The sequence below is a fragment of the Bradyrhizobium sp. AZCC 2262 genome (genome assembly GCF_036924535.1).
Taxonomy (GTDB): domain Bacteria; phylum Pseudomonadota; class Alphaproteobacteria; order Rhizobiales; family Xanthobacteraceae; genus Bradyrhizobium.
This window is the reverse complement of sequence record NZ_JAZHRT010000001.1, coordinates 2,571,502-2,686,281: the sequence shown is the minus strand read 5'-3', so window position 1 is coordinate 2,686,281 and position 114,780 is coordinate 2,571,502. Positions and strand designations below refer to the sequence as shown.

General features: G+C 62.0%; 109 protein-coding genes and 5 pseudogenes (1 of these 114 only partly in view). 48 read left to right on the top strand and 66 right to left on the bottom strand.

Translation table 11 applies throughout. The annotated features are described in order from the left end of the window. The 3 genes from V1283_RS12630 to V1283_RS12620 all read right to left on the bottom strand — a co-directional run. A protein-coding gene (locus V1283_RS12630) for an aminotransferase (RefSeq protein ID WP_334386816.1) crosses the window boundary here: on the bottom strand, positions 1-901 show its 5' portion. 272 nt of this gene lie to the left of the window's left edge; 901 of the gene's 1,173 nt are visible here — the first part of the coding sequence; it begins with the start codon at positions 899-901; the stop codon falls past the left edge of the window. Between the two features lie 8 nt (positions 902-909). Continuing rightward, on the bottom strand, positions 910-1,239 hold the full coding sequence (locus V1283_RS12625) for a rhodanese-like domain-containing protein (RefSeq protein WP_334386815.1): 330 nt from the start codon (positions 1,237-1,239) through the stop codon (positions 910-912). 162 nt (positions 1,240-1,401) lie between these two features. Continuing rightward, entirely contained in the window at positions 1,402-1,851 is a 450-nt protein-coding gene (locus V1283_RS12620; protein ID WP_334386814.1) for a GNAT family N-acetyltransferase, read from the bottom strand. A 346-nt stretch (positions 1,852-2,197) separates the two neighbouring features. Between V1283_RS12620 and V1283_RS12615 the strand changes: the two genes are divergently transcribed. Next, positions 2,198-3,028 (top strand): HoxN/HupN/NixA family nickel/cobalt transporter, encoded by an 831-nt coding sequence (locus V1283_RS12615; RefSeq protein WP_334386813.1) that lies wholly within the window; start codon positions 2,198-2,200, stop codon positions 3,026-3,028. Positions 3,029-3,132: 104 nt separating this feature from the next. Here V1283_RS12615 and V1283_RS12610 read toward each other — a convergent pair whose 3' ends face one another. The 6 genes from V1283_RS12610 to V1283_RS12585 all read right to left on the bottom strand — a co-directional run bounded on the left by V1283_RS12610 (position 3,133) and on the right by V1283_RS12585 (position 8,874). Beyond that, on the bottom strand, positions 3,133-4,098 hold the full coding sequence (locus V1283_RS12610) for a Vgb family protein (protein ID WP_334386812.1): 966 nt from the start codon (positions 4,096-4,098) through the stop codon (positions 3,133-3,135). Between the two features lie 17 nt (positions 4,099-4,115). Then, entirely contained in the window at positions 4,116-5,291 is a 1,176-nt protein-coding gene (locus tag V1283_RS12605) for a WD40/YVTN/BNR-like repeat-containing protein (protein WP_334386811.1), read from the bottom strand. A gap of 74 nt (positions 5,292-5,365) precedes the next feature. Next, positions 5,366-6,364 carry an MBL fold metallo-hydrolase gene (locus tag V1283_RS12600; protein WP_334386810.1) on the bottom strand — a complete coding sequence of 333 codons (999 nt, stop codon included), beginning with the start codon at positions 6,362-6,364 and terminating at the stop codon, positions 5,366-5,368. A gap of 128 nt (positions 6,365-6,492) precedes the next feature. Then, a complete protein-coding gene (locus V1283_RS12595; RefSeq protein WP_334386809.1) occupies positions 6,493-7,047 on the bottom strand; it encodes a hypothetical protein in 555 nt (184 codons plus the stop codon). A 136-nt stretch (positions 7,048-7,183) separates the two neighbouring features. Then, the gene (locus tag V1283_RS12590; protein ID WP_334386808.1) at positions 7,184-8,020 is read right to left on the bottom strand and encodes a hypothetical protein; all 837 of its coding nucleotides are present in this window, start codon (positions 8,018-8,020) and stop codon (positions 7,184-7,186) included. 242 nt (positions 8,021-8,262) lie between these two features. Then, entirely contained in the window at positions 8,263-8,874 is a 612-nt protein-coding gene (locus V1283_RS12585; RefSeq protein WP_334386807.1) for a cupin domain-containing protein, read from the bottom strand. A 47-nt stretch (positions 8,875-8,921) separates the two neighbouring features. Here V1283_RS12585 and V1283_RS12580 point away from each other — a divergent pair, with 47 nt between their 5' ends. The 5 genes from V1283_RS12580 (at position 8,922) to V1283_RS12560 (ending at position 14,211) form a co-directional block, all read left to right on the top strand. Next, entirely contained in the window at positions 8,922-10,124 is a 1,203-nt protein-coding gene (locus V1283_RS12580) for an FAD-dependent monooxygenase (RefSeq protein WP_334386806.1), read from the top strand. Between the two features lie 137 nt (positions 10,125-10,261). Next, complete coding sequence (locus tag V1283_RS12575) at positions 10,262-11,188, top strand: Bug family tripartite tricarboxylate transporter substrate binding protein (protein WP_334386805.1); 927 nt, start codon at positions 10,262-10,264, stop codon at positions 11,186-11,188. 279 nt (positions 11,189-11,467) lie between these two features. Continuing rightward, entirely contained in the window at positions 11,468-11,926 is a 459-nt protein-coding gene (locus V1283_RS12570; protein WP_334386804.1) for a hypothetical protein, read from the top strand. Positions 11,927-12,152: 226 nt separating this feature from the next. Beyond that, on the top strand, positions 12,153-12,845 hold the full coding sequence (locus V1283_RS12565; RefSeq protein ID WP_334386803.1) for a response regulator transcription factor: 693 nt from the start codon (positions 12,153-12,155) through the stop codon (positions 12,843-12,845). Continuing rightward, the gene (locus tag V1283_RS12560; RefSeq protein WP_334386802.1) at positions 12,832-14,211 is read left to right on the top strand and encodes an ATP-binding protein; all 1,380 of its coding nucleotides are present in this window, start codon (positions 12,832-12,834) and stop codon (positions 14,209-14,211) included. Before V1283_RS12565 ends, V1283_RS12560 begins: the two co-directional genes overlap by 14 nt. A 40-nt stretch (positions 14,212-14,251) precedes the next feature. Here V1283_RS12560 and V1283_RS12555 read toward each other — a convergent pair whose 3' ends face one another. Beyond that, positions 14,252-15,277 (bottom strand): hypothetical protein, encoded by a 1,026-nt coding sequence (locus V1283_RS12555; protein WP_334386801.1) that lies wholly within the window; start codon positions 15,275-15,277, stop codon positions 14,252-14,254. 4 nt (positions 15,278-15,281) lie between these two features. Further along, positions 15,282-16,502, bottom strand: a complete 1,221-nt coding sequence (locus V1283_RS12550; RefSeq protein WP_334386800.1) for a vanadium-dependent haloperoxidase — start codon at positions 16,500-16,502, stop codon at positions 15,282-15,284. A gap of 772 nt (positions 16,503-17,274) precedes the next feature. Here V1283_RS12550 and V1283_RS12545 point away from each other — a divergent pair. After that, positions 17,275-17,904, top strand: coding sequence for a L,D-transpeptidase (locus V1283_RS12545; RefSeq protein WP_334386799.1), 630 nt, complete (start codon positions 17,275-17,277; stop codon positions 17,902-17,904). Between the two features lie 30 nt (positions 17,905-17,934). On the opposite strand, the gene V1283_RS12540 is transcribed toward V1283_RS12545, so the two are convergent. From V1283_RS12540 to V1283_RS44690, 3 genes and pseudogenes are all read right to left on the bottom strand, one after another. Beyond that, the gene (locus tag V1283_RS12540) at positions 17,935-18,795 is read right to left on the bottom strand and encodes a DUF4118 domain-containing protein (protein ID WP_334386798.1); all 861 of its coding nucleotides are present in this window, start codon (positions 18,793-18,795) and stop codon (positions 17,935-17,937) included. A gap of 277 nt (positions 18,796-19,072) precedes the next feature. Then, a pseudogene (locus V1283_RS12535) lies at positions 19,073-20,617 on the bottom strand (PAS domain-containing sensor histidine kinase); the annotation flags it as partial. Positions 20,618-20,761: 144 nt separating this feature from the next. After that, a pseudogene (locus tag V1283_RS44690) lies at positions 20,762-21,265 on the bottom strand (CHASE3 domain-containing protein); the annotation flags it as partial. Between the two features lie 229 nt (positions 21,266-21,494). Here V1283_RS44690 and V1283_RS12530 point away from each other — a divergent pair. The 3 genes from V1283_RS12530 to V1283_RS12520 all read left to right on the top strand — a co-directional run bounded on the left by V1283_RS12530 (position 21,495) and on the right by V1283_RS12520 (position 24,811). Beyond that, the gene (locus V1283_RS12530; RefSeq protein ID WP_334386797.1) at positions 21,495-22,892 is read left to right on the top strand and encodes an ABC transporter substrate-binding protein; all 1,398 of its coding nucleotides are present in this window, start codon (positions 21,495-21,497) and stop codon (positions 22,890-22,892) included. A 300-nt stretch (positions 22,893-23,192) separates the two neighbouring features. Beyond that, on the top strand, positions 23,193-23,612 hold the full coding sequence (locus V1283_RS12525; protein ID WP_334393037.1) for a CopG family transcriptional regulator: 420 nt from the start codon (positions 23,193-23,195) through the stop codon (positions 23,610-23,612). A 5-nt stretch (positions 23,613-23,617) separates the two neighbouring features. Then, on the top strand, positions 23,618-24,811 hold the full coding sequence (locus V1283_RS12520) for an extracellular catalytic domain type 1 short-chain-length polyhydroxyalkanoate depolymerase (protein WP_334386796.1): 1,194 nt from the start codon (positions 23,618-23,620) through the stop codon (positions 24,809-24,811). A 37-nt stretch (positions 24,812-24,848) separates the two neighbouring features. On the opposite strand, the gene V1283_RS12515 is transcribed toward V1283_RS12520, so the two are convergent. After that, a complete protein-coding gene (locus V1283_RS12515; RefSeq protein ID WP_334386795.1) occupies positions 24,849-25,604 on the bottom strand; it encodes a ThuA domain-containing protein in 756 nt (251 codons plus the stop codon). A 92-nt stretch (positions 25,605-25,696) separates the two neighbouring features. Further along, on the bottom strand, positions 25,697-27,205 hold the full coding sequence (locus V1283_RS12510; protein ID WP_334386794.1) for an amidohydrolase family protein: 1,509 nt from the start codon (positions 27,203-27,205) through the stop codon (positions 25,697-25,699). A gap of 825 nt (positions 27,206-28,030) precedes the next feature. Here V1283_RS12510 and V1283_RS12505 point away from each other — a divergent pair. From V1283_RS12505 to V1283_RS12485, 5 genes are all read left to right on the top strand, one after another. After that, a complete protein-coding gene (locus V1283_RS12505; protein WP_334386793.1) occupies positions 28,031-29,755 on the top strand; it encodes a pyrroloquinoline quinone-dependent dehydrogenase in 1,725 nt (574 codons plus the stop codon). 77 nt (positions 29,756-29,832) lie between these two features. Beyond that, a complete protein-coding gene (locus V1283_RS12500) occupies positions 29,833-30,192 on the top strand; it encodes a c-type cytochrome (protein ID WP_334386792.1) in 360 nt (119 codons plus the stop codon). After that, positions 30,185-30,979: a substrate-binding periplasmic protein gene (locus V1283_RS12495; protein ID WP_334386791.1), complete on the top strand. Its 795-nt coding sequence runs from the start codon at positions 30,185-30,187 to the stop codon at positions 30,977-30,979. Before V1283_RS12500 ends, V1283_RS12495 begins: the two co-directional genes overlap by 8 nt. A 138-nt stretch (positions 30,980-31,117) precedes the next feature. Continuing rightward, positions 31,118-33,130: an alpha-amylase family glycosyl hydrolase gene (locus V1283_RS12490; protein ID WP_334386790.1), complete on the top strand. Its 2,013-nt coding sequence runs from the start codon at positions 31,118-31,120 to the stop codon at positions 33,128-33,130. 156 nt (positions 33,131-33,286) lie between these two features. Next, the gene (locus V1283_RS12485) at positions 33,287-33,760 is read left to right on the top strand and encodes a VOC family protein (RefSeq protein WP_334386789.1); all 474 of its coding nucleotides are present in this window, start codon (positions 33,287-33,289) and stop codon (positions 33,758-33,760) included. A gap of 75 nt (positions 33,761-33,835) precedes the next feature. Here the strand turns inward: V1283_RS12485 and V1283_RS12480 are convergent, their stop codons facing one another. From V1283_RS12480 to V1283_RS12430, 11 genes and pseudogenes are all read right to left on the bottom strand, one after another. After that, the gene (locus V1283_RS12480) at positions 33,836-34,402 is read right to left on the bottom strand and encodes a hypothetical protein (RefSeq protein WP_334386788.1); all 567 of its coding nucleotides are present in this window, start codon (positions 34,400-34,402) and stop codon (positions 33,836-33,838) included. 418 nt (positions 34,403-34,820) lie between these two features. Then, positions 34,821-35,435 carry a DUF6151 family protein gene (locus tag V1283_RS12475; protein ID WP_334386787.1) on the bottom strand — a complete coding sequence of 205 codons (615 nt, stop codon included), beginning with the start codon at positions 35,433-35,435 and terminating at the stop codon, positions 34,821-34,823. A gap of 62 nt (positions 35,436-35,497) precedes the next feature. Next, positions 35,498-37,423, bottom strand: coding sequence for a potassium transporter Kup (locus tag V1283_RS12470; RefSeq protein WP_334386786.1), 1,926 nt, complete (start codon positions 37,421-37,423; stop codon positions 35,498-35,500). Between the two features lie 154 nt (positions 37,424-37,577). Further along, a complete protein-coding gene (locus V1283_RS12465; protein ID WP_334386785.1) occupies positions 37,578-39,476 on the bottom strand; it encodes a potassium transporter Kup in 1,899 nt (632 codons plus the stop codon). Between the two features lie 159 nt (positions 39,477-39,635). Beyond that, positions 39,636-40,463, bottom strand: coding sequence for an OmpA/MotB family protein (locus V1283_RS12460; RefSeq protein ID WP_334386784.1), 828 nt, complete (start codon positions 40,461-40,463; stop codon positions 39,636-39,638). 34 nt (positions 40,464-40,497) lie between these two features. After that, complete coding sequence (locus V1283_RS12455; RefSeq protein ID WP_334386783.1) at positions 40,498-41,271, bottom strand: motility protein A; 774 nt, start codon at positions 41,269-41,271, stop codon at positions 40,498-40,500. A gap of 191 nt (positions 41,272-41,462) precedes the next feature. After that, the gene (locus tag V1283_RS12450; protein WP_334386782.1) at positions 41,463-42,431 is read right to left on the bottom strand and encodes a Bug family tripartite tricarboxylate transporter substrate binding protein; all 969 of its coding nucleotides are present in this window, start codon (positions 42,429-42,431) and stop codon (positions 41,463-41,465) included. A 36-nt stretch (positions 42,432-42,467) separates the two neighbouring features. After that, entirely contained in the window at positions 42,468-43,187 is a 720-nt protein-coding gene (locus V1283_RS12445) for an RraA family protein (RefSeq protein WP_334386781.1), read from the bottom strand. Positions 43,188-43,320: 133 nt separating this feature from the next. Next, entirely contained in the window at positions 43,321-44,208 is an 888-nt protein-coding gene (locus tag V1283_RS12440; RefSeq protein WP_334386780.1) for a CDP-alcohol phosphatidyltransferase family protein, read from the bottom strand. Positions 44,209-44,284: 76 nt separating this feature from the next. After that, positions 44,285-44,986 (bottom strand): annotated as a pseudogene (locus V1283_RS12435) (phosphatidylserine decarboxylase); the annotation flags it as partial. Between the two features lie 54 nt (positions 44,987-45,040). Then, complete coding sequence (locus V1283_RS12430) at positions 45,041-47,044, bottom strand: ABCB family ABC transporter ATP-binding protein/permease (RefSeq protein ID WP_334386779.1); 2,004 nt, start codon at positions 47,042-47,044, stop codon at positions 45,041-45,043. Between the two features lie 212 nt (positions 47,045-47,256). Between V1283_RS12430 and V1283_RS12425 the strand changes: the two genes are divergently transcribed. Beyond that, entirely contained in the window at positions 47,257-47,877 is a 621-nt protein-coding gene (locus V1283_RS12425; protein ID WP_334386778.1) for a TIGR00730 family Rossman fold protein, read from the top strand. 81 nt (positions 47,878-47,958) lie between these two features. On the opposite strand, the gene V1283_RS12420 is transcribed toward V1283_RS12425, so the two are convergent. The 4 genes from V1283_RS12420 to cysS form a co-directional block, all read right to left on the bottom strand. Then, a complete protein-coding gene (locus V1283_RS12420; protein ID WP_334386777.1) occupies positions 47,959-48,336 on the bottom strand; it encodes a VOC family protein in 378 nt (125 codons plus the stop codon). Positions 48,337-48,442: 106 nt separating this feature from the next. Continuing rightward, a complete protein-coding gene (gene cimA / locus V1283_RS12415; RefSeq protein WP_334386776.1) occupies positions 48,443-50,041 on the bottom strand; it encodes a citramalate synthase in 1,599 nt (532 codons plus the stop codon). Next, entirely contained in the window at positions 50,038-50,550 is a 513-nt protein-coding gene (locus V1283_RS12410) for a GNAT family N-acetyltransferase (protein WP_334386775.1), read from the bottom strand. Before V1283_RS12410 ends, cimA begins: the two co-directional genes overlap by 4 nt. Positions 50,551-50,667: 117 nt before the next feature. Then, positions 50,668-52,083: a cysteine--tRNA ligase gene (cysS, locus tag V1283_RS12405; protein WP_334386774.1), complete on the bottom strand. Its 1,416-nt coding sequence runs from the start codon at positions 52,081-52,083 to the stop codon at positions 50,668-50,670. 302 nt (positions 52,084-52,385) lie between these two features. Here cysS and V1283_RS12400 point away from each other — a divergent pair, with 302 nt between their 5' ends. Together V1283_RS12400 and V1283_RS12395 are read left to right on the top strand one after the other, a co-directional pair. Then, positions 52,386-52,697: a hypothetical protein gene (locus V1283_RS12400; RefSeq protein WP_334386773.1), complete on the top strand. Its 312-nt coding sequence runs from the start codon at positions 52,386-52,388 to the stop codon at positions 52,695-52,697. Between the two features lie 170 nt (positions 52,698-52,867). After that, on the top strand, positions 52,868-54,043 hold the full coding sequence (locus tag V1283_RS12395; protein WP_334386772.1) for a DUF2865 domain-containing protein: 1,176 nt from the start codon (positions 52,868-52,870) through the stop codon (positions 54,041-54,043). Between the two features lie 84 nt (positions 54,044-54,127). On the opposite strand, the gene V1283_RS12390 is transcribed toward V1283_RS12395, so the two are convergent. Genes V1283_RS12390 through V1283_RS12380 form a run of 3 tightly spaced genes read right to left on the bottom strand, consistent with a single transcriptional unit; the run spans position 54,128 to position 57,667 of the window. Beyond that, a complete protein-coding gene (locus V1283_RS12390; protein WP_334386771.1) occupies positions 54,128-55,879 on the bottom strand; it encodes an NAD+ synthase in 1,752 nt (583 codons plus the stop codon). Between the two features lie 44 nt (positions 55,880-55,923). After that, positions 55,924-56,277: a diacylglycerol kinase gene (locus tag V1283_RS12385; RefSeq protein WP_212207353.1), complete on the bottom strand. Its 354-nt coding sequence runs from the start codon at positions 56,275-56,277 to the stop codon at positions 55,924-55,926. A 1-nt stretch (position 56,278) separates the two neighbouring features. After that, entirely contained in the window at positions 56,279-57,667 is a 1,389-nt protein-coding gene (locus tag V1283_RS12380) for a class II 3-deoxy-7-phosphoheptulonate synthase (protein ID WP_334386770.1), read from the bottom strand. A gap of 171 nt (positions 57,668-57,838) precedes the next feature. Between V1283_RS12380 and V1283_RS12375 the strand changes: the two genes are divergently transcribed. After that, the gene (locus V1283_RS12375) at positions 57,839-58,744 is read left to right on the top strand and encodes an alpha/beta hydrolase family protein (protein ID WP_334386769.1); all 906 of its coding nucleotides are present in this window, start codon (positions 57,839-57,841) and stop codon (positions 58,742-58,744) included. Between the two features lie 69 nt (positions 58,745-58,813). Here the strand turns inward: V1283_RS12375 and V1283_RS12370 are convergent, their stop codons facing one another. The 4 genes from V1283_RS12370 to V1283_RS12355 form a co-directional block, all read right to left on the bottom strand. Next, positions 58,814-59,050 carry a hypothetical protein gene (locus V1283_RS12370; protein ID WP_334386768.1) on the bottom strand — a complete coding sequence of 79 codons (237 nt, stop codon included), beginning with the start codon at positions 59,048-59,050 and terminating at the stop codon, positions 58,814-58,816. Beyond that, positions 59,043-60,056 carry a hypothetical protein gene (locus V1283_RS12365; RefSeq protein ID WP_334386767.1) on the bottom strand — a complete coding sequence of 338 codons (1,014 nt, stop codon included), beginning with the start codon at positions 60,054-60,056 and terminating at the stop codon, positions 59,043-59,045. Before V1283_RS12365 ends, V1283_RS12370 begins: the two co-directional genes overlap by 8 nt. Before the next feature lie 515 nt (positions 60,057-60,571). Next, positions 60,572-61,495 carry a 2-dehydropantoate 2-reductase gene (locus V1283_RS12360; protein WP_334386766.1) on the bottom strand — a complete coding sequence of 308 codons (924 nt, stop codon included), beginning with the start codon at positions 61,493-61,495 and terminating at the stop codon, positions 60,572-60,574. A gap of 30 nt (positions 61,496-61,525) precedes the next feature. Further along, positions 61,526-62,383 (bottom strand): 3-hydroxybutyryl-CoA dehydrogenase, encoded by an 858-nt coding sequence (locus V1283_RS12355; protein WP_334386765.1) that lies wholly within the window; start codon positions 62,381-62,383, stop codon positions 61,526-61,528. Between the two features lie 255 nt (positions 62,384-62,638). Here V1283_RS12355 and V1283_RS12350 point away from each other — a divergent pair, with 255 nt between their 5' ends. After that, positions 62,639-62,836, top strand: coding sequence for a hypothetical protein (locus tag V1283_RS12350; protein WP_334386764.1), 198 nt, complete (start codon positions 62,639-62,641; stop codon positions 62,834-62,836). A 364-nt stretch (positions 62,837-63,200) separates the two neighbouring features. On the opposite strand, the gene gor is transcribed toward V1283_RS12350, so the two are convergent. The 4 genes from gor to V1283_RS12330 form a co-directional block, all read right to left on the bottom strand. After that, on the bottom strand, positions 63,201-64,586 hold the full coding sequence (gene gor / locus V1283_RS12345; protein WP_334386763.1) for a glutathione-disulfide reductase: 1,386 nt from the start codon (positions 64,584-64,586) through the stop codon (positions 63,201-63,203). Between the two features lie 162 nt (positions 64,587-64,748). Further along, a complete protein-coding gene (locus V1283_RS12340) occupies positions 64,749-65,294 on the bottom strand; it encodes a DUF2059 domain-containing protein (RefSeq protein ID WP_334386762.1) in 546 nt (181 codons plus the stop codon). A gap of 24 nt (positions 65,295-65,318) precedes the next feature. Next, a complete protein-coding gene (rpiA, locus tag V1283_RS12335) occupies positions 65,319-66,017 on the bottom strand; it encodes a ribose-5-phosphate isomerase RpiA (protein WP_334386761.1) in 699 nt (232 codons plus the stop codon). Positions 66,018-66,104: 87 nt separating this feature from the next. Further along, complete coding sequence (locus V1283_RS12330) at positions 66,105-66,941, bottom strand: SDR family NAD(P)-dependent oxidoreductase (protein ID WP_334386760.1); 837 nt, start codon at positions 66,939-66,941, stop codon at positions 66,105-66,107. A 67-nt stretch (positions 66,942-67,008) separates the two neighbouring features. On the opposite strand from V1283_RS12330, the gene V1283_RS12325 reads away from it, so the two are divergent. From V1283_RS12325 to V1283_RS12305, 5 genes are all read left to right on the top strand, one after another. After that, positions 67,009-67,689 (top strand): HAD family hydrolase, encoded by a 681-nt coding sequence (locus V1283_RS12325; protein WP_334386759.1) that lies wholly within the window; start codon positions 67,009-67,011, stop codon positions 67,687-67,689. Positions 67,690-67,848: 159 nt separating this feature from the next. Further along, positions 67,849-68,295 carry a hypothetical protein gene (locus V1283_RS12320; protein ID WP_334386758.1) on the top strand — a complete coding sequence of 149 codons (447 nt, stop codon included), beginning with the start codon at positions 67,849-67,851 and terminating at the stop codon, positions 68,293-68,295. Between the two features lie 118 nt (positions 68,296-68,413). Beyond that, positions 68,414-69,442, top strand: a complete 1,029-nt coding sequence (gene moaA / locus V1283_RS12315) for a GTP 3',8-cyclase MoaA (protein ID WP_334386757.1) — start codon at positions 68,414-68,416, stop codon at positions 69,440-69,442. 384 nt (positions 69,443-69,826) lie between these two features. Further along, complete coding sequence (locus tag V1283_RS12310; protein WP_334386756.1) at positions 69,827-70,366, top strand: TRAP transporter small permease subunit; 540 nt, start codon at positions 69,827-69,829, stop codon at positions 70,364-70,366. Beyond that, entirely contained in the window at positions 70,363-71,964 is a 1,602-nt protein-coding gene (locus V1283_RS12305; protein ID WP_334386755.1) for a TRAP transporter large permease, read from the top strand. Before V1283_RS12310 ends, V1283_RS12305 begins: the two co-directional genes overlap by 4 nt. A gap of 79 nt (positions 71,965-72,043) precedes the next feature. Here V1283_RS12305 and V1283_RS12300 read toward each other — a convergent pair whose 3' ends face one another. The 4 genes from V1283_RS12300 to V1283_RS12285 all read right to left on the bottom strand — a co-directional run bounded on the left by V1283_RS12300 (position 72,044) and on the right by V1283_RS12285 (position 76,333). Then, positions 72,044-73,132, bottom strand: coding sequence for a TRAP transporter substrate-binding protein (locus tag V1283_RS12300; RefSeq protein ID WP_334386754.1), 1,089 nt, complete (start codon positions 73,130-73,132; stop codon positions 72,044-72,046). Positions 73,133-73,300: 168 nt separating this feature from the next. Then, positions 73,301-74,389 carry a TRAP transporter substrate-binding protein gene (locus V1283_RS12295; protein ID WP_334386753.1) on the bottom strand — a complete coding sequence of 363 codons (1,089 nt, stop codon included), beginning with the start codon at positions 74,387-74,389 and terminating at the stop codon, positions 73,301-73,303. Between the two features lie 183 nt (positions 74,390-74,572). After that, complete coding sequence (locus V1283_RS12290; protein ID WP_334386752.1) at positions 74,573-75,718, bottom strand: Mrp/NBP35 family ATP-binding protein; 1,146 nt, start codon at positions 75,716-75,718, stop codon at positions 74,573-74,575. A gap of 177 nt (positions 75,719-75,895) precedes the next feature. Next, the gene (locus V1283_RS12285; protein ID WP_334386751.1) at positions 75,896-76,333 is read right to left on the bottom strand and encodes a VOC family protein; all 438 of its coding nucleotides are present in this window, start codon (positions 76,331-76,333) and stop codon (positions 75,896-75,898) included. Positions 76,334-76,505: 172 nt separating this feature from the next. Here V1283_RS12285 and V1283_RS12280 point away from each other — a divergent pair, with 172 nt between their 5' ends. The 6 genes from V1283_RS12280 to V1283_RS12255 all read left to right on the top strand — a co-directional run bounded on the left by V1283_RS12280 (position 76,506) and on the right by V1283_RS12255 (position 81,119). Then, positions 76,506-77,378 (top strand): NAD(P)-dependent oxidoreductase, encoded by an 873-nt coding sequence (locus V1283_RS12280; RefSeq protein ID WP_334386750.1) that lies wholly within the window; start codon positions 76,506-76,508, stop codon positions 77,376-77,378. 201 nt (positions 77,379-77,579) lie between these two features. Continuing rightward, on the top strand, positions 77,580-79,184 hold the full coding sequence (locus tag V1283_RS12275) for a sensor histidine kinase (protein ID WP_334386749.1): 1,605 nt from the start codon (positions 77,580-77,582) through the stop codon (positions 79,182-79,184). Between the two features lie 45 nt (positions 79,185-79,229). Continuing rightward, positions 79,230-79,433, top strand: a complete 204-nt coding sequence (locus V1283_RS12270) for a DUF1289 domain-containing protein (protein ID WP_334386748.1) — start codon at positions 79,230-79,232, stop codon at positions 79,431-79,433. Between the two features lie 40 nt (positions 79,434-79,473). Beyond that, positions 79,474-80,025, top strand: coding sequence for a TIGR02281 family clan AA aspartic protease (locus tag V1283_RS12265; protein WP_334386747.1), 552 nt, complete (start codon positions 79,474-79,476; stop codon positions 80,023-80,025). Positions 80,026-80,279: 254 nt separating this feature from the next. Beyond that, complete coding sequence (locus tag V1283_RS12260; protein ID WP_334386746.1) at positions 80,280-80,759, top strand: DUF417 family protein; 480 nt, start codon at positions 80,280-80,282, stop codon at positions 80,757-80,759. Between the two features lie 165 nt (positions 80,760-80,924). Beyond that, positions 80,925-81,119 (top strand): hypothetical protein, encoded by a 195-nt coding sequence (locus V1283_RS12255; RefSeq protein ID WP_334386745.1) that lies wholly within the window; start codon positions 80,925-80,927, stop codon positions 81,117-81,119. Between the two features lie 65 nt (positions 81,120-81,184). On the opposite strand, the gene V1283_RS12250 is transcribed toward V1283_RS12255, so the two are convergent. Beyond that, on the bottom strand, positions 81,185-81,667 hold the full coding sequence (locus V1283_RS12250) for a MarR family winged helix-turn-helix transcriptional regulator (protein WP_334386744.1): 483 nt from the start codon (positions 81,665-81,667) through the stop codon (positions 81,185-81,187). Between the two features lie 175 nt (positions 81,668-81,842). On the opposite strand from V1283_RS12250, the gene V1283_RS12245 reads away from it, so the two are divergent. The 6 genes and pseudogenes from V1283_RS12245 (at position 81,843) to V1283_RS12220 (ending at position 88,181) form a co-directional block, all read left to right on the top strand. Next, entirely contained in the window at positions 81,843-82,361 is a 519-nt protein-coding gene (locus V1283_RS12245) for a flavin reductase family protein (protein ID WP_334386743.1), read from the top strand. Positions 82,362-82,414: 53 nt separating this feature from the next. Beyond that, on the top strand, positions 82,415-83,647 hold the full coding sequence (locus V1283_RS12240; RefSeq protein ID WP_334386742.1) for a flavin-dependent monooxygenase: 1,233 nt from the start codon (positions 82,415-82,417) through the stop codon (positions 83,645-83,647). 27 nt (positions 83,648-83,674) lie between these two features. Further along, a complete protein-coding gene (locus tag V1283_RS12235; RefSeq protein ID WP_334386741.1) occupies positions 83,675-84,694 on the top strand; it encodes an amidohydrolase family protein in 1,020 nt (339 codons plus the stop codon). A gap of 43 nt (positions 84,695-84,737) precedes the next feature. Then, a complete protein-coding gene (locus tag V1283_RS12230; RefSeq protein WP_334386740.1) occupies positions 84,738-86,114 on the top strand; it encodes an MFS transporter in 1,377 nt (458 codons plus the stop codon). Positions 86,115-86,194: 80 nt separating this feature from the next. Then, a complete protein-coding gene (locus V1283_RS12225) occupies positions 86,195-87,271 on the top strand; it encodes a maleylacetate reductase (protein WP_334386739.1) in 1,077 nt (358 codons plus the stop codon). Positions 87,272-87,284: 13 nt separating this feature from the next. Next, positions 87,285-88,181 (top strand): annotated as a pseudogene (locus tag V1283_RS12220) (intradiol ring-cleavage dioxygenase). 65 nt (positions 88,182-88,246) lie between these two features. Here the strand turns inward: V1283_RS12220 and dusA are convergent. Then, entirely contained in the window at positions 88,247-89,257 is a 1,011-nt protein-coding gene (dusA, locus tag V1283_RS12215; RefSeq protein ID WP_334386738.1) for a tRNA dihydrouridine(20/20a) synthase DusA, read from the bottom strand. A 134-nt stretch (positions 89,258-89,391) separates the two neighbouring features. Between dusA and V1283_RS12210 the strand changes: the two genes are divergently transcribed. Then, positions 89,392-90,528 carry a tyrosine-type recombinase/integrase gene (locus tag V1283_RS12210; protein WP_334386737.1) on the top strand — a complete coding sequence of 379 codons (1,137 nt, stop codon included), beginning with the start codon at positions 89,392-89,394 and terminating at the stop codon, positions 90,526-90,528. A 1,129-nt stretch (positions 90,529-91,657) separates the two neighbouring features. On the opposite strand, the gene V1283_RS12205 is transcribed toward V1283_RS12210, so the two are convergent. From V1283_RS12205 to V1283_RS12185, 5 genes are all read right to left on the bottom strand, one after another. Then, positions 91,658-91,849: a hypothetical protein gene (locus tag V1283_RS12205; RefSeq protein WP_334386736.1), complete on the bottom strand. Its 192-nt coding sequence runs from the start codon at positions 91,847-91,849 to the stop codon at positions 91,658-91,660. 520 nt (positions 91,850-92,369) lie between these two features. Beyond that, positions 92,370-93,080, bottom strand: a complete 711-nt coding sequence (locus V1283_RS12200; protein WP_334386735.1) for an SDR family NAD(P)-dependent oxidoreductase — start codon at positions 93,078-93,080, stop codon at positions 92,370-92,372. Between the two features lie 20 nt (positions 93,081-93,100). Next, a complete protein-coding gene (locus V1283_RS12195) occupies positions 93,101-93,898 on the bottom strand; it encodes a glutathione S-transferase family protein (protein ID WP_334386734.1) in 798 nt (265 codons plus the stop codon). Positions 93,899-93,927: 29 nt separating this feature from the next. Beyond that, positions 93,928-94,344, bottom strand: a complete 417-nt coding sequence (locus V1283_RS12190) for an enoyl-CoA hydratase-related protein (protein ID WP_334386733.1) — start codon at positions 94,342-94,344, stop codon at positions 93,928-93,930. Positions 94,345-94,353: 9 nt separating this feature from the next. After that, on the bottom strand, positions 94,354-94,758 hold the full coding sequence (locus V1283_RS12185; protein ID WP_334386732.1) for a winged helix-turn-helix transcriptional regulator: 405 nt from the start codon (positions 94,756-94,758) through the stop codon (positions 94,354-94,356). Positions 94,759-95,165: 407 nt separating this feature from the next. Here V1283_RS12185 and acuI point away from each other — a divergent pair, with 407 nt between their 5' ends. Further along, positions 95,166-96,149, top strand: coding sequence for an acrylyl-CoA reductase (NADPH) (acuI, locus tag V1283_RS12180; RefSeq protein ID WP_334386731.1), 984 nt, complete (start codon positions 95,166-95,168; stop codon positions 96,147-96,149). Positions 96,150-96,333: 184 nt separating this feature from the next. Here acuI and V1283_RS12175 read toward each other — a convergent pair whose 3' ends face one another. The 8 genes and pseudogenes from V1283_RS12175 to V1283_RS12150 form a co-directional block, all read right to left on the bottom strand. Next, positions 96,334-96,942: a glutathione S-transferase family protein gene (locus V1283_RS12175; protein ID WP_334386730.1), complete on the bottom strand. Its 609-nt coding sequence runs from the start codon at positions 96,940-96,942 to the stop codon at positions 96,334-96,336. Between the two features lie 302 nt (positions 96,943-97,244). Beyond that, on the bottom strand, positions 97,245-98,861 hold the full coding sequence (locus tag V1283_RS12170; protein ID WP_334393036.1) for a long-chain-fatty-acid--CoA ligase: 1,617 nt from the start codon (positions 98,859-98,861) through the stop codon (positions 97,245-97,247). A 536-nt stretch (positions 98,862-99,397) separates the two neighbouring features. Next, complete coding sequence (gene merB, locus V1283_RS12165) at positions 99,398-100,078, bottom strand: organomercurial lyase (RefSeq protein WP_334386729.1); 681 nt, start codon at positions 100,076-100,078, stop codon at positions 99,398-99,400. Between the two features lie 223 nt (positions 100,079-100,301). After that, the gene (locus tag V1283_RS12160; protein ID WP_334386728.1) at positions 100,302-101,084 is read right to left on the bottom strand and encodes an SDR family oxidoreductase; all 783 of its coding nucleotides are present in this window, start codon (positions 101,082-101,084) and stop codon (positions 100,302-100,304) included. A 134-nt stretch (positions 101,085-101,218) separates the two neighbouring features. After that, complete coding sequence (locus V1283_RS44685) at positions 101,219-101,350, bottom strand: hypothetical protein (protein ID WP_442895928.1); 132 nt, start codon at positions 101,348-101,350, stop codon at positions 101,219-101,221. A gap of 6 nt (positions 101,351-101,356) precedes the next feature. Then, positions 101,357-101,778, bottom strand: a pseudogene (locus tag V1283_RS44680) (SDR family oxidoreductase); the annotation flags it as partial. 16 nt (positions 101,779-101,794) lie between these two features. Continuing rightward, positions 101,795-101,968 (bottom strand): SDR family NAD(P)-dependent oxidoreductase, encoded by a 174-nt coding sequence (locus tag V1283_RS44675; protein ID WP_442895734.1) that lies wholly within the window; start codon positions 101,966-101,968, stop codon positions 101,795-101,797. 154 nt (positions 101,969-102,122) lie between these two features. After that, complete coding sequence (locus V1283_RS12150) at positions 102,123-102,557, bottom strand: hypothetical protein (protein ID WP_334386727.1); 435 nt, start codon at positions 102,555-102,557, stop codon at positions 102,123-102,125. Here V1283_RS12150 and V1283_RS12145 point away from each other — a divergent pair. Beyond that, positions 102,556-102,909 carry a hypothetical protein gene (locus tag V1283_RS12145; RefSeq protein ID WP_334386726.1) on the top strand — a complete coding sequence of 118 codons (354 nt, stop codon included), beginning with the start codon at positions 102,556-102,558 and terminating at the stop codon, positions 102,907-102,909. The two genes, V1283_RS12150 and V1283_RS12145, sit on opposite strands and share 2 nt — an antisense overlap. On the opposite strand, the gene V1283_RS12140 is transcribed toward V1283_RS12145, so the two are convergent. Continuing rightward, positions 102,890-103,678, bottom strand: coding sequence for an enoyl-CoA hydratase/isomerase family protein (locus V1283_RS12140; RefSeq protein WP_334386725.1), 789 nt, complete (start codon positions 103,676-103,678; stop codon positions 102,890-102,892). The genes V1283_RS12145 and V1283_RS12140 overlap by 20 nt on opposite strands. A 346-nt stretch (positions 103,679-104,024) precedes the next feature. Beyond that, positions 104,025-104,666, bottom strand: a complete 642-nt coding sequence (locus V1283_RS12135) for a glutathione S-transferase family protein (RefSeq protein WP_334386724.1) — start codon at positions 104,664-104,666, stop codon at positions 104,025-104,027. A gap of 545 nt (positions 104,667-105,211) precedes the next feature. Between V1283_RS12135 and V1283_RS12130 the strand changes: the two genes are divergently transcribed. Then, on the top strand, positions 105,212-105,667 hold the full coding sequence (locus tag V1283_RS12130; protein WP_334386723.1) for a MarR family winged helix-turn-helix transcriptional regulator: 456 nt from the start codon (positions 105,212-105,214) through the stop codon (positions 105,665-105,667). Positions 105,668-105,712: 45 nt separating this feature from the next. On the opposite strand, the gene V1283_RS12125 is transcribed toward V1283_RS12130, so the two are convergent. Beyond that, positions 105,713-106,660: a haloalkane dehalogenase gene (locus tag V1283_RS12125; protein WP_334386722.1), complete on the bottom strand. Its 948-nt coding sequence runs from the start codon at positions 106,658-106,660 to the stop codon at positions 105,713-105,715. 733 nt (positions 106,661-107,393) lie between these two features. On the opposite strand from V1283_RS12125, the gene V1283_RS12120 reads away from it, so the two are divergent. The 3 genes from V1283_RS12120 (at position 107,394) to V1283_RS12110 (ending at position 109,259) form a co-directional block, all read left to right on the top strand. Further along, complete coding sequence (locus V1283_RS12120; RefSeq protein WP_334386721.1) at positions 107,394-107,930, top strand: DUF1993 domain-containing protein; 537 nt, start codon at positions 107,394-107,396, stop codon at positions 107,928-107,930. Between the two features lie 107 nt (positions 107,931-108,037). Continuing rightward, on the top strand, positions 108,038-109,009 hold the full coding sequence (locus V1283_RS12115; protein WP_334386720.1) for a quinone oxidoreductase family protein: 972 nt from the start codon (positions 108,038-108,040) through the stop codon (positions 109,007-109,009). 109 nt (positions 109,010-109,118) lie between these two features. Continuing rightward, positions 109,119-109,259: a hypothetical protein gene (locus V1283_RS12110; RefSeq protein WP_334386719.1), complete on the top strand. Its 141-nt coding sequence runs from the start codon at positions 109,119-109,121 to the stop codon at positions 109,257-109,259. 510 nt (positions 109,260-109,769) lie between these two features. On the opposite strand, the gene V1283_RS12105 is transcribed toward V1283_RS12110, so the two are convergent. Next, positions 109,770-110,792 carry an MBL fold metallo-hydrolase gene (locus V1283_RS12105; RefSeq protein ID WP_334386718.1) on the bottom strand — a complete coding sequence of 341 codons (1,023 nt, stop codon included), beginning with the start codon at positions 110,790-110,792 and terminating at the stop codon, positions 109,770-109,772. A gap of 279 nt (positions 110,793-111,071) precedes the next feature. Between V1283_RS12105 and V1283_RS12100 the strand changes: the two genes are divergently transcribed. After that, positions 111,072-112,190 (top strand): MBL fold metallo-hydrolase, encoded by a 1,119-nt coding sequence (locus V1283_RS12100; protein ID WP_334386717.1) that lies wholly within the window; start codon positions 111,072-111,074, stop codon positions 112,188-112,190. Between the two features lie 773 nt (positions 112,191-112,963). Here the strand turns inward: V1283_RS12100 and V1283_RS12095 are convergent. Then, a complete protein-coding gene (locus V1283_RS12095; RefSeq protein WP_334386716.1) occupies positions 112,964-113,581 on the bottom strand; it encodes a TetR/AcrR family transcriptional regulator in 618 nt (205 codons plus the stop codon). Positions 113,582-114,017: 436 nt separating this feature from the next. Here V1283_RS12095 and V1283_RS12090 point away from each other — a divergent pair, with 436 nt between their 5' ends. Genes V1283_RS12090 through V1283_RS12085 form a run of 3 tightly spaced genes read left to right on the top strand, consistent with a single transcriptional unit; the run spans position 114,018 to position 114,634 of the window. Then, positions 114,018-114,335 (top strand): hypothetical protein, encoded by a 318-nt coding sequence (locus tag V1283_RS12090; protein ID WP_334386715.1) that lies wholly within the window; start codon positions 114,018-114,020, stop codon positions 114,333-114,335. After that, entirely contained in the window at positions 114,229-114,459 is a 231-nt protein-coding gene (locus tag V1283_RS44670; RefSeq protein ID WP_442895733.1) for an isochorismatase family protein, read from the top strand. Before V1283_RS12090 ends, V1283_RS44670 begins: the two co-directional genes overlap by 107 nt. Further along, positions 114,407-114,634, top strand: a complete 228-nt coding sequence (locus V1283_RS12085; protein WP_442895857.1) for an isochorismatase family protein — start codon at positions 114,407-114,409, stop codon at positions 114,632-114,634. Before V1283_RS44670 ends, V1283_RS12085 begins: the two co-directional genes overlap by 53 nt. Positions 114,635-114,780: the final 146 nt, after the last annotated feature.

The following is a 114,780-nucleotide window of genomic DNA, read 5'->3' as shown; positions in this document are numbered from 1 at the left end:
CCTTCGTCAAACGGTCCCTGCTCCGCGCCAGCTCCTTGCGCATATCGTAAAAGTATTCGTCGGGCTTGCCGAGGCCGTAGGCGACGGCGGCCTGCAGGTTCGGCGCGGTCGTGAAGGTCAGAAACTGGTGCACTTTTGCAGCCACCCGCAACAGCGGCGGCGCGGCGCAGACGAAGCCTATCTTCCATCCCGTCAGCGAAAAGATCTTGCCGGCGCTGCCGACCTTGATCGTACGGTCGCGCATGCCCGGGATCGTGATCAGCGGGATATGCTCGCGGCCGTCGAAGACCACGTGCTCCCAGACCTCGTCACAGATCGCGATGGTGTCGAACTGCTGGCAGAACCGCGCCAGCAATTCGAGGTCCTCGCGCGGATAAACCACCGCCGCCGGATTGAGCGGGTTGTTGAACAGCACCGCCTTGGTCTTGGGATTGAAGACGCTGGCGAGCATCTCTTCCGTCAGCCGCCAGCCTGGCGGCTCGAGCCGCAGCAGGCGCGGAATGCCGCCGGCCTGGCGGATGATCGGCAGATAGCTGTCATAGACCGGTTGAAAGCAGACGACCTCGTCGCCGGGTTCGACCACGGCGAGAATGGACGACGTCAGCGCCTCGGTGCCGCCCGAGGTCACCATCACTTCCGTCATCGGATCGAGTGATAGCTTGTGCCAACGCCCGTAATGCGCCGCGATCGCCTGCCGCAGTTCGGAAATGCCCATCATCGACGGGTATTGGTTGTAGCCGTTCACGGTCGCGTCGGCCGCGGCGCGGCGGATGTCCTCCGGCCCGGGATCGTCGGGGAAACCCTGGCCGAGATTGATGGCGTTGTTGTCGCGGGCAGCCTGCGACATCGCCTCGAACACGGTGACCGGAAGGTCAGCAAAGACCTTATTCATGGATGTCATGGTGGAGATCAGCCGCCGGTTTTGGTCGGCAAGCCGGCGGCCTTCCAGCCAATGATGCCACCGGCCAGATGCTTGTCGTAAGGCAGACCCGCCGCCTGCGCGGCCAGCGAGGCCGTCACCGAGCGCTTGCCCGAACGGCAGGCGAAAACCACCTGCTTGCCCTGCGGGTCCGGAATCGCCGCCGGGTCGAACGACTGCAGCGGAACGACCACGCCATCCGGATAGGCTTCCACCGCGACCTCGTTGGGTTCGCGGACGTCGACCAGAAGATAGCGCCCTTCCGCTATCCCCCTGGAAACGTCTTCCGGGGTCAAATCGTGCACCTGATGGTCCGCCACGCAATATCCTCCTGACAACCCGCCGCGAGGGCTCAGATCAGCCCGGCCAAGCGGGCGCCAAAGTCGCCCCTCGCGCGGCGAAAATCAAGCGCCGCGAACGGTTTAAACGATCATCAAACCGTGCCGCCGCCCAACGCGCTTATTCTCCTACCGCCCCTGTTTTCAGGTCAGAAGTTCTTTCGCGATGGGCCAGGCGCCTTGCGGCGTTTGCGGACCGGTCGCCCGGTAGCCGCGATGAAGGTAGAAGCCGCGGGCATTTGAGCTGGCCTCCGCGTGCACTGAGGGGAACTCGCGCTCGCGCATCAGCCCTTCGAGCATGCTGAGCAATCCGGCCCCAATGCCCTGCCCGGCAAATTCCGGAGCTGCATAAAGCCCCTCCAGACAATCGCCGCGAATGGCTCCCCATCCGGCGACGGTGCCGTCCAGTTCGGCAACCCATACTTCCAGCTCACGCAGCTTTCGCTCCATACCGGCCGGCGTGAGCTGCGACGCCCACGCCCGCGCGTCAGCCTCGGGCATCGTTGGAGGCGCAAGCTTCAGGATCGATCGCCGTCTGATGTCGTGGAGACAGCTTGCGTCCTCGCGCATCGCCAGACGGTAAACGGCGCCCATCGTCACCTGCCCCGAGTCAAAATGGCCCCGCTGAACCAGCGCAGCGTTACTCGATCGGAGTAGCGTCCTCAACGTCTGTCGCCGTTGCCAGCAAATGGCACATGAAAGGTGCCGCCGATGAAGAAGGTCGCCTGAAAGCAGCCGGCCCATCTGGCTGTAGGAATGTCCTTCCGGCATAACTTGCCGGGGCCAGTTTGCTGGAGCGGCAACGACCGAAACGGGCTGTTGTTAGACAAGAGCAAGTGACGAATTCAACCCGTAGTCTCTTGGCCGCCTTGATGGGATTCTTGACCGAGTTAAAGTGGCAAATTCCACGGCCGTAGCCGGCCAACTGACGGTTGCCTCAATGCGGGAACTCCTGTTCTTCGTCGTGTCGAGCTTCTGGGCGGGCGCCGCGCATGCGGCCACGCCGGGTCACGGCAAGACGATCGCGGCCGCCTACATCGTTGGCGCGCGCGGCAAGCCGATCGACGCGGTGATCCTCGGAATTTTCGTCACGCTGTCCCACACCAGCGGAATCGTGCTGGTCGGCGTGCTCGCCTCGCTCGGCTCGACCTGGCTCCGGCCGCAGCGCATCGAGGCCTACCTGGCGGCCGCGGTCGGCATCCTGGTGATCGTGCTCGGCCTATGGATGCTGTGGACGCAGCGCGATCTGGTGGCGCTCGCGATGGGCGAGCCAGGCGATGCCGCCAATCGAGCGGATGCTCATGCGCAGGACCATGCTCACGACCACGCGCATGACGCGGCTCACGACCACCCGCCTGGCCATGGGCACGGCGAGCCTGTGGTCTGGCACAGCCACGGATTCGGCAAGGTCCACGCCCACCGGCTGGATGTCGTGGCCGAAAACCGTCCGAAACTGCCAGTGCTGCTGGCGCTGGGTATTGCGGGCGGCCTACTCCCCGATCCGGCCGCGCTCGCGCTGCTGCTCGGCGCGCTGTCGAGCGGAAAAGTCCTGCTCGGCCTGGTCACCGTCGTGGTGTTCAGCCTCGGCTTCGCGGCGACGCTCGTGGTGGTCGGCATCGTTGCCGCGAAGGTCGGCGAGAAGGTGCTCGACTGGCTGGCCAGCATCTGGATGATCCGCCTGCAGATCGCCACCAGCCTGCTGATCGTCGGCATGGGCGTGGTGCTGACCATCCGCGCGGTGTCCGAGCTGGCAGCGCTGCCGGCGGGCTAAATGTCCAGTAGCTCCGATTCCGAAGTTCGCACCACCGAGCGGCGCATCCTACGGGGTTTGCCGCGAGTACCATAGGAACTCCAAATCCACCTTGAAATCCACTGCTACCGCGCACGGGCATACCTGGCCGGCAGCATGCCGACATATCCGCTGATGTCGGCGTACCAGACATTGCCGTCGCGATCGACGGCGACGCTGAATGGCCGGGCATTGTCGCGGGGGAGCGCAAAGGCCGTGATGCGGCCGTCGCGCAACCGCCCGAGGCTTGCGCTGCGCATCATGCCGAACCAGACGTCGTCGTTGGGAGCTACGGCAATGCCGCTGAGGCCTGCATTTTCTCGAGCCGCCTCGACATCCCAGAATTGTCCATCCTTGAAGCGCCCGATGCGATTGGCGCGGAACTGCAGGAACCACACCGAGCCGTCGGAGCCGACGGCGACATCCGTCGGTACGGCGCCGCGGCGCGGGAGATCGAATGTCCTGCTGGTACCGTCGGCGGCGAGGTTGAGCAGCTGGTTGCCGTTCTGCAGCGTCGCCCATATGGCGCCGTCGGCCGTCACTGCGACCCCATAGGGTCCGCCGCGGGCGGAATCGATCTGGTGGCGGGTAAAAACGCCGTCCTTCAGCCGGGTCACGCCATAGCCGGTCGGCTCGGCGAACCAGGCTGCGCCGTCGGGCGCGAGCGCCAGCCGCCCGGGGCGCGCGATCGGGGTGTCCAGCGTAAACCGCGCGATCTCGCCGGCGCTGCTGACGCGCGCGATGGCGCGGGCGGCGAGGTCGGTGTACCAGGCGCTGCCGTCGGCCGCCACCGCCAGGCCGAGCGGCTCGACGTTGCGGTTTGTCGTCGGCAGCCGCTCGACGCGGCCGTCGCGCAGACGGCCGATCGAATCGGCATGGTCGATGGTGAACCAGATGCTGCCGTCGGCGCCCGCCGCAATCGCGATCGGCGCATCCTGCGGCTCGCTCATGCGGTACTCGACGAATTTTTGCACCGGCACGGCGCGCATCATGAGAAACGCGACTCCCGCCAACACCGCGATGCCGAGTACCGCGGCTGATATTCGCAGCATCAGCGGCCATGCGCGGATCATCGCGGCGAATGTGCGGTGGCGCGCCGGCGCGACAGGTGCCGTGCCGCGAGAACGCCGCCGATCAGCATCAGCACACAGAACGAGAGCCCGCCGGCGAGGCTGATCGTGTCGATGCGCGCCAGCAGGTTGCCGCCTTCGACGGCCGTGCGCCAGACTTCGGCATAGGGCATCAGCGAGAACACCGCATAGATCACACCCGCATCGTTCGGATCGCGGGCAAGCGGCCCGGCCTCGATATGGATCGGAAGGTTGTCTTCTTTTGGCGCCCAGGTTTGACCGCCGTCCTCGCTGCGATAGACGCCACGATCGGAGGAGACCACGAGCGTGATTGCGTCGGCGCTCGCCGCGATGCCGCGCACCCTCGCTCCCGCCAGAGGCAGCGAACGTCCGATGGAATGCCAATCGGCGCCGAGGTTATCGCTGACGACGATCCGGCCGCCTGCCGCCGCCCAGATGCGTTGCGGCCGCGTCGCATCGGCCGCGATCATGTCGACCGGCGCATCCGCGCCGCCGAAACCGGTATTGCGCCAGTTGCGCCCTCCATCGTCGCTGATCATCGCCCGGCTGTCGATCACGGCCGCCAGAAGTTCGGCCGATCCCGGGATCGCCACCAGCGCCGTCATCTCGCTCGTTTGCGACAATCCGGGCATGACAGCAAAGCTGCGGCCGCCATCCTGGCTCGCGAACAGCCGGCTGCGGCCGAGCAGATAGAAGCGATCCTTCGCTGCACCCGCGACCAGCGCCCGCGCAGGGATCGCGGAAGAAGGCGCTTCGGCGCGCCGCCAGCCGTTCTGGTTACGAAGAAAAACGCCGCTGGTGGCCGCACACATGGCCAGTTCACCGTCCGACGAGAAGGCGAGCGCAAACACCGCGCCGATGATGACGTCGCGCCCCTCCGGCACCCAGCTGCGCCCGCCATTGCGCGAACTCAGGATACCGAGATCGGTGCCGACCAGCAGGTGCGATGAATCGCGTGGATCGACAGCAATGACGAGCGCCGCATTGAGAAACAGACCGACATCCGCATTGAGCCAGGCCGCGCCGAGATCGCGGGAACGAAACACGCCGCCATAGCTGCTCGGATCATGCGACGACGCACTGCCGGGCAGCAAGAACAGCATGCAGGCAAGCGCGAACGCCAACTGACGCACCCATAGGGCCAACTGGCGCAACCCGATCTGCTTTTTTCCAGCTTCAATAAGAAGCGGTCGGGGTGGGAAGGCTGGTCCCACCCCGAGCACACCATTCATGGCTTGCGCGATTTCTCACCCGGCGCCAGTGCAATTTCGGCCATCCGTCCGCCGTTCAACGCGACCCAGGAATTCTTCGTCAGCGGATATTTGTCGGTGTAGCTCAGCGGCTCGTGGGCGGCGACGCAGTTGTTGTAGCCGCCGGTGATCTTGTAGCACTTCTCGTAGGAGAGAAACTGCTGGACCGTGTCGGTCTGCTGCACGTTCGCCGTCATCCAGTCGCGGATGCCCTCGTAGGACGAGAACGCATCCGAGCCGAACACCAGCTTGCCGATGCTGGTCGGCACCTCGAGCAGCTGCGAGCCGGCGGTATGGGCGCGGAACGCCGGATGAATCCGCACGCCCGGCAGGATCTCCATCTCGCCGTCGACGATCACCGCCTTGCCCTTCAGCACCTTGCCGTAGACTTCCTCGATGGTGAGCGGCATGTAGCCGCAAGCAGGCGTACGATTGCAGCCGCCGGGATCGGAGTTGACCGCCCGGATGTGCGGCTCCGGATAGTTGAGCGCCCACTCGATCGCCTTGAGTTCCTCGCGCTGGACGTAGAGTACGGCATTAGGCAGGTCGGACAATTGGCCGGCGTGATCCCAGTGGGCGTGGCCGATCACCACCTTGGTGACATCGGCGGCATTCAAGCCGAGAACCTTCAACTGGTCCGGCAGCGGAGCCCAGTGTTCCGACCCGGTCATCTTCAGATAGTCCTGCTGCTTCCAGCCGGTATCATACAGGATCAACTCGTTGCCGCACTTGATCACGCCGATGTTGACCGGCAGATCGACGCTCGGAATGTTGCTCTCGGGCTTGGTACTGCCGGGCACGAAAGCACGATCCGGCATGAACGATCCGAACGGGACGTTCATGAAACGGCTGCTCTCGATCAGCCATGCCGAGCAGACCGGTTGCTGGGCCTGCGCCGCCGCGCTGAACAGGCACGCCAGCCCCGCCATCATTGCGGCCCACGCAAACGGACGGGTTCGTAATGCACGCTTTCTCATTGTCTTCCTCCCTGCAGCTTCTTTGAGCTTTCCTGATTGAGATTGGACTGCGCTTGTTTCTTCTCCTGCGATTCGGTGGCCTTATCTTGTCTCGATGCGAACCGGCCTCCACTTCGGCCGAAAACGCTTCAATGCGGCTTGTATTGTCCCGGCCACAGCACTTCGCCGACGCGCAGCATGTCTTCGGAAGCCTTCACATCCATGCGGTGGGCCTCGCCGAGACGTTGCGCGTCGCCATCCTCGGTGAATTTCAGTATTTCGGCGGCGGCATTGGCGTAGAGCGCCATGGCGTCGACATATTGCGCTTGCGTCCCGGACAGCGACGGCGGCGCATTCATGGTGCGGACCTGCGTTTCGGCGTCATGAAAGAATTTCGCCAGCGGCTCGATCTTTCGTGCGAACGCGCGTGGGTCCCGATCGTCGGTCTGATAGGAGATGCCGGCAAAGCTCATCGCTACCGCCGACCGGGTTGCCTCCCGGTGGAGGGCCCACAATTCTGTCGCGAAGCGTTCCTCGTCCGCGGTCAATGCCGGCGGCTGGGTTTTCTCGGTTCGTGCTCCGCTGGTTTGCGCCGTGCGTTCCGCCACCGGCCGCGGCCGTATCTCGTGCAGCCACGCAGCACCGGTGGTTGCTGCGAGCGCCACAACGACGCCGACCAGCAACAACGGCCGCCTACCGGGCATGCCGATCGTCCGAATGGCGCATCCTCCATTCTATTTGTTTGTTGCGACACTGTATCCCTCGGTTTCCGCGGCGGTCAACCGAAACAGGTCTTGCGGAAACGCATGTTGCCGTTGATCGCGAGTCGTGCGCCAGCCGTCAGCGCGGTTCCCAACTCGGCGCGTCGGTGAACAGGCCGCCTTCGGCAAAGCCGATGCCGTAGATCAGGATCACTCCGAAGACGAAGCTGATCAGGCCCGACGCCACACGGAGCCGCCAATTGAATTTCGGCAAATTGACGGCGGTGAACGCGAACGGCGCTGACAAGATCAGCGTGATCAGCATCATACCGACCACAGTGCCGAGCCCGAACAGCAGCAGATAGCCAAGCGCTGCGACCGGTTCACGGATGATGGACAGCACCATCAGGGCTGCGGCAGCCGATCCTGCAAGACCGTGCACGAGGCCGACCACGAACGGTCGCAGCCACTGATAGAACGCCATTCGCCCAAACGCACTGCGGTCGAGCCGCGCCAGCGGCGTCTGGTCTTCGGCGTGCCCGTGCGCATCCGGGTCATGACCGTGCGGGTGCATGTGCACATAGTCGCCATGCGCATGCAGGTGATCGTGAAGGTCGTGCGCATGTCCGCCGGGGATGTTCGCATGGGCATGGGCTGCGCCGACCGCCCGGCCCATCCCGGTCAAGGTGAGAATGCCGAGCAGGACCAGCATGATGCCGACGGCGAATTCCATCGACAGACCGAGCTTTGGCGGGATCACGACCCCGAACACGATGATCGCCGCGCCGACCGCCATCACCGTCATGGTGTGCCCGATGCCCCAGGCGGCGCCGATCAGCGCCGAGCCCGTCATGCTGCGCTCGCGACTGACGATCGTGGCAATGGCGACCACGTGGTCGGCGTCGGTCGCATGCCGCATCCCGAGGAAGAAGCCGAGAAACAGGAAGGACACAACGTTCAGGGCAGTTCCGGTCATTGCGCACGTACCAAAATGGCGATCCCCGGCCAGTATTAAACAGCATTTAGACCCAACACCAATCCCCTATGCGCGTGCGCCCGTGACACGGCCGCGGTGCGGGGCTTGGCAGCCGGCCCCGCGTGCTCCTGGAACGGCGTGATGTCAATTTCCGGGAGTAAAACGGACATCCCGCAGCCGGGCCATCACGTCCGCTGATCACCCGAAGTGGGCCTACATCTGCTGCCGTCAGCGAGGTGCCATTATCTGTATTCCGTCGCATATCTTGCGGCGATCTCATGGACCTGCTCCCGACTGAGCTGCTTCGGCGGTACGCCGGGTGGATTGCAGGTTTCGCGGAAAAAACCGTCGAGGCCGGCAGGCGCCATGATCCAGAGCAGCAGTAGTTCGCGATCAGGATTGGCGAAGCCATGCCAAGCGTTCCTGGGAATGAATATCGTTCCGCCCTTCTCAAAAGGATGCCCTATATCATTCAGCGTGAAAATCCCGCTGCCTTCCAGAACGTAAAACGCCTCGTCCATCCGGAAGTGTCGGTGGATTGGGATGCCTGCACCGACCGGCACCTGCTGGGTCCCCAGCGAGAGATTGTCGGAGCGTGTGGCAGAGCCGATCTTGATGAAAATTCTGCCGCCGTCGCGCCAATGAATGAGATGCTCGCCCTCGTTGGGACCGAGCACGTATCCCCGCAACGTCGCGGCCTGGACTTCGCCGTTGCTCATGACGACCTCCTCAGAAGGTTCATCGAGCCTATGTCGAAAACGCGGAGCCGTCGACTTCGGTTGCTGGTCTTTGGCGGACACTCCAAGGGCATGCGGCCAGTCTTGCGGGACAGCCTGAAAACCGCGAATATTCACGACAGTTGGGGAGCATCCGCGGGACCCCGGTTTGAGGACAATGAATCGTGGCCAACAAAAACAAAAAGGTTCTCATCGCGGGCGGAGGCATCGGCGGAATCACCGCGTTGCTGGCGCTCCGCCAGCGCGGCATCGCCGCCGAGCTATTCGAGCAAGCCACCGCCTTCGGTCAGGTGGGCGCCGGCCTTCAGGTCAGCGGCAATGCAACGCGGATTCTGCGGGCGCTTGGCCTCGGTGATGCACTGGCACGCGTCGCATATTATCCGGAGGGACGTGACTATCGCGCCTGGGACAACGGTGGTCGTCTCTACTACACGCCGCTCGGCGAGCGGGCGGAAGCACGTTTTGGTGCGCCGTATTACACCGCGCACCGGGCCGACTTGCTCGATGTTCTGCTTGGCGGACTTGAAACAGGAAGTTTCCATCTCGGATCTCGTATCGAGCGCTTCGATCAGGATGACGACGGCGTCACCATTACGCTGGCGGATGGAAGCACCGCAACCGGAGACGTCCTTATCGGCGCCGACGGAATTCATTCCATGGTGCGTGGGCAAATGTTTGGTGCGGAACTGCCTCGATACACCGGCAACGTCGCCTGGCGCGGACTTGTGCCGGCCGAGCGTGTCGCACACCTTGATGTTGCCAAGGTCGCCGGCGTGTGGATGGGGCCGAACCGCAGCATCGTCCAGTACTACGTCGCGGCAGGAAAGACCTTCAATTGGATCGGCATCAGCCGATCGGAACAGCCGGCACGGGAATCCTGGCTGGCTGAGGGGCGCATCGAGGATGCGCTGGCCGAATATGCCGGCTGGCACGACACCATTCGTACCATCATCGCGGCGACGCCGCGCGTGCTCCGCCAGGCGCTATATGATCGCGAGCCCCTGCCCGACTGGCGGATCGGACGGGTGGTCTTGCTGGGCGACGCGGCCCATCCGATGATGCCATTCTACGCGCAGGGCGCGGCGCAGAGCATCGAGGACGCGTACGTTCTGGCCGGCTGTCTCGCCGCATCGTCGGACGATCCGGTCGCAGCCCTCGAACGTTACGTGAAACTCCGCCAGCCGCGCACCGCCTGGATGCAAGGGCTTGCCCGCCGCGAAGAGCAACTCTACCAGACGAGCGATGCCTCCGAGATCGCGGCGCGCAATGCGCGTATGCGCGCGAACCGAATCCCGGAATCAGCAACCTTCCCCCCGGAACAGGAGCGGCTGTACGGTTACGACGCCGAGGCGATCTTGCGGGAATAGGTGAAATAGCGATGCGCTCAAATGTCGTGGTCGTCGCCACAAGGCAAGTAAAGGACGTCCGGCAGTCAAAAGATTCATTTCGCGCTGGCCGGAGGTCATTTTTGTCGCACTGCGCGGCCGCAATCCTGGCGGTCTCAATGCCGGCTCATGCTGGCGCGAGCTCGGACTACCCCAACCGGCCGGTTCAGGTCTATGTGCCATTTGCCGCTGGCAGCGCGAGCGACGTCATAACGCGAATCCTGCTTGGCAGGATGGCAACATCTCTGGGCCAAAACTTCGTGGTCGAAAATCGCCCTGGGGCGGGAGGGAACACCGGTACGGCAGCGGCCGCGCGCGCTGCGCCGGACGGCTATACGCTGGTGATGAGTACTTCCGGGCCGCTGGCTGCAAACAAAGCTCTGTTCAAGGAACTCGGTTACGATCCGCAGAAGGACTTTGCACCAATCTGTCTGTTCGCCGCTCTTCCCAATATCGTCGTTATCAACGCGAAACTGCCGCCCAAAACGCTCCTCGACCTGATCAATTATGCGAAGGAACACCCCAAGCAGCTCAATTACGGCTCGGTTGGCGTGGGCTCCTCGCAACATCTGGCCGGCGCCTATTTCGAACAACTCACCGGAACGCAACTTGTCCACGTCCCTTACAGGAACATTGCGAGCTATACGCCCGACTTCATCTCCGGTCAGGTCCCCGTCGGATTTCAACTCCTGCCGAACGTTCTTGGCCTGATAAAGAACGGCGATGCGCGTGCTCTTGCCGTGGCCGGCAACAAACGTATGACGGCATTGCCCGATGTGCCGACGGCGGCCGAGGCCGGCCTGCAAGGTTACGAGAGTTCTGCGTGGCTTGCGTTGCTTGCACCCGCCAACATGGACAAGGCTCTCGTCGATAAGTTGTACGCCGCAGCACAGGGTGCCACGAAAGATCCGAAGGTGCGTGCGCTCTTCGCCGAGCAAGGCGCTGAACCGACGGACCTCGGTCCGGAAGACCTTAAAAAATTCATGGCGTCGGAGATTTTGAAATGGTCCGAGGTCATCGGAAAAATGGGGATTGCTCCGATGTAGCCAACAAGTGCCAAACAGCGTGCAATGCCCGCTATTGGCACTTTGCCGCTCGTCCATCCGTGAGGCACCGATCGCCTGAGCCTTCCGGTCCGATAGGCCGGCCATCGCAAGGCTGCAGCAACGCCGCTTGAAACGGCGGCATTGCTTCGTGTGGCGAAACTAACTTCCGTGTCAGAAACTGTCGCATTATTCATTTGAAATCACTGGATCATTTGGGTCTGCTGATGGTCTTCTTTTTTGCGACCGTATCGGTCGCTGCAATTCAACACGGAGGTTGGGATGAACAACAAGCTCCTTAAGTGCCTCACCGCGGGTGCGATGGTTGCGGCGCTTGCGCTTGCGTCACCCGTGCTCGCTCGCGGTGGCGGTGGCGGTGGCGGCCATGGTGGTGGCGGCGGCGGTCATGGTGGTGGCGGCATGCATGGGGGTGGAGGTGGAATGCATTTTGGTGGCATGGGCGGCGGCATGCGTGCCGGCGGCATGGGTTTCGCAGGCAGCCGGATCGGCTTCGCAGGCAGCCGGGTCGGGTTCGCAGGTAGCCGCTTCGCGGGTCCGCGTTTTGCGCATGCAGGGTTTGCCCATCACGGCCGGTTCTTCCATCACCGCCACCATCGCTTTGCGTTCATTGGTGTTGGTGTGCCCTACGCCTACGCCGCCTACGACGGCTGCTGGCGCAGGACGTGGTCGCCATACGGACCGCGATGGGTGAACATCTGCGGCGACTACGGCTACTACTGAAGCGTATCGCGATTGAGGCAATGAAGCTGCCATATTGAGTCCGGGTCCCAGCGGGTCTCTGCCGTCCGTGCGCTAGGATCCAGACATGGTGATGGTCGCCGCCAGCGCACGGTCCCGAAAAAGGATCCGGTCCCAGTGGGTGGCGACCGTCACCTTGTTCACGTAACCTTCAGACTACATGAGCGAGTCTCCAGCTGCCTGGGCAGTGGTTCGGAGACGTAAGACCATGACGGGAAGTCATCGGCGCATTCTGGTCGTTGAGGATGACCCGGAAACCGCCGACCAACTCGTGGAATCGCTCAAGACTAGCGGTTACAAGGTGGATTTGGCCACCAGCGGCAACGAAGCGCTGAGTCGCGGCGCCACGGGCGGCTATGCCGTCATCACGATCGACCGCATGCTGCCCGATATCGACGGCATTGCCGTCATGCGTCAGTTCCGTGATGATGGCATCGCCGCACCCATCCTGATCGTCAGTGCACTCGGAGAAGTCGACGATCGGGTGCGCGGCTTGCGTGCCGGCGGCGATGACTATCTGGTCAAGCCTTTTTCGTTCGTCGAACTCCTGGCGCGGGTCGAGGCGCTTGGCCGACGCAGTGACACCATTGTCAAGGAGACGATCTTGCGTGTCGGCGATCTCGCGCTCGACCTGGTGTCGCGGACCGCCAGCCGGCGTGGCAAGGATATTGTGCTTTTTCCCCGGGAGTTTCAGCTCCTCGAGTATCTGGTGCGCAACGAAGGCCGCGTCGTATCCCGGGCAATGTTGCTGCAGCACGTCTGGGACCTTCATTTCGATCCCTCCACAAATATCATCGACGTCTATGTCGGGCGCGTGCGTCGCAAGGTCGACGGCCAGCAGGCCTATCCGCTGATCCACACGGTTCGCGGCACAGGGTACTGTCTCCGTGCTCCTGGCTAAGACCTTAACGTCATCGACATTCAGGCTGGCGCTGATCGCGATCGGGACCTTCGGCGTGATCGTGTCGGCCATTTTCAGCTACGTCTACCTGTCCACCTCCTCCTATGTGCGCAGCCGGTCGGATCGCGCCATCGTGACCGAGTATTTGAGCCTGAAGCGCGCCTACGAGCGGTCCGGGCGCGATGGGCTGATCGCCTTGATCCAGGAACGCATCGCCGACAGCAGTTTTGCAGACAACGTATATATCCTGGCCGATCCTTCCCTGGTCACGCTGGCCGGCAATCTCAAGACATGGCCATCGACGGCCACTGCCGCCGAAGGATGGATAGAGTTTCGCGCGCCGGAGCCGTTCCCCAATGCGACAACCCGGCCGCTGCTGCGGGCCATGCTCGGAACATTTCCGAGCCGCGATCGTCTGCTGGTGGGAAGGGATATCAGCGAGCTCGACGGCTTTGCCGACCAGATCAAGACGGCCGTGATCTCGGGCATTGTACTGATATTCGTGCTTGCGGGGGTCGCGAGCGTCCTCGTGACGCGCCGGACGGTGGGGCGGATTGAATCGATCAACGCCACCAGCCGGGCCATCATGCAGAGCGGCCTGGATCAGCGCATTCCGCTCCGCGGCACCCATGACGAATGGGATCGCGTCGCGGAGAACCTTAACCAGATGCTGAACCGCATCGAAACATTGATGGGAGAGGTCAAGCAGGTGAGCGACAATGTCGCGCACGACCTCCGCACGCCGCTGACGCGCATGCGCGGACGGCTGGAGAAGGCCTATCACGGTCAGCGCATCGGCGAGGACGACCAGGCGCTGATCGGCGATACGATCGCCGACCTCGATGCCGTATTGCGGATATTCTCGTCGCTCACGCGGATTGCGCAAATCGAAACCCAGGCACGAAAGGGCGCGTTCCGCACCGTGAACCTGGCGGAAATCGCCGGCGAGGTTGTGGAGCTGTACGATGCCGCGGCCGAACAGGAGGGCACCCGTCTCACCGTCGTCGGCGATCGCGAGGTGCTGGTGACCGGCGATCGCGACCTGATCTTCGATGCCGTCGCCAATCTCGTGGACAATGCGATCAAGCATGGCCGCGCCGGGGGGCAAGTCGTGGTCGCGAACGAAAACATCGATGACAGACCGGTCATCTCGATCGCCGATGACGGGCCCGGAATTCCCCCTCACGAATACGAGCAGGTTTTCAAGCGCTTTTACCGGCTCGAACACAATCGTTACACGCCGGGAAACGGGCTGGGGCTCAGCCTGGTCGCTGCCGTCGCCCATCTTCACGGCGCGCGGATCGAAATGCTTGATAACTCGCCGGGTCTCAAGCTCAAACTCTGGTTTTCCGCGCCGATCCGTTAGCCGCGAATAGTCAAGGCGCAACGCGGTCTGCGAGCCAAGCTCAATCGCGGTGTGCCGCCTCCCAATCTTTTGCAGCCTTCACCGATTCTTCAAAAGCTGCGCCGCTTTCGAGCAGCGCACGTTTGAGCGCGGGCTCGAGCGGCTGTTCGGCGCCGGTATCGTCGAGTGGCATCCTGTCCTCACGCACCGCTTTCATCAACCGGGCAATCTCGCCTGCCGCGTGGGCCGGTGTGTGCAGCAGGACCAGCCGGCGCATCGGCATGGGGTTGTTGGGCACGTGACAATTATCGCATTGCGCGTCCCGCATCCGCAGCGCCATCGTCCTGTAGGTGGAGTCGAGCTCTGCCAGATAGGGATTGTTTTGCCGGAACAAGCCGTCGAATAGTGTCACGCGCGGCTGGATGCGTCCGTCCTTGTCCATCCACATCCACTTGCCATCGAATTTGGGCCGTATCGGTTGCGTGGTGACAACAGGGCTGTCGCTGCCCCGTTCGGTAAATTGCCCGATGACGATCTTCGCGGTCTTCGGATTGACCCAGAGCAGAACCGAATTCGCGGCCTGATAAACACCCCACTTCGCCTCTTCGTGCCAGAACGGATACGGAAACTGCCCGGGCGGCAACAGGTTGCGGAATCCTGCCCGCAGACGGATCAGGTACAATCGTTCGCGCTCGACGTACTCAGTGGTGTATTCGCCGCTGTACATGAACAGCGAGAGATAAAGGCCGACAATCACATCGGGCGCAAACTGCGTGAGATTGGTATTCTTGAGCGCCGCCCCGGCGTCCTGATTCCGGCGGCCCCACAGTAGCCTCGGCGCGAGGCTGCGCCGCAGTGCGGAGTCGCCGAACAGGCTGCGCCGGCATCGGTCGAAGGCTGCCTGGTCCGAGGGTGAAGCAGGCGGACAGATTTGCTGCAACTCGAGCGCGACCTCGGAGGCCATCTGCGCGATCTGGGGAGTAAGGTCGGGCAGATCGTCGTCAATCTCGGCGGCATCAGCGGCAAGGAAGGTGGCAAGCAGCAGCGCGCCGCCGGTCACCAAGCGCCGTGAGATGGCGCCGAACATGGGCCTACCGCGTCGGCTTGATGTAATTTGCCACGAGATGATCGGATATCTTGCGACCCATCGCTTCTCCGACCTCCAGCGAATTGCGGAAATGAATGCCGCCCCAGATGCGCACCTCTTTGTGCTCCTGGTCCATCTGCGCAAAGCTGGTGAATTGGCGTGACAGACGCGCGTCGGAAATATCGGTCGCGACGAAGCCTTCCGGCCCGCTGCCGAATACAGCCTCCAGAATTCCTCGCGCCGCACCCGCGTTGATCCCCGCCTGCGATGGGTATTCCGGATGCATCGGCGTGGTGTTCAGAGGCTGCCAGCCGGCGTCGCGTTCAGTTGCATCGTTGCCGTCCTGGTCGCCGTTGCGGATCGCGGTGATCGGCCGCCAGAAATTGTATTGGAATTTGGCGTCCCAATCGACGATGAAGCAATTGGCGAGAGCCATGGACATCAGTGCGAACACCCGCGCGCTTTCCGCCACCGAGAGTTCGCGACGCGCGGAGGCTTGCCTAGCCGCCTGAAACCACGCGGGCCCGAGGTTGGCCTGTGTCCAGAAGCGCACGGCGTCGGACTGCGCGTCGGTCCGCTTGGTGCTTTTCAGTCCGCCCATGTCCTTGGTTTCGTTGAAATCGCGCGCGTAAAGAGCACTGTTGAGGGCCGGCGGCGGCGCCGGGCGGAACTGACTCGCGCTGTCCATGCCCCACGGCTTGGCCGTCGCATATTGCGGGAAGAGCGGCGGCGTGGTCGGCACCCAGACGCCAGGCGTGGTAAGCGGGCGGTATGTGTCGGGCGCGTTTGTCGCGTCGCTCTGGCGTTCGGTGAAAACGGCGGCCGCAATTTTTTCGCCTAAAGCAATACCCGCAACCCGTGCGGGATTGTCCGGAATGGTCTGCATCGTCTCCGTGAAGGCCGCATCAATCCGCGCCTTCTGGCCGGGATACTGACGCGTGAGAATTTCGCGTGCAGCCGCTGCTGCCGCGGCCTCGGCCGAGGCGTTTGGGTCGATTGGAAGCTCCGTCGTGTAACGCGAATATCGGTTCTGCACCGAGTTGACGGCGTCTGACATCGACACGTTCACCAGGGCCATGCTGCGCGTCCAGGGATTACCGGCCACGTTGACCGCCTTCATCACGTCCATGGCGGTGTTATTCCAGTCGGCGATGACGTCCGCTCGGATCGGCGTATTGGCTGAAATGAGGGCCAAGCCGACGATTGCAGCTTTCAGCACATTCATCGTTGCCTCCTTCGAAAAGTTGGATTTTCGAACGACTGCCAGTCGTGGTGTGGATGTACCTCCGTAATCATCTTGTCGTGCGCGCAGCCGCATCCGCGCCCCGTCACGCGAAAGCGTCGCCCAACTGCGAAGGGTCCATTACGATTTTCGCCAAGGCGCCCGATTACGGCGACACTTAGCGAACGTCGAGCCTGTGCTCAGCCGTGTCCGTTGTCGAAGTTGACATCGCGGACCAGCGGTCTTCAAAACTCGCAGTCGGGAGTTTGCTCGCGTCAACCGTGAGGTCTTTCAACATAGTCGTGCCGGGGGAGACGACAAAGCCGTCGGTCCAGGGCGCGTGCGACCTCATGGTGGCAGCGGTTGCGGCAACAGCAAGCAGGGCGACAGCCACGAACCCAGTAATCGTTCGATGCCTCGTCATCAGAACCTCCTGTGGTCCCAAAGCCCCTTAGTTGTGGGTCACGGGAACTTCGCGAAGGTTCAACGGCAATGCGACAAGTATGGATTGCGCGAATCCACAGACGGACAACGAAGCTGTCCCAAATTCGAATCGCTGCTCAGACTGGGCCTGGGGGTTGCGTACCCGTACATTCGAGTGATCGGCCAACGTCCGCGTTGGTGCGCATTTGCGGACGACATCTCTCAATAGTGGACATTGGCTCGGCAGGTCCGTTTGACGCGAGGCAGGGTGACAAGTTGCCAAGCGCCGCCTTGATTTCTGCACTATTTGAGCAGCAAATGGACGGATGTGTAACGCTTTGGAGGACTGGCTGTGTCGAAGTCCGGGGTTGCGTTGCTGTTTGTGGGATTGCTCGGGTCCGTGCTCGGAGGCTGCATGCAAGCCACGCTTGCGCCGTCGTCCAATGCCAGTTTGACCCCAAGGGACCGGCAGTTGCTCGCCCACCCGCCCTATGCGCAGGCGAGCATTCCGGAGACTTATCGCCGACATATTGTCGACTACACGCGCAGGGAGCAGCCAGGCACGATCCTGGTCGATACCAACTCCAAGTATCTCTATTACGTCCTGCCGGAAGGCAAGGCGATCCGCTACGGCGTGACGGTGGGCGAGGAAGCGCTGGCCTGGTCCGGCGTCGCTACGGTTGGCAAGACGGCTGAATGGCCGGACTGGATCCCGACGGCAGAGATCCAGGCCCGGCTCGGCCCCTACCCGAAGCGCGTCGCCGGAGGTCCGGCCAATCCGCTGGGCGCGCGGGCGCTCTACCTTTACGAGGGCAACAAGGACACCCTGTACCGCATCCACGGCACCAACCAGCCGGAATATATCGGTCAGGCCATCTCGTCCGGCTGCATCCGCATGACCAACGAGGACGTCATCGATCTCGTGAATCGGGTGAAACCGGGCGCGATCGTCGTCGTGCTCCCGCCGGGTCGGAGCGCCTAGCGAATTATTGGTTCTGGTGCCCCATCGGATTCAACTTGCGGGCTGCGCATTGCGTCCAGCCCGTGGATGTTGACGCTCAAGCACCAGGGCTAAAATACGCGCAACGATCTGGACGGGCACATCTGGCGCCAGGGGACGTTCGTCCGGGTCGAATGCTATTCCAATCACAGCACTATGACCTTCGGCCGTCCCCACCGGCCAAAAGTCAAAGCGCGAGGCAATATTCGGGTAAACGCCGCTGCGCACGGTCGTTCCAGTCGCCAGCGACGATCGCGCCGCCTCCAATTCTGCCTCCTGGGGTTCCACGTCGCCAACTTGCTTGAGGGAAACCACCCTGCCCTCCGCAACGAGCATCACGACGGCAGGAACCTGGAAGAGTGCTGCAAGAGCCTTGGAAGTGATGGAGACGATCGCGGTCATATTGTCGGCTGCGACGACGTCACGGCTATAGTCTTGCAGCACAGCCGCCTGCCTTCTTAACAGTGCCGCCTCGCTCGCCCTCCGGCGGGAGGTGAAGGCAACGCCACTCACGATGAGGCCGACGACAAACAGCAGTCCAATCGCCCAGATGTTCGCGGCGTCGTCGACGGCCAGCGAGTAGCGGGGCTCGGTAAGGAAGAAATTGAAGGCGAGAGCACCCAGTATCGCCGAACAGAGTGCCGGACCCAAGCCGAGACTAACGCCGGCGATGATCACTGGCACGACAAATACGAGGGATAGATTGGGGATCGTCACCGTGTTGTCAGCACCGACAGCCACGACCGTCGCGAGGGCGGTCATCGCAATGGAAGCAAGGTAGCGCAACGACCCCGAGGCTACCGGGCCAAAAAGAGGATCGGCATCGGACGCCGATGTGATGTCCTGCCGCTGCTTCGATTCAACGTCGGTCACCGCTTCAACTCCTGCCTGGCTACCTGGGCGACAACTCGGGGGCTGAGGAGCAAACCAGCTGGAGCGAGGTGGCGCGCTGATAAAGCTGGCCCAGTATACCCCCAACTTCGCCGGAAAACACGCACCGGGCAGCCGGGCATCTCGTATCAGGTTCATGGTCCGCTGCCGTCGGCGAGGATGATCACCGCGTTGACGGCGATGCTGACAGTCGGAAGGACGCCGAGGGCATCGAGATCATAGCGAGTTACGCAGCGCGAGGCTCGGCGAAGCTGCGATCTCACGCGGCTGGATTGGACAGGACGCGCCGGACCGGGATGCTCTCGTCTCGTTCCAGCGGCAGGGTGAATTGAAAGACGGCGCCCCGCGGTTCATTCGCGCTCGCCCACATCCTTCCGCCGTGAGCCTCGACCATCGACCGGCAGATCGCGAGGCCCATGCCCATGCCTTCGGGCTTCGTCGTGTAAAAAGCCGTGAAAACGCGCTCGACATCCGCCATATCCAGGCCCGGGCCGGAATCGCGAACCGTGACGAGTATGCCGCCGTCGGCCTCTGTCTCGGTGGTGATCCGAAGTTCGCGCCTCCCCTCGTCGATGCCGCTCATGGCTTCAATGGCATTGAGGATCAGGTTCAGGATCACCTGCTGCAGCTGGGTACGATCGCCTTCCACCATAGGTAACCGGGACGCGAATTCGGTCTGCAGCAAGATGCCATGATTGAGCACTTCGCTGCGGGTCAGCGCGATCGTTTCGAGGACAGCTTCGTTGAGGTCGAACCGATCCTTCCGCGGCGGCACCTTGTTGATGAGGGCCCGGATGCCGGCGATGACGTTGCCGGCGCGCTTGCCGTCCTCGACGATACGGCTGAGGGAGTCGAGAACCTCGCCGAGATCGGGCGGTTGAGCGCGCAGCCAGCGCAAGGCGGCCTGGGCGTTGGTCACCGTCGCGGCGATCGGCTGGTTGACCTCATGGGCGATCGAGGCCGTCAACTGTCCCATCGCGGTGACTCGATTGGCGTGCGCGAGTTCCGCCTGCACGGCACGCAAGGCTTCTTCGGCAAGCCTGCGTTCGGTGATGTGCCGCCCGACGCCGCGATAACCGACAAAGCGCCCCTTATCGTCAAACACCGGCAGCCCGGAGACCGAGACGTAACGCTTGCTCCCGTCAGGGGCGGGCCGCGCGAGCTCGAAATCACGGAACGGCAGGTGGGCATCGAGCGTCTCGCGGTGCTTGCGCCAGGCCTCTTCATCAGGCTCCAGGTAAGGCACTTCCCAACGCGTCTTGCCGATCTCGGAGCCCAACTCCGGCGCGTCGGCAAGGTTCTCCGCGAACTCCTGGTGCTTAAAGCGATGCTGCGCATCGGTCTCCCAGTACACGTCGAAGGAGAACTGCACGAGGGTGCGAAAGCGCTCCTCGCTCTGACGCAGCGCCTCTTCCGCTCGTTTGCGCTCGGTCAGATCGAGGACAAAACTGACGCCTTGGTTTGGGTTTTGTTCGAACATCACCCCACCGAGCAGCACGGGCACACGGCTGCCGTCTTTCCGAAAATACTCTTTCTCGAATGGCTGGACGGTCCCGATCCGCCTCAGCTCTGCGACGGTGTGTGCGTCGCGGTCGCGCCATTCCGGCGGCGTCAGGTCCGTCCGGTGCACCCGGCCCGATGCAAGATCCTCGCGGTCGAAACCCAACATATGGAGAAACGCATCATTGGCCTCCACAATGCGGCCTTCGAGCTCCCAGATGATGATGCCGACGATGTTGGCGTCGACCAGGCGCCGGATCTTCTTGTCACGTGCCAGGAGATCGCCGTGGAGCGCGATGTTCTCTGCGATTGCCATGCGCCGCCTTGTCGCTTCGAGCCGTGCGAGCGCCAATGCCACTCCTGCCAGGATTGCGACAATGATGATGGCGGTCGCGATCAGCCAGGCCTTGCGTTGTTCGAGTGCCTCGACGCGCCTCTCCTGATCCACGCGCAGGAAGCGCTCGTGATCCACCATCTGGTCGATCTGCGACCTTATCTCGTCCAGGCTGCGGATCATCGCCAGCGTCGCCAGCCCGGAGGTGCGGGCCGTTTTGACAATGTCATCGATCTCGCGCAGCTTTGCTGCGACGGTCAGCGCCAGATGTCCGGCACGATGGCTCTGCAGCGGATCGCCCGCTACCAGCGCCTGGAGCGCCTGCGCATCCCGTCGTACGCTTTCATCGGAGACGCCATAGGCCTTGAGATATTGCGGATCGAGCGTCAGCAGATAGCCGCGCCTTTGCGCCTCGACGTCAGCGATGACCGCCCGCAGCCGATCCAGCGTCTCGAGTACCTGACGGCCGCGCTCCTGCGCAAGCGTGGCCGCTTGTCGGTCCTGCCAATATCGGAAGCCGAGAAACCCGGCCGCGACAACTACAGCTAGAAGAACTGCGACCACCAATGCCAGCGGACGAGCTAACCACCGAAAGGACTGGCTCAGAGGAGCTGACATTGGCCTAAAGTCTTCGATGCTCGCGTGCGCGGCTGTTTTCTGATGCCGACGCGGCGTATCGCCAGTATAATCAAAATACAGCCGCGGTCCGCATAGGTGAGACGGGAACCGGCAAGTCCAACCGCGCAAGATTACACCGGCCCGTTGGTCCCCTCGCAAGAGGCAAGAACGTCACGGTCAGGGCCCGCCCGCGTGTTGTGAGGGCCGATCGTCCGGCAGGAGCAAGCCCATGGCTCCAAATGACAAGTTGCGTGACAAGTTGCGTGACGCGTTGCCGCGCAGCCCAAAGTCGGCCAGCCGACGCAACTTCGTCAAGGCATTGGGCGCGGCGGGGGTGGCCTTGCCGGCGCTTGCCATGCTGCCGCGGTGGGGTTTCGCCGACGATGTCGCCGCCTATGCCAACGCCGCGATAGGTTGGAAACAATTTGCAGGGCAGACGATCACGCTCGCAGGCGCGATCCATCCCTGGTCAAACGCGATCGTTCCGCTGTTGCCTGACTTCACCAAGCTCACCGGCATCAACCTCGTTACCGACTTCCGATTGGAGACCACTTATCTGGGCGCGCTGCCGATCCAGCTCAACCGGCACGACAGCACACCCGACGTCTTCATGTTCACGACCTATGGCCAGGGTATCTCGGGCGGATGGGTCGAGCCGCTGAACGCCTATTATGCCGACAAGTCGCTAACCGATCCCGGCTGGTATGATGAAAACGACATTCTCAAGACAGCCCGGGCCTTTCCGTTGTGGCGGGACGGCGAACGCTACGCCATCCCGATCACATCAGAGGCCGTGACCTTGTTCATCAACGGCGAGGCGCTGGCAGCCAAGAACCTTGCGGTTCCCCAAACTTTCGAAGCGCTGCTGGCGACCGCCAACGCGATCAAGACCGACGAGATGTCCGGGATCGCCATGCGGGCTCAAGCCGGCGGCAATTCGTCCGTGCCGGCCATGGCCTTCCTGTTCTCCTATGGCGGGGCGATGGTCGACGACAACAAAGCCGCATTCGGCAGCCCCGAGGCAATCGCGGCCATCGAGATGTACGGTCAGTTGCTCCGTCAAGCCGGTCCTGGCGGCGTGAGCGGCTACGAATGGTACCATGTGCTGGACGACTTCCTGCAGCGCAGGACGGCGATGGCGATCGACAGCAGCAATTTCGCGACCGACATCTCCAATCCGGCAAAAAGCCACGTTGCCGGCAAGGCCATGTTCGCCGCCTTTCCGCATGTCGTTGGTCGAACGTCCGTGCCCTTCATGTCGCACTGGCAGGCGTGCATCAATTCCAGGTCGCGAAACAAGCGGGCGGCTTTCCTGTTTCTGCTGTGGGCGACAAGCAAGCCGACCTCGATGCGGACCGCCGCAGCGGGGCTGGCGACGACACGCGTGTCGGCCTGGTCGAGCCAGGGCTTCAAGAAGGCGTTCGGCGCACAGGCGGCCGAGGCGGCGCTGACCAACCTGCAGAATGCCGATGTCGAGCGCGCCAAGGCGATCCTTTTTCATCCGCAGTCAAGACCGATCCTGGACGCATTCATGATCGGCGTGAATGAAGTGGTCTCCGGAACGAGGCCGGCGAAGATTGCGATGACCAACGCCGCCGAGAAGGCCAATGCGGTGATCCGCGGATAGCGGCGCCGTTGGCGCCCCCTGCACGAGTCGCGGCAGTCCATGACTTGCTCCCCTATGGAAGCAAGGCAGTCGGCGTCCCAACGAATGTCTGGTCAGCGGAGATCAGTCAGAACCCGCGTTGCGATTGAATCGGAACGGGGACTCTTCACGCATTTTCTTGACGCGAACCGGCCTCCCCTTCGCTGGAAAACGCTCTGGCCGCGATGCCAGGAATAAACTTCCCAATGGCTCGTACCCTTGAATATACGTCAGAGACATCCATATGCCATCCAGGTAGATGGCTTACAGATGGTGAGAACGATGGCGAATAATGTCCGGGAATTTCGACCCAGGCCGCCCGAAACAGAAAAAATCACGATCAATCTTGGTTATGTCGACCTTGGTCACGTCGATCTCATGGTTCAGGAAGGGTTCTACTCGAACCGTACCGATTTCATCCGGACGGCGATCCGGAACCAGCTCGAACGTCACGCCGACGTCGTAAAGCAGTCAACGGCCCGGAAAAGTCTGGACCTCGGACTGCGAAACTACAGCCGCGAGGATCTCGAAGCGGTGCAGCGCGCCGGCGAGATGCTGCACATCAATGTCCTGGGCCTTGCCAGCATCTCCCAAGACGTGACGCCCGAGCTTGCTCGCGCCACCATCGCCTCAGTCTCCGTACTGGGCGCATTGCATGCCAGTCCGGCGGTCAAGGCCGCCCTCGCCGACAGAACGCGGTGAAGGCGATGCTGAACCAGGACATCATTCGGGAGGCGACACGCCTCACGCGCGCGGGCCAACTCGCTGAGGCCACCGCGCTCCTTCAGCGCATGCTTCGCAGCGAGCGTGCGCCAAACGCACCATCGCGTACCGGCGGTCGCATCGCTCTTGCAGGACCGCTCATCATTGATGCGAAGGCCAATGCTGTTGAGGAGACGGACAGCCCTCCGCAATCAGAGTCAGCCACCCCCGCACAACCGCGCATGCTCCGCGCGTTACCGGATCGCAAAGAGGGGCGCTCCGGGATCGGACTGCGAGGTGTGATGAAGCGCGCTCCGCTGTCCACATCGGACATCGTGCCGGAGTGCGCCCGCTTCATCGAAAGCACGTACAGCAGTCCCGCGGGAAGCCGTGCCTACAGGCTCTTCATCCCGAGCCGCTATCGGGAGCAACCGCTTCCCTTGGTCGTCATGCTTCACGGCTGTACCCAGTCGCCGGATGATTTCGCCGCCGGCACGAGGATGAACTTTCTCGCGGAGGAGCAAAATTGTTTCGTGGTCTATCCGGCGCAGCCCAGCCAGGCAAACCGGGCCAAATGCTGGAACTGGTTTCGCACAGCCGACCAGCAGCGAGGCAGAGGCGAACCCTCGCTGATCGCAGGCATCACTCGCCAAATCATGGATGACTATTTGGTTGATCGAAAGCGCGTCTATGTGGGCGGACTGTCGGCCGGCGCGGCGGCTGCTGCCATCATGGGAGCAACATACAACGATCTGTACGCGGCAATCGGTATCCATTCTGGCCTCGCGTGCGGGGTTGCTGCCGACCTTCCGTCTGCGCTTGTCGCGATGCGACAAGGTGGGTCCGATCACAAGGTAATTTCAGGTGACCGGCCACCTGTCCCGACCATTGTTTTTCACGGCGATCGCGACACTACCGTTCATCCAAACAACGGCGATCAAATTCTTGAGCAGTCTTTGGGAACGACGAGCACGCAAAAGAAGGTGCATCGCGGGCAAGTACCCGGAGGGCATGCCTATACAAGAACGATCCTGAGCGACGCGAGTGGACGCGGAATATTGGAGCACTGGAATATCCACGGAGCCGGGCACGCATGGTCCGGAGGCAACCCTGCGGGCTCCTACACCGATCCGCGAGGACCGGACGCAACAAGGGAAATGCTTCGCTTTTTTCTCGAGCATTCGCTCCCAGAGCAGTAAGGCCTTCTGGCGCAAATGCGAAGCGTCGCGGCGTTTGCTAGGGCGACCTTCGTATCGACCAGAGGATAGCATTCGCCAGGATTCGCTGGTAGCGGGCGTCCTGCCAGACCGACGGCTCGTGGCCCAGCGCTGTATAGAATACCCGCCCCTCGCCGTAGCGTCGGGTCCATGCGAGAGGCCAACCATAGAACCGCTGATGCACGCCGGTCCTGCCAAGGTCCACCGAGCTTGGGTCGAGGCGCAGGAGCACGCGTGATCCACGGTAATCGAAGTCGCTGATCTGGTAGATCTCGTCCTCGACATGCAACGAATTCCCGAGAAAACCCACCAGCGGATCGCCGGGATCGACCACCTCGATTGTCACGGGCTGATGCCAGGGATGACCATTGAAGTAGCCGCCGACCAGATCGAGATAGTCCGGCCAAGTGTAAAATGTATCCGTCGCGGAATGAACCCCGAGGAACCCGCGGCCCGAGCGCACAAAGTCGAGAAGAGCTGCCTTTTGCGCCTCGCGCATCGGAAGTTCTCCTGACGTGTAGAACATCACCGCGGCGTAGCGCTCGAGGTTTCCGGCGGAAAATTCAGACGTGTCTTCCGTTGCGGTGACTTCAAAGACACCCGAATTGCTTCCGAGCTGCGTCAAGACGGCCCTGGACAGCGGTATGACATCGTGCCGGTAGCCGGCCGAGTATGTGAAATAGAGGATCCGCGCTGGCGGGCGCTCCGCATGCGCGCCGAGTGATCGGATTGCCGCCGCGCCGCCGAGGAGCGCGATGAACTCACGTCGCCTCACGATCCCTCCGCGAAACCGAAGTGGGAGTTGGCAGCCGCACCTCCTCTACGCCGGCGAAGCCTGCCCACTCCGCCGGCGCAGCCGTTGGACATTTACGCGGCGCGAACGTAGCCGTAGCGCAGGTTCGAGGGCTCCTGGGCCGCGAGCGCATACTCGTTCTTGAGCGCCGCAAGCCGGTCTGCGGAAAAGGCCGGCATCCTGGTGTTGTCAGCCGCCTTCAGCCTGATCTTGTAGAACCTGGTGGCGTTGCCGCCGAAGATCAGCTGCTTGGTGTCGCTATTGGCGTCGCCAAGTGGCGCAAAGCCGTATTTCTTTTGCATGTCCACCGGAATTTCGAGGCGGCGCAGCGCCTCGATCTGCCACTGCGGCGAGCCGTACCAGACCGAGTCAGTTCCCCACATGACGTGATCGACCCCCATGCCCTTGATCAGCGTGCCGACCAGCGCGGCGCAGAACTTCGGATGTGCCACCGCCGAGTTGGCAAAGGAGGTGCCGAGCTCGGCATAGACATTGGTGACGCCGAACTTCTGCGGGATTTCCGCGAGATCCGTGGCCCACTGGATGCGGCCGGTCTGCTCGAACTCCGCCCAGGCCTTGTCCGGCAGCTCGAGGAACGCCCGCAGCGCGGAGTGATAGATCACGAAGTTCATCTGCGGCCAGTCCTTCGCCGCCTTTCCGATGTCCCACGCAGTTGCGTATTCCCACACGCCAGCGAACGATTTTTCGTAATCGGGCGGCAGCAGCCCCTTGTGGATGCACAGCGTGTTGATGCCGGCCTTCACCGCTTTTTCGTAGAACGGATACATCACCTGCTCGTCGTCGAGCCGCCACGGGAATTTCGAGGGGGCCAGCGGATCGCCGATCGTGTAGGACTTCCAGGAGTCGGGCTTGTAGATCTCGATCGCCTTGTCGACCTCCTCCATCCAGCCGGGCTGCTTCGGGGTGATGACGCTGTGCGCCAGCAGGCGGCGCGAGCCCGCGAAGTCATTGATGAGTTCGCGGGCCTTGACGATCTGCTCGTTGGACAGAAGCCACCAGCTCGGATCGTCGAACGGCGCGCCGCTCAACAGCGCCATGTTGGTGTCGCTGTCATAGTAGATCTCTTTCACATAGTTCTGGAACTTGTAGCGGGCGAGCGAGGTGACGCCCTCCTCCTTCATCTTCGGATTCCAGTGCTGGCTCGCAAAGTCCGCCAGACCCAGCAGCTCCTTGTGATCGAACTCGTCGCGCACGAAATGGGTCTGGACGTCGAAGATGAACTGGCCGGCGAGGCCTTGCGCGCGCGCCTGCATCAGCTCGGGCTCGCGGGCCTCCGCGGGTGCGACCTGGAAGACATTGCCGTAGATGTCGTTCATGGCGAGGAATGCCGCCGCCATGCCGCAGCTCGTGTGCAGGAACTGCCTGCGGCTCAAGCCGAGGTGCTTGCCGTTCAGGTCTGCAAGCTCGTTGATCCGCGCCTCGACCTTTTTTTGTGTCGCGCTCTGCGGGGGCGGCAGATACTCGCCGTTGGAAACAATCTGGGTGGGAATCGGCGTTGCCGCCGATGCCGCCTCGGCGCCAGCTACGAGGCGCTGCTCGCGTTCACTAAGCCAGGTGCTCATCGTTCTCCTCCCTTGTTGGCGTCGACAGTGCTGTTCAGCGCGCGCACGAGGCTCGCGAATGCGGCTCACTCCCGGTCAGTTGGACGGACCATGAGGCGTACCTTCCGCCTGGCTACGGATGGAGCCATCGCACTCGCTTCACGCCAACGCGCTTCTCTTCATCGTGTCATCCTGCGCGAGCGCAGGCACACCAAGAAAACTACTTGCGGTGGTGGCGTATGATCGCTGAATTCAATGCCCAAACCTCGATTGGCGCAAGCGATGTAATCCGACAGTCACACTGTCCAAACCCCGCTCTCATTGCGACCGGCGGGTCTGCCTGAATGAGCGCGACCCACTCCCATGATGCTCGGGTGGTGATGCCGTACTTGACACGCTGGCGCAGCGCTATCGCCTGCCCTCCTCCTGCGCGGTGGCCGGAGCGACTGAGACTTCAGCCGAAGGTTGCCACGGCCGACCGGGGCTCCACAAAAAAACAACAATCCGGTCAACTAATGGGCGTTGCGCATTCGAGGGACGTGTCATGGTGCACTGCATCGACATCGCCGGGGGCAGCAAGGGGCAGGCAGGCCCTGGCAATGATCGCATGTGCCGCCGTGCACTGAATTGGCGCCCTCCTCGAAAACAATCCTTCGCCCGAACCTCCGCCCCGCTTCTCACTCAGGCTGCAAGACACGCTGCCGTCTCTTCGTGACGGCGGTCCCGCTGCTCCGTACCATCTATCTCGAACTCCTGACCCTATGAGGCATTGAGGCCAGGACATCCTTGCCAAAGGTCGCGACGAAAATTCGGCCCAACAAACAAACTGCAAAGGGAGGGATACAGATGATTTTCCATGAACGATATCTTGCCGGCTGCGCCGCGCTGGCGGTGGCAGCACTAGTCACCGTCTCGCCGACGCGCGCTCAGGACGCCGCGGCGCTGAATGCCGAGGCGGCCCAGAACGACTGGCCGACGCATCACGGCACCTACAAGTCCTACCATTACAGCGGCCTCGACCAGATCAACACCGGCAACGTCAAGAATCTCGAAGTCGCGTGGATGCATTTCCCGGAGCGCGCGACCCGCGGCATTCAGTCGACGCCGCTCGCCATCGGCGGCGTGTTGTACTATTCGGGCTCCTACAGCCGTGTCTACGCGCTGGACGGAGCGACCGGCAAGACAATCTGGGCGTATGCGCCGGAGCTCGACGAGGAACTGGTCGCCAAGCAGACGCACTCGCCCTACAACCGCGGCATCGCGATCGGACACGGCAATCTCTATGTCGGCACGGTCGACGGGCGCCTGATCGCGCTCGACGTGAAGTCCGGCAAGCAGGTGTGGGACACCAAGCTGCTGGATTCCAAGAGGATGACGGTTGGCTTCACCGGCGCGCCGCTGGTGGTCAAGGACATGGTGATCATCGGCGCCCAGGGTGGCGAATGGCCCCATCGCGGACCGATCTTCGGGGTGGACGGCAAGACCGGACAGAAGAAATGGGAGTTCTTCACCGTCGCCGGTACCGAAGAGGCCAAGGCGACCTGGGGTGGCGACTCCTGGCGAACTGGCGGCGGCGGCGGCTGGATGCCGGGAGCCTATGATCCGGAAACCAATTCAGTGTGGTGGGGTACCGCGAACCCGGCGCCGCTCTACGACTGGGGGGGCGCGGACTGGAAGAAGAGCGGAGCGCGGCCGGGCGATAATCTCTACACGACATCGGTCATTGCGCTCGATCCCGATACCGGCAAGCTCAAATTCCACCATCAGGAGCTGCCGCACGATGCCTGGGACTTCGACTCTTCGGTCGGCGAATTCGTCATGATCGACCGTGGCGGCAAGAAGCTCGTCGTGCACGCCAACAAGGGCGGGTACATCTTCGTCTATGATCGTTCCAACGCCAAGGTCGAGAACGTCTGGCCGCTGGTAAAGAACATCAACTTCGTCAAGAGCATCGATCCGAAGACCGGCGAACTGATCGGACGCCGCGACCTCGCGGAAGGCAAGGTGGACCCGCCGCTGTGCCCGGCGATCATGGGCGGCATCAGCTGGAACTCCGGCGCCTACAGCCCCAAGAACGGGCTGTTCTACCGGATCGGGCAGGAGTGGTGCATGGAGCTGACCGTCGAGAAGACCACGCCGATCCTGGAGCCGATGGCCCAGCTTAACATCGGTGCCACGTTCAAGGCTGTGGCGCCTCCGGATGGACCGGCCCGTGGTCATCTTAGCGCCCGCGACCCCGTCACCGGCGCCAAGAAGTGGGAGGTCACCTACCCGCAGCCGCCGCTCGCCAGCGTGCTCGCCACCGCGGGCAATCTGGTGTTCGTGCCGGATTCCGTAGGCATCGTGCACGCCTATAATGCGGACACTGGCGAAGAGCTCTGGTCGCGCAACAACGGCATGGGACATAACGCGGGCATCATCAGCTACATGGCCGGCGGCAAGCAGTACGTCGCCGTACCGGCGGGCTGGGGCAGCCTGGTGGGCGACGAGTTTGTCGCGCTCTTTGGCGAGCCCTTCAAGAGCATGCCGAAGAATACCGGTGCCCTGGTTGTCTTCGCGCTCAGGCAATGACACGCGCGGGCGGCAGGGGGCGATCGCTCCTTGCCGCCCTTGCCGGTCAACACGTCGCGGTGATTACGGATGCCGGAATGCGAATAAGGTTTCTGATTGTTGCTTGCCTGGCCATCATCTTGCCATGGCTGTCGACCGCTTCGTTTGCGCAACAGCCCAACTCAGCCAGCCCTGCGAATCCGCTGCCGCAAGCCGAAGCCTCGCCGGACGATATCGAGGGCGGGAAAATGTTCGCTACCACCTGCGGCTTTTGCCACCAGGATGGCGGCCGTCATGCGGGCAGGGGCCCGAAGCTGTCGAAGTCCGAGCGCAGCGACGAATACATCGTCGAGCGTATCAAGAAGGGCAAGGCGGGCTCCATGCCCGCCTATGGCGGGGTGTTCAGTGACGGCCAGATCGTCGCGATCCTGGCCTACATTCGAGGGCTCGATGACTAGAGCGTTGTCCCCGCGATATGGCCTAGCCCGATACGCGGCAAGCCTCGCGCTGCTGATGCTCTGGAACGCGTCAGCGGATGCCCGCTCGCTGGAAACCGTCATCGAGCGCGGCGCGTTGACGCTCTGCGCCAGCCCCAACGCGCTGCCGTTTGCAAGCAAGAACGGACCGATCCCGGGATTTCAGGTCGAACTCGGCGAGCAAATTGCCCGGCAACTCGGTGTCAAGCTGACGCGGGAGTGGGTGGTCAGTGCGATCCAGTATCGCCGCGCCGATTGCGACCTCGTGCTCGATGTCATCGCCCGCAAGGACACACCGCCCGCGGGCGGTGTGCAGGTATCGCGTCCTTATCATCGCAGTGGCGTCGTGCTCGCGGTGCGGGGCGATTCGCCGGCGTCGTCGCTGGCCAATCTCGGCTCCGATCAGCGGGTCGGGGTGCCGGTCGGCTCGCTGGTCTCCATGACGCTTGCCAAGGGCGGCGCTGCCACGTCTCCGTTCGTGTTCGAGGACGATATTGTCGCAGCGTTGGCCAATCGCGAGATCGAGGCGGCCGCCGTCACACCAATGACGGTCGGCTGGTTCAACCTGCAGCATGCCGACAAGCCGCTGCGCCTGATTCCGGCGTTCGACAACGACCAGGATCTGAACTGGAATATTGCTGCCGGGCTGCTTCGCCCCGACGACAAGCTGCGAGCGCGTGTCGATACGGCAATCGAGGCCCTGCTAGCCGATGGCACCATCGCGCGGATCTATGCGCGCTATGGTATCGAGCTGCGAGCGCCGCAGTGAGGCGCAGTATCGCGCTATGTTCATCAGGACGACGTACCTGCGCGGGATGATTTCGGCGGCCAGCGTCCCGATCGCGGCGGATTGGCAATCGGCTGACGTGGACGGCGCGGTACCGAAGACATCTGGATGGAGAGTCCGATGCCCTTTGATCTTCTCCAGAGGAAGCGAACCCATTTCGTGCTCTGGCGCCCGGGGAGCGTGAACCCGCCCCCCGCCCTTGTCATCGGTACGTTCCTGGAGGGAAACCCACCGAGCTTTCAGCGGCTGAACAGGTTCGATCTGGCTGTTTCACCAGTCTCGGCCGATCTCTGGGAAGTAGCGGCCGCAGCCTGCGGGCTGGCGAACAACCGCGTCTATCACTATTGGTTCGAAGTCACCAACGTGAACCCGAAGACGCCGGTGTCGGCGCGCATCCTGTGCACGGACCCGACTGCCTGGACGGTGGATTGGCGGCTGCGCGCGCCGGCGCTGCCGCTCCCGTTCACCGATGACGACCTCGGGCCAGCGGCCGTCGTGAAGTGGCGGGACAACGAACTGGTGCCCTGCGACCCCGGCGGCGACGAACCCGACTGGCAGAACGATCCACTTCTCGACGGCCTCCCCGGCAACAACCGTCTCGTCATCTACGAGCTGCCAACGCGGTGGAGCCGGATTGAGACGGAGGGCACCATCAGCATCGCCGGCGGGACTTTCCGCGACGTCCTTGCGCTCGTAGAGCGCGCGGCGGCACCGACCAATTTCGCGGGCGTCGCTGCGCTCGCCCCCGGCGAGGCACATCTCGAGGACCTCGGTGTCAACGCGCTCGAACTGTTGCCTCCGGCCGACAGCTTCGTCAACCGCGAGTGGGGCTACGCGACGAGCAACTATTTCGCCGCCGATTTTGATCTGGGATTTCCGAGAGGCCATGCCTCGCCGACGGCATCCGGCGATCTTGCGGCGCTTGTGACCGCCTGCCACCGGCACCACCTTCGGTTCTTCACCGACGTCGTGATGGCCTTCGCAACACGATACGCTTATCGGTACATCAATTTTCTCGACTTCCACGTCCACCGTGGGACTGGTGACCCGGAAGAGGACGCCCGGGACGACTTTGGCGGTGACCTCTTCAAGTATAACTTCCTGACCGACGCCTACGATCCGCTCGCCGGGAGAACCGCGCGCCTCGTGCCGGCGCGGCGCCTGATGCTGACTTGCCTTGCGCGTTGGATGCTCGACTTTCGGCTCGATGGCATACGCATAGACAGCGTGCCCAACATCATGAACTGGGATTTCGTGCAAGAGTACAAGGATCTTGCCCGAACCATATGGCGCTCGCGGTGGCTGGCGCAGGGCCTGCCGGCGCAGGATGCCGACGAACGTTTTCTCGTCGTTGGAGAGGACCTGGCGGTGCCGATTGATCTTGTGCGCCAGAACCGCCTCGACGGCCTGTGGAACGAAGAGTTCAAGCGGATGGTTCGGTATGCAATCATGGGACAAAATGACCAAAAGGAGCCGAGTTTCGAGTGGACGGTGCGCAAACTGATCGACTGCCGTCTGCTCGGCTTCGCCGATGGCTCTCAAGCGATCAACTACGTGACCTCGCACGATGTGGAGGGCTTCAGGAACGAGCGCCTGTACAATTTCCTCAACAACAATGGCGTCTGGAACACGGAGCGGCGCATCAAGCTCGCCTTCGCCTGCCTGATGACTGCCGTCGGCATCCCGATGATTTTCGCCGGCGAAGAGTTCGCCGACCAGCATGACCTCGCGGTCGTCCATCCGCAAAAACAGATCGATCCCGTGAAGGATCCTTGGCGCTGGCGCGTATTCGAATATTGCGCCCGCCTCGTCCGTTTTCGCACGAGGTCTGATGCGCTTGCAGTCAACGACACGGAGTTCATCCACGTCGATTTCGAGGAGGGTAAACGCGTGCTCGCCTGGCGACGCGGCCGGCCGGGCATCGACCATCCCGTGGTCGTCGTCGCCAATTTTTCGGATTTTGAAACCGCGCGGCCGTTCGCCCCCGCTTCCGAATATCGCGTGCCGAACTGGCCAACGACCCCAACGGGCATGCACTGGCGCGAGATCACGCAGGATCGCGACGTGTCGCCCGAATGGATCGGCCGGGAGCCGATCTTTCCCTGGGAAGCCAAGATCTATGCCTTGGCCTGAGTGCATCCGCTAGCTGTTCTGTGAGCATGAGCGGAGGCTTCTCATCGAACCAGACTTCGCCTCTTGCGTTGGGAGAGCCTAAGGATAAAGCGGCCCGGAGAGCACGGCATCGATAGAACTCTGGGACGGCGCGTAAGCCGAGCAAAAGGACAAGCAATGGCCAAGAACACGATTTGCCTGTGGTACGACAAGGACGCCGAGGCTGCTGCCAGCTTCTATGCCGAAACCTTTCCCGACAGCGCCGTGGGCGCCGTCCTCCGTGCACCCGGCGACTTCCCCTCCGGCAAGCAGGGCGACGTGCTGACAGTAGAATTCACTGTCGCGGGCGTCCCGTGTCTTGGCCTCAACGGCGGTCCCGCGTTCAAGCATAACGAGGCTTTCTCGTTTCAGATCGCCACCGATGATCAGCAAGAGACCGACCGCTACTGGAACGCCATTGTCGGCAATGGAGGCCAGGAGAGCGCATGCGGCTGGTGCAAGGACAAGTGGGGCGTCTCCTGGCAAATCACGCCGCGCGTGCTGACAGAGGCGCTGGCGGCCGGCGACGCTGAAGCAAAGCGCGCATTCGATGCCATGATGGACATGAAGAAAATCGACGTCGCCGCGATCAAAGCGGCGCGACGCGGCTGATGTTCATCCGCCGTAAGGTCTGGTGGCGTCCATTTGCGGTCTAGGAAACGATCGCGACCTTCCCCATCGTTAGCGCTACTTCTTCTCCTGCCACTGCATGAATTTTTCAAGCAGAGCCTGGGATTTTTCGGGCCCCTCCTTCGCTTGTCCAGCGGAGGCGGGTCCAGAAGCAGCCTGTTCCGGGTTTTGGCTTCCCTGAAAATGCTTGAATCTTTCAAGCAGCGCCTGGGAGTCGTCGGACGTCACTGGGGCCGGCGTGGCCGATGCGGGAGTCGAAATGGAAACGGCGAGTTCCGAGGGATCACTTTTTGACTTTGGAAGCACGTTGAACAAAACGAGCGCCAGGATCACAACCACACCGACAGCCACGGCAATTGCGCCCGCAGTGGCGAGCAGTCCGCGTGGTCGGCGGCGTTCGTACGCGAATTGGGACTCCAACGGACGGGCGAATTTGGCGAAAGCTTCCTCGCGCATCTCATCATAGCGAGACAACGGGGGAGTCTGAGGCAAATGGTCTGATCTCGTCTGCGGTGTCGCATTAGACCGCAGATTCGCTCTGCTGCGCTCCGAGCGCGGCGCGTAGTACAGCGGATCTTCCGGATTATCCGGGTTCGGATGGTCGTTCGCGCTGATGAAACTCATTTGCGCTACTCCTCACAATGTCAGATCATTGCATCGGAATGGTTGCTACTCAAGGCTTCCGCCCAGGTTTCCGTGCACAATCCCACATAAAATGCCGCGGGCATTCGCGCCCTGCGGCCAGCCGGGTAAAACCTCGATCCGCCGACCCCCAGCTTGAAGAGACTGGTCCAAACCGGGGTGCGTGTGGAGTCAGATGTTCTGTTCCGCCCAAGAAACAGTCAAGCTGTTGCTATCTTGCGACAATGTAGGCGGCCTTCATGTCCTTCAAGCAACAGAGGCATGTCTGCGGCGTCCGGCTTGAGCCCGTCGCGCCTCAAACGGACATCGGCCGAGGAACTTATGGGTTTACGCCCTGGATCGCGTTCCCGCGGCCCGTCGGAATCTGGAAGTAAAGCGCTCAAGACCCCGACTCAGCGGGTCATTGGCTGGGGGTGGCGCGCTCGCCCGGCGTGAGGACGCGCGGCACGGAGAGTGGCGCGTTCGTATGCACGTCGAAGAACGGGTTCGGCCGGCCGAGTCGGCGCAGCCACCAGCCGAGAAGCTTCGATACGCGAATGGGGAAGAGGCCGAGCGAGAGCGGCGGAGGCGCATTCGGCGGGAGCGGTCCGACGGCGGATCGCTCGAAGATCCGGCAAAGAGGCGCGCCGAGCGCCTCGTCCCGGGAACGACCCCCGGCATCGCGGTCCATGAACGAATGAATCACGCCGACAACAGGGAAGCGCGGACCGGCAGTGTTGCCGATCGGGGTTCGGCAACAATCGGTGTACCAGCGAAAGACCTTGCTGGAGAGATGCAGGCAACGGACGGCATCTGTACCCGCGGTCAGCTTCACGCGACCCGTCGGCATCTGGAAAATGTCTGTTCCGCCTGCGCTATCGAGCACGTCGGGGCGTCCCAGGAAACGCGCGAACGCCTGGCAGTCCCCGCAGTAGCAGACGAAGCGGAAGCCGGTATCGGGCGCAACATCGTTCGCGACGCCGCGCACGTGGCCGCACCGGCAGCGCAGCGGGATATCCGAAGGGTTCGGAGTCATAAAACGTAACCCGTTGGCCCGGCGCGTTCGGTTCGGTTGCCGAGCGACTTCAGCTCATGACTTCAGATCGTGACCTGCGTTCCCACTTCCACCACCCGCCCGGTCGGGATCTGGAAGTAATCCGTGGCGTCGTTGGCGGAGCGGCTGAGGCGGATGAACAGCAGGTCCTGCCAGCGCGGCATGCCGGAATGGGCGGCCGGCTTCAGCGCGCGGCGGGACAGGAAGAACGACGTCGACATGATGTCGAACTGCCAGCCGAGCTTGCGGGCGATCGCCAGCGTCTTCGGCACGTTGGGCGATTCCATGAAGCCGAACTTCAGCGTCACCCGCGAGAAGGTCTCGCTGAGCTGCTCCATCCGCACCCGCTCGGCCGGGTCGATCCGCGGCGTCGGCGCGGTCTCGATGGTGAGGATAACGTTCTTCTCGTGCAGCACCTTGTAATGCTTCAGGCTATGCATCAGCGCGGTCGGCGCGCATTCGGGGTCAGAGGTCAGGAATACTGCCGTGCCGGAGACGCGCTGCGGCGGGCGTTTCTCCAGCATCGCCACCAGGTCGGCTAGCGGGAATTCCAGCTTGCGCGATTTCTCGAACAGCAGCCGGCTGCCGCGACGCCACGTGTACATCAAGAGCATCACGATGCCGCCCAGCGCCAGCGGCACCCAGCCGCCCTCGAACACCTTCAACAGATTGGCCGCGAGGAAAGTGATGTCGAGAAACAGGAACGGCGCGATCAGGGCGGCCGCCGCCACCGGCGACCATTTCCAGACCCGCCAGATCACGACAAAACCCATCATGGCCGTGACCACCATGGTCCCGGTCACGGAGATTCCGTAGGCCGAGGCCAGCGCGCTCGATGAGCGGAACAGCAGCACCAGCAGCATTACCGCAATGAACAGCAGCATGTTGATGCGCGGAATGAAGATCTGACCGGAATGGGCTTCCGACGTATGACGAATTTCGAACCGCGGCATCAGTCCGAGCTGGATCGCCTGGCGCGTCAGCGAATAGGCGCCGGTGATGACGGCCTGGCTCGCAATCACGGTCGCCGCTGTCGCCAGCGCCACCATCGGGATCAGCGCCCAGTCCGGGAACATCAGGAAAAATGGATTTTCGATCGCCTTGGGGTCGGCAATCAGAAGTGCGCCCTGCCCCAGATAGTTCACGGCGAGCGACGGCAGCACGATGAAGAGCCACGCGGTCTGGATCGGCCGCTTGCCGAAATGGCCAAGATCCGCATAGAGCGCTTCCGCGCCGGTGACGGCGAGAAACACCGCGCCCAGCGTCACGAAGCCGATCAAGCCGTGATGAAGCATGAAGGAGACGGCATGGAGCGGGTTGAGCGCCAGCAGCACTTCGGGATGGCGCATGATCTGCGGCACGGCCGCAATCGCGATGACGGCGAACCAGACGCACATGACCGGTCCGAAGAACGCGGCAACGCGCGCGGTGCCGCGGGATTGCACGGCAAACAGCGCCACCAGGATGATCACCGTCAGCGGCACGACATAATGTTCGAAGGTCACGGTGACGAGCTTGATGCCCTCGATCGCCGACAATACCGACAGCGCCGGCGTGATGACTGCATCGCCGTAGAACAGCGCACCGGAAATGATGCCGAGCAGCACGATCGCAGCCCCACCCTTGGTGACCGCGCGCTGCGCCAGCGCCATCAGCGCCAGCGTTCCGCCCTCGCCGTTGTTGTCGGCGCGCAGCAGGATGACGACATATTTCAGCGTCACTACCACGATCAGCGCCCACAAGATCAGCGAGAGCACGCCGAGCACCGCCTGCGGCGTGGCGGCGGTCGAGGCTTCGCTGGCGGCAACCACCGCTTCGCGTAGCGCGTACAGGGGGCTGGTGCCGATGTCACCATAGACGACGCCGATGCTGCCGAGCATCAGGGCCTTAAAGCCTGCGGTGGAATGCGCTTCCCCATGTCCGTTGGCCGCGGGCGTTTCCGCCGCGGTGATCGCCGTTTCAGATGACATGGGGGTTGGGCCTCGATTGTTTACTGCAGCGCACAATGCAGAACGGCAGGGCTATACTCCCCGCACGAATGCATAGGTTAGGCCGATTTCAGACCTCCGCCATGCACCAATTGCATGGGTCGGGATTCCCTGCAACCAAAATCCTCTCAATGGATCAAATGGTTACCTGAGTTCCAACCTCGACGACCCGGCCCGTCGGGATCTGGAAATAGTCGGTGGCGTCGTTCGCCGACCGGCTCATCGCGATGAACAGATGATCCTGCCATAGCGGCATGCCCGACTGCGCCGAGGGTTTAAGCGACCGCCGCGACACGAAGAACGACGTCGCCATGATGTCGAACTGCCAGCCGAGCTTGCGCGCGATTACCAGCGCCTTGGGCACGTTCGGCGATTCCATGAAGCCGAACCGCAGCCGCACGGTGGAGAACTTCTCGCTGATGGCGTCCATCTTGACGCGCTCGGACAGATCGACGCGCGGCGTCTGGGCGGTTTCGATGGTCAGGATCACGTTGTGCTCGTGCAGCACCTTGTTGTGCTTGAGATTGTGCATCATTGCGGTCGGCACGAAGCTCGGATCGGAGGTGAGAAACACCGCCGTGCCCTTGACGATGTGAGGCGGACGCTTTTCCAGGCTCTTGATCAGGTCCATTAGCGGCACCTCGATGCGCCGCGTCTTGGCGACGAGGATCGCCGCACCCCGGCGCCAGGTCCAGATCATCACCGCCACGGCAACGCCGAACAATAGCGGCACCCAGGCGCCTTCGAACAGCTTCAAGAGGTTCGCGGCAAAGAAGCTCATGTCGATGAAGACGAAAGGCACGATCACGGCCGCTGCGGTCGCCGCGCGCCAGTTCCACAATTTCCAGACCACGACAAAGCCCATGATGCCGTCGACCACCATGGTGGTGGAAACGGCGATGCCGTAGGCCGACGCCAGGCCGCTCGAGGTACGGAACAACAGCACCAGAAGCACGACACCGATCAGCAGCATCCGGTTGACGCGCGGCAGATAGATCTGGCCGGCGTGGGTTTCCGAGGTATAGCGAACCTCGAAGCGCGGCAGGAGGCCGAGTTGCACGGCCTGACGGATCAGCGAAAAGGCGCCTGTGATCACCGCCTGGCTCGCGATCACGGTTGCAGCCGTCGCCAGCACCACCAGCGGCAGCAGCAGGATTTCGGGGACCAACCGGTAGAACGGATTTTCGATCGCCGCCGGATCGGACAACACCAGCGCGCCCTGCCCGAAATAATTGATCAGGAGTGCCGGCAACACGAGATAGAACCATCCGGCCTGGATCGGCTTGCGCCCGAAATGGCCGAGGTCCGCATAAAGCGCCTCGCCGCCGGTCACGGCCAGAAACACCAGGCCCATCGTCACCAGCCCGATGGTGCCGTGGGAAAGCATGAACTTGATCGCATACCAGGGATTGATCGCCGCCATGACGGTGGGATCGTCCGAGATGTGGACGAGGCCCATCACCGCCAGCGTGGTGAACCAGATCACCATGACCGGCCCGAAGGCGGAAGCGACGCGCGCGGTGCCGCTGCTCTGCACCGAGAACAGCACGACCAGAATGAAGATCGTCAGCGGCACCACATAATGTTCGAGTGCGGGCGTGACCAGCTTGAGACCCTCGACCGCCGACAACACCGAAATCGCCGGCGTGATCATGGAATCGCCGATGAACATCGACGCGCCGACCACGCCGAGCGCCAGCAGTGGCCAGCTCCGCCGGCCCAACGCCCGCTGCCCCAGCGCCATCAGCGACAGCGTACCGCCCTCGCCGTTGTTGTCGGCGCGCAACAGCAGCAGCACATATTTGGCTGTCACGACGATGAACAACGACCACAGGATCAGCGAGAGCACGCCGAGCACGATGGTGCGCGAAACCGGCGCGCCGTTCGCAGCGTGGGTGACGGCCTCGCGGAACGCATACAGCGGCGAGGTGCCGATATCGCCGAACACGACGCCGATGCTGCCCAGCGTCAGGGCCAAAAAGCCAGAGGTGGCCTGCCCCTCATGGGCATCGGTAGATGTGACGCTGACAGTCATGATGGAAGAGGAACGTTCTCGTCGTTGAATTGATCCGGGCGGCTATCGACGCTTCCGCGCCGCCTGTCAATCATCGGACAAGCATAACACCGCACGCGATGTGGAGCTCACGCAAAGCAGATCGAAAAGACGAGATGGTATTATGGTAGCTCCGTCGTATTACGGCTTCAGGTTTGGCGGAAGCGGTGGATTTTCGCGCATCAATGTGATGGTGACGCGACGGTTTGCCGGCAATGTCGGATCGTCCGGAAACAATGGTTGACTGTCGGCCCTGCCGCCGACGGCGAAAATATGGGATGCCGGCAGCCCTTCGCGTTCGAGGATCTGGCGCACAACGTTGGCACGGTCCGCTGACAGATCGAACGCGCCATATTCACCGCGCGTCGGCACGAAGCCGGCCGACGTGTGGCCGACAATATTGACCCGCAGCGGTGTCGCCTTCAACGGGACGGCCAGTTTCTGGATCAGCCGGCGGGTGCGGTCGTAGGGGACCTTCGAGCCGTCGGCGAACATCGAGCGGCCATCCTGGTCGACGATTTCGAGATTGAGGCCCTGGCTGGTCTCTTCGAAGATGATGTGCCTGGACATTTCGGTCAATTCCGGCATGTCCTGCAGCGCCTGGCGCAATGATGCCGAAGCAAGCGCGAACTCGCGATCGACCTTCAGACGGGCGCCGGATTCGCGCTGACGGTCCTTGTCGTCGGGCGTCGGGGTATTGGAGGAATCCTCCGGCGAAATATGCTCGATATTCTTCAGGTTCGGCCGCGTCGGCAGGCCGTCGGATTCGACGATTCCCGAATAGCGGGCCTCGGTCTGCACGCCGAAGGCTTCGCGCATCGAGCCGGCAACGATTTTCAGCTTGTCCTTGTCCTGACTGGAAAACGCGACCAGCATCACGAAGAATGCCAGCAGCAGCGCCATCAGATCGGCGAACGTCACGAACCAGCCGTGACCGCCATGTGCCTCTTCGCGCTTTTTCTTGGCCATGTTCTTTATTTCCGCGACGGGATGCCGGTGCCGATCAAGCCGGGGCCAGTTCGCCTTCCTCGTGGCGATGCTTCTCTGGCAGATAGGCCAGCAGCATTTCACGCACGAGCGCCGGGCTCTTCGAATCCCGGATCATCAGGATGCCGTCGATGATTAACGTACGGTTGGTTTCCTCGTCGATCAGCTTGCCATGCAGCTTGTCGGCGATCGGCAGACAGATCAGGTTCGCCACCAGCGCACCGTAAAGGGTCGCCAGCAACGCGACCGCCATGAAGGGACCGAGTTTCGAAGGGTCCGACATGTTGGAGAACATCTGCACCATGCCGAGCAGCGTGCCGATCATGCCGAACGCCGGGGCGCAGTCGCCGATAGCGCGATAGATCTTCGAGCCCTCGTTCAGGTGCATCAAGAAGTTGTCGCGGTCGCGCTCCATGTTGTCGCGGATGAATTCGAGATCGTAGCCGTCGGCGACGTAACGGATGCCCTTAGCGAGAAACGGCTCGTCGGTCTCGACCTTTTCCAGTCCGACCGGGCCCTGCTTGCGTGCGACTTCCGCGATGCGCGCCAGTTCGTCGACCAGATCACGCGCCGAAAGACGGCTCATCGTGAAGGCGAATTTTGCACCCAGCGGCATGCCGTGCAGGATCGCGCTGAGCGGAAACCGGATAAGGGTCGCGGCGAACGAACCGCCAAAGATGATGATGACGGCGTGGATGTCGTAGAACATCCGGAAATCACCGCCCATCAAGATCAGCGTCGACAGGACGATGCCACCGGCGACCAGGCCAAGGAGCGTGGTGATATCCATTCTGCACTCCGACGCACACGCGAACTACCGGCCGTCTCGGACGGTCGCGGCGCCCATTCGGAGCCGCGCAAGAGGCACCCTACGACCGCGCCATTAAAGACCCGTAAAGGTTAAAGCTAAAGCGCGGTCGTAGAATTGCGGGGCGACGGCCCGCACAATCTCAAGCATTCGCTAACCATTGTGGCCGGCGCTTACTGCGCCTGCACGCCGATCCCGGCGGCCTTGATGATCGGCCACCATTTTTCGATCTCGGCCTTCTGGAAGGTGGCCAGTCCTTCCGGCGTTTGCTGCGCGCGGGGCGCGACGTCGAGGCCCAATTCGGTAAACCGCTGCTGGATCGCGGGGTCGGCCAGCGCCTCCACCGTCGCGGCATTGAGTTTGGCGATGATGTCCTTTGGCGTGCCCTTTGGCGCCCAGAAGCCGAACCAGCCCGACATATAGAGGCCGGGCACGCCGGTCTCGTCCGCGGTCGGAATGTCCGGCATCGAGGCCGAGCGTGTCGCCGAGAGGTTGGCGAGCGCCTTGATCTTGCCGGCGCGGATTTGCGGCAGCGCCACCGCGCCCTGCACGACCAGCAGATCCACCGTCCCGGAAATGAGGTCGGTCATCGCGGGGCCTGCGCCGCGATAGGGAATGAACTGTACTTTCTGCCTGGTCAGATTCTCGAACAGCACGCCGGAGACGTTCGCCGCCGCGTTCTGGTTGACGAAGTTGATCTTGCCGGGGTTGTCCTTCATCCACGCGACCAGCTCGGCAAGCGTGTTCGCCGGCAGGTCATTCTTGGCGACCATGAGCTGGGGATTATTCGAAACAAGCGCGATCGGCTCGAAATCTTTTTCGAGGTCGTAGTCGAGCTTGTAGATGATGCTGCCGACATGGGTGTCCCACTGGCCGATGTCGAAGGTGTAACCATCGGGCGCGGCGCGGGCGACGCGCCCGACGCCAATGCTGCCGCCGGCGCCGCCGACATTTTCGATCACGACGGACTGCCCGAGCGTTGCGCGCATCCGCTCGGCCATGATGCGGGCGGCGGCATCGGTCGATCCACCCGGCGGGAACGGCACCACCAAGGTGATGGGACGAGAGGGGTAAGTCTGCGCCTGCGCTGGGGCGGCACCGAAGAGGATCAAGAATGACAGCGCCGCCCAGAACCCCTTCATGACGTTTCCCCCTGTTTGCTGAACCCCGACTTTTCGTCAGTGGATCTCGGACGAACGCTTCAGCGCCTCTTTCAGTTTTTCCAGCGTGAAGTCCGGGCTGCGGGCGATCTCCAGGATCGGCGTCTCGCGCCGGCCGCAGAGTTCGGCGGCTTCCGGAATCTTCGCCGCGATGTCGACCGGGATCACGATGGCGCCGTGCTGGTCGGCGTGAATGAGATCGTCCGAATGTACGGTCATGCCGGCGACGCGCACTTCGCCGCCCCAGTGTTCGGCATGGACCCAGGCGTGCGACGGTCCGATCGAACCGGCCAGCGCCTGAAAGCCCGGCGCCCATTGCGGGATGTCGCGGATCGAGCCGTCGGTGATGACGCCGAGGCAACCGAGCGCCTTGTGCACGTTGCTCTGCACCTCGCCCCAGAACGCGCCGTAGCCGGCATCGGCGCCGTCGATATCCTGGATCACGGTGATGCGCGGACCGAAGCCGGTGCCGACATATTCGTAATAGGCGATGCGGCGCTTCGACTGCTCATCGGCTGGAAGAGTGGATTTGAGCACCGAGCGAATGGTGACGGTGCGGGCATAGCCAACCATGGGCGGCAAATCAGGAAACGGGCAGACCAGCGGCTTGGTGGTGTAGCCGATCAGCCGGCGCTCAGGTGCGACGATTTCCATCGCATTGCAGATCGTCGGCGTGTCGTAGCGCGCCAGCGCTTCGAGGACGGAAGCAGGCAGCGGGGCGGTAACGGCTTTGTTCACGGCGTTTTTCTCCTGATTGTTCGGCCCGGCTCTTTGAGGCCGTACGCAGCTCAAGCCCCTATAGCCGAGATTGGAGGAGAACCCAACTCGGCGGCAGCTCATGGCAGATATATCAGAGCGTGACGCGGGACGATCAGTTCAGCCGCGCCGGCCGTTCGTCCTCGGCATCGTCAGGGGCGGGCGAAAACGTCGCAGCCGCAGTCGACGGAGCGGCTGCTTCAGCCGTCGTAGCCGGCCGCGCCACAGCGGCAGCATTCCGCTCGTGGTCGCGATACGACTTCCAGCCCAGGGGCAGGCTCAGAAGATAGAGCACCGAGCCGATCGTCAGCATGTGCCAGGGATAGCCGATCAGGAGCGCGACAAAGAACACCACCGAGACGAAAACCGGTAGCACCATTTCCGGCGGCACCCGCATCCGCACCGTCTTGCCGGAAAATACCGGCAAGCGCGATACCATCAGGAACGCAATCAAGAGCGTGTAGGCCGCGGTCAGCATGGCCGGCGGCTTGGAGACGCCGAGGAATGCCAGATAGAACGGCAGCATCGCAAGGATGGCGCCGGCCGGCGCCGGCACGCCGGTGAAGTAATTCGCCGCAAAGGCAGGTTTGTTCGGATCGTCGATACTGGCGTTGAAGCGCGCCAGCCGCAGGCCACCCGCGATCGCAAACACCATGGCCGCGATCCAGCCGCCATTGTTCAGCTCATGGAGCTGCCAGAAATACAGCATCAGGCCGGGCGCGACGCCGAAATTGACGAAATCCGCCAGGCTGTCGAGTTCGGCACCGAATTTCGACTGGCCCTTGATCATGCGCGCGACGCGGCCGTCGACCCCATCAAGGATGGCCGCGAACACGATGGCGGCGACCGCGAGCTCCATCCGCCCTTCGATCGACAGGCGGATCGCCGTCAGCCCGGCGCAGATCGCGAGCAAGGTGATGACGTTGGGCACCAGCATCCGCACCGGGATCGGGCGAAACCGGCGGCGGCGCAGTTCAGGGTATTTGGGATCAGGGTTCAGCATGGCTTGCCATTATATAGCAAGCGCCAGTCCGGTTCACCATTGGCGGCGGCCTAGCCTTTAGGCGGCCGGCGGGTGGTTAATCAGCTCGAAACGTGCGGCCCTGCTCGCTCGACCCGAAATCGGCCAAGATCGTCTCGCCGGCAACCGCGGTCTGGCCCTCGGAAACCAGCGCTCGCGTGCCTTCGGGCAGATAAACGTCCAGGCGCGAGCCGAAACGGATCAGGCCGAACCGCTCGCCGGCGCCGATCGACTGGCCTTCCCGCACGAATGAGACAATCCGCCGCGCCACCAGGCCGGCGATCTGGACCACGCCGATCCGCCCGTTGGTGTTCGAGATGACCAGCGAATTGCGCTCATTGTCCTCGCTGGCCTTGTCGAGTTCGGCGTTGATGAAGGCGCCGGGCCGGTAGACGATGCGGTCGATGCGGCCCGCCACCGGGCTGCGGTTCACGTGGCAGTTGAACACGCTCATGAAGATCGAGACGCGTGGCAACGGCCGGTCGCCGAGGCCGAGTTCGGCCGGCGGCAGCACCTGCGCGATCATCGAGACGCGGCCGTCGGCCGGCGCCACCACGATGCCGTCGCGCACCGGCGTGACGCGAACGGGATCGCGGAAGAACAGCGCGCACCAGACGGTCAAAAGCGTGCCGATCCAGCCGAGCGGCGTCCAGATCCAGAACAGGATCAGGCTGGCCAGCGCAAAACCGCCGATAAAGGGATAGCCCTCGGGATGGATCGGCGGGATCTGCGCGCGGATGGAGTTCGCAATCGACATTAGGGCTCGCTGTTGTCTGGCCGGCTTCCCGTTTCGGAAAGTAGCGCCGTATTTGGATTATTCCGCGGCGGTTGCCAAGGGATCTTTGGACAAGGGATCCTTCGGTGTCGGCGGGTCCGTGGGCTGCTCGTTGAGCGGATCGTCGACCGGCGGCGGGACGCGGTTCGGCGCCCCGTTGCCGTCGTCGATCTGGGCGAGCTTCTCGCGCGCCTCCTCCGCTTCGCGCTGCCTGTTCCACATACTGGCATAGAGCCCGCCGGACGCCAGAAGCCTGACATGGGTGCCGCGTTCGGCGATCCGCCCTTGATCCAGCACGATAATTTCATCGGCGCCGACGATGGTCGACAGCCGGTGTGCGATCACCAGCGAGGTGCGGCCGCGCGAGACGCGCTCCAGCGCTTCCTGGATTTCATGCTCGGTGTGGCTGTCGAGCGCGGACGTCGCCTCGTCGAGCACCAGGATCGGCGGCGCCTTCAGCACCGTGCGCGCAATTGCCACGCGCTGCTTCTCGCCGCCGGACAGTTTCAAGCCGCGTTCACCGACCTGGGTCTCATAGCCCTTTGGCGATATGCGGATGAACGCGTCGATCTGCGCCAGTTGCGCCGCCTGCTCCACCTCGGCATCGCTGGCGCCCCAGCGGCCATATCGGATGTTGTAGCGGATGGTGTCGTTGAACAGCACCGTATCCTGCGGCACCATGCCGATCGAGGCGCGCAGGCTCGCCTGCGTGACGTTCCGGATGTCCTGGCCGTCGATCAGGATCTTTCCGCTGGAGACGTCATAGAGGCGGAACAGCAGTCGCGAAATCGTCGACTTGCCCGCGCCCGAGGGACCGACGATCGCAACCGTCTTGCCGGCGGGCACCTCGAAACTGAGGCCCTTCAGGATCGGCCGATCGGCGTCATAGGCAAAGCGCACGTCCTCGAAGCGCACATTGCCCGAGCTGACGACGAGCGGCGCGGCGCCCGGGATATCCTTGATCTCGGGATTGCGCTGCAGCACGTTGAACATCTTCTCGATGTCGATGATCGCCTGCTTGATCTCGCGATAGACCATGCCCATGAAATTCAGGGGCTGATAGAGCTGGATCATCATGGCGTTGACCAGCACGAAATCGCCGACCGTGTTGGTGCCATTGCGCACCCCGATCGCGCACATCACCATGATCGCGGTGAGGCCGAGCGTGAAGATCGCCGCCTGCCCGGTATTGAGCACCGCCAGCGAGGTATAGGTCTTGACGCTGTTGTGCTCGTAGCGCTCCATCGAACGGTCGTAGCGTTCGGCCTCGCGCTGCTCGGCGCTGAAATATTTCACCGTCTCGTAATTGAGCAGCGAGTCGATCGCCTTGGTGTTCGCTTCCGTATCGGAATCGTTCATCTTGCGGCGGATCTCGATTCGCCATTCGGTCGCGATGTAGGTGTAGTACATGTAGATCACGACCGTGATCGCCGTGACCAGCACGTAGCGCCAGTCGAACTGCCACAGCAGCACCGCCATCAGCAGTGACACCTCGACGATGGTCGGGATCAACTGCAGGATCACCATCCGCACGATCACTTCGATGCCGGTACGGCCGCGCTCCAGCACGCGCGTCAAGCCGCCGGTCTTGCGCTCCAGATGAAAGCGCAGCGACAATTCGTGCATATGAACGAAGGTGATGTAGGCGAGCTTGCGCACCGCATGCATCGCGACGCGGGCGAAGATGCCGTCGCGCCACTGCGTCAGCACCGCCATCAGCACCCGCACCGCGCCGTAGCTTGCGGTCATCAGCAGGGGCGAGGCGATCAGCCACAGCATCCAGTTCGACGCTTCGACCGGCGCCGTGCCCATGCCGTTGAGCGCATCGATCGCCCATTTGAAGGTGAACGGCACCGTCAGCGTCGCGAGCTTGGCGGCCAGCAGCAGCACCATCGACCAGACCACGCGCATCTTCAGGTCCGCGCGGTCGCCAGGCCAGATATAGGGCCACAGATGCACCAGCGTCCCGATCAGGGTCGCCTTTTCGGGAGAGTTGCTGGCCGGAGGTTGGGCGGCGTCGGTGTGCGAATCAGCATCAGCCATCGCTGTCGCGCCCAACGCAAGATGGCGCACCGGCCGCCGTCAGATGGTTTCTGATGATCTGCATAAGCTCGTCATATAGAGCGTTTAACTCCCCCGTACAGCCTTGAAAGATAAATCTTTCCCCCGTTTGGTTTGATTTCGGGCCTATTTCTGCTGCATGAGCGAAGCGGGCGAGACTTGAGCTTTACCGGGTGCAGTGCCACATGATCTCCATGGATCAAATCAAAACCGAACAAATCAAAACCGTCTGCGTCTATTGCGGCTCCGGCCCCGGTTCCAGCCCAAGCTTTGTCAAAGCGGCCCACGCTCTGGGAAAGGCTTTTGCCGAGAACAATATCCGCCTTGTCTATGGCGGCGGATCGGTCGGGCTGATGGGTGCGATCGCCAAATCCACGCTGGATCACGGCGGCCTGGTCACTGGCATCATTCCGGATTTTTTGCGCTCCCGCGAAAATATGCTGACGCGCGTTCAGGAAATGATCGTCACGCCGGACATGCACGAGCGCAAGCGGCTGATGTTCGAACATTCCGATGCGTTCGTCGCCCTGCCCGGCGGCGTCGGCACGCTGGAAGAACTGGTCGAGCAGATGACCTGGCAGCAGCTCGGCCGTCACACCAAGCCGGTGCTGCTCGCCAACATCGACGGCTTCTGGGAGCCGCTGATCGCACTGCTCTCACATATGCGCGAAACCGAGTTCATCCGCCCATCGCTCAACGTCGACGTCCTCAAGGCTGATCGGGTCGAGGACATCGTGCCGCGCCTGCGCGCCGCCGCCGCGTGTGCGCCCGAAGGCACCAAGCAGATGGCACCGGAATTGGCGCGAAAGCTTTAAGTGTCGGTCGAATCAATTTTGTAGGGTGAGCGTAACCCACCGAACGCGGCGGATTACGCTTCGCCAATCCGCCCGACAGATTCACTCGCTTGGAAACGTCACGGCCTCGATACGATTGCCGTCGGGATCGATAACGAAGGCGGCGTAGTACTTTACGCGATCATGCGGTCGCAGGCCCGGCGCACCGTCGGAGCGGCCACCGCCATCAAGCGCAGCCGCGTGAAACGCATCGACATCGCCGGTTGCCTTGGCACGAAGGCAAATATGGGCGCCGCTCTCCGGAGGGACCGGAGCCATGCCGGCGCGAAGGTTGATCCAGAACTCGGGGTAGGTTTTGCCGAATCCGATCGTGGCAGGGCGGGTGACGAGACGTGAGAGACCGAGGGCTGCAAGCGTTGCTTCATAGAAACGCGCGGAACGCTCGAGATCCGCGACGCCGACGGAGATGTGGTCGATCATTTGCGTCTCCCCTAACCGTCATTCCGGGGCGATGCGAAGCATCGAACCCGGAATCTCGAGATTCCGGGTCTGGTCCTTCGGACCATCCCGGAATGACGAACTCACCTCACGCCGGCGCGCCTGACTTCACCAGCTTGTAGACCACCGAATCCATCAGCGCCTGGAACGAGGCGTCGATGATATTGGGCGAGACGCCGACCGTGATCCAGCTATCGCCGTTCTCGTCCTCGCTCTCGATCAGGACCCGCGTGACGGCTTCCGTGCCGCCATTGAGGATACGCACGCGGTAATCGATCAGCTTCAGGCCCTCGATGTATTTCTGGTACTTGCCGAGGTCCTTGCGCAGCGCGACGTCGAGCGCGTTGACGGGGCCGTTGCCTTCCGCCGCCGAGATCAGCCGCTCGCCGGCGACATCGACCTTGACCACCGCGAGCGCCACCGTGACACGCTGGCCGTTGGAATTGTAGCGCTGCTCGACATTGACGTCGAACTGCTCGACCTTGAAATATTCCGGCACCCGGCCGAGCGTACGCCGCGCCAGCAGGTCGAACGACGCGTTGGCGGATTCATACGCGTAGCCCGCGGCTTCGCGCTCCTTCAGTTCCTCGACCAGCCGCGCCAGTTTCGGGTCGTTCTTTTCGTAAGCGATACCGGCGCGGTCGAGTTCGGCCATCACGTTGGAGCGGCCGGCCTGATCGGAGACCAGCACCTTGCGGTGATTGCCGACGGATTCGGGCAACACGTGTTCGTAGGTGTGCGGGTCCTTCATGACCGCGGAAGCGTGAATGCCGGTCTTGGTCACGAAAGCGCTTTCGCCGACGTACGGCGCGTGGCGGTTCGGCGCGCGGTTGAGCATGTCGTCCAGCGTCCGCGACACCTTCATCAGCGTCGTCATCTTCTCCGCGGTGACGCCAATCTCGAAGGCGTCGGAGAATTCGTTCTTCAGGCGCAGCGTCGGAATCAGCGAACAGAGATTGGCGTTGCCGCAGCGCTCGCCAAGCCCGTTCAGCGTGCCCTGGATCTGCCGCGCGCCGGCGCGCACGGCGGCCAGCGAATTGGCGACCGCCTGCTCGGTGTCGTTATGGGCGTGGATGCCGACATGGCTGCCCGGGATGTGTTTTGTCACGTGGCCGACGATGGTCTCGATCTCGTGTGGCATGGTGCCGCCATTGGTGTCGCACAGCACTACCCAGCGCGCCCCGGAATCGTGCGCCGCTTTGGCGCAGGCGAGCGCGAAATCGGCGTTCTCCTTGTAGCCGTCGAAGAAGTGCTCGCAATCGACCATCACCTCGCGGCCGGCCGCCTTTGCAGCAGCGACGCTGTCGCGGATCGAGGCGAGGTTTTCCTCGTTCGTGGTCTCCAGCGCCACCCGCACCTGATAAGCGCTGGATTTGGCGACAAAACAGATCGCGTCGGCCTTGGCCTCGATAAGTGCCGCCAACCCCGGATCGTTCGAGGCCGAACGGCCGGGACGGCGCGTCATGCCGAACGCGGTGAATTTGGCGCTCTCGAACTTTGGCTTTTCAGCAAAGAATTCGGTGTCGGTCGGGTTGGCACCGGGATAGCCGCCCTCGACATAATCGATGCCGAGTTCATCCAGCATCTGCGCGATGATCTGCTTGTCATGCAGCGTGAAATCGACGCCGTTGGTCTGCGCGCCGTCGCGCAGCGTGGTGTCGAAGAGATAAAGGCGTTCGCGGCTCATGACGGAACTCCCGACGCGGCATTGTCAGCCAGCGTCTTCTGCATCGTGGTGTTGGCGAGCCATTCGCCATTGAGCGAGACGGTGTTGCGCTGTTTGGCGGCATAGCCGCGCTTCCGAAACAGCGGCTCCGCGGTATCGCTGGCATCGACCGTCAGGGTTTTTGCCCCGCGCGCGCCCGCCAGTTTTTCCAGCGCGTCGACCAGCATTGACGCGACGCCCTGCCCCGCGACGCTCGGATGGACAAACAGCATGTCGATGTGATCAGGCCCTTTCAGCGAGGCGAATCCGACCGCCGCATTCTGGATGGTCGCGATCAGCGTCAATTGTCCGGCGAGTTTGTTGCCGAAAGCTTCTTCGTCCTCGGCCACCGCGGCCCAGGCTTCCTGCTGCGCCTCGCTATAGTCATCGCCGGTCAGCTCCTCGATGGCGGCGACGAAGATCGCCGCCATCATCGGAACATCCGCCGCCAGATACGGCCGCAGGCCGGGTTTGGGCAATGCCTGTCCCATCGCGTCAAAACACTCCGAACAGCCGCAAGGCGAGCACCACCGCAGCGACAATTAGCGCCCATTTGATGAAGATGTAATAACGCCAGTGTTTCGGGAACGGCGTATCGGGTTTATCCATCACGCGATCTCCCAGGTGGTCACGGGCTTTCCGTCGGCATCCTTGCCGTCCTTGATAGCAACGCCCATCGCGGCGAGTTCGTCGCGGATACGATCGGATTCCTTGAAATCCTTTCGCGCCCGCGCCGCCGCACGATCGGCAATCAACCGATCGACCTGTTGCGCATCGATGCCGCTCGCCTGCTGCTTGCGTCCCTTCCACGCCGCAGCACTCATCGAGAGGAAGCCGAGCATGCGAAGCGAGGCCGCGAACTCACCCCGTTCGCGCCCGCTGCCGGACGCCGCCGCGTTGCGCAGGCCGTGTAGGACAGCCATGGCCTGCGCGGTGTTGAGATCGTCATAGAGCGCCTCGACCATCGCCGGCGACGGCTGACCGTCCTCGGCGTCAGCCGCGATCGCATACCAATCGTCGAGCATCTTCGCGCTCTCTTCCGCACTCCGGAGGGTCCAGTCGAGCGGCGAGCGGTAATGCGTCTTGAGCATGCTCAGGCGCAGTACCTCGCCCGGCCAATCGGCCAGCATCTCCCGGATCGTGAAGAAGTTGCCGAGCGACTTCGACATCTTCTCGCTCTCGAGCTGCAGGAAGCCGTTGTGCATCCAGACATTCGCCATGCGGTCGGAATGAAAGGCGCAGCAGGTCTGCGCGAGTTCGTTCTCATGATGCGGGAACACCAGGTCGATGCCGCCACCATGAATGTCGAATTTTTCGCCGAGATGCTTCCAGGCCATGGCCGAGCATTCGATATGCCAGCCGGGCCGGCCTTCCATCTTGATGCCCGCGGGCGACGGCCACGACGGCTCGCCCGGCTTCGACGGCTTCCACAGCACGAAGTCAGTGTTGTCGCGCTTGTAGGGAGCGACGTCGACGCGGGCGCCGGCGATCATTTCGTCAAGCGAGCGTTTCGAGAGCGCGCCATAACGCGGCATCACGGAATTGGCTTCGTTCATTGCCTGCGGCGAGAACAGCACATGGTCCTCGGCGACATAGGCAAAGCCGCCGGCGACGAGCTTCTCGATGATCGCGCGCATCTCCGGAATATGTTCGGTCGCGCGCGGCTGCATCGTCGGGGCCAGGCAGCCGAGCGCGGTAACGTCGTCCTGATACTGCCGATAGGTCTCTTCGGTGACCTTGCGGATCGCCTCGTTCAAGGGCACGCCGGGATAGTCGCGCGCGGCGCGCACGTTGATCTTGTCGTCGACGTCGGTGATGTTGCGGACGTACTTCACGTGATCAGCGCCATAGCGATGGCGCAAGACGCGGAACAGCACGTCGAACACGATCGCCGCGCGACCGTTGCCGATATGGGCGAAGTCGTAGACCGTCGGTCCGCAGGCATACATGCGGACATTATCGGCATCGAGCGGCACGAACGGCCGCTTCTCCTTCGTCAACGTATCGTAGAGGCGCAGTTCCATGGAAAACCCATCCGTTGCGGCCGGGCGTCCAGTGATCTCATTTTTGAGAAAAGACGGCCTCAGCCAGCGAATCGCTAGCTAATAATCTCGCGGCAAATGCTGCAGATGGCGAGGAGACCGTTCATGGTTCCACCATTGCGGTATCGGGCGGACGTCGTCAAGGCCTTGCTTGTGCCCGATTTGGGGTCGATCAGGCCGCCGAACCCCCGCCATTCGCTGCCGCCCCGCGGGCTCCGGGTTAATCATTATTAACCCTTTGGGCCTATTCCTGAGGGCGGTTTCTTCCCCTGCCGGTGCCCACCATGCGACTTTCCTCCGCACTCATTGTCAGTGCCTTCCTGCTTGCCGCTTCCTCGGCCGCTTCCGCCGACAGCCGCGTCTTCATCGTTGCCAACCAGGCTGATGGCTATGGCGTCGATGAGTGCCTCGCCAGGGGCGACAAATGCGGCGCCCACGCCGCCCGCTCCTATTGCCAGTCACGGGAATTTGCACAGGCCACCGCCTATCGCCGCGTCGATCCCGACGAAATTACCGGTGCGGTTCCGAAAGACGGCGGCGACAAATGCTCTGGCCATGGTTGCGGCGAATACGTCGCCATTACCTGCCAGCGCTAGAGCCTTTTGTTCCGGAATATCACGGGTCAGTTTGCCACACCTGCGCCCCGGAAACGACGTGACGCTGCCCCGAGAAGCAGGTATTGGATGCGACCTTGGCTGCAGAATGCTGCCTTGGCCGCGCGATTGAGCCTTTCGAGCCCCCGCGGATCAGCCCTTAATGGCCGGATATGCTGGAAATTCGCAACGCGCCCTTCTCCCTTCGGATTTTGACCTGCGCCGTCCTGCTCGGTATCGCCACCCCGGGCGCGCCCGCCTTGGCGCAGACGAACGACGACGCCATGGCGCAGATGAACCAGGACGGCCCGCCGCAGCAGGGCGCGCAGGGCAATCCGATCTGTATCCGGCTCGAAGGACAATTGGCGACCATCGACCGTGGCGCCGGCACTGGCGACCCCGCCAAGGATGAACAGATCCGCCGCTATCAGGAAGCGCAGGCCAAGCAACAGGCCGAACTCGATCGGGTCACGCTGCAGGCCAAGCGGATGGGCTGCGAAAGCTCGGGCTTCTTCTCGCTGTTCAACGGCCGATCCGCCCAGTGCGGCCCGGTCAACAACCAGATTCAGCAGATGCGCGCCAATCTCGACCAGATCACCACCAGCCTGGAGCGCCTGCGCAGCGGCGGCATCGGCGGTGCCGACCGCGAAAACCAGCGCCGCTCGGTGCTGACGGCGCTCGCGCAGAACAATTGCGGCCCACAATACGCCGCTGCCGCGCGCGGTCCCGGCAACTTCATCGACAGCCTGTTCGGCAACAACCAGACGCTGCCGCCGCCCAGTGCCGATCTCGGCGCGCCGTCCGGCACCTTCCGCACCGTCTGCGTCCGCACCTGCGACGGCGGTTATTTCCCGGTGTCGTTCGCCACCTACCAGGCTCGCTTCCAGGACGACGAGAGGACCTGCAAGTCGCTTTGCCCGGCGACGGAGGCGACGCTGTTCACCTATCGCAATCCCGGCGAGGACATCAATCAGGCGGTCTCGATCGGCGGCCAGCCCTACACGTCGCTGCCCAACGCGTTCAAATTCCGCACCGAGTTCAACCCCTCCTGCGCCTGCAAGGCCGCAGGCCAGACCTGGTCGGAAGCGCTGAAGTCGGTCGACGACAGGGCGGGCGTCGAACAAGGCGACATCATCGTTACCGAGGAAAGCGCAAAGCGGATGCAGCAGCGCGCCCAGCCGAAGGGTGCGCCGCCACCGCCCAAGAAAGGCGGAGCGCAAGGCGCAGCGCCTGCCGGCACCGCCGCCGCACCGGCTGCAGCAGGCGCCCCGGCCGAGACGACCGCTACGGCCGCCGACAAGGACAAGGTCCGCACCGTCGGCCCGACCTTCATCCCGCCGAAGCAGTAGACGCGCTGGACTCCTGTTTGACGCGTTTCGAACCGGCCCCCACCCCCGGATCAAGTCCGAGGGCATGCTTTGCTCGAAAACGCTCTACCCCTCGAACGCATCCGCCGAGGCGCGGCCGGCGCGGGCGACCAGCTTCTCGTCGGGCGCGGGCAACGCCTTGCCATTGTCGCGAAAACGGTTGGTGATGGGATAGCGGCGGTCGCGGCCAAAATTCTTTTCCGTCACCTTGACGCCGGGTGCTGCCTGCCGCCGCTTGTATTCAGCGACGTTGAGCAGCCGGTCGATCCGCGTCACCACGTCAGCCGGGAAGCCGGCCGCGATGATCGCGGCCAGCGGCTCCTCGCGCTCCACCAGCCGTTCGAGAATGCCATCGAGCACCTCGTAGGGCGGCAGCGAATCCTGGTCGGTCTGGTTCTCGCGCAACTCTGCCGTCGGCGGCCGGGTGATGATGTTGACCGGGATGACCTCGCCCGACGGCCCGAGCGCGCCGTCCGGCTTCCATTCGTTGCGCAGGCTCGACAGACGAAACACTTCGGTCTTGTAGATGTCCTTGATCGGATTGAAGCCGCCGTTCATGTCGCCATAGATCGTGGCGTAGCCGACCGACATTTCCGACTTGTTCCCGGTCGTGACCACCATCGCGCCGGTCTTGTTCGAAAGCGCCATCAGCAACGTGCCGCGGGTGCGCGCCTGCAGGTTTTCCTCGGTGATGTCGCGTGGCAGGCCGGCGAAGGGAGCGGAAAGGATTTTTTCGAAGCCGTTGACGGCATCCGCAATCGGCAACACTTCGTAGGAAAAGCCGAGCGCGTTCGCGAGCTTGGCGGCATCGTCGAGCGATACCTGCGCGGTAAATCGAAACGGCAGCATCACGCCGCGAACCTGGCCGGCGCCGAGCGCATCGACCGCGATCGCCGAGCACAGCGCCGAATCGATGCCGCCGGAGACGCCGAGCAATACGCCGGGGAATCCGTTCTTGCGGACGTAGTCGCGCAGACCGAGCACACAGGCCGCGTAATCGCCCTTGTCACCCTCGACGAGCGGGACCACCGGCCCGGAACAGCGCCAGCCGTCAGTGCCCTTGGTCCAATTCAGCGTGACGATGCTCTCCTCGAACGCGGGCAATTGCGCCGCGACGGAAAGATCGGCGTTGAGCGCAAACGACGCGCCGTCGAACACCAGCTCATCCTGCCCGCCGATCTGGTTGAGATAGACCAGCGGCAGACCGCTCTCGGTGACACGGGCGACCGCGATCGACAGCCGCAGATCGTTCTTGTCGCGCGCGTAGGGCGAGCCGTTCGGCACGACAAGAATTTCCGCGCCGGTCTCGGCAAGACATTCGACGATGTTTTCGTATTCCTCGGACTCTTCGAGCCAGATGTCCTCGCAGATGGGAACGCCGACCCGGATGCCGCGGACGGTAACGGGCCCCGTGGCGGGGCCGCGAGCGAACAGGCGCTTTTCGTCGAACACGCCGTAATTCGGAAGATTCGCCTTGAAGCGAAGCGCGGCGATGCGGCCCTCGTCGAGCAGCGCGCAGGCATTGTAGAGCTTGCCGTCCTCGACCCAGGGCGTGCCGATCAGCATCGCGGGGCCGCCGTCCTTGGTTTCGCGCGCCAGTTCTTCGATGGCGGCGCGGCAGGCGGCCTGGAAGGCCGGCTTGAGCACCAGATCTTCCGGCGGGTAGCCGCAGATGAACAATTCCGGCAGCACCACGAGATCGGCGCCGTCGGCCTTGGCCTTGTCGCGCGCAACGCGCGCCTTGGCGGCGTTGCCCGTGACGTCGCCCACGGTCGGGTTTAGCTGGGCGAGCGAAATTGTGAACTTGGGTTCGGTCATAGAGCAATGGTGCCCTGCACAAGAACAAACTGCAATCGTCTGCTTTAGAACGCGCCTATGCGTTCGGCGATGGCAAACAGCCAGAACGCCCCGGACATCAGCAGCGCGACGCCGACCGCCGCGGAACCCATGTCCTTGACCCGCCCGATCTGCGGATCGTGGTCGGTGGTGAGCCGGTCGGCCAGCTTCTCGATCGCGGTATTGAGGATCTCGACCACCAGCACAAACGCCACCGCCGCGACCAGTTCAACCCGGCGCATCACGCTCGCGCCGACCAGCCAGGCCAGCGGCACCGAAAGGGCCAGCGCGAACAGTTCCTCGCGGACGGCCTGCTCCGAGCGGATCGCAAAGGCGAGACCGTTACGCGTGTTGATGGTGGCCCGCCAAAGTCGCAGCAAGTCAAAGTCCCGCTGCGGCCGGCATCGGCTTTTCCTTGCCGGCGCGTTCCTGCTTCAGCAGTTCGGCGATCAGGAAAGCCATGTCGATGGATTGCTCGGCATTGAGGCGGGGATCGCAGACCGTGTGATAGCGGTCGTTGAGGTCCTCGTCGGTGATGGCGCGGGCGCCGCCGATGCATTCGGTGACGTCCTGCCCGGTCATTTCGAGATGCACGCCGCCGGCATGGGTGCCCTCCGCCGCGTGGATGGCGAAGAACGACTTCACCTCCGACAGCACGCGGTCGAACGGACGCGTCTTGTAGCCCGAGGTCGAGGTGATGGTGTTGCCGTGCATGGGATCGCAGGACCAGACCACGACGCGCCCTTCCCGCTGCACGGCGCGGATCAGCGGCGCGAGATGATCGCCGACCTTTTCGGAGCCGAAGCGGTTGATCAGCGTCAGGCGTCCGGGCTCGTTATCGGGGTTGAGGATGTCGATCAGCTTCAGCAACTCATCCGGCTTCAGCGAGGGGCCGCATTTCAAGCCGATCGGGTTCTTGATGCCGCGGAAATATTCGACATGGCCGTGGTCGAGCTGGCGGGTGCGGTCGCCGATCCAGATCATGTGGCCGGAGGTCGCGTACCAGTCGCCGGTCGTGGAATCGACCCGGGTGAAGGCCTGTTCGTAACCCAAAAGCAGCGCTTCGTGGCTGGTGTAGAAATCGGTGGCGCGCAGTTCGGGATGGCTTTCCAGATCAAGGCCGCAGGCGCGCATGAAATTCAGCGCGTCCGAGATACGGTCCGCCAGCTCCTTGTACCGGCGCGACTGCGGGGAATCCTTGAGGAAGCCGAGCATCCACTGATGCACGCTGCCGAGATTGGCAAAGCCGCCGGTCGCGAACGCGCGCAGCAGATTGAGCGTCGCCGCCGATTGCCGGTAGGCCATCAACTGGCGCTGCGGATCGGGGATGCGCGCTTCCGGCGTGAAGGCGATGTCGTTGATGATGTCGCCACGATAGCTCGGCAGCTCGACGCCGTTGATCTTTTCGGTGTTCGACGAGCGCGGTTTTGCAAACTGTCCGGCGATGCGGCCGACCTTCACTACCGGCAGCGCGCCGGCGTAGGTCAGGACGACGGCCATCTGCAGCAGCACGCGGAAGAAATCGCGGATGTTGTTGGCGCCATGCTCGGCAAAGCTCTCGGCACAATCGCCGCCCTGCAGCAGGAAAGCTTCGCCCGCGGCGACGCGTGCCAGCGCTTTCTTCAGGTTGCGGGCTTCGCCGGCAAACACCAGCGGCGGAAACGTAGCGAGCTGCGCCTCGACATCGGCCAATGCCTTGGCATCGGGATAATCTGGGACCTGCAGCACCGGCCTGGTGCGCCAGCTATCGGGCGTCCACCGCTCGGACATGACGTTAACTCCTGAGCAAAAACCGCAACTTACAAGCGATTGTGAAGGCCGCCTTATACACAGGCCTTTGGCCGACCGCCAGTTAGATTTCCGGTAGTCCTGACAAGCCCTTGCGGCAAAAGCCGATTTCGCTTTTGCTGTTGCCGCTCGCAAAGCTGGCAGGAGAACACGGTGGCCGAGCCGGGGTTGGACGACGTATTCAGCGACGACATCACGGTGCCCGCGACGGATGGATACCCCCTTGCCGCGACGCTGTTTCTGCCCCGCGGGGCCAAGCGCCACGCCGTCCTGATCAATTCGGCGACCGCCGTCCCCCGCAAACTCTACCGCGGCTTTGCCGGCTATCTCGCCAAGCGCGGCTGCGCCGTGTTGACCTACGACTACCGCGGCACCGGCGACAGCAGGCAGCAGGCGATGACCGGCTACAACCAGCCGAAATCGCTGGTCGGCTTCAAGGCCTCGATGTCGGACTGGGCCGCACAGGATATTGCGGCTGCGGTCGCCTGGATGCGCGAGCGCTATCACGCGCTCCCCTTCGCCTATGTCGGACATTCGTTCGGCGGCCAGGCGCTCGGCCTGTTGCCGAACAATTCGGAGATTTCGCGCGCGCTGTTCATTGCCGCTCAGGCCGGCTACTGGAAACTGATGGCCTCGCCGGAGCGCTATCGCGTCTACGCGATGCTGAATTTTGTAGGCCTCCCCCTCACCCGCGCGCTTGGCTACATGCCGGGCAAGGCCGGCCTCGGCATGGATCTGCCGAAGGACGCATTCCTGCAATGGGCTGGCTGGGTGATGAGCCCGCGCTATCTGTTCGACGACGTCAGGCTCGAATCCCTGCAGAACTTTCCGAAATACAATGGCGCGTTGCTCGCGCTCTGTATGTCCGACGATCCCTGGGCGACGCGGCCCGCGGTCGAACTGCTCTGCTCGGGATTTACCTCGATCAAGCCCGAGATCATCACGGTGACGCCCGCCGATACCGGCGCGAGCAGGATCGGCCACATGGGATTCTTCCGGCCCGAACATCGCGACACGCTGTGGCGCGGGGCGGCGGAATGGATCGAGGCGGGAGAGTAATTCGCTCTCGTCCTGTGACCGCGCCAGTGACCTCGCCCCGTCCGCGGCTAGTTCGAGACCCGCCTGCGATCACTGCGCCTTGAACTCACCCGACTTGACGAATTCGACCGTTTTCCCCGCCGCCTCGGCATCACAGATAGACTTGACATGATGCTTTTCGTCCGGGGCAAGCGCGCGGCTCAGATATACTTTCAGGCCTGAACCGCCCGTACCGACGCCGCTGATATAGTCGAGCGGCATCAGCCGGTCGGAGACACGTTTTTTGACGTCGGTCAGGTCGGATGGTGGGGCGTTCTTGTCAGGCAACGAGGCTCACCTGGAGTTGGCCGAGGACATCCTCGATATGATTGGCGATCGTGAACTGATCCGATCCGGCGAACAACAGTCCAACGGCGCGTTTGCTCGTTTGTTCCACGATCAGGGAGCCGGAATCGCCGGAGTCCGAGAACGGCTTGGCGCCACCGACGATGATGATCTGGTCCGAGAACGTCAATGAGCCCAGATCATATCTTACCTTCACGTCCGCGCTGAGATCGTTGATGGTGCCGGTGGTAAATCCGGTGGTTCGCCCGGTCTTCATCACTTTCATGGACATGGCTGCCGGCAGCGGCTGGTTCGATTTCAGTTTCCCCACTTTGGGCATCACGGTCGCGCTCACCTGACCGTCGGCAATCTCCGCGATGGCGCAATCGACCTTGTTCGGACCATTGACCGAAAGCGCGATGAACCGGGTCAGTTTTGCAATTGCATCCGAAGCCGGTGAATTCTTGTCCAGCAGACCGGGCTGGAAAATGGTCGAACCGACCGGCAGCGTGTTCTCGTTTGCAAGCACGTGATTGTTGCTCAGGATGAAACGCTTGCCCCCGGCCTCGACAACGGCACCGAACGTACCCGCCATCACCGTGCCCGCCTGGGCGCCGGTAAAGGCAAAGCCGACTGAGCAGCCTGGGCGCGCCGGCCGAATGCGGGTACGCTCCTTTGGAACGGCGGCAAATGCCCGGAAGATGCCGCTCTGGATCACGTCGGTCGGGACGCCCTTGACGGTATCGGGCAGAAGATGCTGCCGCGAAAGCGCCGCCTTCGGGAGCTTCTTTTCCACGTAGAATCGGACGCATAATTCCTTGGTCGGCTTGCCCCGCACCATCTTGTGTCCCAGTCCGACGCCGACAACATTGTGTTTTGGGTCGGAGCGTGCAGCAAGCGCCGACAATTCCGGTATGGATTCCGTCGACAAGAATGCGGCGACGGCGGACGCTTTGGCCTCGGTCAACGATTGCGGAATTGCGGCGCGTGTTAGGTCAGATTTCGCCATTATACTCTCCTCACGACTGCAAAGGGCCCATCGATCCCGATTGAGCGACGGGTCGAACCAGTGACAAATCCAGCGACTACGTTTCCCTGCCGTTGACGGCGTCAGCTAATTGCTTGACGGCAAGAAACGCCCCTCCGGCGGCGGATCCCATTGCGGATCGCGGCCGAAATTTTTTCCAATCAAATTGCGCGACGGTCAAACGACTTCAGGTCGCTGGATCGCGCTGCTCTCACGCTACTAGCATAGGCTAGGATTTACAATCCTTGATGGAATATACCCTTGTCTGTTTCCAGCCATGTGGCGCACAGGGCGGAAGAATACCGCGATGCAAAGTGGACGCAGGCAGACGGCGTCCAGAGCTTCGGTTCTGATTGAATCAGAACCGACGCTCTGGATTAATGCTTTGACACGTTTTCTGCGCAGATAGGTCCACGCAACCGGCGTAAACTCGATGCCATGCGAACCAGTATCCACCCACGGATCGAGTCCGAGGGCATGCTGCGCTCGACAACGCTTTAGGCCGGCTTACCCATGACATAGGGCTTCAGCATCGCATACATCATGCCATGTGTCGGCGTTGCCACGCCAAGCTGCCGCCCGAGCTCCACGACCTTGCCGTTGAGCCAGGGCAGTTCGAGGCGGTTGCCGCGCTCGAGATCGAGCGCCATCGACGCCTTCATGGCCGGCGGCGCATGGCCGATGAAATCGAAAATCTTGTCGACCGCGTCGGTCGGCAGCGCCACGCCCTTTGCCTTGCCGACCTCGAATACTTCCCGCACGGCGGCCGTCATGACCGGACGAATGTCGGGATCATCCCTCAACTCACCGATCGGGCGCCGCGTCGCCGCGGTGATGCCGGCATTGGTGGCGAGCAGAATGAACTTCATCCAAAGTTCGGTGACGATCCGGTCGCTCAAGGTCGCGTCGAAGCCGGCCTTCTGGCAGAGCGCGAGAAAATCCTCGCCCCGCTTGCTGCGCTTGCCGTCGAGTTCGCCGAAGATCATGCGCATGAAGGTGCCGATCTGCTGGATCACGGCAGGCGCGATGATCGACGCGCTAATCTGCGCGACGCCGCCCGTGACGGCGCTGTTCCCCAAGATCGGGACCAGCCGTTCGGCCGCGTCGATGCCGTTCTGCAGCGGGATGACGGCAGTGCCGGGGCCGATCAACGGCTTGATGGCCCCGCCCGCGCTTTCGACGTCCCACAGTTTGACGCAGAACAACACGATATCGACCACCCCGATCTCGGCGGGATTGTCGGTCGCCTTTGTCGGCACCAGATGGGTGTCGCCGCGCGGGCTTTGAACTTTCAATCCGTCGCGTTTCATGGCGGCAAGATGCGCGCCGCGCGCGATAAACGTGACGTCGGCGCCAGCCTTGGCCAGCGCCGCGCCGAAACCACCCCCGACGCCGCCGGCGCCGACAACCGCAATACGCATCACCCGTCCCCCTGCCTGCCGGCGGCTCCGCTACGCGGACTTGCCGTAGCTGTAAAACCCCTGCCCGGTCTTGCGGCCGAGATGGCCGGCAGCGACCATCTCCTTCAGCAGCGGCGCGGGGCGATATTTTGGGTCGTTGAAGCCCTGGTAGAAGACTTCCATCACCGACAGCATGGTGTCGAGACCGATCATGTCGGCGAGCGCGAGCGGACCGATCGGGTGGTTGCAGCCGAGCTTCATGCCGGCGTCGAGGTCTTCCGCCGTCGCAATACCCTCCTGAAGCGCGAAGATCGCCTCGTTGATCATTGGACACAGGATACGGTTGACCGCAAAGCCCGGGCTGTTCTTCGCGGTGATCGCCACCTTGCCGACCCGCTTTGCAAAGGCTTCCGCCTTGGCATGAGTGTCGTCCGACGTCTGCAGGCCGCGTATCAATTCCAACAGCGCCATCAGCGGCACCGGGTTAAAGAAGTGCATGCCGATAAGGCGATCCGGACGGTCTGTCGCAGCGGCGAGCTTGGTGATCGAGATCGAGGACGTGTTGGTGGCGAGCAGCGCCTGCGGCCGCACTTTCGTGCAGAGGTCCTTCAGTATCTTGACCTTCAAATCCTCGTTCTCGGTCGCGGCCTCGATCACGAGATCGCAACTGGAAAACTTTGCCGTGTCCGTGCTTGTCGTGATCCGCGCCAGCGCGGCCTGCCGGTCGGCATCGGTCATCTTCTGCTTGTTGACCAGCCGCTCCAGGCTGTTCGAGACGACAGAGATGCCCCGCGTGAGCGCGGCATCCGAGATGTCGGTCATGATCACGGGAAGGCCAGCGGCGGCGCACACCTGCGCAATACCGTTGCCCATCGTGCCCGCACCGACGATACCGATTGTTTCGATCATTGCTCGGGTAACTCCGTTCTTGAAGGCTGGGTTACATCGTTAGTAGCAGAGCGCGACGGCTATCGGTAGTCTGTAGAGGGCCAATACCGTGACGTGCACATGGCCGGATCGGCCCTATGCCTTGAACGCACAAGCTCACGCCTGCTCGGCCCCACGCTCAAAATTGTAGCGCAGCTCTGAGCTTTAATATCGGAACAATCAGGGAGAGCCAGCCTTAGCTATCTGAACACTTCAATCAGCCGGCGAGATACGTCCATGAACCTTCCCGTTGACCGCGCGCTAAGCATCTACGAAACACTTGCCGATCGTTCCGCCGTCAAAGGTACGAGGGAGCGCCTCTCGAAGCACCTGATGAAGATCTATCTTGAAGGTGAAAGGGACCCGCACCGGCTGACGGTCCACGGGCTGTCATATCTTCGCAATTTCGACCGCGAGACCGACTCGCGAAATTGAAAGCCGGCGTCAGCCCTGGTTCTTCAATGCGGCGCGCTGCTTCCGGAGCGAATTTCGACGAGAAATTTTCGCTTTTGCCGCGTCAAGTTGTGCCGCTTTTGACGGGCTTGCTCGCGACGGACGGTCTTGCGCCTTCGTTTCCCTGCTCGCCGACGGCATAAGAGGCTGGGTCGGCTGGATGGAATCGCGCATCAACGGTTGCGTTCGCATCGGCCCGGCAGATGGTGATCCAGCTTTGGACATGCCCATCAACGCCCCTGGGCACGATTTGTTTCAAGCGAGTAGCCCGCATGAGCGCCGCAGTGCGTGGTGCGGCGCGACCGAACGGGACAAGGCGGGTACGCGCCTGCCGCCGAAGCGAGGCCTACTCCGCCGCCTGGCGCACGTGGCGTGCCGTCGGCGTCCGCATCGTCACCAGCTCTTCCGCCGCCGTCGGATGCAGCGCGATGGTCGCGTCAAAATCGGCCTTGGTCGCTTTCATCTTCACGGCGATCGCGACCGCCTGGACGATTTCGGCCGCGGTATCGCCGACGATGTGACAGCCGAGCACACGGTCCGTGGTGCCGTCGACCACGAGCTTCATCAGCACGCGGGTGTCGCGGCCGGACATCGTCGCCTTGATCGGGCGGAAATCGGCCTTGTAGATATCGACGTGACTGAATTCCGCGCGGGCCTCGGCTTCGGTCAGGCCCACCGTGCCGACCTCGGGCTGCGAGAACACCGCCGTCGGGATGGTGGCGTGATCGACCTGCACTGGGCGCTTGCCAAATACGGTGTCGGCGAAAGCATGACCCTCGCGGATCGCCACCGGCGTCAGGTTGATGCGATGGGTGACGTCGCCGATCGCATAGATGTTGTCGACCGAGGTCTTCGACCAGCCATCGACGGCGATGCCGCCATTTTTCGGGTTGATGGCGACGCCGGCCTTCTCGAGCCCGAGATTGGCGACGTTCGGGTGCCGCCCGATTGCGAACATCACCTTTTCCGAGGCGATGCTCGATCCGCTCGAGAGGTGGGTGGTGAATTCGTTGCCGTGCTTCTCGACCTTGTCGATGGTGCAGCCGGTGATGACGGTAATCCCCTGCTTCTCCATCTCGGCGCGCACGTGCTTGCGGACGTCCTCATCAAAGCCGCGCAAAATGTTGTCGCCGCGGTAGATCACGGTGACGTCGGAGCCATAGCCGGCGAAGATGCCGGCGAATTCCAGCGCGATATAGCCGCCGCCCTGGATCACGATGCGCTTCGGCAGCTCGGTGAGATGAAAGGCCTCGTTGGAGGAGATGACGTGCTCGATGCCGGGGATTTCGCGGCCGTGGTTGGGCGCGCCACCGGTCGCGATCAGGATGTATTTCGCGGTGATCTTTTCGCCGGTCATCAGCCGCAGCGTGTGGGCGTCTTCCAGCACCGCGCGGGTCTTTGCGATACGCGCACCTGATTTCTCGACATTGGCGGCGTAGATGCCTTCGAGCCGGGCGATCTCCTTGTCCTTGTTGGCGACGAGGGTGGGCCAGTCGAAGGAGACGTCCGATATGGTCCAGCCGAAACCGGCGGCGTCCGCGATCTCGTGGCGGACGTGCGAACCCATCACGAACAGCTTTTTCGGCACGCAGCCGCGGATCACGCAGGTGCCGCCCATCCGGTATTCTTCGGCGACCATGACCCTGGCGCCGTGGAGGGCTGCGATGCGGGCGGCGCGAACGCCGCCCGAACCACCGCCGATGACAAATAGATCGACGTCGAACTCAGCCATATCAACCCCTTGTCTATTCTCCCTCGCCCCGCTCTTGCGGGGAGAGGGTTGGGGTGAGGGGCTTTGTCGGCTGGCGTGGTCCATCGATAGACCTGTACCCCCTCACCCGGCGCTACGCGCCGACCTCTCCCCGCAAGCGGGGCGAGGTGACCCGAACGAGGATCAAATATCCTTGCCGCGCTTCTTCATCTCGGCGCGGAACTGGCCGTTGATGGTTTCGGCAAATTGCTGCGCCCACTGGTTCATGTAGGCCATGCTGAACTGGATGGCGCGGGGTTCGCTCGACAGCAGCTTCTGGCCGAGCGGCGACTTGTAGAAGGTCACGAGGTCCTTCAATTCCTGCTCGGTGAACTCGTTGGCGTAAACCTGTGCCATGCCTTCGCCGATTTCCTTTTCGCGGCCGGCGAGATTCTTGGCAACGATGATGGCGACCTCGTTGAGATCCTTCTGATAGTTCAGATTGCTCTGCAGCAGCACGTTCTTGGTCTGCTCGACGAGATTGGGAACGGCATTGGCGTACATCGCCGCCGCGTTCTTCATCGTCAGGATTTCCTTGGCGGCGGCGATCGCCGCCGGTGAACCGGGCTTGAGTGGCACGGCCGCGGGCGCTGCGGGCGCGTTCTTCTGCTGCGCGCCGGCCGGAGCGCCGGTCAGGGCCAGACCCACTGCAAGGCCGGCCGCCGACAAAATCCGTGAAAGGCTCTTCATTCCAGTTCTCCTCGATTACCGGCGTTACCGCCGCTCAACTACGCGAATTCCCTGGGCACCTGCCAGGACGGCGGTGCTGGCCAGGCCAATGAACAACCCGTGTTCGACGACACCCGGGATCAGGCTCAACAGGCCCGCCAGACGCGGCGCATCGGCGATGCGCCCGAGATGGGCATCGACAATCCAGTGGCCGCCATCGGTGACAAAAACGTGGCCGTCCCTGCCCTTGCGGAGCCCCATTTGCCCGGAAACGCCGCTTTGGGCAAATGCAGCGGCGATGGCCCGCTGGGTTGCGGCCAGCCCGAACGGAATCACCTCTACAGGTAGGGGGAAACGGCCGAGAACATCGACCCACTTGGTTTCGTCGGCAATCACGATCATGCGATCGGAGGCCGCCGCCACGATCTTCTCCCGCAGCAGCGCGCCGCCGCCGCCCTTGATCAGGTTGAGCGCGGGATCGAGCTCGTCGGCGCCGTCGATGGTGAGATCGAGCCGGTCGACTTCATCGAGCGTGGTCAGCGGAATTTTGCAGGCTTCGGCCTGGGCCCGGGTCGCTTCCGAGGTCGGCACGCCGACCACGCGCAACCCGCCAGCAACCCTCTGGCCGAGCAGGTCGACAAAATGCTTGGCGGTCGAGCCGGTGCCAAGCCCGAGCTTCATGCCGTCCTGCACCTGCTCCAGCGCCTGCGCCGCCGCCTGCCGCTTCAGTCCGTCCATATCCACGTGGTCGATGCTCCCAGAATCCGCCCGATCCGCGGGCGCATGTCTAGCGTCGTTTTGGAGACGGGAACAGGCCCCGCGCGGCCCCAATTATGGGGCCGGAACCGTGTCCATCGCGGCCAGAATGGCGGCAAAGCGCCCCTCCACTTCGGCCCGCATGCCCTGATGGGTGAAGATATAGAGCTGATCTTCCCGAATGGCGGCCAGCACGCGCGCGGCGACGAACGCGGGATCGAGCCCGGCCTGAATATTTTCCGCGATTGCGGCCACCATCGCAGCCGCCGGGCTTGCAGGATCGAGCGGCAGCGACTGGCCATAGCGCTCGGGCCGGTTGCGTCCGCTCTCGCCGATGCGGGTGCGCACATAGCTTGGACACAGCACGCTGACGCCAATGCCGTGCGGCTTGAGCTGCAGGTTAAGACCCTCCGACATGCTGACGACGGCAAATTTGCTCGCCCCATAGGGACTGAATCCCAAGCCGCCCTGCATGCCCGCCATCGAAGCCGTGTTGACGATATGGCCGCCTTCGCCGTGGGCGCGGATGTGTGGCAGAAAACTTTTGATGCCGTGAAGCACGCCCATCAGGTTGACGTCGATCACCCAGCGCCAATTATCCAGCGAGATGTGGTCGATACCGCCGCCGGCAGCGACGCCGGCATTGTTGCAGACGACATGCACTTTCCCAAAGGCGTCGAATGCGGCCTGGGCTGCGCGCTCGACGCTGGCGGCGTCGGCCACATCGCAGATGGTGCCGCTTATGTCGGGGGAGATTTCCTGCAGGCTTTTGACGGCAGCCTGCAGCGCATCCGCCTCGATATCGGCCAGCATCACTTTCATGCCGGATTGAGCAAACGCCCGGCCGAGCGCAAGCCCGATACCTGCGGCTCCGCCGGTTACAAAGGCTGTCTTGCCTGCAAAGTCCCGCATGGTCGCATCTCCCGAGATTTGGAGTTCCCTACTTGCATGATGCCGCGCCTGCCGCTAGCGAATTCCCATGACCCTTCCCCGCACCGTTGTCTTCGACCTCGACGGCACCCTCGTCGACACCGCGCCCGACCTGATCGCCGCGCTCAATTACGTGCTCGACCGGGAGGGCTTGCCGCCGGTGCCTCTGAAATCGGCGCGCAACATGATCGGCGCTGGCGCCCGCAAGCTGCTCGAGCGTGGGCTCGAGCTGGAAGGCCGCTTCATGAGCGTTGCGGACATTGATCGCCTCACCAAGGATTTCATCGACTTTTACGCGACCCACATCGCCGTGGAGTCGCGGCCGTTCGAGGGGCTGGAAGCAGCCCTCGACGATCTCAAGGCGCGGGGCTGCCGCTTTGCGGTGTGCACCAACAAACTGGAATGGCTGTCGAAGCGGCTGCTCGACCAATTGGGCTTGAGCGGGCGATTTGCCGCGATCTGCGGCGCCGATACGTTCGGCGTCGCCAAGCCCGACCCCATCATCCTGCAGCAGACGGTGGCGCGGGCGGGCGGCGATATGGCGGCGACCATCATGGTGGGCGACGCCGGCCCCGACGTCGGTGTGGCGCGACGGGCCGGCATTCCCGTGATCGGCGTCGAATTCGGCTACACCGATGTACCGATCGCCGAGCTGAAGCCCGACCGGCTGATCGGCCACATGCGCGACCTGCCGGCGGCGGTGGAAAGCCTCAGCAAGATCACGTCCTGACTACAACCAACTGATTTATTTGACGTATTAGGAACGCTAATCCTTTGCGTTAACCATCCCTTAACGATTTTGCGCGGCTTGGTTGCAGCCCGGTTCCCGCCCTCCTATGGTTCGGCATTGGGGATTACGGCGGTTAGCCCCAAGTCAGAGTAATCGATCATGCGTCGTGTCATCGCGATTGCTGTCATTGGAGCAAGCCTGGGTGGATGCTCCTCGTTTTCCCTTGATTCCTTCAAGTCGGCGCCGCCCTTGGTGAAGGTTGCGCTGGAATCAACGCCGCCGGGAGCCGATGCCACGACCTCGCTCGGGCCGGCCTGCAAAACCCCCTGCTCGGTCGAGGTACCCGCGCCCGACGCTGGCTTCTCCGTCACCTTCACCAGCCCCAAATTCCAGCCGGAAACCGTTCCGGTGCAGGTGATCCGCAATCCCGGCGACGCTACCGGCCCGGCAACGACCATCATCGAGCCCAGCCCGGTGTTCGCGGAACTCAAGCCGGCCGCGCCGCCGCGCAAGCCGATGCGGCCGAAAAAGCCCAAGGCTGCCGCAGCGCCGGCGGCCGCATCGCCCTTTCCGGCCCCTGCCCCGGCGCAGCCCGTCACGCGCTGATCCCGGTACCCGCCTCCATCGCGGGCCCCGCCTAAGGTTGCGGATTGTAGGCGCCTTACAACGTGCCTAGATTATGCTAGCGACAAAGCGCGCAAAGACCCTTTACCAGGCAGCTTGAATGAGCGGATCCGCCTCACACGACCAGTTGTTCCGTCCGATGATTGACCCCTTCGGCCGGACGATCCGCTATTTGCGCGTGTCGGTGACCGACCGCTGCGACCTGCGCTGCTTCTACTGCATGTCCGAGGACATGACGTTCCTGCCGAAAGCCGACCTCCTGACGCTGGAAGAACTCGACCGGCTGTGCTCGGCCTTCATCGCCAAGGGCGTGCGCAAGATCCGCCTCACCGGCGGCGAGCCGCTGGTCCGGCGCAACGTGATGTCGCTGGTGCGCTCGCTGTCGCGCCATCTTTCAAGCGGCGCGCTCGATGAACTGACGCTGACCACCAACGCTTCGCAACTGGCGCGCTTCGCCGGCGAATTGCGCGACTGCGGCGTTCGCCGCGTCAACGTTTCGCTCGACACGCTCGATGCGCAGAAGTTCCGCACCATCACGCGCTGGGGCGATCTCGACAAGGTTCTGGCCGGCATCGAAGCCGCGCGCGACGCAGGCCTTGCGGTCAAGATCAACGCGGTGGCGCTGAAGAACATGAACGAGGAGGAAATCCCCGCGCTGATGGAATGGGCGCACGGCAAGGGCATGGCGCTGACGCTGATCGAAGTCATGCCGATGGGCGACATCGGCGAAGGCCGGATCGACCAGTATGTGCCGCTGTCGCTTCTGCGCGCCCGCCTCGCCAAGCACTACACGCTGACCGACCTCGACGACGATACCGGCGGCCCCGCACGCTATGTCCGCGTTGCCGAGACCGGCGGCAAGCTCGGCTTCATCACGCCGATGACCCACAATTTCTGCGAGTCCTGTAACCGGGTACGGATTACCTGCACCGGCACGCTGCATACCTGCCTCGGCCACGAGGATGCCTCCGATTTGCGTAAGCCGCTGCGCGCCTCCGCCGACAACGAGTTGCTCTCGGCCGCGATCGATCGCGCCATCGGGCTGAAGCCGAAGGGCCACGACTTCATCATCGACCGCCGGCATAATCGCCCGAGCGTTTCGCGACACATGAGCGTCACCGGCGGCTGATTTCGCCGCTCATTCGCGCGCCACGGCAACCCGGATTTCGTCAGGCCAACCAACGAATTAACTCCCGCGTCAATTTGTCCATTTTCCGATTGACGCCGCCGCGGCGCGCTGAAATGGTGCCCCTGCTTCACGCCAGCACGGCCGGAACAGGCCGCTGCATCCTTCGGGTTGCAGTCAAGACGGCGGTGGCGCGAGACGGGGGAGGAATATCGTTGCAATCGCATCTGCGACTGAGTTGCGGACTCGCGCGTTTTTCACGCGCGAACGGACTTGCGCGTTTGGATCTGGAGCAGGACTGCAGCTCCAGACGTCCGGCGCGAGATGGCAACGCAATATCTAATAATACATCCGGCGCGCGTCGATGACGCGGCCGAGGAGAGCGTAATGCGCCCATTGCTGGCACTGAGTAACTCTATCGATTGGCTCAATGAGAAAATAGGCGGCGTCTGCAACTGGCTCGTGCTCGCCGCCTGCGTGGTGAGCGCCGGCAACGCAATGATCCGCTACGCGTTCGGCTACTCTTCCAACGCCTGGCTCGAACTGCAGTGGTACATGTTCGCCGTCTTCGTGATGTTCGGCGCCTCCTATACGTTCAAGAAGAACGAGCATGTTCGGGTTGAAATTCTCTACCTGATGCTGTCCGAGCGCGGGCAGCTCCGGCTCGATCTGATCGGCACGCTGTTCTTCCTGATCCCGTCGTGCCTGCTGCTCAGCTACCTGTCGTGGCCGTTCTTCATGCAGGCCTACGTCGTCGGCGAGACGTCGAGCAATGCCGGCGGCCTGCTGCGCTGGCCGATCAAGCTCGTCGTTCCCGTGGGCTTCGTTTTCCTGGCCTTGCAAGGCGTTTCCGAAGTGATCAAGCGCATCGCTGCACTGAAGGGTTATGTCGTGATCGATGCGAAATACGAGAGGCCTACCCAATGATCACGCTGGAGATGATGCCGCCGCTGATGTTCGGCGGCTTGATTCTGGCCATGCTGATCGGCTTTCCGGTAGCCTTCACGCTGGCCGCGCTCGGGCTGTCGTTCGGGTTCCTGTCGATCTATCTCGGCTTCTTCGACATGAACTTCCTGCAGGCGATCCCGGGGCGCATCTTCGGCAGCGTGCTTTCCAACGAATTGCTGCTGGCTATTCCCTTCTTCACGTTCATGGGCTCGGTGCTCGAGCGATGCGGGCTCGCCGAAGACATGCTGGACTCGATGGGCCAGTTGTTCGGCCCGATCCGCGGCGGCCTCGGCTATTCCGTCATCATCGTCGGCTTCATCCTCGGCGCGATCACCGGCACGGTGGCGGCGCAGGTCATCGCCATGGCGCTGATCTCGATGCCGGTGATGCTGCGCTATGGCTATAACGTCCGCTACATCACTGGCGTGCTCGCCGCATCCGGCACCATCACCCAATTGGTGCCGCCCTCGCTGGTGCTGATCGTGATGGCCGACCAGCTCGGCAAGTCGGTCGGCGACATGTATCTCGGCGCTTGGGGCCCCTCGGTGCTCCAGATCGCCCTGTTCGCCGGCTACACGTTCTTCCTCGGGCTCTTCCTGCCCCATCACGTGCCGGCAGTACCCAAGGAAGCGCGAACGCTGACAGGCTGGGCGCTCTGGAGCAAATGCCTGATGGGCATCATCCCCTCGGCCGTGCTGATCTTCGTGGTGCTGGGCACGATGATGCTTGGTCTGGCGACGCCGACGGAAGCCGGCGCTATGGGCGCGATCGGCGCGATCGTTCTCGCCGCAATCCACCACAAGGATCTGAGCAGCAAGGGGCACAAGATGCTCCTCGTCGGCATCGCTGCCACCGGCGTCGCCGTGATCGTCGGAATGCTCATCGGCGAAGGCAAGCTGTTGAAACTGACGTTCGCGGTGCTCTATATCGCTGTCGTCTGGCTCTGCCTCGAAGCCGTCCGCATTCCCGACCTGCGCGACCTGATCAAGCAGGGCTACGAGTCGACCATGCGCCTCTCCACCATGGTGGTGTTCATCCTGATCGGCTCGACCTGCTTCTCGGTGGTCTTCCTCGGCGTCTCCGGCGGCGTCTGGCTCGAGCACCATCTGACCTCGCTCCCCGGCGGCGTTTGGGGCTTCCTGATCTTCATCAACCTCTTCATCTTCTTCCTGGCGTTCTTCCTCGACTTCTTCGAGATCGCCTTCATCATCCTGCCGATGGTGGCGCCGATCGCGCAGAAGGTGCTGGCGCCCGTCGTGGGGCCGGATGCGGCGCTGATCTGGTTCGGCGTCATGCTCTGCGTCAACATGCAGACATCGTTCCTGCATCCGCCGTTCGGATTCGCGCTGTTCTACCTGCGCGGCGTCGCGCCGAAGGAAGTGAAGAGCTCCGACATCTATTGGGGCGCGATGCCCTGGATCGGCCTGCAGGCGATCATGGTGGCGATCGTGATCGCCTTCCCGATCACGGTGACGGCGCTGCTCGACAAGCCGCTCGACGTCGATCTCAGCAAGGTCAAGATCGAGGTGCCGCAGATCGAACTGCCACCGCTCGATTTCGGCGGGCCAAAGCAGTAGCGGCGCGGCCTATTCCCAAAACAAAAACCCCGGAGCTTCCGCTCCGGGGTTTTTGTTTGTGGCGGTTGCGATGCGGTGATCAGCTCTGCGGATTGCGCGCCATGAAGCTGTCGTAGCCGAGTTCGGCGACCTGGAACCACTGATATCCGTTGGTCGTGAACGTATTCATCGATTCCAGCACGTTCTTGAAGTTCGGATTGGTCGCTGATGTTTCAGCGTACAATTCCTTGGTCGCCTTCAGGCAGGCCTGCATGATCGGCGGCGAGAAGCTGTGCAGCTTGGTGCCACCCGCCAGCAGCTTCTTCAGCGACGGCGGATTGAGCTGATCGTATTTGGCCATCATCCAGCTGTTGGCGGACTGGCCCGCCTGCTCGATGACGCTTTGATAGTATTTCGGCAGCGAATTCCATTTGTCCAGATTGACGATCCCGAGCAGCATCGGTCCGCCTTCCCACCATCCGGGATAGTAGTAGTGGGGCGCGACCTTGTTGAAGCCGAGCTTCTCGTCGTCATAGGGCCCGACCCATTCCGCCGCGTCGATCGTGCCTTTTTCCAGCGCGGGATAGATGTCGCCGCCGGCAAGCTGTTGAGGCACGACGCCCAGCTTCTGCATCACGCGCCCGGCAAAGCCGCCGATGCGCATCTTCAATCCCTTCATATCCTCGACGGTGTTGATTTCCTTTCGGAACCAGCCGCCCATCTGGCAACCGGTATTGCCGGCCAGAAACGACGTGACGTTGTAGCCCTTGTAGAACTGGTTGAGCAGCTCCCTGCCACCGCCCAGCATGTACCAGGCCTGGTTGAGGCGCTGGTTGGGTCCGAACGGCACGGCCGTTCCAAACGCAAACGTCGGGTCCTTCCCGAAATAATAGTAGGACGCCGTATGACCCATCTCGACGGTGCCGTTCTGCACGGCATCGAGCACCTGCAGGCCGGGAACGATCTCGCCGCCGGCAAACGTCTGAATCTGAAACTTGTTGTCGGTGGCATCGGCGACGTGCTTGGCCATCACCTCGACAGCACCCCACAGGGTGTCGAGCGATTTTGGCCAGCTTGCCGTCAGACGCCATTTGAGCTCCGGCATTGACTGCGCGATGGCAGGCGCTGCCAAGGTAGCGGCGCCTGCCGCGCCAATACCCGTTACCTTGAGAAAATCCCTTCTCTTCATTGGATCCATCCCTGCTGGTTGTGTCTGTGTCTGATGACCTTCTTGGCGAGGTCTTCGCATCCAGCATGGAACAGCCGGTTCCCGATTTCCATCCCGAACTATGCGGGCAAACGAAAAAGCCCGGCCTTCTTGCGAAGGCCGGGCTTCTTTCTACGACTTAAGACGTAATCAGCCGCGGGTGCGCGAGCGGATCATGAAGCTGTCATAGGTGTATTCGGCAACCTGCCACCACAGATACTGGTCGGATCGGTAAGCCTGCATCGCGTCGATCGACTTCTTGAAGTCGGCGTTCTTGCCGGAGATCTCGGCCCACAATTCGTTGGTCGCCTTCAGGCAGGCTTCCAGCACTTCATTAGTGAACGGACGCAGCTGCGTGCCGCCGGCCACCAAGCGCTTCAACGCGGACGGGTTCTGCATGTCGTAACGTGCAGTCATCCAGGTATTGGCTTGGGCGCACGCATTGGTCAGGATCGCCTGGTAGTTCTTCGGCAGCGAATTCCACTTCTCCAGATTGGCAAAAGCGTGGACCATCGGGCCGCCTTCCCAGAAGCCCGGATAGTAGTAGTACTTCGCGACCTTGGCGAAGCCGAGCTTTTCGTCGTCATAAGGACCGACCCACTCGGCCGCATCGATGGTGCCCTTTTCGAGCGCCGGGTAGATGTCGCCGCCGGCGAGTTGCTGCGGCACCACGCCGACCTTCTGCAACACCTGTCCGGCGATGCCGCCGATGCGCATCTTGAGGCCCGAGAGATCGGCGACCGTCTTGATCTCCTTGCGGAACCAGCCGCCCATCTGCGTGCCGGTGTTGCCGCAGGGGAAGCCGACCACGCCAAACTTCTTGAAGAACTCGTTGCCGAGCGCATCACCGCCGCCCTGGTACCACCAGGAATTCTGCTGGCGCGCATTGAGACCGAACGGGACCGAAGCATAGATCGCAAAGGTCGGGTCCTTGCCGACGTAGTAGTACGAGACGGTGTGGCACATCTCGACGGTGTTGTTGGAGGTCGCATCGAGCGCCTGCAGGCCCGGAACCACTTCGCCGGCCGCGAACACCTGAATCTGAAACTTGTTGTCGGTCATTTCGGCGACGTATTTCGCCACCTGCTCGGCACCGCCATAGATGGTATCGAGCGATTTCGGGAAGCTCGACGTCAGGCGCCATTTGATCTCAGGCGATGATTGCGCGATCGCCGGCGAGGCAACGGCTGTCGCGGCAGCACCGGCCGCTGAAACCTTCAAAAAATCACGACGCTTCATTCAAGTCTCCTTAAGACGGGGCGTTTCCCATATTCCTCAAGCGTCCTCCGGCGGGGCGAATTCCACGTCATCCGGGGCGCTCTGGCGGGGCGGCTTTAACACGGAAGTCGGCCCTCGAAAACGCGACAAAGGCATGACTGCACTGATTAAACCAAAGTCTTAGGGGGCGCGGATAAAGCTCCCTCAGGCCGCGGCGATGGCGCCCTGGAGCTGGTCGCGGACCCTGGTCCCGATGGCCCGGTAGATCGCGGCATGCGGACCGTCCGGGTCGCTCGCCACCACCGGGTTACCGTCATCGGACGTGGTCCGAATCGACATGTGCAGCGGGATCTCACCCAGGAACGGGACACCCAGCCGCTCCGCTTCATGCCGCGCGCCGCCATGACCGAAAATATCCGAGCGGGTGCCGCATTCGGGGCACTGGAAGTAGCTCATGTTCTCGACGATGCCGAGCACCGGCACATTGACCTTCTTGAACATCGCAAGCCCCCGCCGCGCGTCGATCAGCGAGAGATCCTGCGGGGTCGAGATGATCACCGCTCCCTTCAGCGGCACATTCTGCGCCAGCGTCAATTGCGCATCGCCGGTGCCGGGCGGCATGTCGACGACCAGAATATCGAGCGTGCCCCACGCCACGTCGCGCAGCATCTGGGTGATCGCCGACATCACCATCGGCCCGCGCCAGATCATTGCGGTGTCTTCCTCGACCAGGAAGCCGATCGACATGATGGAAAGACCAAAACGCTGGATCGGAATCATCTTCCTGTTGTCGTCGAGCTGCGGCTTCTCATGGATGCCGGTCAGCCGCGGCACGGACGGACCGTAAATGTCGGCATCGAGCAGGCCGACGCGTAAGCCCAGATCGCGCAGACCCAGCGCCAGGTTGAGCGCGGTGGTCGACTTGCCGACGCCGCCCTTGCCCGAGGCCACCGCGATGACGGCGGCAACGCCCGGGATCTCCGCCTGCTTCGACATCGGCGACGCCCCGCCTTGCGGCGGCCGATGCGCGGAAGCCGGTTGCACACCGGGAGAATGTGAATGCGCATGCCGATGCGGCGCGGGCGCAGGTGGCGGCGAGCCCGGCTTGCGCTCGGCCGTCAGCGCGATCATCGCCGCGGTGACGCCGGGGATCGCGCGCACGGCGGCCTCGGCCTGTGCGCGCACGCTTTCCCAGGCGCGGGCCTCCGCAGCATCGACGTTGATGGAGAAGAACACCTTGCCGTCGGTGACCGAGATCGCCGACAGCACGTTGGCATTGGTCAGGGGCACGCCACGGGGCGAGGCCACCTGCCTAAGGGAATCGAGAACCTGCTGCTGCGTAACGCTCACTCGCGCATCTCCTGAAGCCCTTTCGGTCCTGAGTGAGAACCGGGCTCTACTCTCTTGTATTGACGCGCTTCCTTGGCGCGACCCGATGCACCTCGGAGCAAATCCGAGAAACCGGGCCCTCGTTGCAAAACGCTATGCCAGTCCGATGCGACCCATAGAGCGGTTCAGCGCAAAAGGCTACCTCACTCCCACGTCGTCCCGCCGCTCGGCCGGCGCGGCAGCCGTCTGCTCCTTGGCAGCCTCGTAGTTCAGTTCGATCATGACGCCGTTGGGGTCATTGACGAAGATCTGCCAGAGGTCGCCGCCCGGTACCTGCCGGGAGTCGTATGCCATGCCCTTCTGCTCCAGCCGCCGCTTCATGCCGTCAAAGCCGTAGCTGGCGAACGCGACATGGTGGACGACGCCGGAATCGGGCTTCTGCGGTTCCTCGGTCCTGGAGATATCGACGAGGTGCACCACCGCCTTGCCCTCGCTGTACATCCACGCACCCGGAAAGGCAAAGTTCGGCCGAGCGCCCTTTTCCAGGCCCAGAATGTCCTCATAGAACCGGACCGTGTCGGCAAGGTTGCGGGTCCGGATATTGAAATGGTCGAGCACGCCCACGCTGACGCCCATGCGATGTCACTCCCTTTTTTGTGAGGTTCTTCAGCCCCCTATCCTAGCACAAAACCCGCGCTGTTCGCCAAACGAAGGCGTTGCCCTCCCCTGCGCAGTGGGTATGGTGCGGCTCCCTCCAAAACAGCGCCCGGCCCCCCCCAAGTCGCCGGCGAACTCCAAGGTATTGCATATGGCTAAAGTCGCTTTTCTCGGTCTCGGCGTGATGGGTTTCCCCATGGCAGGACATCTGGTGAAAAAAGGTGGCCACGAGGTGACCGTGTACAACCGGACTGGCGCCAAGGCGAAGGAATGGGCCGACAAGTTCGGCGGGCGTGCCGCGCCGACGCCGAAGCAAGCGGCCGAAGGCCAGGATTTCGTGATGTGCTGCGTCGGCAACGACAATGACCTGCGCGCGGTCACGATCGGCCCCGATGGCGCTTTCGCCGGCATGAAAAAGGGCGCAGTATTCGTCGACCACACCACCGCCTCCGCCGAGGTTGCCCGCGAGCTCGACGCCGCCGCCACCAAAACCGGCTTCAAGTTCATCGACGCACCGGTGTCCGGCGGCCAGGCCGGTGCGGAAAACGGCGCGCTCACCGTGATGTGCGGCGGCAAGGAAGATGCCTATGCCGCGGCCGAGCCGATCATCGCAGGCTCATACGCACGGATGTGCAAGCTTCTCGGACCCGCCGGCGCCGGCCAGCTCACCAAGATGGTCAACCAGATCTGCATCGCGGGTCTGGTCCAGGGCCTGTCCGAGGGCCTTCACTTCGCAAAGAAGTCGGGGCTCGACGTTGCGGCCGTGGTCGAGACCATCTCCAAGGGCGCCGCACAGTCCTGGCAGATGGACAACCGCTACAAGGCCATGAACGAGGGCAAGTTCGATTTCGGCTTTGCGGTCGAATGGATGCGCAAGGACCTCTCGATCTGCATCACGGAGGCCCGCCGCAACGGCGCCAACCTGCCGGTGACCGCACTCGTCGATCAGTTCTACGCCGAGGTCGAGAAGATGGGCGGCAAGCGCTGGGATACGTCGAGCCTGATGGCCCGGCTGGAGCGGTGAGTTAAAAAAGCCGGTTAAGATCGGAGAACGGGCCCCGCTTCTTGTGCCGTCAGAAGCGGGGTTCCTCCCCGGGAACAGGTTAATTTTAACCTCCGGTTAACGGATATTTTTAGCTCTCTAAGTCATCGCTTAATGATTTAGCGCCACAGATAGACAATGCAAAAAGCCCGCGCGGTTCGCGGGCAGGATTTGTGTTGTTTGATGAGTAACCCCGCAGAAAGCCCTGAGGTTGTCCAGCTTCCGGCAGAACCGCCGGTCCCACCGCCGGTCAACACCCGGCGCGTGGCGGCGCAGCGGGTGCGCGAGGCGCGGGACCGGTTAACGTCATCAAGCGGCACCCGCCCGGCGTTCGATACCGAACTGCTCCGGCAATACGCCCAGACCCGGGTATCTGCCTCCTTTGTCGTCATGCTGCTGGTGGTTTCGACCGGCGTGCTGTTCGGCCTCTGGAAGGCCGCCGTGCCGGCCACGGTCTGGACCATCGGCATGCTCTGCATCCATGCCGCCATCATTCGCAATTGCAGGCGCTTCCTCAGCGAGCAGCCCACGCGCGCCGCCACGCGCAAATGGCAGACCCGGTTCGTGCTGCTCGACCTGCTCTACGGCCTGAGCTGGACAGCGATCCTGCTGCATCCTGCCGGCCTCGACACCGTCTCGAACACCATGATGATGTTCCTGATGCTGCTGGTGATCGCGGTGTCGAGCATGCTGGCAGCGACGCTTCCCATTGCGGCGATGGCCGCTACCGCGCCGGTGACGGCGGCGATCGCGCTCAATTTCGTGATGGGCGGAACCTTCGACAATTACGCGCTCGCGCTGCTTGCGGTCGCCGCCGAGGCGTATTTTGCCCTGCTCGCCCACCAGCTCCATTCGACGACGCTGGCGACCCTGGAAGCGCGCGCCGAAAAGGACGCGCTGATCGGCGAGCTCGAACAGGCCAAGGCGATTTCCGACGAAGCGCGGCACCGCGCCGAATCCGCCAACGTCGCCAAGTCGCGCTTCCTGGCGCAGATGAGCCATGAGCTGCGAACACCGCTGAACGCGATCCTCGGCTTTTCCGAGGTGATGAAGAGCGAAATTTTCGGCGCGCATACGGTATCGGTGTACAAGGAATATTCCGCCGATATCCATAATTCGGGCGTTCACCTGCTCAATCTCATCAACGAGATTCTCGATCTGTCGCGGATCGAGGCCGGCCGCTACGAACTGAACGAGGAAGCGGTGTCGCTGGTGCATGTCGTTGCCGACTGCCACCATCTGCTGAAGCTGCGCGCGACCAGCCGCGGCATCACCATCCACGAGGTGTTCGAGCGCGGCATGCCCCGGATCTGGGGTGACGAACGCGCCACGCGCCAGGTGGTGCTCAATTTGCTGTCAAACTCGATCAAGTTCACCCCGCAGGGCGGCGAGATCTGGCTCAAGGTCGGCTGGACCGCTTCAGGCGGGCAATATCTGAGTGTCAAGGACAACGGCTCCGGCATCGCCGAGGACGAGATTCCGATCGTGCTGGCTTCGTTCGGCCAGGGCTCCAACTCGATCAAATCGGCTGAACAGGGCGCGGGCCTGGGCCTTCCGATCGCAAAGAGCCTGATCGACATGCATGGCGGCACCTTCACGCTGAAATCGAAACTGCGCATCGGCACCGAAGTCATCGTCACCTTCCCGCCGGAGCGCGTGATGAGCGCGCTGGCGCCGATGGCCGAGGAGGCGCCGCCCCTGCAGCCGGACCCCACCGTCACCGCAACCGCCGACGACAAGCGGCGGGCGCGTCACAAACCGATCATGAGTGCAGGAACCGGCTTGTAACTGGAGCGCTTGCGCAAGGGACGCAAACCATTTCACTATCGATAAATGAGCAAAGAATCGCCGTGTATCGCAGTCTGTATGATGGACCCCAAAACCAAACTCTGCTTCGGCTGCGGACGAACGTTGCCGGAGATCGCGCGCTGGCACCGCCTGGAGACCGCGGAGCGATTGGCTGTGATGGAAGGGCTTGCGGCGCGCATGGCGGAGGCTGGCCTCGCGCCAATGCCGCCGCGCACCGAGCGTGGCTGATCCCGGGACGAATCTTGGGACGAACCGGCGGAGGCGCGCTGTGATCCGCATCTTGCTCGTTCTGGCGCTGCTCGCCGCCACCGCCGGCGCCGTCGTCGCCTATGGCGATCCGGACCAGATCACGCGCGCCAGCAACTCGGTGACGAAAATGCTGCGGCAACGCAGTCTGGAACCGGCGCCAGCCGTGCAGATCGCGCGCGGCAAGGCCGGCGAATTCGCGCTGCATGCCAAGATCAACGGCGTCAAGGCGCCGATGGTGATCGACACCGGTGCGACCTCGGTGGTGCTGACCTGGGAGACGGCGAAGGCGATCGGTCTGCCGATCGAGATGCTCGAATACAACGTCGACGTCGAAACCGCCGGCGGCCACACCAAGGCGGCGCGGCTGACGCTCGATCGTCTCGCGGTGGGTGGGCTCGTCGAGAAATCGATTCCGGCGCTGGTGGTGCCGCGCGGGCAGATGAAGACCAACCTGCTCGGCATGAGTTTTCTGGATCGGCTGGAAAGCTGGGGCGTGCAGGCCGACAAGGTGATGCTGCACGGCTATCCCGACGTCGCAGGCCGCCACAAGCGCCGTGCGGCGGCGAACTAGCTAGGCCGACGACTCTCATGAATTGATCACGTCCGCTTAGCCTCCAGTCCGCTTTGCTTAAGTCAGTCGCCCGCTCCGGCGTTTCAACGCGCCATTTTTTGGCGGGCGCACAATATTCCAGCGGAATTACCGCACTTATTTGTGAACCGGCGAGATCCGAAGCCGCGTAACGTCCAAACCGATCGCCCGTAGACGCATTTGCGGGCGTGCACCAACACGCGCGGTTCATCTCAATCAAGGGAACAGGCGGTCACATGAAGGTAGCTCTCAACATCGCGGAGAACGGCCAGGGATCTTATCGTTTGCTGGCAATTTTGCGTTGGGTCATGGTCATCATCTTCGTATCGTTTGGCATCCAGAAGTTCACGCTGCAGTCGGCACAAGGAATCGTTCAATTTATCAGCAACAGTCCCTTTATTTCATGGATATCCGTCTTCGGCGTTAGGGGAGAAGCCTACTTCCTTGGTGTCGTTGAACTTGGAATTGCAGCACTTCTCGCGGCAGGCGCATTCAGTCCGCTCTTGTCCGCCCTCGGCTCACTCATGGGCGTAATCACGTTTTTCATCACGTGGTCGTTCTTCTTCACGACGCCGGGCGTGGTCAAATGGAGCTTGTCGGCCGACCCGATGGCCTGGAATTTGACCGGCGAATTCATCTTCAAAGATATTGTTTTGCTGTGTGTCTGCGTCGTGCTGCTGCTGGCCTCTTTGCCGAGGTCGCGGTTGCACGATTAGGTCCTCCTTGACGGGAACTCAGCTCTCTGCCGGTGTCCGACACCCATTCGCCGAGAAATCCATGTCTCCTGGCAGCGGTCCATCCAGACGATTGCCGCCACGCCGGTCCCTCCCCATTTTGGATGCGGGGACGAGCACATCCTCGTGTGCCATCGGAGACCGGCAATGACCATGAGAACCTTTTGTACGCTAGCCGCCGCCATCTTTGCACTCATCGCACTGCTGCAGTTGGTCCGGATTGCGATGGGGTGGTCCGTCACCTTGAATGGCGTCGATCTGCCGTTCTGGGCGAGTTGGATTGCCGTCATCGTGGCAGGCGCGTTGAGCTTCGTCGGCTTCCGCGCCACCATGCGCAGCTAAAGGTTCGCAGGCCCGTGGGCCGATCTGTGGCCGGGCAGCGGAGCTACCACTCCCTTGCCTAAGCGTCACGCTTTCGTCTTTGCCGCCCTGCGTGCCTTGTTCGCTTCCTCGATCTCGGGTTCGAGCGACTTCAGGCTCTCGTAGATCTCTGCGAGAACTGTCTTCAGGTCCGAAATGTTCTTCGACGGGAAATCGCGCACCGCAACCTCCTCGAAGTGGATGGCGATCGGGATCAGCTCTTCCACCAGTGTCCGCCCCTTCGGCGCAAGGTTGATTGCAACGGTGCGGCCGTTGTCCTTCAGCCGCGCGCGCGTAACGAGGCCACGCCGCTTCATCTCCCCGACCAGCCGCGACAATGTCGATATCTCGATCGTCGTCATCGCCGCGAGATCGCCGAGCCGCTGGTCGCCGGTTTCCCAAAGCGCGGCCATCACGCGGTACATCGGCAGGGTCACGCCGTAACCGGCAATGCGCCTGGAAAACAGCTCACCCATCTGCACGCCGACGCGGTTGAGTAAATAGGGAAAGGAATTTGTAAGTCTGTACAAGGTCTTGCAATCCGTGCTGTCGCAATTGTTGCGACCATTCAATAGCCGCGCGCCGATCGTTTTTCAAGGCAATTGTTGCATTTGAAAATTTCCTGTTGACTGATATTTGCAAATGCAATTATTGTTTTGGAAAGTTAAGCCGCCGGGCGAGAGCGGACCGTCAGTGGAGGAAACCATGTCGCTGGATTCGGCATCCGACGAATTGCGAGAAACGTTCAAGCGCGCGTTGCGGCGATTTCCCGCGGCGGTGTCGGTCATCACCTCGGCCGATCAGGATCGCCGGCACGGGATGACGGCGACCGCCGTGACGTCGCTGTCGCTTGATCCCCCTTCCCTGATCGTTTGCATCAACCAGGCAACGCTGCTGCATGACATCATGCTGCTGGCGCGCCGGTTTTGCGTCAACGTGCTGCGCCGCGATCAGGTCCCGCTTTCATCCGCCTTCAGCGGTGCGCTGCCGGCCGAGGAGCGGTTCGGGCTCGGCGACTGGATGACTTCGGCCGAGGGCGTCACCTACCTCGCCGACGCGCAGATCAACATCTTCTGCAAGAAGGCGGCCGCCGTGCCCTATGGCACGCACACGATTTTCATCGGCGAGGCCGAGACCGTGAACGTGCGCGATCCGATCGAGCCGCTGATCTACCAGGATGCGACCTATTGCTTCTCGGTGCCGCACGACAGCCATGCGGCGTGAAACGCCCCTGCCCCTGACCGCCTTTCGACCCATCGAAGACACGGAGCAAACCAATGGTATCAGTCGCCCAGTTGAAGGACCTGCCGGCGCAGCCGTCGCCTCGCCCTGACATTGCCGAGTTGCGGAGCCGCGTGACGCAGATCGCGCCGCAGATCAAGGCGCGCGCCCACACCACGGAAAAGGCCGGCCGCGTTCCCGAAGAGAACATCATTGCCCTGCGCAACATCGGCTATTTCGATATCGTCAAGCCGGCGATGTTCGGCGGCTACGAGCACGATTTCGATGTGCTGGTCGAACTGAACATCGAGCTGGCGAAAAGTTGCGCCTCGACGGCATGGGTCGGCGGCCTGCTCGCGGCCCATCAATGGCTGATCGCGGGTTTTCCGGAAAGCGCGCAGCGCGACGTCTGGGCCAGCAATCCCGATGCGGTGGCCTGCGGCTCCTACGCACCGGTCACCAGGGCGATCGAGGTCGAGGGCGGCTATCGCTTGAGCGGACGCTGGTCGTTCGCCAGCGGCTGCGACAACGCGCAATGGTCGTTGTGTGCCGCGCTGTTGCCGTCGAAGACCGAGAGCGGCCAGTTTGCGCCGGCCTTCCTGCTGGTTCCGGCTGCCGACTACGTTATCGACGACACCTGGAATGTCGTCGGCCTCAGCGGCACCGGCAGCAAGACGCTTGTGCTATCGGACGTGTTCGTGCCCGCCCACCGCCTGCTGTCGTTCGCCGACACGACGTCCGGAAAAACGCCGGGCGCCGCGCTTTATGCCGCCAACCCCACCTTCGCGATCCCGATGCTGTCGAACATCCCTTCCTGCCTGGCCTCGACCGCGGTCGGCGCGGCGGCCGGCGCGCTGGAAGACTATCTTGCCGTCACCTCCAGGCGGATCACCCGCGGCGCGGTGGCCGGCAACAACAATCGCATGGCGGACTTCCCGACCATCCAGTTGCGCGTTGCGGAAGCGACCGCCTCGGCCGATGCGGCGCGCGAAGTGCTGCTGCGCGATCTCAGGGATCGCGCAGCCACGGTACGTGATTACAAGCCGGTTTCGATCGAGGACCGCATCGTCAGCCGCCGCGGCCAGGCGTTTTCGGTCGCACTCGCCATTCGCGCCACTGAAGCCCTGAACGCCTCGACCGGCGGGCTCGGCCTCGATCTTTCAAATCCGGTACAGCGCGCCTGGCGCGACGCCAATGCCGTCGGCCGCCACATCAGCATGAACTGGGATGCAGTCGGCACCATGTACGGCCAACTCGCGCTCGGGCTGACGCCGCAAGGACAGTACTAATCAACATCGGAAATCAGCGAGGACAACATGCAGGGCAAGATCGCACTAGAGGAACATTTCGCCATCCCGGACACGCTGATGGACTCGGCGGGCTTCGTCCCGGACTCCTATTGGCCGGAGCTGAAGGACCGCCTGCTGGATATCCAGGACAAGCGGCTGACGCAAATGGACAAGCACGGCATCGAGATGATGATCCTGTCGCTAAACGCGCCGGCGGTTCAGGCCATTCCCGATGTCGCGCGCGCCAACGAGATTGCGATCCGGGCCAACGACTTCCTCGCTGAGCAAGTGGCAAAACGGCCGTCGCGGTTTCAGGCCTTTGCCGCGCTGCCGATGCAGGATCCGGATCTTGCGATCAAGGAGCTCGGGCGCTGCATCACGACGCTCGGTTTCCGCGGCGCGCTGGTCAACGGCTTCTCGCAAATCGGCGACGGCAAACGGCCGGTCTATTACGACCTGCCGCAATACTGGCCATTCTGGGCAGCAGTCGAAAAGACAGGCCTGCCCTTCTACCTGCATCCGCGCAATCCGCTGCCGGAGGACTGCGCGATCTATGAAGGGCATCCGTGGCTGATGGGCCCGACCTGGGCATTCGGACAGGAGACCGCCGTGCATGCGTTGCGCCTGATGGGATCGGGCCTGTTCGATGCCCATCCAAAGCTCAAAATCATCCTCGGGCACATGGGCGAAGGCCTGCCCTACAGCATGTGGCGCGTCGATCATCGCAACGGCTGGGTCAAGGCGCCGCCGAAGCACAAAGCGAAAAAGAAGATCTGCGATTACTTCAACGCCAACTTCTTCCTGACCACGTCGGGCAATTTCCGCACGCAGACGCTGATCGATTCCATTCTCGAAATCGGAGCGGACCGCATCCTGTTCTCGGTCGACTGGCCGTTCGAGAATGTCGATCATGCCTCCGACTGGTTCAACAGCACCAGCATCAGCGAGAACGATCGGATCAAGATCGGCCGGCGCAATGCCATCGACCTGTTCAAGCTCGACCTCGACGAAACCACCGGGCACGGCATCCATCAAGCCGCGGAATAAGCGGTCTCACACGACATAATCACCATCCGGGAGGAATACGGCCATGACTGCGAAAGCAATCGATCTTCACGAGGAACTAGCCGAGGCAAAGGTCGGAAAATTTCACTGGCGCCTCGGCGCCATCATGGGACTGCTCACGCTGTTCGACGGATATGACACGTTCAATCCTGCTTACGTCATTCATTATGTCGCAAAACCCTGGGGCCTTCAGCCCGGCCAGGCGGGCATTTTGATCTCCAGCGGGCTGGTCGGATTCCTGATCGGCGCTGCGATCCACGGCATCATCGCCGACCGGCTCGGCCGCCGCGGCACCCTGCTCGGAGGCCTCTGGATCACCAGTATCTTCACGCTGCTGACCGCGACTTCGGCGGATTCATTTCTGTCGTTCTGCATCCTGCGCATCCTGACCGGGATCGGTCTTGGCGTGCTGCTGCCCTTGGCAACGACGTACATCAACGAACTGGCGCCGCGACGGGTTGCGAACACGTTCGCGCTCTGGGGCGTAGCCCTCGGCTGGGCGCTTGGCGGAACGCTCGCCGGTGCCGCCGGTGTGTTCGCGACGCCAGTGTTCGGCTGGACCTCGTTATACTGGATCGGATCGCTATCGTTCCTGTTGCTGCCCTTCATGCACTTCATGTTGCCGGAGTCACCGAAGTTCCTTGCCCTTCGAGGCCGCACCGGCGAAATCCGCGACATGCTGAGCAAGCTTCGGCCCGAGCGCGCAAGCGTCTATCAGTCGGCCGAAATTGCCGTCGAGGAGTCCGAGAAGCCGCTCAATTCTGTGGCGGCGCTGCTCCAGCCCAAATATCGCCGGACTACGTTTGCGATCTGGGCGTCGGCATTTCTCAGCCTGTTCTGCATCTTCGGCCTGTCGGGGTGGATTCCGACCGTGATGATGCAGCGTGGAGAAACCTTTGCAGCCAGCTTCGGCTTCGGCGCGCTGATGCAGATCATGTCATTCGTAGGCGCTCTCGTGCTTGGGCATCTGGTCGACAAGTCCGGCAGCAGCCGCGGGCTGATCGCGACCTGGTGGGCGATTGGCGGCCTCGCCGTGCTGTCGCTGGTGGTGATGAACGACCACATCGTCAACATCACGTCGGTCGCAGCCGCCGGCTTCTTCATCATCGGCGCGCAGTTTGTGCTGAACAACTTTACCGCGGCTTCCTACGAGACCGGCGTGCGCGCCAGCGCGGTTGGGATGGAGCTCGGGGTCGCGCGCGTCGGCGCCATTCTCGGCCCGTTCGTCGCCGGCGCGCTTCAGCAATATTACCAGAGCCCAACGCCGATGTTCCTGTCGATCGGCGGGGCAGCGATTGCCGCGGGCGCGATCATCCTGCTGGCCCGGCAGCCGGCAAGCGCTCCCGCTGATAGCCTTGAAGAGACGGCCGGCTTGCGCAAGGCTGCACAGCCCGCCTCTTGAGGCGGAGGTCAATGCGGAAAGTCCGGCTACGGAAGCGATCTGATCCCGGAGCCGGCCGTTTCGTCCGCAAAGGAGCGGCCATGCAAGACTTCATCTACCAGAGCGCGCCGATGCGGGTGGTGTTCGGCGCCGGCACGCTGCGTCAACTACCCGACGAATTGTCCCGCCTCGGCGTCGTCAACGCTCTCGTGCTGGCGACGCCGCGACAGAAAGATCTGGCCGCCGGCATCCGAGCGATGATCGGTGAACGCTTCGCCGGCGTCTTTACAGGGGCCGTCATGCATACGCCCGTTGAGGTGACGGAACGGGCGATGGAGACCGTGCGTGAGGTGCGGGCTGATTGTCTCGTCGCGATCGGCGGCGGTTCGACCACGGGCCTCGGCAAGGCAATCGCGTTGCGCACCGACCTGCCGCAGATCGTGCTGCCGACCAGCTACGCCGGCTCGGAGATGACGCCGGTCGTCGGCCAGACCAGCGGCGGGGTCAAAACCACACAATCGAGCCCGAAAATTTTCCCCGAGATCGTGATCTACGACGTCGACCTCACCATGACGATGCCTCCCGGATTGTCAGCGACATCAGGCATCAACGCCATCGCGCATGCCGTCGAGGCGCTCTACGCGCTGGATCGCAACCCCGTGATATCGCTGATGGCACAGGAAGGCATCCGCACGCTGGCGCATGCGCTGCCCAGGATCTGCGTTCAGCCGGACGACAGAGCCGCGCGCACCGACGCGCTCTATGGCGCCTGGCTCAGCGGCATCTGCCTCGGCGCCGTCGGCATGGCGCTGCATCACAAGCTCTGCCATACGCTGGGCGGGTCGTTCAATTTGCCGCACGCGGAAACCCACACCGTCATTCTCCCGCACGCCCTCGCCTACAATGCGCCCGCCGCGCATGAAGCGATGACGCGGATCGCCGCCGCACTTGGCGTGCCCGACCCCGCGCTCGGCCTCCACGATCTGGCGCGAAAGCTTGCTGCGCCGGCATCGCTGCGCGAGATCGGCATGCCCGAGAGCGGCATCGACCAGGCCGCCGACCTCGCCGTCAAAAACCCCTACTGGAATCCGCGCCCGATCGAGCGAGACGCGATCCGTGAATTGATCGCGCGCGCCTGGCGCGGAGACGCTCCGCAAACCACCCTCGCGACCTCCTGAAGAGAACATCGACATGCGCAACTTCGACGAAGCCACGATCACCGACGCCGTCTTGCAGCGTGTCAGGACCGCAAAGGACGACCGCGTCCGGCAGGTCAGCGAGGCGCTCGTGCGCCATTTGCATACCTTCGTCAGGGAAATCGAACCCACGCAGGCCGAATGGGAGGCCGGCATCGATTTCCTGACTCGAACCGGACAGATGTGCGACGACAAGCGGCAGGAATTCATCCTGCTGTCCGATACGCTCGGCGTCTCCATGCTGGTCGACGCCATCAACCATCGGACACCGGAGGGCGCGACCGAGACGACGGTGCTCGGACCGTTTTACGTGCAGCGCGCGCCCGAGCATCCGCTGGGCGCGGATATCTCCGGCACCATGGAAGGCGCGCCGCTGCTCGTTACCGGCACGGTGTCGGCAGCCGGCGGCAAGCCGCTCGCCGGCGCCGTGGTGGACGTCTGGCATTCGGACAATGACGGCTATTACGATGTTCAGCAGCTCGATTAGATCGGCGAGCTGGCGATGCGTGCGCGGTTCCGCGCCGACGAAAACGGCCGGTTCTGGTTCTGGTCGATCAGGCCGGCGGCCTATCCGATCCCGCACGACGGGCCGGTCGGCAAAATGCTCGAGGCGCAGGGCCGCCACCCCTGGCGCCCGGCCCATGTCCATTTCATGATTGGAGCGCCCGGACACCAGACGCTGGTGACGCATGTATTCGCCGCGGGCGACCAATACCTGGACTCGGACGTCGTCTTCGGCGTCAAGGACAGCCTGATCCGGGAATTCGCCGCGATGCCTGCGGGTACGGCCGTCGATGGCCGCGAGATGGCGCAGCCTTATTATCATCTGAATTACGATTTCGGACTGAAGGCGGAAACGGAAGTGCGCCGCGCCGGAGAGCGCGCCGCCTAGGTTTTGTGTTGACGCGTTTTCTTCACGCGAACCGGTATCCACTTCGCTTGAAAACGCTATGGCACTTACGCCGCAACCAGCGCCCCCGCGCGATCCTCGACCAGCGCGATGGCATCGCGGAGCACGTCGACGCCAGCGCCGGGCTTGACGCCCTTCTCCGCCAGATGGCGGCGGAAGGCGCGCGCGCCGGGCACGCCGTGAAACGCGCCGACGAAGTGCCGCGTCATCGAATGCAGCCGTGCGCCCTGCGCCAACTGGTCTTCGATGTAGGGAAACATCGCTTCGAAAACGTCCTTCATGGTGGCGTATGGCGCCGCCTCGCCGAACAATTCCGGATCGACGTCGAGCAGACGCCACGGCTCCTGATAGGCCGCCCTCCCCAGCATCACGCCGTCGACATGGTCGAGGTGACGCGCAGCTTCCGCAATACTGCCGATGCCGCCATTGATGATAATGGGAACATCCGGCAGCACCGCCTTCAGCCGATAGACCCTGTCGTAGTCGAGCGGCGGGATGTCGCGGTTTTCCTTCGGCGACAATCCGTTGAGCCAGGCTTTTCGGGCATGCACGATGAGCGCGTCCGCGCCGGCCGCGACCACGCCGCGTGCCAGCACGTCGAGCGCCACTTCCGGGTCCTGGTCGTCGATGCCAATCCGGCATTTGACGGTAACGGGAATTCTGACCGCGCGCTTCATCGCGGCAACGCCGTCGGCGACCAGCGCCGGCTCCGCCATCAGGCAGGCGCCGAAGCGACCGTCTTTCACGCGGTCGGACGGACAGCCGACATTGAGATTGATTTCGTCGTAACCGAAATCCTCGCCGATCCTGGCCGCGGTCGCGAGATCTTCCGGATCGGAACCACCGAGCTGCAGCGCCACCGGATGCTCGCTTGGATCGAAGCCAAGCAGCCGCCTGCGGTCGCCACGAATAATGGCACCGGTCGTCAGCATCTCCGTGTACAGCCCCGCGCGCCGGCTCATCAGGCGGTGGAAGACGCGGCAATGCCGGTCGGTCCAATCCATCATTGGCGCGACAGAGAAAAGAAAATCGTATGATTTCGTAGTTTTTTCGGTCATTTCAATTACTTAGGGATCTTTTTGAATTTCTCGTTGTAGCTCGTTTTTTAGCCATTTTCCTCCATTTTGGTACCCTCGGTACTGCCGCGCAGTACCGAAGACGTCCATGCAGTACCGGTAATGGAGCCTCCAAGATGGGAACCGTCGTACCACGCAAGCGAAGCGATGGCTCTACAGGATACCAAGCCCAGCTCCTCATCAAGCGAGCTGGTAAAATCGTTCATCGAGAAAATCGGACGTTCGATCGACGGCAGGCTGCCTCTGCGTGGCTCGAAAAGCGGGAGAAAGAACTTGCCAGGCCGGGCGCACTTGAGCGTCTCGAAGCGCCGGACCCCACTCTAACCACTGTTATCGACCGCTACACAGATGAATCTATCAAGAAGATTGGTCGCACAAAGGCGCAGGTGCTGCGATCGATTAAGAACTACGACATAGCCAATAAGAGGTGTTCGGAAATCACAAGCACCGACGTGGTCGCATTTGCCAATGAGCTTATAGTCAATGTCGCTCCGTCGACCGTCGGCAACTATCTCTCGCATTTGGCTGCCGTCTTTGCCGTAGCTAAGCCCGCTTGGGCATACCCACTTGATCAGACCGCAATGAAGGACGCCTTTGTAGTTGCGAAGCGCCTCGGTATTGCGAGCAAGAGCCGCGAGCGCGATCGGCGGCCGACTCTCGAAGAGCTCGATAAGATCATGGACTACTTCGGCGAGCGGCTAAAGCGCCGACCATCCTCCATTCCGATGCAGAAGGTCATCGGGTTCGCGATATTCTCAACACGTCGCCTCGAGGAGATTGCGCGGATCTCGTGGAAGGATCTCGACGCGGAAGGAAGTCGTGTTTTGGTGCGAGATATGAAGAACCCCGGAGAGAAGGTCGGGAACGACGTATGGTGCGATCTTCCGCCGGAAGCGCTTCAGATAATTATCTCAATGCCGAAGAGGCACGACGAGATTTTTCCGTTTTGCGGTGACACCATTGGAACTAATTTCACCCGCGCTTGTCAGTTCCTCGAGATCATTGACCTGCATCTTCATGATCTTCGCCACGATGGTATTTCAAGACTATTCGAAATTGGCCGGAATATTCCTCAAGTAGCTGTCGTGTCCGGTCATCGTTCTTGGTCAAGTCTCAAGCGCTACACGCACTTGCGCCAAACCGGCGACAAATACGCGGGATGGAAGTGGTTTTCAGTGCTGACAAGCTCAACCAGCTCTGTCCGTCCAGCACCTAAGTACGCCTTTACTGAGGACCTCACGACGACGAGTTAGATCTGTGGCGGACTTCCCAATGAGCAAGAGTTGGAGCGGGTGAAGCGCTCCGACTCAAATTTTTCATTCGATTTATGTCAACAATTCCAGTTACTTACGCCTTTTGCCTATTTTCGTGTTGGACGCATTGTTGGACGTTTCGTTCGACGCTAAATTTGGCTCGCCTGCCACTCACAACTCATTCTGCCACTATGGAAATCCGTGAAGGACTAGTGGTAACGCCTGTATCAGCAACACGGCACTTCCCCCCAACACGCTGGCATCCACGACGAGCAGGGACAGGACGCGCTCCCAAAGCATCTCGTTGCTGGCGACGTCATTCGAATTTGGCATCTGTGTGCACCTGCATTTTTCGTGCGACGAAGACGTCATAGACCGAGTCGCGGGGTCGCCAAGCGGCGAAATTTGAAGGAAAATTAACTCGTGATTCACCGACTCGGGCGCCTTGCCCGATTGACGTTGGTGTCGGTTTTGCCCGCGTGCGATTCTCTCCTGATCCGGCGTCCCATCGAGCGACATCCAAGATAGAGGGGATCAGAACTCTAGATCCCTGGTCCGAGGTCGGGCTTCCAAGCCAACCGCATCAGCTCACCACCGAAGGTGGATACATTTCAGTTTCACCGTGCTGACGGAAGCCGTGGCTCAACCTGACTTCAGCATCTCAGCTTTTGCTGCGGGAGACGCAACATCCGATTCTCGGGATTAGTCGAGAGAGCCATTCTCCGCTTGGCTACGCAGAATCTACCGTTGCCCTCCGAAGGCAAAGGTTGCCCGTCCGATCTGTGCCGATGCCGCCGGATTTATTGAGAACGGTCCATCTGTCCGCGGGGTGGCCTTGCAACGGCTATAGCTGACGGCGCGCGGCCATCGGACAGATCCGCCAACGCAGCGTCGTTGGGGAGTGGGCCATTCTGCTCTCCGACTGGAACACAGGTTGTGACCAGGAGGACCGTACGGCTGCATTGCCATTCGTTTCCCAGGATCGGTTCAGATACCTCCTGTGGATGACCAACGGCGATGGCGACTCCCGCGGCCACCAACGCGACTGCGGCGATCGCGAGTATTCTCGACCTTTGCCGAACGAATTTGAAACGGACTTTGAAAGGACTCATTTCCCGGCTCTCCGTACTTAACGTTCGCTTGGAACTGAGCAGCGCAAGTCGCGCATCGCCGGTGCGCGCTGGCGCCCGGTGATTTCCGCGCGCAGAACGTGGCGCGCGCGTGCTTGTTCCTGTGACACCGCGAAGGCAGCGACCAACAATAAGCGCGTGGTCGCAAATGAGACGTGCGTCATGCAGGTGAACGAGCGCGACAGTTCCATGTCAACCTCCGCAATCAAGCTGCTTCACACATCGAGAGGCACGTGGTCTCGCGCAATAGCCGATTACCCATGTTTTGGTTGAAGGTGTTTCGAGCGGCCTGCGTGTCTTGGACTCGGTTGCAGCCATCACTCATCGGTCGCATCGGGATCGGCGGCGTCCGATTGCAGGAAACAGGGAGATGCGGGCGTGAGTAAGCTTTTGAGCATGGGTGCCGGAGCAGCGGGGAGCACAGCGTTCTTCGGCACGGCCCGACCGAGCGTGGCGAAAGACCGCGCGTAACGCCGCGGCGATCACATCCTTTGTGCCAATGTGCAGCTTTTAGACGCTAGCGCGGCGTTAGGACATGGCGTTCGGCTACAGCGGCGAGTGCTTCCGCAATCTGTCGCGCGGCCGCGGCGCCACTGCGTGCGCCTCAGCACTGTCGGCGTTCCCGGACCCGGATCGGCGGAAGTAGCCGGAGCGCGCAACGCGACTTAACTTCTCGAAAGCGCCTTGCTGCCCTTCCCTGCCACTACGAGCTCACCAGTTTTCCAGGGAGGTACGCACGTCTATCTCGAAGGACCACGCCTTGGGGGGCTGCCGGTAGAGAAAGGCGTAGCACTCGACGATGCCCTCGATATCGATCAGGCGGTCCTGGCGCTGGTCAGCGTCCGGGAAGTGTCTGCGTATCTTCTCGCCGTAGATGGCACCGTCGACGACGACGTGGCCGACATGGATGCCCTCGGGCCCGTATTCCTTTGCAATCGCCTGGGCGAGCGTACGCAGGCCGGCCTTCGCTGAATTGAAGGCCCCGTACCCTGCCCGACCGCGGAGTGAAGCGCTCGCTCCGGTAAACAGAATGGTGCCCCGCTTGCGCGGGACCATGTGGCGAAGCGCCTCCCGTCCGAACAGGAATCCGCCGTAGCAGGCGACCCGCCAGCTTTTCTCGAAATAGCTCGATTCCATCTCGAGAATTCGACCGGGAGTGTTGTTGCCCGCGTTGTAGATCGCGACATCGACGTCGGTGCCCACGTCTGAAAAGAGCGCCGCCACGTCCACCTCCTTCGTCGCGTCTGCGACGACGGACGAAGCTTCGCCTCCGGCCTTTCGGATGTCGGCGACGACAGCATCCAGCGAAGCCCGCGTGCGTCCGACCGCGACAACGTGCAGCCCTTCCTTGGCGAAACGCTTGCAGAGTTGCGCGCCCAGCCCCCGATCCGGGCCGACTCCGATGATCACGGCCTTATGCATTGGCTTTCCTCCGGAACCTGTCACTTCGATAACAGCTTTTCGACATATGGCTTGAGATCCGGCCTGAAGTGCTCGTGGTCTATCAGCCGATCAAAATGGGCAAAGACGAGCGGATATTCGTTTCGGACGCCGTCATGCAGGATCCTATCCAGGCCGCGCTCGTTCAATTGCGCCGCACGCGCCTGCTCGTTCATGAACAAGGCGAGCTCGGCGGCAAAGCAGATGTCGGCCAACGAGATTTGCTCTCCGACAAGCGTTTTCCGTTGCGCGGACAAAGCCTGCTCGAGCCCGGAGGCATAGATTGCGAACGCCTGCTTGGCGCGGGCGTGGATCGCCGCATCGACGGCGCCGTCCAACAACGAAAGGAGATAGATCTGCGAGTCTCGGGCAAAGAGCAGGCTGACATCGAGAAAGCTGTCGATCCTGGAGGCTTCCCAGGCGTCACGTCCGTAGAGCGGAAATGTCGCCTCTCCCAGCCGCGCCACGGCCCGCATGATGCTGTTCGATTCAAAGATTCCGATCTTTCCGTCGGGGCCGAATGCCGCTGGAACGTTGCCGAACGGCTGGGCTCGGAGGAACGCATCGGTCTTGAACAGCTTCACGCCGGTCAGCCCGACCCGCCCGGTCCGGGCAAGGGAAGACAACGATTGGCGCTCCTGCTCCGCCAGCGGCCGCGCATCGTAGTCCCACAGCCAGTCTCGCAACTCCTTGGGCGGAGCACCCCTGACCTCGACGTCCACGCCGCAGAAACGTGCGGCGATGGTCGCCTTCCAGACGCGCGGGTTCGGCAGATAGGAGAATATCCGCAAGTCGGCCATCTGTGATAACTCCCAGCGCCCCCAAGAATTTACGAAGGTCGGGCGACCTTCGAGAAATCCGGCGGCCGTCGCTCGGCGAATGCGGCAAAGGCCTCGCGGGCCTCCGGCGTCATCAAGCGTTGCTTGAACAATTGCGATTCTCCGCTGATTTGCGCCTCGATACGCTCGTGATCACGCATCAGCTTCTTGGTCGACTTCAGCGCGCCGGCGGGACGCTTGGTCAGCGTGATGGCCGCATCATGCGCTTTCTTGCGCAGTTCAGCCTGCGGCACGACGGCGTTGCCAAGGCCACAGGCGACTGGCAGTATTGACGTCTTAGGCTGAAATCCAGCGTTATCTCGGAGGTGATTTGAGTGAATGTTTGCCGCATGGACAAGGTCAGCACATGATGGCACTTCCGACAGGCATGCCGTGTTTCGAGATATTCCTTGTCGCTCACTAAGCATTACTCGATCTCAACCTAACAGGCATGCGTTTGGCTGCGGATTTTCAGGCGCGTGGTGCGGCTCAAGGACGCCTTCGATTGATCCGCCATATTGCTTGCCCCAACTCCGAAGCGAAAGCAGCACGGGCCCGAGGCTCTGACCGAAAGGAGAGATTTCATATTCGACCTTCGGAGGAATCTGCGGATAGGCATGGCGCAGGATCACGCCGTCGGCCTCCAGTTCGCGCAGCTGACGTGTCAGGATCCTCTGCGTGGCGTTCGGAATGGCTCGGGACAGTTCCATGAAGCGCTTCTTGCCGGCGAAGAGATGAAACAGGATCAGCGGCTTCCATAATCCGCCGATGACCGACAAGGTCACCCCGACCGCACATCCACTTTTCGCGTCAAACCTTTTTGGACGCATGAACGCCTCCATAAATGATCGCTTCGTCCAGACTTATGCGTTCTGGCGGGACCACGGCACGCCTCTGCATCGGTGGAGGAGCCGGAAGCCCGTTCCATCGCGCCGAAGCTCACCTTGCATTCGCGCCTCTCATGCCGTCGAACGGCTATTTAGGTTCATGCAATCCTATCACATGACGTTGATAATACAATAGAATCATGCGCACACGAACAGGCCTTGGCACAGGCAGGAACCTCGCTTCGCTCGAAGCCCTGTCACGTCGAGCATGCTGTATCGGGCGCCGCCTGGTTTCACCCCTCCCCCGGAATCCGGCGAGTACATCCATAAATGATAGTACCCGCTTTAAATGTGCCTTCTTGCGGCAATGACGGCGTCCCCCTAGGTCGTTGCACAGCGAAACGTCAATCTAGGACGCAACCATGTTCAAGGCACTGCTGGCACAAAAGACAGGTGAGAAGATCTCGACTAGCGTGGTCGAAATGGATGAGCAACAGCTCATGCCTGGCGACGTTTCCGTCGCGGTGGATTATTCAACCGTGAACTACAAAGACGCGTTGGCTATTAGCGGGCGCGCCGAAATCATTCGCCAGTTTCCCTTGATCCCGGGTATCGATTTCGCCGGCACCGTCGAGGCCTCCTCCCATGCGGGCATCGCGGTGGGAGATCGCGTCGTCGCCAACAGCTGGGGACTGAGTCAGACCCACCATGGCGGTTATGCTCAGAAAGCGCGCGTGAGCGGCGATTGGCTCGTGAAAATCCCAGCGCCGCTTTCGACAAAGGACGCCATGGCAATCGGCACGGCGGGCTACACGGCAATGCTGAGCGTCCTCGCCCTCGAACATGGCGGCCTCACACCGCAGCGTGGCGATATCCTGGTGACCGGCGCCAATGGTGGCGTCGGTTCGATCGCCATCGCGATCCTTTCCGATCTGGGCTATCGCGTCGTTGCGTCGACGGGTCGTCCTGATGAAGCCGACTATTTGCGGAGCCTCGGAGCCGCCGAGGTCATCGATCGGCGAACCCTTTCAGAGCCCGGAGTTCCGATCGCACGCGAACGTTGGGCTGGCGCGGTCGACTCCGTCGGCAGCCGTACGTTGGTGAACGTGCTATCGCAGACGCAATACCGTGGGGTGGTGACGGCCTGCGGCATGGCTCAGGGGGTCGATCTACCCGGAACGGTTCTACCGTTCATCCTGCGCAACGTCACCCTTGCGGGCATCGACTCGGTCAATGCCCCGCGCCAGGCTCGAACCGAGGCGTGGTCGCGGTTGGCTCGCGATCTCAACTTGAACAAGCTCGGCCGAACGGTGCGCCTGGTCGGCCTCGGGGAGGTTCCCGATGTGGTAGGCCAATTGTTCGCTGGAAAGGTGCAGGGCCGCACGGTCATCGACGTCAATGCGTGACTACGTTCTGTTCGACGGCCCAGTACCTTGGATCGTCCGTCTTGAAACCGCCTGCCAAAGGCCATCAGGACATTTTCGTTGGCAGGCGACAACGTTCACCTCTTCACCGCTCCCGATCGCCGCAGCGATGCGTCATGATCCTCAGTGGCCCCTCGATTGCTTTCAAGGGATCACACATGTGTCATCACGCACGAGCGGTTGGCCGCTTCGATACCTCACTAAACCATCGCGCAAGATGTGGTGAATCAGCGGGAATGGGTGTTCCGGTATTCTTACCTAGGATAAGCGCGCACTGGGCCGTGATATCGGCAATCGTGTATCGATCTCCCGCGATAAAGGGCCGTTTGGCCAATTCGCCGTCGAGCCAGTGCATCCGGTCTTGTGCGCGCGTGTGCCCGCGGCGCGCAACATCCGCCATCTGCGTGAGGCGCTCTTTATAGAACGCCGAGGAATGCACGAAGTGATCCATTATCGGGATCAACAGCTCCAACTCCGTTCGCCGATTCCACATCTCGACCAGAGCCCGCTCGACCGGGGTTGTCCCGAACAGTGGCGGCTCCGGGTGAAGCTCTTCGACATACCGGCAGATCGCCACAGACTCGGCGAGTTGCGTTCCATCGTCGAGCTCAAGGAGCGGCATCGTTCCCATCGGATTTTTTGCCAGATAATTCGGATCCTTGTTCTCGCCCTTCAGCATGTCCACCTCGACGGTCGGCAGTTTTACCCCCTTTTCGGCCAAGAAAATCCGCACACGCCTCGTGCTGGTGCCGGTCTTTAGGTCATAGAGTTTCATTTTTCTTCCTCCGAACGTGAATGGTTGAGAAACCGTGCCGGTCGGCCGCCCGCGGCGCGAAACCCCGCGAGCGGGAACGGTTCAAACTTTCTGCAAGGTCAGGTGGCTCGGACGCGACCAGATATTCCGGCGGCCCCGCTGTATGCTCGCGAGGCTTGGCGGGGATCTGACGGATTCGAACCGCTTTTCGCGGGAAGCCGTTTGAGCGACCGCGGAAGGTGCAAGCAGCGCACCGACCGAGGGGAAGCGGCGTCTGAATCATTGACCTGCCGCGTGTCCCGATCGGAGCGACAGCGCACATCTCACGTCTCGGCGGTCGCAGGTTCGGCGAACCGCTTTCGAAGTTCGGCCTTCATCACCTTGCCTGTTCCGGTCTTGGGAAACTCCGGCACGAAAATGATGCGATCGGGGAGCCACCATTTTGAAACCCGCTCGCTCAAGAACGCCACGAGGTGTTCCGTGCCGATATCGGCATTGTCCGCGCGCACGACGAGCAACACCGGACGCTCGCCCCAGCGCTCGTGAGGTACGGCGATCACCGCCGCCTCCTTCACGCCCGGACATGACCCCGCGGCGTTCTCAACCTCGATGGAGGAGATCCATTCGCCGCCAGACTTCACGAGATCTTTTTCGCGATCGACAATCTTGAGGTAGCCGTCGGCATCAATCGAGGCGATATCGCCCGTGTCGAGCCATCCATCGGCATCCACGGCGCCCTTGCCTTCTTGCTTAAAATAGCCCGAAATGATGTAGGGACCGCGGACTTGAAGGGCGCCAACGTGCTCTTCGCCCCACGGGCAATGAGAGTGATCCTTGTTGCTGATCCGCATTTGGACGCCGAAAAGCCCGTGTCCCTGTTTGAGCTTCTTCTGCATGGGATTTTTAGCAAAGCGCGGAAGCACCGCGGCGGACGTGGCGCAAGGACCGGTTTCGGTCATCCCCCAAATGTGACCCACCTCGACACCGTGGTCTTCCTCAAGGGCCTGCACCACAGCTGGCGAGGGAGCCGAGCCGGCAACCATGATCCGCTTCAGGGTCGGAACGGCCTGCTTGGCAGATGCGAGATGCCTTACCAGATCGTTCCAGATTGTGGGGACGCCATTTGCGAAGGTAACGCGATGTAAGTTGATGGTCTCTGCCAAGGAAACGGCGTCCAAGCGCAGGCCTGGCAGGACAAGACCCGCTCCCGCCATCGCGGCGGCGAACGGCAACCCCCATGACGCGTGCACATGATAGATCGGCACGATCGCGCAGGCGGTTGAGGCGGGCCTGAGGTCGAACACATCGGACGTTCGCGCCGTCATCGCGTGCAGCATCATCGCTCGATGATTGGTCAGCACGCCCTTCGGATTACCGGTCGTTCCCGAGGTGTAGCAGAGAGAGGCTGCCGTACGCTCGTCAAAGGCGGCATAGACCGTGGGATCTTCGTGACCGGAATCGATAAATGCCTCGTAGGCAACGACGCCATCGGGAAGATGGGATCGAAGTTCGTCTGGCGTGCACATCGCGATGTTGAACCGAAGCGCATGTTGCCCTGCAATGACACGGGCGAGCGGCTCGTATTCGAGGTCGTAGAACAGCCCAACATCTTCGGCGTGTTTAGCAATATAGACGACTTGTTCGGGGAAAAGCCGCGGGTTGATGGGATGACAGACCGCACCGATGGCGGTGATGGCGAAGTACGCCTCGAGATGGCGATGGTTATTCCAGGCAAGGGTCGCCACACGATCGCCGCGCTCGACGCCGGCAGCCAACAACGCGCTCGCAAGTCGCCGCACCCGGCGTTCCAGTCCGGCCCAGTTGCTATGAAAGAACGATCCGTCGCGGCGCCGCGAAATCACCGGCGTGTCGGCGTGATAAATCGAGGCGTGGATGAGGGCATCCGAAACAAGGAGCGGCCGCTCCTGGATCAGCCCCATCAAGGGAGCTTTCTCGACAATTCCATACATGGCTAACCGCGATCTCCTGGGGAACGGAACGCCGCTCGATGAACGGACTCGGTTTTTGCGACCGACCGAAACGTCTGCGCGTCGGTGGAGACCAAGCCCGAGCCCGTCATGATTCCTCCCGTGAATAGTTCGGCTGGACACGCTCTACGGGCACCAATGCCGTGAGCAGGTCCTTCTGTTCTGTGCGGGGAGCGCATACTAGGTGGTCAGCACCTAGCGCCAAACGTCGTTTTACCCACGTTTCGGGACATCGCATGCCCTGGCAAAGCGGTGATCAGTAGTCGATCCTTACGGCCGCACGACGTCCCTTGCCCTCCCCCTGAGGCAGCTGGCAAGCGGGTTGGAGCCGGATCCCACGCCCCCCGAAAACGTCTCGCGGCGCTTGAACGCACCGGCGTCGTGTTCGTCGAAGGCGAGCCGACGGCGCGCGCGTCCGAGCCAATCGGCGGCAAGCCGGACACGGCACCGTAGTTGTCACCAACTCCCGAACATGCGCCGCTTAAAAGCTACCGTCGCGGCTTTCCATTCCAAAACGCTCCGACCAGGCCAACCCTGTCGAATATCTCGATTGCCTCGTCTACCGACCACTTGCGCCAGTTTCGATCGCAATGATGGCCATACCATTCCCTCCCAAGATCCTGAACCTGGGTGATCGGGACCGCAGATCCGACCGGAATTCCGTGGCGTTCGCTCCACAGCCGCACGTCGGACTCGCGCCGGAAAGGCAGAACGGTGGCACAAAAGTGGTGGACGTTGTCCCATGCCACTCGTGGAGGCAGGGCAAAATGCACCCAGAGATCCTTATCGTGGACTTCGCCCTTGACGATGTGGATATCGATGTCTTCCATCTCGCCGCCTAGCCTGGCGTGGATCACCGCGTCCCCACCGACCAAGGAGGCAATTCCGCAACCACACCAAATACAGGGAGCCCACCAACCCTGATCGCCTTTCTGGACCCATGTCGCCGTCGGAGAGAAGGAGAACGGGTGGATTACCCAGGGCTCGCAAACATGCGGGTGCAATACGACGCCGTGGCTTTCGGCCAGCCGCGAGAGGGCCTTTTCGATTTCCTCGACTGGCTTTGCCAGGGCGGCTGAGACCTCGTGTCGGCTGGGGGCTCGGCCTGTTTGGCGCAGTCGGTCGATGAAAGCATGGTGGACTTCCGCATCCAAGGACGCAGTGTGCATCGGACAGTCTCCTAAGTCTTGAATTTCCAAAGCCGCCCCCGGCAATTCTCCGCGTGGCCCGGCGTCGCTCACTCGTCTGCGGCAAGTTATGTCCTCGAGTGGGTGGCTGTTCGCAGCCCAGCCGAACGGCGACATCGCGCGGCTACCCCTGCGGTCTGCCCGGCCTCTTCGAGCGACCGTTTCAGCTGGGCCCTGTTATCGTCTCAACTTGGCCTACCCCGCATCAGCCGAAAGTCCCGGCATAGGAACCGCCGTCGAGTAGCAAGTTCTGGCCGGTGATATAGCCAGACGATGCCGCGCAAAGGAACGCGCAGGTCAATCCGAATTCCTCGGAGGATCCAAACCGACCCGCCGGAATTTGTTCAAGCATCGCGCGCGTCGCGGCTTCAACATCGCCTCCGTAATGGCGGGCTAGGTAATTTTGGGCGGCCGGAAGACGGTCGGTCGCATGAGGGCCAGGCAATAGACTATTGATCGTCACATTATGACGGACGACTTGCCGCGCGAGACCCGCGACGAACCCGGTAAGCCCGGTGCGGGCGCCATTCGACAGCCCCAAGAAGGGGATCGGCGCCTTGACCGCGCTTGACGTGATATTGACGATGCGCCCGAAGTTCCGCTCGATCATCCCGTCGATGACGCGGCGTATCAGCTCGATCGGGGCCAGCATGTTCGCGTTCAACCCGGCGATCCAATCCTCGTGCGACCAATCTCGGAAGTCGCCCGGCGGCGGGCCGCCCGCATTGGTCACGAGAATGTCGACTGCCGGGAGGTTCGCTAGGACGGCATCCTGTCCCTCGCGAGAAGTGATATCGCAAGCAACCATGTTCACCGGAATGCCAGCCGCTTGCTGGATCTCCGTTGCTGCGGCGTCGAGCGCCTTCATATTTCTCGCGTTAATTGTGACGTTGACGCCTTCGAGCGCTAGCGCCATCGCACAGGCTTTGCCCAATCCCTTGCTTGCCCCACACACAAGAGCATGCCGACCCGATATCTCCAGGTTCATTTGCGATAGCCTCCTTCGCGCGAAAACTCGTTTTCTTGTGGTCCGGATTTATCGGAGACGGCCGCGACCGCGAACCGTTGCTTCCAGCCGTAGAGCTGGCTTCTCACACGCATCCTCGTGGCAAGGACCTCGCATTACGTCATGCCCAAGAACAAGCGGTTCCAAGTCGGGCTGATCAGGATTTCGTTGACGCAGACATGAGGCGGCATGTTCGCCACGAACGCTATCGTTCTTCCGATATCCTCCGGCCGCAACATCTTGGCCATGACTTCCTCGCTCGGGGGAACGGGCCGCTTCTTCATGATGGGCGTCGCGACCTCGGCTGGACAAAGGCAGCATGCACGAAGACCATTTTGACATTCGTCCATGTTGAATGAGTGCGTGAGCGCCAGAACTGCGTGTTTCGTCGCGTTGTAGGCAGGCCCGGTCGCTTTCGCGACGATGCGACCGGCCCATGAGGCCACATTGATTTGCAGCCGTCCTTCTGCGCGCGCATGGCAGGGAGGACGGCACGCATGCAGTACAGAAGCCCGTTCAGATTGACGTCGACGATTTGGTCCCATCCTTGCAGTTCCACATCCTCCCAACTGCGTTTGGGAAGGTTCAAGCCGGCGCTGTTAACGAGAAGATCGATTCGTCCGTACTTTGCGAGAATGGCGTTCGTGACAGCGGCGATCTCGTCGGCATCGGTCACGTCGAGCGGAAACACGTCAATCGTCCCCCCCGCTCGCGCGAATCGTCTCAGCGGTGGCGGCCAAAGCGTCCAGACGCCGGCCCGAGATGACCACTGTCCACCCATCAGCAGCCAGGCTCTCGGCACCCGCTTGGCCGATTCCGCTGGCGCCTCCAGTCACCCACGCAATTCGCTTCGTTCCGCCACTCATGCTTTCCGCATCGTTTGACTAAAACCCAGAACGTCAAATCGCCCGCGCGTCCGGCAGGAGAGATTTTCAGAACGGACGAACACTGGACGCACCGAGCTTTGGTTGAGCGAACCTGAAGTCGAAAGCTCGATGGTCAATGTTGGCGAAGCCGGATCTACAGTGCCGCGGCACCGCGAACGGATGGATCGAGTCCGCCGCCGAGGCGGCGCTCGATCTCTGCGGAGAAACGCGTGAGGACAATCAGGGGCGAATGGTACAGCTGGATAGTTTCAATCAGTCCCGTCGAGTTGCGCGTCAAGATCGTGGCACCTCGAACATCGAGCCCGAAGACTTTTCCTTCCCATTCAAGATACCTCTTGTGGTGATCGACGGTCTCGTCCGTGAACGTGATCGTATCGTACATCTCGCTCGCTACACCAAAGAAGGCGCCGATCGACTGAGCTCCAACACAAGGGTGGCGCAAAACCGATGCCTTGAGCACCGGCAGCTCAACGAACGCGGCAGCGAAGTCGGGCGATGCGTGCTTGCGAACGATCGCAATCCAATCCGCGCCCGGCAAACGGTGGAGCGTCTTCGATCCGTCCGCCATGCGCGTCTCCAAAGAGTTACGGCGCAATCAAAGAAACTTCGCCGGCACCGTCAATTTAACTTCGCCGCCCTGCGGATCCAACGTCACAATTGCAACCATTTCGGCCATGGGGCTCAGCCGCACCGCCCTACGCAGCATCGTCAGCCTCGAGAAGATGGCTTCCGCGGGTAGCGATGGAACCTCTGATCTTCTGCGAGCCTCGGCCATGGCCCTTCGACAACGACACGACATGCCTCTCCACGATCTCGATCGAATGCTTGAGCTGCGGCGAGAGAAGATGTCGGGCGCCAGGCACAAATCCAATGCGGCCTACGCCGCGCCGTTAAACGCCCCTACCGGCCTTCGAACTTAAAGCGTGGGCGCGGCCGACCTGCCTTGAATGCCTCTACCGCCGCTGGCAGCGCCAACTTCACATCTTCGGTCTCGAACAGCGGCAAAGCGAGGTCCAGCATCGCCGCGTCGGCCGCTGCCAAGCCTCCCGCGGTCCATATGCGTAGCAGAGCTTTGTGAGCAAGATGAGCTCGCGTCGGGCCATCCGCCAGGTTGCGTGCGAAGGTGCCCGCTTCTTCGAGCAAGGATTCGTCCGGGACGACTCGATTTACGACCCCGCGTTCCAGCATCGTTTGCGCTGGCACCTGTTCCGAAGTGAGCGCCCACTCCAGGGCGAACGCTCTGCCGACACGCGCGGCAATGCGCTGTATGCCACCTAACATCGTGACGATTCCGAGTGATTGCTCGGGATGTCCGAAGCGGGCGCTCGTACCGGCGAAAATGATGTCCGATCTGACCGCCAACTCGAGGCCACCCCCGAAGCACAGACCCTGCACTGCCGCGACTGTTGGAACTGGTAGCTGCTCCCACTGATTGACCGTGGCGAGGCGCCATTCGAACGCCGCGCGCAGTTGCTTCGGTGTCAAGGTGGGCCAGGGAACGATATCTCCTCCATAGCTGAAGTCCGGGCCTTCCGCCGACAGAAGCGCGGCCCGCGCTCCGCTACCGGCGATCAGAAATATGGCATCGCTCAGTTCATGGAAAAACTCCTGCGTCAGCCGGTTTTGCGGAGGATTGCTCAGCACGAGCCTTGCCAAATTATTCTCTATGGTGACGTTGATGTGCGACATCTACCCTCCTCGGCCGGAACAGCGCTGAACATCTTGAGGCGACTGCTCACTTGCAACCATCTGGGATGCGTAAGTGCGGTTCGGCCAAGGCTTCGCCTGCCGCGCGCCTTCGCGATCGAGGCCTATCGACGGCGCCTCGTGCCGGGCCGGCAGCCACAAAAGTAACGCGGCACCGCCGAACTAAAAAGGTCGTAGATCGCACCCTTTGAGACTCGCAGGCGTGTGGCCGACCATGGCCTACAAGCCCATCGGGGGCGTTGCCGGGGAGAGAGATACCCCGGCGAAAGCGCCGAGGACGGCGCAGGTCGCGGGGCGCGGAATAAGGGAGCCGCGAGCCACAAACCGGCTAGGGTTGCGCGAAGGCGTCCCCGCCGTTCGGCTTTCCCGTTGCATTTGCTTTCTTAAATGCCGGCCGCTCGCGGAGACGATCAAGGTAAGCTGACAGATCGGGCTGGCCCGAAAAATCCGCACCGACCCTGGCGGCGGCCATGCATGCCTGACCCAGCATGATATCGGCGGCACTGAACTGTCCCGCCACGAATTCCTTGCCGCGAACTCCGGCGTCAACGGAGGTCAGCATTCTTGAGAGAAGTTTCGTAGCACGATCGACATTGACCTGATTCCGACGCTCGGGCGAAAGGAGGACCGTTTCCACGACAATCGTATTTATCGGGGGCATGATCATTCCCTCGGCGTAGTGGAACCATTGCAGGTAGACCGGAAACTCCGGGGAACCGACGTCGGGTATAAGCCGGCCGTTGCCGTACTTCGCCAACACGTATTGTACGATTGCTCCCGACTCGAAGATCGTGACCTTGTCGTCGACGAGAGTTGGCACGCGACCCTGCGGATGAACCGCAAGGTAGGCAGGCGAGCGCATGCTTGCATCCCCGAGTTTGAAGAACTCCAATTCATAAGGCAGACCCAGTTCTTCGAACAGCCACACGATACGAACGGCTCGCGTGTTAGGAGCAAAGTAAATCTTCATGCATCCTCCCGTCGTATTTATCTACAATCGGCATATGCCCGTTTCTAAGATGCCGTGCGGCGCATTGTCAATCAAGCCTAACACCACGAAGCGAGGTGGCAGGCGCCTCGTTTTTTGCTGTTTATCAATGCATTGTCGGCACCGTGCGGCCTCTCAGGTCCATCAAATCGCAGTCCAAATATGCGCACTCCCACGCTTGAACTTCAGCGACAAAGGGTGAAGAGCCGATGCCCTTCACTGGGCAAGTGCAAAATCCAATTGGAAGAAGCATCGCCGTGAACGAGCCGTGCGGTCCCTGCGGCTCATCTCGCTCGAGCGAGGGACGCCGAAGCGGAGACTGCTGCTCTGATGCGTTGGCACCGTCCAGAACGCAGTCGCGAGACGAGGATATTGCCTCTGGGTGCAGATCGAGGCTATACGGCAGACTCCAGCGTCACAACGGCCGATGCGTCATACAATATGGTATTCCCGGATAAACGAGCTCACTTGGGGTCGCTTTCTTTGGTATCGGCGAAAGCCTATTTTTAAAGAGGAGCTTTTCCTGAATGCAGGGCGGAAGACACAGCGCTAGACCTGCATGCACCGCGGCGGCGCTTCGCAAGGCAACACGTCGTATAACTCAGTTTTACGACACAGCTCTCGCGCCGGCGGGACTGACGGTCACGCAGTATAGCCTCCTCACTGAATTAGCGAGACGTGGAAAGCGTGTGCCAACCGTGACCGAGCTTGCCGACGCCATGGTGATGGATCGGTCCGGCCTGGGTCACACGCTCGGCCCGCTCGAAAGGGACGGCCTCATCACCCTTGCCGTTCACAGCGAGGACGCACGGGCGCGGAACGTGGTCTTGACCGTGAAGGGCAAAGCGCGGCAAAGGCAAGCCGCCATCTTCTGGGCGCGCGCGCAAAAGGAGTTCTCCGACATCTTCGGAACGCGCCAAGCAGCCCAGCTTCATTCAGCTTTACTTGCGATCGCCCATGACGAGCGACTGAGTTCGTCCTGAGTTGAGTTACCTTACCTCAGGCGGCGACGATCCCTCCTCTGCCATCTACCCCAGCCCGGCATTCATCCACTTGGCAATGGCGGATCCGATCTTCTCGCCGGAGTCCTCTTGGATGAAGTGCGTACCAGCGACCGAGACTTCCGTTTGATTCTTCCAGCTGCGACAAAATTCCCGTGTCACCCCGGTTAGAATTGCCCCAGGCTCCGCGTTCACGAACAATTTGGGGATCTCGTTCTCCGCCATCCATTTGGCGTATGTTTCGACAATCGCGACAACGTCGGCGGGATTTCCCCCGATGGGGATCTGGCGGGGCCAAGAAAGCATGGGCCACCGATCCTCGCGTTTCAGGAACGGCCTGCGATATTCTGTCATTTCCGCATCTGAAAGTTTCCGGATCACCGAACCCGGCAGGACCTTCTCGATAAAAAGATTGCGATCGAGAATGAGCTCTTCGCCCTTTTCCGAGCGGAAGCCCTGAAAGATTGGAACGGCGGCCTTATTCCAGTCGCTCCAATCTTTGATCGGACACACGATCGCTTCCATGTAAGCAATTCCCCGGACGCGATCGGGATGATGACAGGCCCAGTCAAAGCCGAGCGCGGATCCCCAATCGTGAATGACAAGGACCACCTTGTCCTCGGGTGGAATGATCTTGTCGATCAGGGCCCAGAGATACTTTCGATGCGTCAAAAAACGGTAGGTCGATGGCCCAGCGTCGGGCAGTTTGTCCGAGTCTCCCATTCCGATCAGATCCGGTGCGATAACCCGACCGGATGATTGAAGACTGGGGACGACGTCTCTCCACAAATAAGAAGAAGTTGGATTGCCGTGGAGAAGGAGAATCGGTTGACCCTGGCCGGATTGGTGGCATGCCATTCTGAGCCCGAGGGCATCGACGCTTGTCTTGGTTAGCGCTGTCTCACTCATATCGCATACCTCAAAACGTAATTCGCTGCGTTCGGCCTTCGCGACCCGGGCAGATGATGTGATCAACCGAGCCGCTCCTGCACGCCGACGGGTGCGGGGCTCGATCGCGATCCGCCCCGTCACTCCATGCCGGGTGAACGATACGTCTCCGCAAAGAGTACGAGGACCGAGCCCTTTGGAGACATTGCGAGCATGTCTTTCCCCTTTGGTCGTAAGCTTCGTCAGCCCAACCCGCGTTGTCCCTATCGCGATGACGATCCGCAACCGATTTAGGACGTCTCGCCTCACGGAACGAACTTCTCGCGAGGCGTCGCAACATATGCGTATATGCCGATATCTGTCGAGTCGGCGAGATACGAGATCGCGTTCACGCTCAGTTTGGCTCGCTCAGGATTGCGCGAGCGATTCGCGCTATTAAGCCGAGGGCTTACAAGAACTCTCCGCGCGTCGGCGCGCGCCCGCTCGTCTGACGTGTCCTAAAAAGTGGCAAAAAAGACGTATCCCGCGGCCGAGGCGCGATCTACTTGATCCGGGTCGAGAGATAGCGAACCGTTGCCGCGAAGGCGTTCTTCCCATCGTCGAATGCGGCGTTCTTTATCAAGAGAAGTTTCTCGGACGACGGGCAACCCGAGCGCGGTTTCTCCGCGCACAGCCGATCGGCAATGAGACAAGCGGTGACCGAGCCCATGTCTGCCACGGCAATCGTCCCGACGCTCCATAATGGGCCAGACTACGGCCGCCTACCTTCCCATCTTCCCGCAGCCTGCTGGCGGATGCAGTCGCTAGCTTCGTAAGTGGTATGGGGTCGCAAATGACAAACGCCGTCTTCGAATTCTCGGTCCCCGTATTCGAGCGGCATCTGAAGCTTCTTTCCAAGTTGCTCGAAACCGCCGAGACCTACGCCAAGGACCGAGAGATCGAACCGACGCTCCTGGTTTTTTCTCGGCTCTATCCCGACATGTTTACATTAGCTGAGCAAGTACGGGCGGCGTGCAATACCGCGAAGCGCTCGACGGCGCGTCTGGCTGGCCTGCGGTTGCCTGAATCTCAGAACACGGGCCAGTCGTTCGCCGACTTGCAACGGCGAACAGACGATGCCTTGACCTACCTCGAAATGCTTCCAGAAAGCCGTTTTGCGAAATCGGAGGGAGCGAAGATCGAGTTTCCGTTCGGTTCGGGCGTTGTGACGGTCACGCCGCAGCAATATCTCACGCGGTTCGCGCTGCCTAACTTCTACTTCCACGTCACGACGGCCTACGACATTCTTCGCCATATGGGCGTGCCAATCGGCAAGCGCGATTTTCTCGGACCGATGGCGGACGCTCCCGATCCTTAAGCACGAGGTGGCTTCGATTACGGCTTTGCTCTCACATTGTTTGGTCATTGACAAGGTTACAGACCTGTCATTACATACGCAGCAATTTATCACGTAAGGAGGATCCCGTGCGCGCAATAGTGGCGGAAAGCTTTTCGAGCTATGGCGGCCTGCGGCAGGTCGAACTGCCCAAGCCGGCGCCGGAGAAGGACAAGGTGTTGATCCGAGTTAAGGCGGCCGGTGTCACGCCCCTCGACTACACGATCCTGTCGGGTGGACACCCTCGCGCAAAAGCACCGCTCGTGCTCGGCAATGAAGGGATGGGCATCATCGAGGAGGCCGGCGACACCGGTATGGTGGTGGGCAGCCGCGTCATGTTCACGGGGCCCTACGGCGTCCGCGAGAGCGGCACTTGGCAGGAATTGCTGCTGGTGCGGCCCGAACATGTGGCCGTGATACCCGAGACGATTAGCGATGTGCTCGCGGCCAGCCTTCCGGTGGCCTATCTGACCGCGCAAATTACATTGGCGCTCGCCGGGTTCGCGGCTGGCAAAACGGTGCTGGCTCCCGGCATCGGAGGGTCGGTCGGCAATGCAACCTATCAGCTCGCGCGGGCACAAGGCGCAGGCAAGGTTATTTCGACAGCCGGCAGCGCCGCCAAGGCCGAGCAGGCCCGCGCGCTTGGCTTTCTGGATGTCATCGATCTTACGAAAGAAGGTCTGGCCGACGGTGTTCGCCGGATCACGGGTGGCGCCGGCGCCGACGTTGTGATCGAGAGCATCGGCGGCTCCTTAACCGGGGAGGCCTTGAGCGCCATCGGTCTTGGCGGCGCCTTGATCACGCTGGGCTATTCCGCCGGACGCAAAACCGCGATCGACGTGACGGACCTGATCTGGAAAGGCTCGCGGATGGCGGGTTTCTCCTTGTTCGCGCAGTCGCCGGCAGCCGTTGCCGACGCTTGGCAGAAGATCATCCCACTGATCGTGAACGGATCGGTCAAGCCTCTCGTCGAACGGGTTTATCCTCTCAGCGAGGCCAGCGAAGCGCTTCGCCATCTGATCGAGCATCGTCCGTTTGGCAAAATCGTATTGACAGCGTGATCCGCCTGGCGGCCGCCAAATTTGGCGGAAGCGCATTATTCCGTGAACGAGATCATGGTTCCCTCTCCGGGAATAAAACCGGTGAGTAAGCGGGAACGGAATCGATGCCATGCTTCAAGGCAAAGCTTCCGCTTCCACCGGCATGGCCTTCGGGCGCAGTGAAGGCCATGTCGAGATGCTCGCGCAGTGGCCAATGCAAATGGTTCGGGACCTGCTGATTTTTCAGTTAAGGCATGATCCGAAAAAGTAGCAACCGGCTTTCCGGACAGATCGTGCTCGCACGGAGAGATCGAATGGGATCGGGATTCGGAAACCGAGCCGGCCCGCGCCAAGTGATGTGGTTTCCGACGGGTCAAGCGAGTAGAGCCATCTCGCGAAACGCGTCTCTGACCTCGGAAGGGCAGGCAAATCAGACCGTCGTGTCGTTCGCGGTCGCAACGACGTGTTGCTCCAACGGCGCCAGCCGGATCTCGTCGTCCCTGCCCCGCAGACCGCGTGCCACGGATCGCGACAGCCATCCGTGGCGGGACTCGGCTCTGCTCGCGTCTCGCCGAAGCGCCACGCCTCTGCGCGAACCAAACTCGCGGCTAGGCGATGAAACGTCAATCCAATCCGTCGTGAGAAACCTTCCTACACCGCGCACGGGCCACCTCCGGGCAGCGAATTGCTGCCCGGCCAAACAGTTCGTGCGAAGGTCAGCGCAGACGGCACAAGGGCCGACAGCCGATCGCCTCGGGTTCGACGCGATCCATTCCCGTGGTCACCAGACCCACTGGGCGGCTTCCCAACGGTAGGCGTTGTCTTGTCGAATGACATGCCCGAGCCCCGGGAACGGAAAATGATAGCCCATCACCATAGTCTGCTCGGTCGCGACGCGATCCAAGATAGCCTTGCGCGACTTGATCGCCTGCGCGGGATCGTAGTCGAAGATCGGGGACCAGTTCGGTCGTTGCAAGCTCGTCACTGGATGATGGGCAATATCGCCCATATGCATGAATTGCTCATTGCCCGAGACGAAGAGAATCGTGGCATGTGAAGGCGAGTGTCCCGGTGCCGAGATATAATGTACGCCGGTGGTGATTTCGCCATTTTGTTTGACGAATCGCGCGCGGCTGGCCACCGGCGGCAGGTTTTCTCGAGCCGCCGAAATCGTGCCCTTCTTGAATCCGTCAGGCATGGGAGAAGTATTGACCTCACTTTCGAAACGACTGCCGGTCCAATAGTTCCATTCCGTATCGACAAACACGAACTGAGCCTTGGGAAACGCGAGCGCGCCCGCCTTCGTCACCAAACCTCCGATATGGTCCAGGTGACCGTGCGACATCACCACCAGATCAATGCTTTCCGGCGTGATTCCGGCCCGGACTAGGTTGGCCTCAAGGCCGGGAAAGCTGCCGAAGGCCGGGCCGAGTTTCTCGCCGAAGCCCGAATCGACAAGGATGCGCTCCTGTCCCGTGTCGACCACCAAGACGTTGTTCGTGACCTGGACCACGGGTTGGAGGAAGTTCGCCTTCAGCACGGGAGCGATCTCAGCGTCAGACGCGTTCATGACGAAGACCGGCTTGATCGGTATCTGCCCGTAGCCATCAGAAATCACGGTCGCTTTGAAGTCGCCGATTTTGAAGCGATAGAAGCCATTGCCGTTTAGGGCTTCCGGGCCGGATTGGGCCTCGGCTCGAGCCGGGCTAGGGGTAAGAAATGGCGTTGCCGCTCCAGCAACGGCCAGGCCGGCGGCGGCACGAAAAACATTACGACGGGTTAGAGTCGTCGGGGACTTGATCATGTCTATCTCCTGTAGCGAGAAGGCGCGGCGTCAGTGATGCGTCTAAATACAATTTCGATCACAATCGACAATGTTCACCTTTCCACATGCCGTCAAGCCTGGAGCGTCGCTCCCCACTAGCATCGGATCGAAAAACGCCGTAATATCCAGCCTATTTCAAAACATATCCATTACGCTCACATATTCTTGATACGGGAACGGAAGTCATAGTCATCAATTGACGATTGTAATCGAAATTGTCATTGACTAGGTTGACCCCACCAAAGAGCCGAGCGCCGCATGGTGATTAGCTCAAACGAAATGAGGGTTCGGACCGCCGACGCGGTTCGCATCGCTGGTGATGGCCGCCTGTCAGCGCTTGGGGACGCACGACCAGCATGGTGGCTGGATCCGTTTTCTGACGGTCGCGGCATGCTTGCCTTCCGTGATGCACGGAGGCGCCATGCCGGTCCGTTCCTGTTCATAAATCTCGGCAAAGGATGGCGAGACATGCTGTCAAGTAACTCCGGCTTTAAGCGCCTTTCGCGCGCCGCCCTGTCCCGATCTCAGTTTCTCAAATTGGCCGCGGGCGCGCTGCTCCCTTTGGCCGGCCTGCGGCCGTCGGCTGCCGCGGCGAATGGCAATACGGCGGAAAGGAAGGAAGCAGTGGCGCCGGCACGCATGGGGTCCATTCTTGTCAACGAGTTCGGAGCCGTCAAAATCCATTCCTACCTCAGTCCCACCGATGGCTTTCACGTGAACACGCAGATGATCGAGGGGAAAGAGGCTGTCGTCATATTCGACGGTCAGCTGCTGCTGCCGTATGCCGACGAAGTCGCGTCATATGTGCAAACGCTCGGCAAGCCCGTTGACCGAATTATTCTTTCGCATGGGCACACCGATCACTGGGCCGGTCTTCAGGTTCTGACCGAGCGCTTCCCGGCCGCCCGTGTATTCGCCCTGGACGGAGTTGCCGCCCCGCTGCGGGCCAGAGGCAAGATGAGACTCGATAGCTTCCGCACGATTCACGGTGACAAGATCGCGACGAAGGTCACCGTGCCGACAGAGACGATCACCGAGGGTGTCCAGGTGATCGACGGGGTCACCTATGACTTCAAGAGATTCACCGATGCCGAATCGGACTTGCAGCTCGCCGCCCTGCTTCCCGATCAGAAAGTACTGATGGCGTTCGACCTGGTGTTTTCACCGAATGAGCATGCTTTTACCGTCGTGGACCATTTCGATCATTGGATGGTTGTTCTCGAGTCGCTCAAGGCGTTGGAAGGTTACGACATTATGACCATTGGGCATGACACGCCCGTCCTCCGTTCCGCGATCGACAGCACGATTAGCACGTCAAGCGCGCCAAGGAGATCCACGCGGCTTCCCCTGACGCGAAAACCTACAGCGACGGCCTGAAGGCCGCCTTCCCTGAACGGCAGCAGGCCGCTTGGGTTGCCGAATTCTCCGCCAGCATCCTCTACCCGCCACCCCACTGAAACGGGCGCCATGGAGCGAGAGGCGTTGTGGCAGTCAACGAATTTTCTAGAGCGAGATAACTTTTCTTGGAATCGTCGTCCCGCTCTGTCGCCGTTTGAGCACCATCTCCGCGCCAATAGTTTGCCTTTGCCGCGAGGGAAACTCGCGCGCGAACCCACAATTTGGGGTCGGCCCGAGTCTGCTTTGGCGCTCATAGCAGACTCGACTCGGACGTCACCCCACATCCGGAAAGGGGCCAAGACCAGAAGTCGCGATGTGAATTTTAGCGCGGCGGTGGAGACCGCGGCGAGTTACGGTAATTGTTGGTTAGTTACAGTGAGGCACGACAACGGTTACGGTCGTTCCATCTGGGCGTGTCTCGGTTTCAGTGTGGCCACCAATGCTCCGCGCCAAATCCTCAACTATTCGTCCCCCAGCGCCTTGGACGCCGCAAGCCCCTACGCCGCTGTCTTTGACGGTGCAATGCCAGAAACCGTCTCCATAGAAAGCCTCAATACGCACCGTATGGGTCGGCCGAGTTGACAATCTCCGGAGCCACTCGTGGTCGAGCGACCTGCATACGGGCGAAAAGCGCAAGCTCGCGATCAAGCCCGCTCTATTACTTTGGCTTATCCCGCCCCATCGAGCATTTGTTGTGTTCCGATCGATGTTAGATCGCGCGAATGCATTTGTCGCGAAAACTCGGGCCGACCCTAGGCGCCTCTCACGTCGCCAATCTCCGACAACTTCACGGCAGCGTCGATAAGGTCGACTTTTGCATTGGCCGGCTCATCGATCAGCGCAGATACGTACGCTCCGTTGATGAGTAACGCGATCTGCGTCGCCTTTCGCTGCGGATCGCTCACGCCGAGTTTAGTGAGTATCGTTGCCAGCCGGGCCCGCATTTCCTCCTTATTGCTCCGCGCAACCTTGCGACCGGGATGATTGCCGTCGGCCGGAAATTCCGTCGCGAGGTTGAGAAACGGACAACCGCGATAGCTAGGCTGACGGATCCGTTTTGCGATCCCGGATAAAAGTCCCTCCAGCAGAGCGCGAGGATCACCGGCGTACCGCTCCTCGATGCGATCCCACCACGCCCAAAACGCGCGATTCTGTCGGTCAGCCACGGCGGTAATCAAAGCGTCCTTGGAATCGAATACACGATAGAGGCTCGTCTTGGACACGCCCGATTGCTCAACTATCGTATCGACGCCGACGGCCCGGATGCCATCGCGGTAGAACAACTGGACCGCCGTATCGAGGATGCGCTCGCGGGCGCTCGCTTCGCCCTTCGGCGGAGCCCCTCGGCGAGGTCGCGTCCTTTCCTGCATTTCCCGTATCTCCCGCTGATTTCTCATTTGACAAAGTAACAGACCTTTCTCTACTATTAAAGTAACATACGGGTCGGTAACTTTCCAGAGGCTCCCGTCCCCCGAGCGGCTGGTCGTCGAGGCGATATGGTACTCGCGGGCGCGGTGGAAATCGAAAACGCGGCAGAGAACGCCGCTGGGATGCGGCATGCGTCGCTCGGTATCTCACGTAATCCGGTGAAACATGAACATAGCGTGTCGTCTTCTCCGGCGGGCGGCCCTCGTATCACTTCAACAGCTCCGTCCAAACGGCGGTCGATAGTCCCGGAGACACTCTACGCGGCCGAACCATGGCGAGCTTGCTTGGGGAAGGTCGCAATGGAGGTTCGGGCGATTTCATCCCTGTCAGACCAATCGTCTCCAACTCATTTCGCCTTGGCCAATCCGGAGACCACCGATGACTGTCCCTACTTACCGCGCTCAATCCACCGCAATTCTTTTGGTGGATCCCTATAACGACTTCTTGAGTAAGGGTGGAAAGCTATGGGAGCGCACCAAGGATATCGCTGAAAAAGTGAACTTGCTGGACAATTTGCGTAACATCATCACGGACGCCCGAAAAGCGAATGTGAAGATCTATTTCGTTCCGCATCACCGATGGTCGCCAAGTGACTATATCCACTCCGTATCAGTTGGCGTCGAATGGACGAAAGACCTTCGAGAAGCACACCTGGGGAGGCACCTTTCACGACGATTTCCAAGTGCAGAGAAATGACATTCTTATCGCCGAGCATTGGGGCTCAAGCGGATTTGCGAATACTGACCTGGACCATCAGCTCAAACAATATGGCATCGAGCAGAATCATCTGCATCGGCTTGCTGGCCAATACTTGCATTGAGGCCACGGCCCGTTTCGGGATGGAGCTTGGTTATCATGTAACGCTGCTAAAGGACGCGACCGCGGCCCTCAGTGAGGAGGCTATGCACGCAGCGCACTACATCGACGGACCCACCTATGCCCATGAAATCCTCACCACCGCTGAATTGCGAGAGGCGCTCGCGTGCGCGACATAAGACACGATTGTGATTTCTCGGCGCCGGGGCTTTGACGCAGCCACGACCGTGAACCTAGCGGCGCATCGATCAAGGCTATTTTCCGCTTAGATTGCCTGACGACAACAGTGACCTCACGCGTCCCGCCCGCCGCTGCGGCGGACGAC

Coding starts and splice junctions, on each gene's coding strand:
- V1283_RS12620 (WP_334386814.1), bottom strand. CDS start 1,851: ATGGGCGCCGTTTACCGTCTGGCGATGCGCGAGGACGCAAGCTGTCTC.
- V1283_RS12615 (WP_334386813.1), top strand. CDS start 2,198: ATGCGGGAACTCCTGTTCTTCGTCGTGTCGAGCTTCTGGGCGGGCGCC.
- V1283_RS12610 (WP_334386812.1), bottom strand. CDS start 4,098: ATGCTGCGAATATCAGCCGCGGTACTCGGCATCGCGGTGTTGGCGGGA.
- V1283_RS12600 (WP_334386810.1), bottom strand. CDS start 6,364: ATGAGAAAGCGTGCATTACGAACCCGTCCGTTTGCGTGGGCCGCAATG.
- V1283_RS12595 (WP_334386809.1), bottom strand. CDS start 7,047: ATGCCCGGTAGGCGGCCGTTGTTGCTGGTCGGCGTCGTTGTGGCGCTC.
- V1283_RS12590 (WP_334386808.1), bottom strand. CDS start 8,020: ATGACCGGAACTGCCCTGAACGTTGTGTCCTTCCTGTTTCTCGGCTTC.
- V1283_RS12575 (WP_334386805.1), top strand. CDS start 10,262: ATGCCGGCTCATGCTGGCGCGAGCTCGGACTACCCCAACCGGCCGGTT.
- V1283_RS12570 (WP_334386804.1), top strand. CDS start 11,468: ATGAACAACAAGCTCCTTAAGTGCCTCACCGCGGGTGCGATGGTTGCG.
- V1283_RS12565 (WP_334386803.1), top strand. CDS start 12,153: ATGACGGGAAGTCATCGGCGCATTCTGGTCGTTGAGGATGACCCGGAA.
- V1283_RS12555 (WP_334386801.1), bottom strand. CDS start 15,277: ATGTTCGGCGCCATCTCACGGCGCTTGGTGACCGGCGGCGCGCTGCTG.
- V1283_RS12550 (WP_334386800.1), bottom strand. CDS start 16,502: ATGAATGTGCTGAAAGCTGCAATCGTCGGCTTGGCCCTCATTTCAGCC.
- V1283_RS12530 (WP_334386797.1), top strand. CDS start 21,495: ATGGCTCCAAATGACAAGTTGCGTGACAAGTTGCGTGACGCGTTGCCG.
- V1283_RS12525 (WP_334393037.1), top strand. CDS start 23,193: ATGGCGAATAATGTCCGGGAATTTCGACCCAGGCCGCCCGAAACAGAA.
- V1283_RS12520 (WP_334386796.1), top strand. CDS start 23,618: ATGCTGAACCAGGACATCATTCGGGAGGCGACACGCCTCACGCGCGCG.
- V1283_RS12510 (WP_334386794.1), bottom strand. CDS start 27,205: ATGAGCACCTGGCTTAGTGAACGCGAGCAGCGCCTCGTAGCTGGCGCC.
- V1283_RS12505 (WP_334386793.1), top strand. CDS start 28,031: ATGATTTTCCATGAACGATATCTTGCCGGCTGCGCCGCGCTGGCGGTG.
- V1283_RS12500 (WP_334386792.1), top strand. CDS start 29,833: ATGCGAATAAGGTTTCTGATTGTTGCTTGCCTGGCCATCATCTTGCCA.
- V1283_RS12495 (WP_334386791.1), top strand. CDS start 30,185: ATGACTAGAGCGTTGTCCCCGCGATATGGCCTAGCCCGATACGCGGCA.
- V1283_RS12490 (WP_334386790.1), top strand. CDS start 31,118: ATGCCCTTTGATCTTCTCCAGAGGAAGCGAACCCATTTCGTGCTCTGG.
- V1283_RS12485 (WP_334386789.1), top strand. CDS start 33,287: ATGGCCAAGAACACGATTTGCCTGTGGTACGACAAGGACGCCGAGGCT.
- V1283_RS12480 (WP_334386788.1), bottom strand. CDS start 34,402: ATGAGTTTCATCAGCGCGAACGACCATCCGAACCCGGATAATCCGGAA.
- V1283_RS12475 (WP_334386787.1), bottom strand. CDS start 35,435: ATGACTCCGAACCCTTCGGATATCCCGCTGCGCTGCCGGTGCGGCCAC.
- V1283_RS12470 (WP_334386786.1), bottom strand. CDS start 37,423: ATGTCATCTGAAACGGCGATCACCGCGGCGGAAACGCCCGCGGCCAAC.
- V1283_RS12465 (WP_334386785.1), bottom strand. CDS start 39,476: ATGACTGTCAGCGTCACATCTACCGATGCCCATGAGGGGCAGGCCACC.
- V1283_RS12460 (WP_334386784.1), bottom strand. CDS start 40,463: ATGGCCAAGAAAAAGCGCGAAGAGGCACATGGCGGTCACGGCTGGTTC.
- V1283_RS12455 (WP_334386783.1), bottom strand. CDS start 41,271: ATGGATATCACCACGCTCCTTGGCCTGGTCGCCGGTGGCATCGTCCTG.
- V1283_RS12450 (WP_334386782.1), bottom strand. CDS start 42,431: ATGAAGGGGTTCTGGGCGGCGCTGTCATTCTTGATCCTCTTCGGTGCC.
- V1283_RS12440 (WP_334386780.1), bottom strand. CDS start 44,208: ATGCTGAACCCTGATCCCAAATACCCTGAACTGCGCCGCCGCCGGTTT.
- V1283_RS12430 (WP_334386779.1), bottom strand. CDS start 47,044: ATGGCTGATGCTGATTCGCACACCGACGCCGCCCAACCTCCGGCCAGC.
- V1283_RS12425 (WP_334386778.1), top strand. CDS start 47,257: ATGGATCAAATCAAAACCGAACAAATCAAAACCGTCTGCGTCTATTGC.
- V1283_RS12420 (WP_334386777.1), bottom strand. CDS start 48,336: ATGATCGACCACATCTCCGTCGGCGTCGCGGATCTCGAGCGTTCCGCG.
- cimA (WP_334386776.1), bottom strand. CDS start 50,041: ATGAGCCGCGAACGCCTTTATCTCTTCGACACCACGCTGCGCGACGGC.
- V1283_RS12410 (WP_334386775.1), bottom strand. CDS start 50,550: ATGGGACAGGCATTGCCCAAACCCGGCCTGCGGCCGTATCTGGCGGCG.
- cysS (WP_334386774.1), bottom strand. CDS start 52,083: ATGGAACTGCGCCTCTACGATACGTTGACGAAGGAGAAGCGGCCGTTC.
- V1283_RS12400 (WP_334386773.1), top strand. CDS start 52,386: ATGCGACTTTCCTCCGCACTCATTGTCAGTGCCTTCCTGCTTGCCGCT.
- V1283_RS12395 (WP_334386772.1), top strand. CDS start 52,868: ATGCTGGAAATTCGCAACGCGCCCTTCTCCCTTCGGATTTTGACCTGC.
- V1283_RS12390 (WP_334386771.1), bottom strand. CDS start 55,879: ATGACCGAACCCAAGTTCACAATTTCGCTCGCCCAGCTAAACCCGACC.
- V1283_RS12380 (WP_334386770.1), bottom strand. CDS start 57,667: ATGTCCGAGCGGTGGACGCCCGATAGCTGGCGCACCAGGCCGGTGCTG.
- V1283_RS12365 (WP_334386767.1), bottom strand. CDS start 60,056: ATGGCGAAATCTGACCTAACACGCGCCGCAATTCCGCAATCGTTGACC.
- V1283_RS12360 (WP_334386766.1), bottom strand. CDS start 61,495: ATGCGTATTGCGGTTGTCGGCGCCGGCGGCGTCGGGGGTGGTTTCGGC.
- V1283_RS12355 (WP_334386765.1), bottom strand. CDS start 62,383: ATGATCGAAACAATCGGTATCGTCGGTGCGGGCACGATGGGCAACGGT.
- V1283_RS12350 (WP_334386764.1), top strand. CDS start 62,639: ATGAACCTTCCCGTTGACCGCGCGCTAAGCATCTACGAAACACTTGCC.
- gor (WP_334386763.1), bottom strand. CDS start 64,586: ATGGCTGAGTTCGACGTCGATCTATTTGTCATCGGCGGTGGTTCGGGC.
- V1283_RS12340 (WP_334386762.1), bottom strand. CDS start 65,294: ATGAAGAGCCTTTCACGGATTTTGTCGGCGGCCGGCCTTGCAGTGGGT.
- V1283_RS12330 (WP_334386760.1), bottom strand. CDS start 66,941: ATGCGGGACTTTGCAGGCAAGACAGCCTTTGTAACCGGCGGAGCCGCA.
- V1283_RS12325 (WP_334386759.1), top strand. CDS start 67,009: ATGACCCTTCCCCGCACCGTTGTCTTCGACCTCGACGGCACCCTCGTC.
- V1283_RS12320 (WP_334386758.1), top strand. CDS start 67,849: ATGCGTCGTGTCATCGCGATTGCTGTCATTGGAGCAAGCCTGGGTGGA.
- moaA (WP_334386757.1), top strand. CDS start 68,414: ATGAGCGGATCCGCCTCACACGACCAGTTGTTCCGTCCGATGATTGAC.
- V1283_RS12310 (WP_334386756.1), top strand. CDS start 69,827: ATGCGCCCATTGCTGGCACTGAGTAACTCTATCGATTGGCTCAATGAG.
- V1283_RS12305 (WP_334386755.1), top strand. CDS start 70,363: ATGATCACGCTGGAGATGATGCCGCCGCTGATGTTCGGCGGCTTGATT.
- V1283_RS12300 (WP_334386754.1), bottom strand. CDS start 73,132: ATGAAGAGAAGGGATTTTCTCAAGGTAACGGGTATTGGCGCGGCAGGC.
- V1283_RS12295 (WP_334386753.1), bottom strand. CDS start 74,389: ATGAAGCGTCGTGATTTTTTGAAGGTTTCAGCGGCCGGTGCTGCCGCG.
- V1283_RS12285 (WP_334386751.1), bottom strand. CDS start 76,333: ATGGGCGTCAGCGTGGGCGTGCTCGACCATTTCAATATCCGGACCCGC.
- V1283_RS12280 (WP_334386750.1), top strand. CDS start 76,506: ATGGCTAAAGTCGCTTTTCTCGGTCTCGGCGTGATGGGTTTCCCCATG.
- V1283_RS12275 (WP_334386749.1), top strand. CDS start 77,580: ATGAGTAACCCCGCAGAAAGCCCTGAGGTTGTCCAGCTTCCGGCAGAA.
- V1283_RS12270 (WP_334386748.1), top strand. CDS start 79,230: ATGAGCAAAGAATCGCCGTGTATCGCAGTCTGTATGATGGACCCCAAA.
- V1283_RS12260 (WP_334386746.1), top strand. CDS start 80,280: ATGAAGGTAGCTCTCAACATCGCGGAGAACGGCCAGGGATCTTATCGT.
- V1283_RS12255 (WP_334386745.1), top strand. CDS start 80,925: ATGACCATGAGAACCTTTTGTACGCTAGCCGCCGCCATCTTTGCACTC.
- V1283_RS12245 (WP_334386743.1), top strand. CDS start 81,843: ATGTCGCTGGATTCGGCATCCGACGAATTGCGAGAAACGTTCAAGCGC.
- V1283_RS12240 (WP_334386742.1), top strand. CDS start 82,415: ATGGTATCAGTCGCCCAGTTGAAGGACCTGCCGGCGCAGCCGTCGCCT.
- V1283_RS12235 (WP_334386741.1), top strand. CDS start 83,675: ATGCAGGGCAAGATCGCACTAGAGGAACATTTCGCCATCCCGGACACG.
- V1283_RS12230 (WP_334386740.1), top strand. CDS start 84,738: ATGACTGCGAAAGCAATCGATCTTCACGAGGAACTAGCCGAGGCAAAG.
- V1283_RS12225 (WP_334386739.1), top strand. CDS start 86,195: ATGCAAGACTTCATCTACCAGAGCGCGCCGATGCGGGTGGTGTTCGGC.
- dusA (WP_334386738.1), bottom strand. CDS start 89,257: ATGACCGAAAAAACTACGAAATCATACGATTTTCTTTTCTCTGTCGCG.
- V1283_RS12210 (WP_334386737.1), top strand. CDS start 89,392: ATGGGAACCGTCGTACCACGCAAGCGAAGCGATGGCTCTACAGGATAC.
- V1283_RS12205 (WP_334386736.1), bottom strand. CDS start 91,849: ATGGAACTGTCGCGCTCGTTCACCTGCATGACGCACGTCTCATTTGCG.
- V1283_RS12200 (WP_334386735.1), bottom strand. CDS start 93,080: ATGCATAAGGCCGTGATCATCGGAGTCGGCCCGGATCGGGGGCTGGGC.
- V1283_RS12195 (WP_334386734.1), bottom strand. CDS start 93,898: ATGGCCGACTTGCGGATATTCTCCTATCTGCCGAACCCGCGCGTCTGG.
- V1283_RS12190 (WP_334386733.1), bottom strand. CDS start 94,344: ATGCTTAGTGAGCGACAAGGAATATCTCGAAACACGGCATGCCTGTCG.
- V1283_RS12185 (WP_334386732.1), bottom strand. CDS start 94,758: ATGGAGGCGTTCATGCGTCCAAAAAGGTTTGACGCGAAAAGTGGATGT.
- acuI (WP_334386731.1), top strand. CDS start 95,166: ATGTTCAAGGCACTGCTGGCACAAAAGACAGGTGAGAAGATCTCGACT.
- V1283_RS12175 (WP_334386730.1), bottom strand. CDS start 96,942: ATGAAACTCTATGACCTAAAGACCGGCACCAGCACGAGGCGTGTGCGG.
- V1283_RS12170 (WP_334393036.1), bottom strand. CDS start 98,861: ATGGGGCTGATCCAGGAGCGGCCGCTCCTTGTTTCGGATGCCCTCATC.
- merB (WP_334386729.1), bottom strand. CDS start 100,078: ATGCACACTGCGTCCTTGGATGCGGAAGTCCACCATGCTTTCATCGAC.
- V1283_RS12160 (WP_334386728.1), bottom strand. CDS start 101,084: ATGAACCTGGAGATATCGGGTCGGCATGCTCTTGTGTGTGGGGCAAGC.
- V1283_RS44685 (WP_442895928.1), bottom strand. CDS start 101,350: ATGGCCAAGATGTTGCGGCCGGAGGATATCGGAAGAACGATAGCGTTC.
- V1283_RS44675 (WP_442895734.1), bottom strand. CDS start 101,968: ATGAGTGGCGGAACGAAGCGAATTGCGTGGGTGACTGGAGGCGCCAGC.
- V1283_RS12145 (WP_334386726.1), top strand. CDS start 102,556: ATGCGCGTCTCCAAAGAGTTACGGCGCAATCAAAGAAACTTCGCCGGC.
- V1283_RS12150 (WP_334386727.1), bottom strand. CDS start 102,557: ATGGCGGACGGATCGAAGACGCTCCACCGTTTGCCGGGCGCGGATTGG.
- V1283_RS12140 (WP_334386725.1), bottom strand. CDS start 103,678: ATGTCGCACATCAACGTCACCATAGAGAATAATTTGGCAAGGCTCGTG.
- V1283_RS12135 (WP_334386724.1), bottom strand. CDS start 104,666: ATGAAGATTTACTTTGCTCCTAACACGCGAGCCGTTCGTATCGTGTGG.
- V1283_RS12130 (WP_334386723.1), top strand. CDS start 105,212: ATGCAGGGCGGAAGACACAGCGCTAGACCTGCATGCACCGCGGCGGCG.
- V1283_RS12120 (WP_334386721.1), top strand. CDS start 107,394: ATGGGGTCGCAAATGACAAACGCCGTCTTCGAATTCTCGGTCCCCGTA.
- V1283_RS12110 (WP_334386719.1), top strand. CDS start 109,119: ATGCTTCAAGGCAAAGCTTCCGCTTCCACCGGCATGGCCTTCGGGCGC.
- V1283_RS12105 (WP_334386718.1), bottom strand. CDS start 110,792: ATGATCAAGTCCCCGACGACTCTAACCCGTCGTAATGTTTTTCGTGCC.
- V1283_RS12100 (WP_334386717.1), top strand. CDS start 111,072: ATGGTGATTAGCTCAAACGAAATGAGGGTTCGGACCGCCGACGCGGTT.
- V1283_RS12095 (WP_334386716.1), bottom strand. CDS start 113,581: ATGCAGGAAAGGACGCGACCTCGCCGAGGGGCTCCGCCGAAGGGCGAA.
- V1283_RS12090 (WP_334386715.1), top strand. CDS start 114,018: ATGACTGTCCCTACTTACCGCGCTCAATCCACCGCAATTCTTTTGGTG.
- V1283_RS12085 (WP_442895857.1), top strand. CDS start 114,407: ATGGCATCGAGCAGAATCATCTGCATCGGCTTGCTGGCCAATACTTGC.